Annotated in this window: 120 protein-coding genes and 1 pseudogene (1 of these 121 cut by a window edge); 51 read left to right on the top strand and 70 right to left on the bottom strand. The window is 63.8% G+C overall.

Annotated features, from left to right (window positions below):
- Window positions 1-1,189: the 3' portion of an MFS transporter gene (locus tag AC0ZT5_RS16945; protein WP_488497349.1), read on the top strand. The gene continues 50 nt to the left of window position 1, outside the view; only the last 1,189 of its 1,239 coding nucleotides appear in the window; the start codon falls outside the window, past its left edge; it ends in the stop codon at window positions 1,187-1,189.
- 3 nt (window positions 1,190-1,192) lie between these two features.
- On the opposite strand, the gene AC0ZT5_RS16940 is transcribed toward AC0ZT5_RS16945, so the two are convergent.
- From AC0ZT5_RS16940 to hemC, 6 genes are all read right to left on the bottom strand, one after another.
- Window positions 1,193-1,909 carry a glutamine amidotransferase gene (locus AC0ZT5_RS16940; protein ID WP_488497348.1) on the bottom strand — a complete coding sequence of 239 codons (717 nt, stop codon included), beginning with the start codon at window positions 1,907-1,909 and terminating at the stop codon, window positions 1,193-1,195.
- A gap of 16 nt (window positions 1,910-1,925) precedes the next feature.
- Entirely contained in the window at window positions 1,926-2,405 is a 480-nt protein-coding gene (locus AC0ZT5_RS16935) for a tellurite resistance TerB family protein (RefSeq protein ID WP_488497347.1), read from the bottom strand.
- A 36-nt stretch (window positions 2,406-2,441) separates the two neighbouring features.
- Complete coding sequence (locus tag AC0ZT5_RS16930) at window positions 2,442-4,043, bottom strand: heme biosynthesis HemY N-terminal domain-containing protein (RefSeq protein ID WP_488497346.1); 1,602 nt, start codon at window positions 4,041-4,043, stop codon at window positions 2,442-2,444.
- Window positions 4,044-4,053: 10 nt separating this feature from the next.
- Window positions 4,054-5,520, bottom strand: coding sequence for a COG4223 family protein (locus AC0ZT5_RS16925; protein WP_488497345.1), 1,467 nt, complete (start codon window positions 5,518-5,520; stop codon window positions 4,054-4,056).
- Window positions 5,521-5,631: 111 nt separating this feature from the next.
- A complete protein-coding gene (locus AC0ZT5_RS16920; RefSeq protein ID WP_488497344.1) occupies window positions 5,632-6,348 on the bottom strand; it encodes a uroporphyrinogen-III synthase in 717 nt (238 codons plus the stop codon).
- A 1-nt stretch (window position 6,349) separates the two neighbouring features.
- Complete coding sequence (hemC, locus tag AC0ZT5_RS16915) at window positions 6,350-7,276, bottom strand: hydroxymethylbilane synthase (protein WP_488497343.1); 927 nt, start codon at window positions 7,274-7,276, stop codon at window positions 6,350-6,352.
- Window positions 7,277-7,376: 100 nt separating this feature from the next.
- On the opposite strand from hemC, the gene tsaD reads away from it, so the two are divergent.
- From tsaD to AC0ZT5_RS16885, 6 genes are read left to right on the top strand one after another with little or no spacing between them, the layout of a single operon-like run.
- On the top strand, window positions 7,377-8,465 hold the full coding sequence (tsaD, locus tag AC0ZT5_RS16910) for a tRNA (adenosine(37)-N6)-threonylcarbamoyltransferase complex transferase subunit TsaD (protein ID WP_488497342.1): 1,089 nt from the start codon (window positions 7,377-7,379) through the stop codon (window positions 8,463-8,465).
- Window positions 8,462-9,493: an NAD(P)H-dependent glycerol-3-phosphate dehydrogenase gene (locus tag AC0ZT5_RS16905; RefSeq protein WP_488497341.1), complete on the top strand. Its 1,032-nt coding sequence runs from the start codon at window positions 8,462-8,464 to the stop codon at window positions 9,491-9,493. Before tsaD ends, AC0ZT5_RS16905 begins: the two co-directional genes overlap by 4 nt.
- Window positions 9,494-9,530: 37 nt before the next feature.
- On the top strand, window positions 9,531-9,827 hold the full coding sequence (locus AC0ZT5_RS16900; protein WP_477284515.1) for a YciI-like protein: 297 nt from the start codon (window positions 9,531-9,533) through the stop codon (window positions 9,825-9,827).
- 42 nt (window positions 9,828-9,869) lie between these two features.
- Window positions 9,870-10,295 carry an EVE domain-containing protein gene (locus AC0ZT5_RS16895; RefSeq protein WP_488497340.1) on the top strand — a complete coding sequence of 142 codons (426 nt, stop codon included), beginning with the start codon at window positions 9,870-9,872 and terminating at the stop codon, window positions 10,293-10,295.
- Entirely contained in the window at window positions 10,250-10,948 is a 699-nt protein-coding gene (locus AC0ZT5_RS16890) for a class I SAM-dependent methyltransferase (protein WP_488497339.1), read from the top strand. The genes AC0ZT5_RS16895 and AC0ZT5_RS16890 overlap by 46 nt, the downstream gene beginning before the upstream one ends.
- Window positions 10,949-10,998: 50 nt before the next feature.
- Entirely contained in the window at window positions 10,999-11,415 is a 417-nt protein-coding gene (locus AC0ZT5_RS16885) for a DUF1761 domain-containing protein (protein WP_488497338.1), read from the top strand.
- A gap of 97 nt (window positions 11,416-11,512) precedes the next feature.
- On the opposite strand, the gene gcvA is transcribed toward AC0ZT5_RS16885, so the two are convergent.
- Window positions 11,513-12,427 carry a transcriptional regulator GcvA gene (gcvA, locus tag AC0ZT5_RS16880; RefSeq protein ID WP_488497337.1) on the bottom strand — a complete coding sequence of 305 codons (915 nt, stop codon included), beginning with the start codon at window positions 12,425-12,427 and terminating at the stop codon, window positions 11,513-11,515.
- 130 nt (window positions 12,428-12,557) lie between these two features.
- Between gcvA and AC0ZT5_RS16875 the strand changes: the two genes are divergently transcribed.
- A complete protein-coding gene (locus AC0ZT5_RS16875; RefSeq protein WP_488497336.1) occupies window positions 12,558-12,818 on the top strand; it encodes a hypothetical protein in 261 nt (86 codons plus the stop codon).
- Between the two features lie 147 nt (window positions 12,819-12,965).
- Here the strand turns inward: AC0ZT5_RS16875 and AC0ZT5_RS16870 are convergent, their stop codons facing one another.
- Window positions 12,966-13,499: a L,D-transpeptidase family protein gene (locus AC0ZT5_RS16870; protein WP_488497458.1), complete on the bottom strand. Its 534-nt coding sequence runs from the start codon at window positions 13,497-13,499 to the stop codon at window positions 12,966-12,968.
- 147 nt (window positions 13,500-13,646) lie between these two features.
- On the opposite strand from AC0ZT5_RS16870, the gene AC0ZT5_RS16865 reads away from it, so the two are divergent.
- Window positions 13,647-14,330: a response regulator transcription factor gene (locus tag AC0ZT5_RS16865; RefSeq protein WP_023760937.1), complete on the top strand. Its 684-nt coding sequence runs from the start codon at window positions 13,647-13,649 to the stop codon at window positions 14,328-14,330.
- Window positions 14,331-14,449: 119 nt separating this feature from the next.
- Entirely contained in the window at window positions 14,450-14,905 is a 456-nt protein-coding gene (locus tag AC0ZT5_RS16860; protein ID WP_488497335.1) for a Crp/Fnr family transcriptional regulator, read from the top strand.
- Window positions 14,906-14,971: 66 nt separating this feature from the next.
- Here AC0ZT5_RS16860 and AC0ZT5_RS16855 read toward each other — a convergent pair whose 3' ends face one another.
- From AC0ZT5_RS16855 to AC0ZT5_RS16845, 3 genes are all read right to left on the bottom strand, one after another.
- Window positions 14,972-15,778: an exodeoxyribonuclease III gene (locus AC0ZT5_RS16855; RefSeq protein WP_477284504.1), complete on the bottom strand. Its 807-nt coding sequence runs from the start codon at window positions 15,776-15,778 to the stop codon at window positions 14,972-14,974.
- Between the two features lie 299 nt (window positions 15,779-16,077).
- A complete protein-coding gene (locus AC0ZT5_RS16850; protein WP_488497457.1) occupies window positions 16,078-16,758 on the bottom strand; it encodes an outer membrane lipoprotein carrier protein LolA in 681 nt (226 codons plus the stop codon).
- 146 nt (window positions 16,759-16,904) lie between these two features.
- On the bottom strand, window positions 16,905-19,577 hold the full coding sequence (locus tag AC0ZT5_RS16845) for a DNA translocase FtsK (protein WP_488497456.1): 2,673 nt from the start codon (window positions 19,575-19,577) through the stop codon (window positions 16,905-16,907).
- Window positions 19,578-19,792: 215 nt separating this feature from the next.
- Here AC0ZT5_RS16845 and AC0ZT5_RS16840 point away from each other — a divergent pair, with 215 nt between their 5' ends.
- On the top strand, window positions 19,793-20,164 hold the full coding sequence (locus tag AC0ZT5_RS16840; protein WP_488497334.1) for a hypothetical protein: 372 nt from the start codon (window positions 19,793-19,795) through the stop codon (window positions 20,162-20,164).
- 362 nt (window positions 20,165-20,526) lie between these two features.
- Here AC0ZT5_RS16840 and AC0ZT5_RS16835 read toward each other — a convergent pair whose 3' ends face one another.
- The 3 genes from AC0ZT5_RS16835 to tesB all read right to left on the bottom strand — a co-directional run bounded on the left by AC0ZT5_RS16835 (window position 20,527) and on the right by tesB (window position 23,345).
- Complete coding sequence (locus AC0ZT5_RS16835; RefSeq protein WP_477227559.1) at window positions 20,527-21,882, bottom strand: ammonium transporter; 1,356 nt, start codon at window positions 21,880-21,882, stop codon at window positions 20,527-20,529.
- Between the two features lie 31 nt (window positions 21,883-21,913).
- Entirely contained in the window at window positions 21,914-22,252 is a 339-nt protein-coding gene (locus AC0ZT5_RS16830; RefSeq protein ID WP_095084051.1) for a P-II family nitrogen regulator, read from the bottom strand.
- 217 nt (window positions 22,253-22,469) lie between these two features.
- Window positions 22,470-23,345 (bottom strand): acyl-CoA thioesterase II, encoded by an 876-nt coding sequence (tesB, locus tag AC0ZT5_RS16825; protein WP_477284498.1) that lies wholly within the window; start codon window positions 23,343-23,345, stop codon window positions 22,470-22,472.
- A gap of 100 nt (window positions 23,346-23,445) precedes the next feature.
- Here tesB and AC0ZT5_RS16820 point away from each other — a divergent pair, with 100 nt between their 5' ends.
- Window positions 23,446-24,705: a ubiquinone biosynthesis hydroxylase gene (locus AC0ZT5_RS16820; protein ID WP_488497333.1), complete on the top strand. Its 1,260-nt coding sequence runs from the start codon at window positions 23,446-23,448 to the stop codon at window positions 24,703-24,705.
- A gap of 38 nt (window positions 24,706-24,743) precedes the next feature.
- Here AC0ZT5_RS16820 and AC0ZT5_RS16815 read toward each other — a convergent pair whose 3' ends face one another.
- From AC0ZT5_RS16815 to AC0ZT5_RS16805, 3 genes are all read right to left on the bottom strand, one after another.
- Window positions 24,744-25,271: a hypothetical protein gene (locus AC0ZT5_RS16815; RefSeq protein ID WP_184872573.1), complete on the bottom strand. Its 528-nt coding sequence runs from the start codon at window positions 25,269-25,271 to the stop codon at window positions 24,744-24,746.
- Between the two features lie 135 nt (window positions 25,272-25,406).
- A complete protein-coding gene (locus AC0ZT5_RS16810; RefSeq protein ID WP_477284494.1) occupies window positions 25,407-25,763 on the bottom strand; it encodes a YciI family protein in 357 nt (118 codons plus the stop codon).
- Window positions 25,760-26,089: a hypothetical protein gene (locus tag AC0ZT5_RS16805; protein ID WP_488497332.1), complete on the bottom strand. Its 330-nt coding sequence runs from the start codon at window positions 26,087-26,089 to the stop codon at window positions 25,760-25,762. The genes AC0ZT5_RS16810 and AC0ZT5_RS16805 overlap by 4 nt, the downstream gene beginning before the upstream one ends.
- Before the next feature lie 119 nt (window positions 26,090-26,208).
- Between AC0ZT5_RS16805 and AC0ZT5_RS16800 the strand changes: the two genes are divergently transcribed.
- Window positions 26,209-26,634, top strand: a complete 426-nt coding sequence (locus AC0ZT5_RS16800; RefSeq protein WP_488497331.1) for an OsmC family protein — start codon at window positions 26,209-26,211, stop codon at window positions 26,632-26,634.
- 247 nt (window positions 26,635-26,881) lie between these two features.
- Here the strand turns inward: AC0ZT5_RS16800 and AC0ZT5_RS16795 are convergent, their stop codons facing one another.
- The 7 genes from AC0ZT5_RS16795 to AC0ZT5_RS16765 form a co-directional block, all read right to left on the bottom strand.
- Entirely contained in the window at window positions 26,882-27,514 is a 633-nt protein-coding gene (locus AC0ZT5_RS16795) for a YceH family protein (RefSeq protein ID WP_488497330.1), read from the bottom strand.
- Window positions 27,515-27,586: 72 nt separating this feature from the next.
- Window positions 27,587-28,366, bottom strand: a complete 780-nt coding sequence (locus AC0ZT5_RS16790; protein WP_477284486.1) for a succinate dehydrogenase iron-sulfur subunit — start codon at window positions 28,364-28,366, stop codon at window positions 27,587-27,589.
- Window positions 28,366-28,803 (bottom strand): DUF3052 family protein, encoded by a 438-nt coding sequence (locus AC0ZT5_RS16785; RefSeq protein ID WP_488497329.1) that lies wholly within the window; start codon window positions 28,801-28,803, stop codon window positions 28,366-28,368. The genes AC0ZT5_RS16790 and AC0ZT5_RS16785 overlap by 1 nt, the downstream gene beginning before the upstream one ends.
- Window positions 28,804-28,805: 2 nt before the next feature.
- Window positions 28,806-30,644 (bottom strand): succinate dehydrogenase flavoprotein subunit, encoded by a 1,839-nt coding sequence (sdhA, locus tag AC0ZT5_RS16780; protein WP_488497328.1) that lies wholly within the window; start codon window positions 30,642-30,644, stop codon window positions 28,806-28,808.
- Between the two features lies 1 nt (window position 30,645).
- Window positions 30,646-31,041, bottom strand: a complete 396-nt coding sequence (gene sdhD / locus AC0ZT5_RS16775; RefSeq protein WP_488497327.1) for a succinate dehydrogenase, hydrophobic membrane anchor protein — start codon at window positions 31,039-31,041, stop codon at window positions 30,646-30,648.
- 2 nt (window positions 31,042-31,043) lie between these two features.
- On the bottom strand, window positions 31,044-31,448 hold the full coding sequence (gene sdhC, locus AC0ZT5_RS16770) for a succinate dehydrogenase, cytochrome b556 subunit (protein WP_488497326.1): 405 nt from the start codon (window positions 31,446-31,448) through the stop codon (window positions 31,044-31,046).
- Between the two features lie 290 nt (window positions 31,449-31,738).
- Entirely contained in the window at window positions 31,739-32,077 is a 339-nt protein-coding gene (locus tag AC0ZT5_RS16765; RefSeq protein WP_477284476.1) for a hypothetical protein, read from the bottom strand.
- 252 nt (window positions 32,078-32,329) lie between these two features.
- On the opposite strand from AC0ZT5_RS16765, the gene AC0ZT5_RS16760 reads away from it, so the two are divergent.
- Window positions 32,330-32,692: a hypothetical protein gene (locus AC0ZT5_RS16760; RefSeq protein ID WP_457150749.1), complete on the top strand. Its 363-nt coding sequence runs from the start codon at window positions 32,330-32,332 to the stop codon at window positions 32,690-32,692.
- A gap of 7 nt (window positions 32,693-32,699) precedes the next feature.
- Here the strand turns inward: AC0ZT5_RS16760 and AC0ZT5_RS16755 are convergent, their stop codons facing one another.
- The 9 genes from AC0ZT5_RS16755 to rplS form a co-directional block, all read right to left on the bottom strand.
- A complete protein-coding gene (locus AC0ZT5_RS16755; RefSeq protein WP_488497325.1) occupies window positions 32,700-33,896 on the bottom strand; it encodes a GGDEF domain-containing protein in 1,197 nt (398 codons plus the stop codon).
- 76 nt (window positions 33,897-33,972) lie between these two features.
- Window positions 33,973-35,169, bottom strand: coding sequence for a GGDEF domain-containing protein (locus AC0ZT5_RS16750; protein WP_488497324.1), 1,197 nt, complete (start codon window positions 35,167-35,169; stop codon window positions 33,973-33,975).
- Window positions 35,170-35,331: 162 nt separating this feature from the next.
- Window positions 35,332-36,741, bottom strand: coding sequence for a 3-isopropylmalate dehydratase large subunit (leuC, locus tag AC0ZT5_RS16745; protein ID WP_488497323.1), 1,410 nt, complete (start codon window positions 36,739-36,741; stop codon window positions 35,332-35,334).
- A gap of 271 nt (window positions 36,742-37,012) precedes the next feature.
- Window positions 37,013-37,648 (bottom strand): class I SAM-dependent DNA methyltransferase, encoded by a 636-nt coding sequence (locus tag AC0ZT5_RS16740; protein WP_488497322.1) that lies wholly within the window; start codon window positions 37,646-37,648, stop codon window positions 37,013-37,015.
- Between the two features lie 57 nt (window positions 37,649-37,705).
- Complete coding sequence (locus AC0ZT5_RS16735; RefSeq protein ID WP_488497321.1) at window positions 37,706-38,515, bottom strand: amino acid ABC transporter permease; 810 nt, start codon at window positions 38,513-38,515, stop codon at window positions 37,706-37,708.
- Between the two features lie 263 nt (window positions 38,516-38,778).
- Window positions 38,779-39,576: a transporter substrate-binding domain-containing protein gene (locus tag AC0ZT5_RS16730; RefSeq protein WP_095084031.1), complete on the bottom strand. Its 798-nt coding sequence runs from the start codon at window positions 39,574-39,576 to the stop codon at window positions 38,779-38,781.
- Between the two features lie 176 nt (window positions 39,577-39,752).
- Window positions 39,753-40,238 (bottom strand): MarR family winged helix-turn-helix transcriptional regulator, encoded by a 486-nt coding sequence (locus AC0ZT5_RS16725; protein WP_488497320.1) that lies wholly within the window; start codon window positions 40,236-40,238, stop codon window positions 39,753-39,755.
- Entirely contained in the window at window positions 40,235-40,669 is a 435-nt protein-coding gene (locus AC0ZT5_RS16720) for an organic hydroperoxide resistance protein (RefSeq protein WP_488497319.1), read from the bottom strand. Before AC0ZT5_RS16720 ends, AC0ZT5_RS16725 begins: the two co-directional genes overlap by 4 nt.
- Window positions 40,670-40,813: 144 nt before the next feature.
- Window positions 40,814-41,359: a 50S ribosomal protein L19 gene (gene rplS, locus AC0ZT5_RS16715; protein WP_477284455.1), complete on the bottom strand. Its 546-nt coding sequence runs from the start codon at window positions 41,357-41,359 to the stop codon at window positions 40,814-40,816.
- Window positions 41,360-41,687: 328 nt separating this feature from the next.
- On the opposite strand from rplS, the gene AC0ZT5_RS16710 reads away from it, so the two are divergent.
- Window positions 41,688-42,440 (top strand): sulfite exporter TauE/SafE family protein, encoded by a 753-nt coding sequence (locus AC0ZT5_RS16710; RefSeq protein WP_488497318.1) that lies wholly within the window; start codon window positions 41,688-41,690, stop codon window positions 42,438-42,440.
- Here the strand turns inward: AC0ZT5_RS16710 and trmD are convergent.
- Window positions 42,422-43,120: a tRNA (guanosine(37)-N1)-methyltransferase TrmD gene (gene trmD, locus AC0ZT5_RS16705; protein WP_488497317.1), complete on the bottom strand. Its 699-nt coding sequence runs from the start codon at window positions 43,118-43,120 to the stop codon at window positions 42,422-42,424. The two genes, AC0ZT5_RS16710 and trmD, sit on opposite strands and share 19 nt — an antisense overlap.
- Complete coding sequence (gene rimM / locus AC0ZT5_RS16700; protein ID WP_488497316.1) at window positions 43,117-43,716, bottom strand: ribosome maturation factor RimM; 600 nt, start codon at window positions 43,714-43,716, stop codon at window positions 43,117-43,119. Before rimM ends, trmD begins: the two co-directional genes overlap by 4 nt.
- Window positions 43,717-43,890: 174 nt before the next feature.
- Here rimM and AC0ZT5_RS16695 point away from each other — a divergent pair, with 174 nt between their 5' ends.
- The gene (locus AC0ZT5_RS16695; RefSeq protein WP_488497315.1) at window positions 43,891-44,829 is read left to right on the top strand and encodes a tyrosine recombinase XerC; all 939 of its coding nucleotides are present in this window, start codon (window positions 43,891-43,893) and stop codon (window positions 44,827-44,829) included.
- Window positions 44,830-44,985: 156 nt separating this feature from the next.
- A complete protein-coding gene (locus tag AC0ZT5_RS16690) occupies window positions 44,986-46,056 on the top strand; it encodes a TraB/GumN family protein (protein WP_488497455.1) in 1,071 nt (356 codons plus the stop codon).
- A gap of 2 nt (window positions 46,057-46,058) precedes the next feature.
- On the opposite strand, the gene AC0ZT5_RS16685 is transcribed toward AC0ZT5_RS16690, so the two are convergent.
- The 13 genes from AC0ZT5_RS16685 to mdh form a co-directional block, all read right to left on the bottom strand.
- Entirely contained in the window at window positions 46,059-46,535 is a 477-nt protein-coding gene (locus tag AC0ZT5_RS16685; protein ID WP_477284448.1) for a DUF2867 domain-containing protein, read from the bottom strand.
- A gap of 491 nt (window positions 46,536-47,026) precedes the next feature.
- Window positions 47,027-47,152 carry a hypothetical protein gene (locus AC0ZT5_RS16680; protein WP_488497314.1) on the bottom strand — a complete coding sequence of 42 codons (126 nt, stop codon included), beginning with the start codon at window positions 47,150-47,152 and terminating at the stop codon, window positions 47,027-47,029.
- Window positions 47,153-47,350: 198 nt separating this feature from the next.
- Window positions 47,351-48,757: a dihydrolipoyl dehydrogenase gene (gene lpdA / locus AC0ZT5_RS16675; RefSeq protein ID WP_488497313.1), complete on the bottom strand. Its 1,407-nt coding sequence runs from the start codon at window positions 48,755-48,757 to the stop codon at window positions 47,351-47,353.
- A gap of 24 nt (window positions 48,758-48,781) precedes the next feature.
- Entirely contained in the window at window positions 48,782-49,537 is a 756-nt protein-coding gene (locus AC0ZT5_RS16670) for an SDR family oxidoreductase (RefSeq protein WP_488497312.1), read from the bottom strand.
- On the bottom strand, window positions 49,534-50,043 hold the full coding sequence (locus tag AC0ZT5_RS16665) for a hypothetical protein (protein WP_488497311.1): 510 nt from the start codon (window positions 50,041-50,043) through the stop codon (window positions 49,534-49,536). Before AC0ZT5_RS16665 ends, AC0ZT5_RS16670 begins: the two co-directional genes overlap by 4 nt.
- Window positions 50,044-50,052: 9 nt before the next feature.
- On the bottom strand, window positions 50,053-50,805 hold the full coding sequence (locus tag AC0ZT5_RS16660; RefSeq protein WP_488497310.1) for a DUF4241 domain-containing protein: 753 nt from the start codon (window positions 50,803-50,805) through the stop codon (window positions 50,053-50,055).
- Between the two features lie 16 nt (window positions 50,806-50,821).
- On the bottom strand, window positions 50,822-52,102 hold the full coding sequence (gene odhB, locus AC0ZT5_RS16655; protein ID WP_488497309.1) for a 2-oxoglutarate dehydrogenase complex dihydrolipoyllysine-residue succinyltransferase: 1,281 nt from the start codon (window positions 52,100-52,102) through the stop codon (window positions 50,822-50,824).
- A 62-nt stretch (window positions 52,103-52,164) separates the two neighbouring features.
- A complete protein-coding gene (locus AC0ZT5_RS16650) occupies window positions 52,165-55,152 on the bottom strand; it encodes a 2-oxoglutarate dehydrogenase E1 component (protein ID WP_488497308.1) in 2,988 nt (995 codons plus the stop codon).
- A gap of 129 nt (window positions 55,153-55,281) precedes the next feature.
- Window positions 55,282-56,184, bottom strand: a complete 903-nt coding sequence (gene sucD, locus AC0ZT5_RS16645) for a succinate--CoA ligase subunit alpha (RefSeq protein WP_488497307.1) — start codon at window positions 56,182-56,184, stop codon at window positions 55,282-55,284.
- A gap of 14 nt (window positions 56,185-56,198) precedes the next feature.
- Window positions 56,199-56,696, bottom strand: a complete 498-nt coding sequence (locus tag AC0ZT5_RS16640) for a DUF1579 family protein (protein ID WP_477284434.1) — start codon at window positions 56,694-56,696, stop codon at window positions 56,199-56,201.
- A gap of 2 nt (window positions 56,697-56,698) precedes the next feature.
- Window positions 56,699-57,070, bottom strand: coding sequence for a cupin domain-containing protein (locus AC0ZT5_RS16635; protein ID WP_488497306.1), 372 nt, complete (start codon window positions 57,068-57,070; stop codon window positions 56,699-56,701).
- Between the two features lie 4 nt (window positions 57,071-57,074).
- Window positions 57,075-58,268 (bottom strand): ADP-forming succinate--CoA ligase subunit beta, encoded by a 1,194-nt coding sequence (gene sucC, locus AC0ZT5_RS16630; RefSeq protein ID WP_488497305.1) that lies wholly within the window; start codon window positions 58,266-58,268, stop codon window positions 57,075-57,077.
- A gap of 30 nt (window positions 58,269-58,298) precedes the next feature.
- The gene (mdh, locus tag AC0ZT5_RS16625) at window positions 58,299-59,267 is read right to left on the bottom strand and encodes a malate dehydrogenase (RefSeq protein WP_095084011.1); all 969 of its coding nucleotides are present in this window, start codon (window positions 59,265-59,267) and stop codon (window positions 58,299-58,301) included.
- Between the two features lie 236 nt (window positions 59,268-59,503).
- On the opposite strand from mdh, the gene AC0ZT5_RS16620 reads away from it, so the two are divergent.
- Window positions 59,504-59,932: a GNAT family N-acetyltransferase gene (locus AC0ZT5_RS16620; protein WP_488497304.1), complete on the top strand. Its 429-nt coding sequence runs from the start codon at window positions 59,504-59,506 to the stop codon at window positions 59,930-59,932.
- 58 nt (window positions 59,933-59,990) lie between these two features.
- On the opposite strand, the gene zapE is transcribed toward AC0ZT5_RS16620, so the two are convergent.
- Window positions 59,991-61,190: a cell division protein ZapE gene (gene zapE / locus AC0ZT5_RS16615; RefSeq protein ID WP_488497303.1), complete on the bottom strand. Its 1,200-nt coding sequence runs from the start codon at window positions 61,188-61,190 to the stop codon at window positions 59,991-59,993.
- Window positions 61,191-61,270: 80 nt separating this feature from the next.
- On the bottom strand, window positions 61,271-61,810 hold the full coding sequence (locus AC0ZT5_RS16610; protein ID WP_095084008.1) for a protease inhibitor Inh/omp19 family protein: 540 nt from the start codon (window positions 61,808-61,810) through the stop codon (window positions 61,271-61,273).
- Window positions 61,811-62,093: 283 nt separating this feature from the next.
- Between AC0ZT5_RS16610 and AC0ZT5_RS16605 the strand changes: the two genes are divergently transcribed.
- The 8 genes from AC0ZT5_RS16605 (at window position 62,094) to AC0ZT5_RS16570 (ending at window position 69,261) form a co-directional block, all read left to right on the top strand.
- Window positions 62,094-63,104: an MBL fold metallo-hydrolase gene (locus AC0ZT5_RS16605; RefSeq protein WP_488497302.1), complete on the top strand. Its 1,011-nt coding sequence runs from the start codon at window positions 62,094-62,096 to the stop codon at window positions 63,102-63,104.
- A gap of 75 nt (window positions 63,105-63,179) precedes the next feature.
- On the top strand, window positions 63,180-63,341 hold the full coding sequence (locus tag AC0ZT5_RS16600) for a DUF1328 family protein (RefSeq protein WP_184872611.1): 162 nt from the start codon (window positions 63,180-63,182) through the stop codon (window positions 63,339-63,341).
- Window positions 63,342-63,413: 72 nt separating this feature from the next.
- Window positions 63,414-64,298, top strand: coding sequence for a diaminopimelate epimerase (dapF, locus tag AC0ZT5_RS16595; RefSeq protein ID WP_488497301.1), 885 nt, complete (start codon window positions 63,414-63,416; stop codon window positions 64,296-64,298).
- Window positions 64,298-65,590 carry a tRNA (N(6)-L-threonylcarbamoyladenosine(37)-C(2))-methylthiotransferase MtaB gene (mtaB, locus tag AC0ZT5_RS16590; protein ID WP_488497300.1) on the top strand — a complete coding sequence of 431 codons (1,293 nt, stop codon included), beginning with the start codon at window positions 64,298-64,300 and terminating at the stop codon, window positions 65,588-65,590. Before dapF ends, mtaB begins: the two co-directional genes overlap by 1 nt.
- 12 nt (window positions 65,591-65,602) lie before the next feature.
- Window positions 65,603-67,261 carry a signal recognition particle-docking protein FtsY gene (gene ftsY, locus AC0ZT5_RS16585; RefSeq protein ID WP_488497299.1) on the top strand — a complete coding sequence of 553 codons (1,659 nt, stop codon included), beginning with the start codon at window positions 65,603-65,605 and terminating at the stop codon, window positions 67,259-67,261.
- Window positions 67,262-67,322: 61 nt separating this feature from the next.
- Window positions 67,323-67,997, top strand: a complete 675-nt coding sequence (locus tag AC0ZT5_RS16580; RefSeq protein ID WP_184872615.1) for a septation protein A — start codon at window positions 67,323-67,325, stop codon at window positions 67,995-67,997.
- Window positions 67,998-68,070: 73 nt separating this feature from the next.
- Window positions 68,071-68,691, top strand: a complete 621-nt coding sequence (locus AC0ZT5_RS16575; RefSeq protein WP_488497298.1) for a pyridoxamine 5'-phosphate oxidase family protein — start codon at window positions 68,071-68,073, stop codon at window positions 68,689-68,691.
- A gap of 39 nt (window positions 68,692-68,730) precedes the next feature.
- On the top strand, window positions 68,731-69,261 hold the full coding sequence (locus AC0ZT5_RS16570; RefSeq protein ID WP_488497297.1) for an NADPH-dependent FMN reductase: 531 nt from the start codon (window positions 68,731-68,733) through the stop codon (window positions 69,259-69,261).
- A gap of 2 nt (window positions 69,262-69,263) precedes the next feature.
- On the opposite strand, the gene AC0ZT5_RS16565 is transcribed toward AC0ZT5_RS16570, so the two are convergent.
- A complete protein-coding gene (locus tag AC0ZT5_RS16565; protein ID WP_095083999.1) occupies window positions 69,264-69,473 on the bottom strand; it encodes a tautomerase family protein in 210 nt (69 codons plus the stop codon).
- 33 nt (window positions 69,474-69,506) lie between these two features.
- The gene (locus AC0ZT5_RS16560; RefSeq protein ID WP_488497296.1) at window positions 69,507-70,427 is read right to left on the bottom strand and encodes an SMP-30/gluconolactonase/LRE family protein; all 921 of its coding nucleotides are present in this window, start codon (window positions 70,425-70,427) and stop codon (window positions 69,507-69,509) included.
- 386 nt (window positions 70,428-70,813) lie between these two features.
- Between AC0ZT5_RS16560 and AC0ZT5_RS16555 the strand changes: the two genes are divergently transcribed.
- Entirely contained in the window at window positions 70,814-70,981 is a 168-nt protein-coding gene (locus AC0ZT5_RS16555) for a hypothetical protein (protein ID WP_095083997.1), read from the top strand.
- Between the two features lie 159 nt (window positions 70,982-71,140).
- On the opposite strand, the gene AC0ZT5_RS16550 is transcribed toward AC0ZT5_RS16555, so the two are convergent.
- From AC0ZT5_RS16550 to ccmA, 4 genes are all read right to left on the bottom strand, one after another.
- On the bottom strand, window positions 71,141-71,716 hold the full coding sequence (locus AC0ZT5_RS16550; RefSeq protein WP_488497295.1) for a DsbE family thiol:disulfide interchange protein: 576 nt from the start codon (window positions 71,714-71,716) through the stop codon (window positions 71,141-71,143).
- A complete protein-coding gene (gene ccmD, locus AC0ZT5_RS16545) occupies window positions 71,713-71,880 on the bottom strand; it encodes a heme exporter protein CcmD (protein WP_095083995.1) in 168 nt (55 codons plus the stop codon). The genes AC0ZT5_RS16550 and ccmD overlap by 4 nt, the downstream gene beginning before the upstream one ends.
- 125 nt (window positions 71,881-72,005) lie before the next feature.
- Window positions 72,006-72,671, bottom strand: coding sequence for a heme exporter protein CcmB (gene ccmB, locus AC0ZT5_RS16540; RefSeq protein ID WP_488497294.1), 666 nt, complete (start codon window positions 72,669-72,671; stop codon window positions 72,006-72,008).
- A 94-nt stretch (window positions 72,672-72,765) separates the two neighbouring features.
- Window positions 72,766-73,404: a heme ABC exporter ATP-binding protein CcmA gene (gene ccmA / locus AC0ZT5_RS16535; protein WP_488497293.1), complete on the bottom strand. Its 639-nt coding sequence runs from the start codon at window positions 73,402-73,404 to the stop codon at window positions 72,766-72,768.
- A gap of 281 nt (window positions 73,405-73,685) precedes the next feature.
- Between ccmA and acnA the strand changes: the two genes are divergently transcribed.
- Complete coding sequence (acnA, locus tag AC0ZT5_RS16530; protein WP_488497292.1) at window positions 73,686-76,376, top strand: aconitate hydratase AcnA; 2,691 nt, start codon at window positions 73,686-73,688, stop codon at window positions 76,374-76,376.
- A gap of 52 nt (window positions 76,377-76,428) precedes the next feature.
- Here the strand turns inward: acnA and AC0ZT5_RS16525 are convergent, their stop codons facing one another.
- The gene (locus tag AC0ZT5_RS16525) at window positions 76,429-77,109 is read right to left on the bottom strand and encodes a ceramidase domain-containing protein (protein ID WP_488497291.1); all 681 of its coding nucleotides are present in this window, start codon (window positions 77,107-77,109) and stop codon (window positions 76,429-76,431) included.
- Between the two features lie 175 nt (window positions 77,110-77,284).
- Here AC0ZT5_RS16525 and AC0ZT5_RS16520 point away from each other — a divergent pair, with 175 nt between their 5' ends.
- Both AC0ZT5_RS16520 and AC0ZT5_RS16515 read left to right on the top strand, forming a co-directional pair.
- A complete protein-coding gene (locus AC0ZT5_RS16520; protein WP_477284393.1) occupies window positions 77,285-78,070 on the top strand; it encodes a DUF1223 domain-containing protein in 786 nt (261 codons plus the stop codon).
- A gap of 740 nt (window positions 78,071-78,810) precedes the next feature.
- Window positions 78,811-79,197 (top strand): DUF2794 domain-containing protein, encoded by a 387-nt coding sequence (locus AC0ZT5_RS16515; protein ID WP_477284391.1) that lies wholly within the window; start codon window positions 78,811-78,813, stop codon window positions 79,195-79,197.
- 4 nt (window positions 79,198-79,201) lie between these two features.
- Here the strand turns inward: AC0ZT5_RS16515 and AC0ZT5_RS16510 are convergent, their stop codons facing one another.
- The 4 genes from AC0ZT5_RS16510 to AC0ZT5_RS16495 form a co-directional block, all read right to left on the bottom strand.
- Window positions 79,202-79,771 (bottom strand): GNAT family N-acetyltransferase, encoded by a 570-nt coding sequence (locus AC0ZT5_RS16510; RefSeq protein WP_488497290.1) that lies wholly within the window; start codon window positions 79,769-79,771, stop codon window positions 79,202-79,204.
- 110 nt (window positions 79,772-79,881) lie between these two features.
- A complete protein-coding gene (locus AC0ZT5_RS16505) occupies window positions 79,882-80,661 on the bottom strand; it encodes a Bax inhibitor-1/YccA family protein (RefSeq protein ID WP_095083988.1) in 780 nt (259 codons plus the stop codon).
- 283 nt (window positions 80,662-80,944) lie between these two features.
- Window positions 80,945-83,494 carry an ABC transporter permease gene (locus AC0ZT5_RS16500; protein WP_488497454.1) on the bottom strand — a complete coding sequence of 850 codons (2,550 nt, stop codon included), beginning with the start codon at window positions 83,492-83,494 and terminating at the stop codon, window positions 80,945-80,947.
- Window positions 83,494-84,189: an ABC transporter ATP-binding protein gene (locus AC0ZT5_RS16495; protein ID WP_488497289.1), complete on the bottom strand. Its 696-nt coding sequence runs from the start codon at window positions 84,187-84,189 to the stop codon at window positions 83,494-83,496. The genes AC0ZT5_RS16500 and AC0ZT5_RS16495 overlap by 1 nt, the downstream gene beginning before the upstream one ends.
- Window positions 84,190-84,274: 85 nt before the next feature.
- Between AC0ZT5_RS16495 and AC0ZT5_RS16490 the strand changes: the two genes are divergently transcribed.
- Window positions 84,275-84,919, top strand: a complete 645-nt coding sequence (locus AC0ZT5_RS16490) for an arylesterase (protein ID WP_488497288.1) — start codon at window positions 84,275-84,277, stop codon at window positions 84,917-84,919.
- 125 nt (window positions 84,920-85,044) lie between these two features.
- On the top strand, window positions 85,045-85,641 hold the full coding sequence (gene thpR / locus AC0ZT5_RS16485) for an RNA 2',3'-cyclic phosphodiesterase (RefSeq protein ID WP_095083984.1): 597 nt from the start codon (window positions 85,045-85,047) through the stop codon (window positions 85,639-85,641).
- On the opposite strand, the gene AC0ZT5_RS16480 is transcribed toward thpR, so the two are convergent.
- The gene (locus AC0ZT5_RS16480; protein WP_488497287.1) at window positions 85,545-86,063 is read right to left on the bottom strand and encodes a low molecular weight protein-tyrosine-phosphatase; all 519 of its coding nucleotides are present in this window, start codon (window positions 86,061-86,063) and stop codon (window positions 85,545-85,547) included. The two genes, thpR and AC0ZT5_RS16480, sit on opposite strands and share 97 nt — an antisense overlap.
- A gap of 51 nt (window positions 86,064-86,114) precedes the next feature.
- Here AC0ZT5_RS16480 and AC0ZT5_RS16475 point away from each other — a divergent pair, with 51 nt between their 5' ends.
- From AC0ZT5_RS16475 to AC0ZT5_RS16465, 3 genes are all read left to right on the top strand, one after another.
- Window positions 86,115-86,411 (top strand): 4a-hydroxytetrahydrobiopterin dehydratase, encoded by a 297-nt coding sequence (locus AC0ZT5_RS16475; protein WP_457152048.1) that lies wholly within the window; start codon window positions 86,115-86,117, stop codon window positions 86,409-86,411.
- Between the two features lie 116 nt (window positions 86,412-86,527).
- Window positions 86,528-86,890 carry a YkvA family protein gene (locus AC0ZT5_RS16470; protein ID WP_488497453.1) on the top strand — a complete coding sequence of 121 codons (363 nt, stop codon included), beginning with the start codon at window positions 86,528-86,530 and terminating at the stop codon, window positions 86,888-86,890.
- A gap of 275 nt (window positions 86,891-87,165) precedes the next feature.
- Window positions 87,166-87,669, top strand: a complete 504-nt coding sequence (locus AC0ZT5_RS16465; RefSeq protein WP_457152049.1) for an invasion associated locus B family protein — start codon at window positions 87,166-87,168, stop codon at window positions 87,667-87,669.
- A gap of 119 nt (window positions 87,670-87,788) precedes the next feature.
- Here the strand turns inward: AC0ZT5_RS16465 and AC0ZT5_RS16460 are convergent, their stop codons facing one another.
- Window positions 87,789-88,088, bottom strand: coding sequence for a hypothetical protein (locus AC0ZT5_RS16460; protein WP_488497286.1), 300 nt, complete (start codon window positions 88,086-88,088; stop codon window positions 87,789-87,791).
- 271 nt (window positions 88,089-88,359) lie between these two features.
- Here AC0ZT5_RS16460 and rlmN point away from each other — a divergent pair, with 271 nt between their 5' ends.
- The 3 genes from rlmN (at window position 88,360) to AC0ZT5_RS16445 (ending at window position 90,523) form a co-directional block, all read left to right on the top strand.
- Window positions 88,360-89,595 carry a dual-specificity RNA methyltransferase RlmN gene (gene rlmN / locus AC0ZT5_RS16455; RefSeq protein ID WP_184872636.1) on the top strand — a complete coding sequence of 412 codons (1,236 nt, stop codon included), beginning with the start codon at window positions 88,360-88,362 and terminating at the stop codon, window positions 89,593-89,595.
- A gap of 62 nt (window positions 89,596-89,657) precedes the next feature.
- Window positions 89,658-90,041 carry a hypothetical protein gene (locus tag AC0ZT5_RS16450; RefSeq protein WP_488497285.1) on the top strand — a complete coding sequence of 128 codons (384 nt, stop codon included), beginning with the start codon at window positions 89,658-89,660 and terminating at the stop codon, window positions 90,039-90,041.
- A complete protein-coding gene (locus tag AC0ZT5_RS16445; protein WP_488497284.1) occupies window positions 90,038-90,523 on the top strand; it encodes a hypothetical protein in 486 nt (161 codons plus the stop codon). The genes AC0ZT5_RS16450 and AC0ZT5_RS16445 overlap by 4 nt, the downstream gene beginning before the upstream one ends.
- Here the strand turns inward: AC0ZT5_RS16445 and AC0ZT5_RS16440 are convergent.
- On the bottom strand, window positions 90,495-91,136 hold the full coding sequence (locus AC0ZT5_RS16440; RefSeq protein WP_477284371.1) for a LysE family translocator: 642 nt from the start codon (window positions 91,134-91,136) through the stop codon (window positions 90,495-90,497). The genes AC0ZT5_RS16445 and AC0ZT5_RS16440 overlap by 29 nt on opposite strands.
- Before the next feature lie 200 nt (window positions 91,137-91,336).
- Between AC0ZT5_RS16440 and AC0ZT5_RS16435 the strand changes: the two genes are divergently transcribed.
- Together AC0ZT5_RS16435 and AC0ZT5_RS16430 are read left to right on the top strand one after the other, a co-directional pair.
- Window positions 91,337-92,560, top strand: coding sequence for an argininosuccinate synthase (locus tag AC0ZT5_RS16435; RefSeq protein WP_488497283.1), 1,224 nt, complete (start codon window positions 91,337-91,339; stop codon window positions 92,558-92,560).
- Window positions 92,561-92,568: 8 nt separating this feature from the next.
- The gene (locus tag AC0ZT5_RS16430) at window positions 92,569-93,147 is read left to right on the top strand and encodes a hypothetical protein (RefSeq protein ID WP_488497282.1); all 579 of its coding nucleotides are present in this window, start codon (window positions 92,569-92,571) and stop codon (window positions 93,145-93,147) included.
- 59 nt (window positions 93,148-93,206) lie between these two features.
- Here AC0ZT5_RS16430 and AC0ZT5_RS16425 read toward each other — a convergent pair whose 3' ends face one another.
- Window positions 93,207-94,004, bottom strand: coding sequence for a lytic murein transglycosylase (locus AC0ZT5_RS16425; protein ID WP_488497281.1), 798 nt, complete (start codon window positions 94,002-94,004; stop codon window positions 93,207-93,209).
- A gap of 147 nt (window positions 94,005-94,151) precedes the next feature.
- Between AC0ZT5_RS16425 and AC0ZT5_RS16420 the strand changes: the two genes are divergently transcribed.
- The 8 genes from AC0ZT5_RS16420 (at window position 94,152) to rpsP (ending at window position 101,416) form a co-directional block, all read left to right on the top strand.
- The gene (locus AC0ZT5_RS16420) at window positions 94,152-95,399 is read left to right on the top strand and encodes a flavin monoamine oxidase family protein (RefSeq protein WP_488497280.1); all 1,248 of its coding nucleotides are present in this window, start codon (window positions 94,152-94,154) and stop codon (window positions 95,397-95,399) included.
- Between the two features lie 165 nt (window positions 95,400-95,564).
- Window positions 95,565-96,662, top strand: a complete 1,098-nt coding sequence (locus AC0ZT5_RS16415) for a zinc-binding metallopeptidase family protein (protein WP_488497279.1) — start codon at window positions 95,565-95,567, stop codon at window positions 96,660-96,662.
- Between the two features lie 63 nt (window positions 96,663-96,725).
- Window positions 96,726-97,322, top strand: coding sequence for a DUF1236 domain-containing protein (locus AC0ZT5_RS16410; protein ID WP_488497278.1), 597 nt, complete (start codon window positions 96,726-96,728; stop codon window positions 97,320-97,322).
- 182 nt (window positions 97,323-97,504) lie between these two features.
- Window positions 97,505-97,690 carry a hypothetical protein gene (locus AC0ZT5_RS16405; protein ID WP_488497277.1) on the top strand — a complete coding sequence of 62 codons (186 nt, stop codon included), beginning with the start codon at window positions 97,505-97,507 and terminating at the stop codon, window positions 97,688-97,690.
- Window positions 97,691-97,693: 3 nt separating this feature from the next.
- Complete coding sequence (locus AC0ZT5_RS16400) at window positions 97,694-98,455, top strand: CPBP family intramembrane glutamic endopeptidase (protein WP_488497276.1); 762 nt, start codon at window positions 97,694-97,696, stop codon at window positions 98,453-98,455.
- Window positions 98,456-99,042: 587 nt separating this feature from the next.
- Entirely contained in the window at window positions 99,043-100,644 is a 1,602-nt protein-coding gene (gene ffh / locus AC0ZT5_RS16395) for a signal recognition particle protein (protein WP_488497275.1), read from the top strand.
- A 7-nt stretch (window positions 100,645-100,651) separates the two neighbouring features.
- A complete protein-coding gene (locus tag AC0ZT5_RS16390; RefSeq protein ID WP_056585656.1) occupies window positions 100,652-100,978 on the top strand; it encodes a chorismate mutase in 327 nt (108 codons plus the stop codon).
- A 36-nt stretch (window positions 100,979-101,014) separates the two neighbouring features.
- Entirely contained in the window at window positions 101,015-101,416 is a 402-nt protein-coding gene (gene rpsP / locus AC0ZT5_RS16385; RefSeq protein ID WP_184872646.1) for a 30S ribosomal protein S16, read from the top strand.
- A 72-nt stretch (window positions 101,417-101,488) separates the two neighbouring features.
- Here rpsP and AC0ZT5_RS16380 read toward each other — a convergent pair whose 3' ends face one another.
- The 3 genes from AC0ZT5_RS16380 to AC0ZT5_RS16370 form a co-directional block, all read right to left on the bottom strand.
- The gene (locus AC0ZT5_RS16380) at window positions 101,489-102,016 is read right to left on the bottom strand and encodes an SRPBCC family protein (protein ID WP_488497274.1); all 528 of its coding nucleotides are present in this window, start codon (window positions 102,014-102,016) and stop codon (window positions 101,489-101,491) included.
- Between the two features lie 16 nt (window positions 102,017-102,032).
- Window positions 102,033-102,443 (bottom strand): DoxX family protein, encoded by a 411-nt coding sequence (locus AC0ZT5_RS16375; protein WP_488497273.1) that lies wholly within the window; start codon window positions 102,441-102,443, stop codon window positions 102,033-102,035.
- 185 nt (window positions 102,444-102,628) lie between these two features.
- Window positions 102,629-103,534 carry a bestrophin family protein gene (locus AC0ZT5_RS16370; RefSeq protein WP_488497272.1) on the bottom strand — a complete coding sequence of 302 codons (906 nt, stop codon included), beginning with the start codon at window positions 103,532-103,534 and terminating at the stop codon, window positions 102,629-102,631.
- A 180-nt stretch (window positions 103,535-103,714) separates the two neighbouring features.
- On the opposite strand from AC0ZT5_RS16370, the gene AC0ZT5_RS16365 reads away from it, so the two are divergent.
- Complete coding sequence (locus AC0ZT5_RS16365; RefSeq protein WP_488497271.1) at window positions 103,715-104,122, top strand: ACT domain-containing protein; 408 nt, start codon at window positions 103,715-103,717, stop codon at window positions 104,120-104,122.
- Between the two features lie 247 nt (window positions 104,123-104,369).
- On the opposite strand, the gene AC0ZT5_RS16360 is transcribed toward AC0ZT5_RS16365, so the two are convergent.
- The gene (locus tag AC0ZT5_RS16360) at window positions 104,370-105,404 is read right to left on the bottom strand and encodes an aspartate-semialdehyde dehydrogenase (protein WP_379025943.1); all 1,035 of its coding nucleotides are present in this window, start codon (window positions 105,402-105,404) and stop codon (window positions 104,370-104,372) included.
- Between the two features lie 106 nt (window positions 105,405-105,510).
- Window positions 105,511-105,657 carry a hypothetical protein gene (locus tag AC0ZT5_RS16355; protein WP_488497270.1) on the bottom strand — a complete coding sequence of 49 codons (147 nt, stop codon included), beginning with the start codon at window positions 105,655-105,657 and terminating at the stop codon, window positions 105,511-105,513.
- Between the two features lie 209 nt (window positions 105,658-105,866).
- Between AC0ZT5_RS16355 and AC0ZT5_RS16350 the strand changes: the two genes are divergently transcribed.
- Together AC0ZT5_RS16350 and AC0ZT5_RS16345 are read left to right on the top strand one after the other, a co-directional pair.
- Window positions 105,867-107,744, top strand: a complete 1,878-nt coding sequence (locus AC0ZT5_RS16350; RefSeq protein ID WP_488497269.1) for a DEAD/DEAH box helicase — start codon at window positions 105,867-105,869, stop codon at window positions 107,742-107,744.
- A gap of 340 nt (window positions 107,745-108,084) precedes the next feature.
- Window positions 108,085-108,265: pseudogene (locus tag AC0ZT5_RS16345) on the top strand (DUF805 domain-containing protein); the annotation flags it as partial.

Genomic DNA, 108,265 nt, shown 5'->3' with positions numbered 1-108,265 from the left:
CCGCTCCTTCCTGCGCTATTGGGCGGCGCGTTTCCTCACCACGTTCGCCACCATGATCGTGTCGGTAGCGGTCGGCTGGCAGATGTATGACCTGACGCGGGATCCCCTCGATCTCGGCCTGGTCGGCATCGTCCAGTTCCTGCCGTCGCTGCTGCTGGTGCTGGTCACCGGTGTGGTCGCCGACCGCTTCGGCCGTCGCCTGATCATGGCGCTGGCGGTGGTGATGGAGGCGATCTGCGCGCTGACGCTGCTGTTCCTGATCCTGCATGGCATCAGCGGACCGCTGCCGATCTTCGTCGTGCTCGCCATGTTCGGCGTCGCCCGCGCCTTCTTCGGCCCGGCCTCGGCCTCGCTGTTCGCCAATCTGGTGCCACCCGAGGATTTCGCCAACGCCATCGCCTGGAATTCGTCGGCCTGGCAGACGGCGACCATCATTGGCCCGGTCGCCGGCGGCCTGCTCTATGGCGTGTCGGCGGAAGTCGCCTATGGCACGGCCGCCGTGCTTATGCTTGCGTCCGGGCTGCTGATCTTCACCATCCCGAAGCCCGCGCAACGCACGGCGACCGAGAAGCCGACGCTGCAGAACCTTTTCGGTGGGTTCAGCTATATCTGGAGCGAGAAGATCGTGCTGGGGGCCATCTCGCTCGATTTGTTCGCCGTGCTTTTGTCGGGCGCCTCGGCACTGTTGCCGATCTACGCGCGCGACATCCTCCAGCTCGGCCCCTGGGGCCTAGGCTTGCTGCGTTCGGCGCCGGGCGTCGGCGCCATTTGCGTCGCCATCTGGCTGGCCGGTCATCCGATCCGCAACCATGCAGGGCTGATCATGCTCGGCTTCGTTGCGGCGTTCGGCGCCTTCACCGTGCTGTTCGGCCTGTCGACCATCACCTGGCTGTCGATCGCGGCGCTCGCCTTCCTTGGCGCCACCGACATGTTCAGCGTCTATATCAGGGAGACCTTGATCCAGCTGTGGACGCCCGACCATGTGCGCGGCCGCGTCAACGCCGTCAACCAGGTCTTCGTCGGCGCCTCCAACGAGGTCGGCGAATTCCGCGCCGGCACGATGGCGGCGTTGATCGGCACGGTGCCGGCGGTCGTGGTCGGCGGCGTCGGCGCGATCGCTGTCGCGGGGCTGTGGATGGTGCTGTTCCCGCAACTGCGCAAGGTGCGCCACCTCAACGGCCGAAACTGACGTCTATCGCAGCGCCGGCTTGCCGAAAATCATCCGCAGAAATTCATCCAGCCAGCGCTTGAGGTGCATGTCCCAGATCAGCCGGCCGCCGAGATGATCGCGGCCGGGCTGCGCCCCGGGCAACTCGAAGCGATGCGCGCCGCGCACCACCCAGCGCTGCATCATCGCCCTGGTCAACTCGCCATGGAACTGGATGCCCCAGGCATTGTCGCCATAGCGGAAAGCCTGGTTGGGATAGGTCTCGGCCGTCGCCAGCAGCGTCGCGTCCCTGGGCAGGGAAAAGCCCTCGCGGTGAAACTGATAGACCATCTCCGGCCAATGCATCAGGGTCTTGCCGGCTTCGGTCGCTTTCAGCGGATACCAGCCGATCTCGACCAGCCCTTCGCCGTGACCCTCGACCTTGCCGCCGAGATGGTTGACCAGCATTTGCGCACCAAGGCAGATGCCAAGGCACGGCCGGTTCTCCTTGAGCGGTATTTCCAGCCAGGCGGTCTCGCGACGAACGAACTCGTCCTCGTCATTGGCGCTCATCGGACCGCCGAACACCACAGTGCCGGCGTGGCCCTCCAGCGTTTCCGGCAAGGTATCTCCGAGCGGCGGGCGCCGAATGTCGAGCTCGAAGCCCTCTTCCAAGAGCATGTGGCCGACACGTCCGGGGCTCGAATTCTCCTGATGCAGCACGATCAGGATCTTTGGCTTCGAACTCGTTTGGCGCGGCATGGGCGGCGAAATCCGTCTATTCGTCGCTCGATGTTCCGGTGGCGCCGGGTGCCTGCTCGGCTGCCTTGCGGCGCGCCTCGATACGGTCGCGGCGTTCGACGCCGATCAGCTCAGCGACGCGCCAGACCGTGTTGTCCTCCAGCTCGTGCAGCTCGCCATCGGCGTAGACGATCTCCCACATCAGGCCGATGAAGGCCTTGCGCGCCTCGGCGTCGAGATGGCGCTTCAAGACACTGGTGAAGGCGTAGAGATCGATCGCCTCATTGTCGGCGCGTTCGCCGGCGGCGACGAGCGCTTCGAGCTCCGCGCCGCTGATCGAGTAGCTCTGCGCCAGCACCGCCTTGAACCGCTCCCACTCGACGTCCTGGCGCACGCCATCGGCATTCATGACGTGATAGAGGAGCGCCGAAGCCGCAACGCGCGGATCGTCGCTGCCGGCATGTGTGCTGGCGCCGGCCGGCAAATCCCTCAGAAATGACAAAACGCGTTCAAACATCTTCCATTCCCCAACGGCTCTCACGGCCGGCCCAACTCAAAACAACCGAAACCGGCGCGGCGATTTTTCCGCTTCCTCGTCCGGATCGACGCCGGGATCGTCCGGCAGCCGCGCATGCTCCTCGGCCGGCTCGACGACTTCGGCGTTGGCCGGCACCTCGGCGAAGGCGGCGGCCGTGATCGGCCGGACGTGATCTTCCTCGCGGCCTTCAGCATCCTTGCCCGCAGAAATCTCGCCGCCGGCGTCATCGATCACCTCGACCGGCCTCTCGCTCACCGGCTTTGCCAGCGCTTGGATGACCGGCGCGGGGGCGGACGGTGCAGCATCATGGCTCTCGATCAGCTGGCCGAGCCGCTCCATCGGCGCACGCCACTCGAAGGCGTCGAGCCGGCCGGTGACCGGCGATACCGGCGCCCACCGCTCCGAAACGACACCGTCGGCGACCCAGGCCGGATCGCGCGGCGCCCGTACCGCCTTGGAAAGCAGCTGCCGCACCTTGCCCTGGTCGCCGGTGTCGGCCTCCTCGATGTCGGCCATTAGCAGATAGGCACCCTCGCGGCGGTCCATCCTGATCGCCGCCTCGGCCTCGCGGCGGGCGGTCGAAAAATCCAGCGCGTCAAGTGCTGCGCGCGCCACCGTCATCGACGACTCGGCGTGGTTCTTCTTCATCTCCTGCAGCTTCTTCGCCCGGTTGAGGCGGTCGAGCACCGCATCGCCCGGCCGTGCATGTGTATAGAGCTCGGCGATCTCAGGATGCGGCTCGGCCCTCCACGCCGTCTCGAGGATTTTCGAGCCCTTGCGCACGTCGTTCTGCTTGAACAGCGCGGCGGCGGCGGCAACGGCGGCGGGGGCGAAGTCCGGCCGCAGCCGGTTGGCCTCGATCGCCGCGGTTCTGGCGGCAGTCGGATCGCTACCGGCAAGCGCCTGCGCCTTGGCGGTCAACAGCACGGCACGGCGGCGGTTGGCGGCATCGCGTTCGATCTGCCGTGTCGACTTCTGCGCGTCGACAAGTTTCAGCGCCCCGTCCCAGTCGCCGCGTGCGGTCAATTCTTCCAGCGTCGATTCGGCCGCCCAGGCCAGTTGCGGTGCCATCACGGCGGCACGGCCGGCATAGTGCCTGGCGGCGTTGCGGTCGCCGAGCCGTTCGGCCTCGAGATAGAGCCCGCGCAGGCCGAGCAGCCGCATTTCGGGATCGTCGAGCATGCTCTCGAATTTCTGCCGCGCGCCTTCGTGATCGCCTTCGAGCAGCGACGCCTGCGCCTCGAGCAGATGGATCAGCGGCTCCTGGTCGGAGCGGATCAGCTTGGCCGCTTCCTTGGTTTTCTTGCGAGCCAGCGCGCCGTCACCGGCGCCGGCGGCGATCATGCCGGTCGACAGCGCCTGATAGCCACGGTCGCGGCGGCGCACGCGGAAATAGCGCGAGATGGTGTAGGGGCTGTTCCACAGCGACTTGACCAACCACCAGAAGATCATCACCGCGGCAACGACGGCAACGACGGCAACTGCCGCCACCATCAGGCTGACCTGGTATTGGTAGCCACTGAAGGTGACGACCATGTCGCCAGGCCGGTCGGCCAACCAGGCAAAACCGAGGCCGAGCGCGAAGACGACGATGAGGAAGGCCAAGAGGCGGATCATGGTGTTGCCCTCATGCCTTCATCGCGCCGGAGATCAGCGCGTCGACCTGTGTTTCGACCTCGATGCGTGCTTTCAGTTTGCCGGCAAAGTCGGCGCCGGCGGCCTTCACGGCTTCGGGCAGCGTGCCATACTCGATGAGCGCCTTGGCATAGTCGCCCTGGCTGACCGCCACCTCCATGCGCGCGACGGTTTCCGGCGCACCGGCACCTTCGACGGCGCCGATCGGCCGGACTTTGACCAGCGATTCGGCGCTCGACAAAAGGTTCTGCAGGAAGCCGGCATTCTCGTCGACAGGCGTTGCGGCGGCGACCATGGCATTGGCCGCGGCATCCGCTTGCGATGCGATCTCGGCGCGGGTCGGCACGCCTTTTTCAGCATAGGTGCGCAGTGTCGCAAGCTGCGGCGCATCCGGCGAGATCGCGGCAAAGGTTTCGAGTTCGGCCGAGAATGGCGCGCCACGGTCGAGCGCGGACTTGAGCGCCGAGGCGGCGATGGCGAGCGCGATCTTTGGCTGTCCCGCCGCCGCCTCGACCTTGCCGGAAAGCTGCGACACCGACTGCTCCAACGCGGTGAGCCGGCCATCCAGCGCCGTCCTCGCTTCGCCGGCTGACTTTGCCTGCGCGTCGAGACCAGCCAGCTTTTCGTTGAGCGGGCCGAGATCGACCGGCGCCGTGCCGCCGGCCTTACCTAGGGCGGCGACCGCGGTTTCGATCTGCTTGATCTTGTCGCCAAGCGCTGCAAGCCCGGCAGTGTCGCCCGCTCCACCGGATTCGACCGCCGACTTCAGCGCCGCGACATCTGTCTTGACCTGATCCAGCGCCGCCGACAGGCCATCGACCTTGGCCGACGCGTCGGTGTTGCCGCCCGTTTCTTTCAGGCCGGCGATTTCGCTCTTCAGCGCGGCGATCTCGCTGTTGACGCCGTCGAGCGATACGCCGGAACCGGACCCCGGCGCGCCGAGCAGCCCGGCATATTGCAGGCCACCCGCGCCGACCAGCGCGATGACGCCGCCTATGATGCCGGCGGCAATGCCATTGAGGCCGCTACGCTTTGCCGGTGGTGTTGGCGCCATTCTGTCGTCCCGTGTCTCGGTTCTCGCCTTGTTGTCGTCGGCCTGGGAGCGCTTCGCCGACGCATCCTCGAAATTGTAGTCGAAGGCTTTGGTCTTGTTGGCCGGCGCCTCGGACGCTCCGGGATAGGCAGGTTCAGCTTCGCTGGCGCCCTTGGCTGCCTCTGGCTGCTCCGATTCGGCCTGGGCGTCGGCATGCTCCCAGGGCTCGAGATCGGTCTGGTCGGCATGCACCGGTTCTTCGGGGACCTCGGCTTGCGAGACGGCCTCCTCTGGTGCCTCTTCGGTGCCGGCCTGGGGCTTTGCAGCGTCCTCGTCGGCGATGCGCGAGACCGCGCCAGGCTCGAGATCGATGGTCACCGGCTCACGGCGGCCTTTCGAGTGTCGCATCTTCGGCGTCTTGACCATGCTTGGGCTCCGCACAATTCGCTTCGTCTCAACGCCTGGCGGCGCATGATGGTTCAGAAAATGGTCTAGCACATCACCAAGCGGTGAAAAGGGGCGGTGTGATGACGCGGCTCAGGGCCGCGCCCGCAAAAGCGCCAGCAGCGTATCCTCGTCGGGCTGTGCGGCAATGCGAATTCTTTCATTGGCAGTGCCGTCAAGCACTGCCGCAATGCGCGTGGAAAGGGCAAAAAATCTTGTCTTTTCAAAGAGCCCTTGCAGAGCGGGCCGTCTGATCAGGACCTGCATCGCGGCGGCCGCCTTGGCTGAATAAAGCAGCACCGCATCGGCGGGTTGGCCGGACAGGCGCTCGAGGATGGCTTCGTCGGAATAACCCACCGCGAGCGTGTCATATGTCTCGACGTCATGGACCTGGACACCTGTCGACCTCAGCCTGAGTTCGAACACCGGAAAGCGCACGCGTCCACAGAGATAGACGACGGTCTTCCCCGAAAAATGCGCCGCAAGACTGTCGGCAAGGGCCCCGGCATCGCCCGAACCTTCGCTGACCGACAAGAACCCCGCTTTGCGTGCGGCTTCCGCCGTCCTTGTTCCCACGGCATGGCAGGGCAGGCCGGCATGCGCCGCGATGAGCTCCCTGGGCGCAAACCGTACGGCATTGGCGCTGGTGATGGCCACCGCGATGGCATCGCCTGGAAGCTGTCCGGCATCGACCGGCAACGCCGCCGTTTCGGTCAAGGGCAGAACGATCGGCTGGAACCCAGTCTCCTGAAGCCGCTGTGCCGTGCGCGAGGCACCCGGTTCCGGTCTCGTCACCAGGACGCGAAACATTTCAGAGCCAGCCGTCGAAGAACTTTTCGCCGGCCTTCGCCCGCACTGTCCGGGCGGCTTCCTGGCCGATGCGGGCAGCATCCTGCGCCGGTCCCTTGAGCTCGACCGTGTGCGACTGCGTGCCGTCGGGCGAGATGATCAACCCGGCGAAGGACAGCTTTCCGGCCTCGATCGCCGCATAGCCGGCGATCGGCGTGCGACAGGAACCATCTAGCGCCGCCAGGAAGGCGCGCTCGCAGCCGAGCGCCTGGCCAGTCGGCGCATCATGGATGGCCGCCAGCATCTTTTCGACGTCCCCATCGCCGATGCGGGTTTCGATGCAGATCGCGCCTTGTCCCGGCGCCGGCGGAAAGATGTCGAGTGGCATCAGGTCGGTGACGACTTGGTCGAGCCCGAGCCGCTTCAGCCCGGCATAGGCCAGGATGGTGCCGGCGGCGACGCCTTCATCAAGCTTGCGTAGGCGCGTCTGCACATTGCCGCGGAACATCACCACGTCGAGATCCGGCCGCATCCGCCGGATCAGCGCCTGCCGCCGCAGCGATGACGAGCCGACTTTCGCTCCATGCGGCAGGTCGGCGATGGTCTTCGCCGCCTTGCCGATAAAGGCGTCGCGCGCGTCCTCGCGCGGCAGGAAGGCGCTGAGTTCGAGACCGTCGGGCAGTTGCGTCGGCATGTCCTTCGACGAATGCACGGCGATGTCGATCCGGCCCGCCAGCAGCGCCTCCTCGATCTCCTTAGTGAACAGGCCCTTGCCGCCGGCCTCCGACAGCGGCCGGTCCTGGATCCGGTCGCCGCTGGTCGAGATGACGACGATCTCGAACGCCTCCGACGGCATGCCGTGCGCGGCCATCAGCCGCGCCTGCGTTTCATGCGCCTGTGCCAGCGCCAGCGGGCTGCCACGTGTTCCGATTCTCAAGATTGTTTGCATGGCGTGCAGTCCGTGATAACCCCCGGGCAGACCGAGGCCTTTCCGGGCTTTCTCCTAATGGGGAAAGCGCCGACAGACAATCTCTAGGGACAGCGACGAATTGATCCGCGTTCTGGGCATTGAGACGAGTTGTGACGAGACCGCTGCCAGCGTCGTGGCGCTGGACGGTGACGCTGCGCCAAAAATCCTGTCCAACATCGTGCTCAGCCAGATCGAGGAGCATGCCGCCTTTGGCGGCGTCGTGCCGGAGATCGCGGCGCGCGCCCATGTCGAGGCGCTGGACGGTATCGTCGAGGCAGCTCTTGCCGATTCGGGCACAGCACTTGCCGATATCGATGCGATCGCAGCCACTGCCGGCCCCGGTCTGGTCGGAGGGCTGATTGTCGGGCTGATGACCGCCAAGGCGATCGCCGCGGCGGCGAACAAGCCGCTGATCGCCATCAACCACCTCGAAGGCCATGCCTTGACCGCAAGACTGACCGACGGGCTCGATTTTCCCTATCTGCTGCTGCTGGTCTCCGGCGGCCACACGCAGATCCTCGCCGTGCGCGGCGTCGGCGACTATCAGCGCTGGGCAACCACCATCGACGATGCGCTCGGCGAAGCCTTCGACAAGACCGCCAAGATGCTCGGCCTGCCCTATCCCGGCGGACCGAATGTCGAGAAGGCTGCCCAAACCGGCGATGCCTCGCGCTTTGCCTTTCCGCGTCCGATGAAAGGCTCGGCCCAGCCCGACTTCTCCTTTTCCGGCCTGAAGACCGCCGTACGCCAGGCGGCGACAGCCATTGCGCCCTTGAGCGACCAGGATGTCGCCGACATCTGCGCTTCGTTCCAGGCAGCGGTGGCCGATGCGCTGGCCGACCGTGTCGCGCGTGCGCTGGCGCGCTTTCGCGAGACGTTTCCCGGCACCAAAAATCCGGCCCTTGTGGTTGCCGGCGGTGTTGCCGCCAACCTCACCATCAAGGCGACACTGGAGCGGCAGTGTGACGAGGCCGGTTTCACCTTCGTCGCGCCACCTCTGAAACTTTGCACCGACAATGCGGCGATGATCGCCTGGGCGGGCATCGAGCGGTTGCGCGAAGGCATGGCGGAGGAAAACGGCTTCGACTTTGTGCCGCGCTCGCGCTGGCCGCTGGACAGCATCTCGACGCCGATGGTCGGCTCCGGCCGGCGCGGAGCCAAGGCATGAATGGCCGGGAGATGAACAGCCAAGGCAAGGAAAAACCGGGCAAAAGCGGCTGGCGCGTCAGCGTGCTTGGCGGTGGCGCCTGGGGCACGGCGCTGGCGCTGGCCATGCTGCGTGCCGGCCATTCGGTGCGGTTGTTCGCCCGCGACCCCGAAACCGTCACCGCGATCGATCGCGGCGAGAACCCGCGCTATCTGCCGGGCATCGCCATCGCGCCCGGCATCGACGCGACGAGCGACATCAACGCGGCACTCACTGGCGCCGATTGCGTGCTGGCGGTGACGCCGGCGCAATCGCTGCGGGCAATGCTGGCGGTCGCGAAAGGCCATGTGCCTGCCGATATTCCGCTCGTCCTCTGCGCCAAGGGCATAGAGCGCGACACCGGCGCCTTGCTGTCGGCGATCGTCGGCGAGATCCTGCCACAAAATCCGGTCGCCGCCCTGTCGGGTCCAAGCTTCGCCGCCGATGTCGCCAGGGGCCTGCCGACGGCGGTGGTCGTGGCCGCCCGCGACGAGGCATTGGCCGCGGACCTCGCCGCCCGCTTTTCGGCGGAGAATCTGCGCTGCTATTCGAGCGACGACCTCATCGGCGTTGAGATCGGCGGCGCCTTGAAGAACGTCTTCGCCATTGCCGCAGGTGCTGTCACCGGGGCCGGGCTCGGCGCCAGTGCCCAGGCCGCCATGGTGACGCGCGGCTTCGTCGAACTGCGGCGCATCGGTGCCGCCTTCGGCGCCAGGCCCGAAACGCTGATGGGCCTGTCCGGCCTTGGCGACCTGCTGCTCACCTGCTCATCGACCCAGTCGCGCAACTTCGCCTACGGGCTGGCGCTCGGGCAAGGCAAGCCGCTTGCCGGATTGGCGCTGGCAGAGGGCGTACCGACAGCGGCGATCGCCGCCCGCATCGCCACCGAGCGAAGCATCGACGCGCCGATCATTGCCGCCGTGGCGGCCATACTGGACGGCACCATCACCATCCGGCAGGCTGTGACAGCCTTGATGACCCGGCCGCTCAAGACCGAAACCAACGATTGATCCCCACAACATCGATCCCACGACCAGGAGAAAGACCATGCTGTTTGCTTTGATTTGCAAGGACAAGCCCGGGAGCCTGCAGGTGCGCCTCGACACGCGTCCCGAGCATATCGCCTTTCTCGAAGAGTTGAACGGCGACAAGAAACTGGCTTTCGCCGGTCCCTTCCTTGACGCCGAAGGCAAGCCCAATGGCAGCCTCGTCGTCGTCGAGGCGCCGGACCTTGCCGGAGCGCAGGCCTTGTCGGCCGCCGACCCGTACGCCAAGGCCGGGCTGTTCGACAGCGTCGAAATTCGCCAGTGGAACTGGACGTTCAACAAGCCGGCGGCTAGTTAATTCCGGTCGCTGGGTGATGACCCGCAAGGAGGAGCGAAAGAAATGAACTACTGGCTGTTCAAATCCGAACCCTCGGTCTTCTCCTTCGAGGCGCTGAAGGCGAAGGGCAAGGCCGGCACGCAATGGGACGGCGTGCGCAACTATGCCGCGCGCAACAACATGAAGGCCATGCAGATCGGCGATCTCGGCTTCTTCTACCATTCCAACGAGGGGCTGAACGTGGTCGGCATCGCCGAAGTCTGCGCGCTTGCCCATCCCGACACCACAACCGACGACCCGCGCTGGGAATGCGTCGACATCCGTGCCTTCAAGGACGTGCCGAGCCCGCCGACGCTGGAAGAGGTCAAGGCCAATCCCAAGCTTGCCGAAATGGCGCTGGTGCGGCTCGGGCGGCTTTCCGTGCAGCCGGTGACACCGGCCGAATGGAAGGAAGTCTGCCGCATGGGCGGCCTGACACCCGCTCCGTGACGGCGCTTACGCCAGACAGCGCGAAACAATTCATCCTCGACAACACGGCGCTGGTGGCGCCGCCGCATGTGCCGGAAATCCTGCTTCATCTTGCCGACGAGGCGCATGATTTGTGGCAGCGGACGGAGGATGAGCTGGTCGAGATCGGCCTGCCGCCGCCCTTCTGGGCCTTTGCCTGGGCCGGCGGCCAGGGCCTTGCCCGCCACATCATCGACAATCCGGCTGCGGTTCGGGGAAAGCGCGTGCTCGACTTCGCTTCCGGCTCCGGCCTTGTCGCCATTGCCGCGGCCAAGGCTGGCGCCGCCGGCGTGATCGCAACCGACATCGATCCGTTCTGTGCAACCGCGATCCGCCTCAATGCGCAGGCCAACGATGTCGGGATCGACTTCCTCGGCATCGATTGCATCGGCACCGATGCGGGCTGGGATGTGATCCTGGCCGGCGATGTTTTCTACGACAATTCCTTCGCCAACCGGCTGATGCCGTGGTTCGCGACGCTGAAGGCGCGCGGCGCCGAGATCCTCGTCGGCGATCCCGGCCGGTCGTATATGCCAAAGGCGGGACTGGAATCGCTGGCGGTCTATGAAGTGGCCGTCACCCGGGCATTGGAGGATTCCCTGATCAAGCGCACCACCGTCTGGCGGTTTGCTTGACGCCATCGCCGAACAGGCGTTCCATCAGATCGGCATCGGAGGGGGAAGTCATGGATTTTGAAGCAGTGAACTGGCTGGCGGTGATCGCCGCCGCCATCGTCGCATGGTTGTTCGGCGCCGCCTGGTACATGGGCCTGAGCAAGCCGTGGCTGAAAGCCGCCAAGCTTGATCCCGCAACGATGAAGAAATCGCCACTGCCCTTCGTCATCAGCTTCATCGCTGAACTGATCATGGCCTACATAATGGCCCTAGTGGTCGGCGCGATGACCGGCGGCGAGCCGTCATTGCTCGCCGGACTTGTCTTCGGCTTCGTGCTTTGGCTGGGCTTCGTCGCCACGACGCTTTCGGTCAACCATCGCTATCAGGATTTCGGCTGGGACCTGACCCTCATCGACGGCGGCCACTGGCTCGGCGTGCTGCTGATCATCGGCGTGGTCATCGGCTGGTTCGGCGCGGCGGCAGGCTGAATGAAAAGGGAATAGGGCAGTAGGGGAATAGGGGAAGCGAAGGCGGTACCGACGCCTATCCTCACTGCCTCACTGCCTCACTGCCCTATTCCGTAATTCACGTCTTTGCCACTTCCTCGAGTATCCATTCGCGAAAGGCGACGATGCGCGGATCGTCGGCCGTGTTCTCGGGATAGACCAGGAAATAGGCGAACTCGGCTCCCACCCGCAGGCCGAGTTCAAAGGGCTGCACCAGTCTGCCTTCGGAGAGGTCGTTTGCCACCATGGCGAAGTCGGCGAGTGCGACGGCATTGCCCTCGATCGCCGCCTGAACGGCGTCGGTGGAGTTCCTGAACACGATGGTGCGGCTGTCGTCGAAATCGTTGATGCCGGCCGCCGCCATCCACATCCGCCAGTTCGGCCATGTCACGCCTTGCCGCGCCCATTCGATATGGGCAAGCGTGTGGTTGAAGAGGTCACGCGGCTCGCGCAGCGGCGGACCTGACGTCAGCAGGCCCGGGCTGCACACCGGGATGATGATGTTGTCGAACAGGCGATGGGCGCGAAGGCCCGGGTACTTCCCGACGCCGAACCGGATGCCGACATCGACGTCGTCGAGGTCGAAATCCCGCACCTCGTAGGCGATGTCGAACCTGAGTTCGATATTGGGCTGATGCCTGCGAAAATCGTCGACGCGCCGCATCAGCCATTTTGACGCGAACTGCGCGTCGAGCGTTACCTTCAGCAGTGTCGTACCGCGCGTCAGCTTGCGCGCCCGCGAGACGGCCCGGCCAAGCAGGTCGAGTGCATCGATCGAGGCCTCGAACAGCACCGTGCCCGCCGCCGTCAGCCGGATGGTGCGGCTGGTGCGGGTAAACAGCACGATGCCCAGCTGATCCTCGATCTCCTTGATCTGATGGCTGACCGCAGCCGGCGTCAGGCCGAGCTCGTCGGCGGCACGGGTGAAGTTGAGGTGCCGGGCAGCGGCTTCCAGCGTCCTCAGCGCTCGCGTTCCAGGCAGAAGGCGGGACATGCCATCCTCAAATAAAACTTGATGATCTCGAAAGAACTACTCGTTTCTCATTTAAATTTCAATACGGCATCATGCACCCATCGCAACACCATCAAACCGGATTTGATATCCGGATGAAACGGATCACGCCATGTCCCACATTGTTTTGAATGAGCCGGTATCCACGCCGGCCTGGCTTAGCGCGGCGCTTGACTGGTTTCGCCATGCCAGGGTCGCCATACGCCTCGGCCGCCACGATATCGCCCACCAGAACGTCGAGAACCTCTCCGATCGCCAACTGCGCGACATCGGCGCCGAGCGCCGTGACGTCGCCCGCGCCATGGATAGGGAGCTTGGCCGACTGGGCCTGCTCGACATCGGCTGGCAAAAACCGCGCCGGCCGAACGGTTGATTGCTCAAAGGGCTGTTGAGATTCAGGTCAGGCCGAGTCGAAAATGACAGGCCCGAGAACCGGAGCGGAGCGTACTTGACGTACCTGAGCACCGGAAGCGCGGAAATCGTCATTTGCAGGCCGGCATCACCTGAATATCAATGGCCCTTACCTAACTACCCTCATCACCGTCTTGTCCGACAGCAGCGGCAGCAGCCGCGCCATCGTGCGCGCCGTCACCGCCACGCACCCTTGAGTCGGCGTGAAGCCGGGCCGCGCCAGATGGAAGAAGATGGCGCTGCCGCGCCCACGCCGGCGCGGCACCAGGTTCCAATCGAGGACCAGGCAGGCGTCATAGAGGCGGTCGTCGCGCCGCATGCGTTCGTGGCTGGCGCCATAGGGAATCTTGACCGGCCTGTTATAGTTGCGGTCGTCAGGCACCTCGCACCAGCCCAGATCAGGCCCGATCGGCGTCATCTCCAAACGGGTCTTGCGGCCGCCGGAGAACTGATCTCCCCGGAAATAGCCCGACAGGATCCGCATCGGGCCAAGCGGCGTGGCGCCGTCGCCTTCACGCTTGTCGGCCGAGATGCCGCCCCTCCCCAGCGCACAGGCAAACACCGTTCTGCCGGCCTGCAGCAGGCCCTGGCTCGGGTTTCCGGGCCTCGCCCGCACGGTCAGCACGCGCAGCCCTTTTCGCAAATTTGCGCCGGCTGCATTGCGATCGCGTTTTTTCTTGTATGATCGTGCCACGGAACAAATCACTGTGATCGGCTGTTGTGCCGGTCAGCTTCCGCATAAAGAGACAGCGGTCAACTGAATTTTCTTTTCAAAACAACGGATTGATCCATGACTTCACGCACCATTCTAATCGTCGACGACGATGACGACCTGCGCGGCACTCTGGTCGAGCAATTGTCCCTCTACGAGGAATTCGACGTGCTGCAGGAATCGACTGCGGCAAAAGGCGTCGCCACCGCGCGCGGCGGCCTCATCGATCTGCTCATCATGGATGTCGGGCTGCCCGACATGGATGGCCGCGAAGCGGTGAAGATCCTGCGCAAGGGCGGCTACAAGGCGCCCATCATCATGCTGACCGGCCACGACACCGATTCCGATACGATCCTTGGTCTCGAGGCCGGCGCCAACGACTATGTGACGAAGCCGTTCCGCTTCGCCGTGCTGCTGGCGCGCATCCGTGCGCAATTGCGCCAGCATGAGCAGAGCGAGGACGCCACCTTCTCGGTCGGGCCCTACACCTTCAAGCCCAGCCAGAAACTGCTGATCGACCCGCGTGGCGGCAAGGTGCGGCTGACGGAGAAGGAGGCCTCGATCATCAAATATCTATATCGCGCCGACCAGAAGGTGGTGACACGCGACGTGCTGCTCGAGGAGGTGTGGGGCTACAATTCCGGCGTCACCACGCACACGCTGGAAACCCACGTCTACAGGCTGCGCCAGAAGATCGAGCGCGATCCTTCCAATGCGGAAATTCTTGTGACAGAAAGCGGTGGCTACAAGCTGGTTCCTTAAACATTTCATTATCCAATCAGCGGCCGGGCGGGACCGCATTCGGGTACGATCCAGTTGGAGGGGGTGGTGGATCGTATCGCAGGGGAGGGAATGGACTGACCGTTCGGGGACACAGCTAGATGGCGTTGGATGACGACATTCGCATCCTGTCCGCCGTGAGGCTCTTCGAGGGCTTCACGCAGGAACAGTTGCGTCTGCTCGCCTTCGGCGCCGAGAACACAATATTGCTTGCCGACCACAAGCTTTACCGCGAGGACGACGAGGCCGATTCCGCCTATGTCGTGGTCAGCGGGCGCATCCTGCTCTATCGAGAGCAGAACGGCGAACGCATCCCGATACGTTCGGTCGGCCCCGGCGCGATCCTGAGCGAACTGGCATTGATCGCCGACAGCAACCGGCTGACCAGCGCGTCGGCCGAAATCGATTCGGAAGTGATACGGCTCAGCCGCAAGATGTTCCGCCGCATCCTGGAAGAATATCCAGAAATCGCGGTGAACCTCCACCAGCGTATCTCCGAGGAATTTCAGACACTGATCCGCCGTATCGAGGAACTGGCGCCCCGCTTCTCTGACTAGCGGCAGCGATGAGCTGGTCATCCCGCTGCCAGAACCTTAGGGGTGAGGTTTGGCCGCGACGTAGCTTTAATCGAGATCGAAGCGCGCTATGACCGGCACATGGTCCGACGGCCGCTCCCAGCCGCGCGCCAGGCGCAGGATCTCGTAGCCGGCAAAATCAGCCACCAGATTTGGCGACGACCAGACATGATCGAGCCGCCGGCCACGGTCCGAGGCCTGCCAGTCCTGCGCGCGATAGCTCCACCAGGTGTAGAGCTTCTGCTCCTGCGGAATATTGAGCCGCATCAGGTCGACCCAGTTGCCGGCCAGCCGCATCGCCTCGAAGCTTTCCGTTTCGACCGGCGTGTGGCTGACCACGTTGAGCAACTGCTTGTGCGACCAGACGTCGTGTTCGAGCGGAGCGATGTTGAGGTCGCCGACCAGGACGGAGCCGGACACCTCGTCATGCTCGGCACGGATGGCATTCATCTCGGCGACGAAATCGAGCTTGTGCTTGAACTTCCTGTTGATGACAGGATCAGGTTCGTCGCCACCCGCCGGAACGTAGAAATTATGCAGCAGGATAGCCTTGCCGCCGGCCCGCACCGTCACCGACAGGTGCCGGCTGTCCTCGATCTCGCAGAAGCGGCGCCTTTCGACCACCTCGATCGGCCGCCGCGCCACCGTGGCGACGCCGTGGTAGCCCTTCTGGCCATGGAAGGCGATGTGCTCGTAGCCGAGCTTGCGGAACGCCTTTTCGGGAAACAATTCGTCCGGAACCTTTGTCTCCTGCAGGCAGAGCACATCCGGCGCATGCTCGACAAGCAGGCGTTCGACGATCGGCATGCGCAGGCGAACGGAATTGATGTTCCAGGTGGCAATGGAAAAAGGCATTCGGCAATCCAGGACAGCGTATGGCCAGCCAGAACCGACAGGCCCTGGCGGGCAAGACGCCTTTTGACGGAGTCAGTCCGGGAAACTGCCAGCCGCAAGCCGCAAAGACAAGCCGGCCCCCGCCCGGCGAGGCGCGACCCAGGGCTTTCCACAGCTATTGACGCGATTGGTCCTGGGGCGGTTCATCGTTTCACGGAAACGCAGAGCCGCTCTATCTCTTTGTTTTAACGCAATTCCCCCAGGGAAAGCGCAACGCGCTTTTCCCGGGAAAACCGTTTCACGCATTTCCTGGAATTGCTCTACCGCGCCTTGGTGTTGACTTCGCGATTCGCGCTGTAGTCGATGGCGAAGGTGTCGGCGGCGAAGCTGACGCCTTCCTTGACGTTGAAGATCATCACCGTCGTGTCCTTGCCCTGTGCGTCGGTGATCGTCCACTGACGCAGCTCGTAGGATTTGGGATCGAACATCATCGTGATCTTCGAATTGCCGAACACCGATTTGTCGGCGAGCTGGATGGTGGTGAGGTCGTCTTCCTGCTTGACGCTTTTGACGCGGTCGCCGGAGAGATCGATCCTGTCGTCGAGCAGCAGCTTCAGCGGCGTCTTCGACAGCGGATAGAGATCGGAGGTGTTAAGCCTCTTGTTCAGGATGACCACCGACTTGCCGTCTGAAATCACCCGGAAATTTGACGCGCCGTCATAGTTGAAGCGGATCTTGCCCGGCCGTTCGAGGAAGAACTTGCCGCCGGTCTGCTCGCCCTTGGGGCCGAACTGCACGAATTCGCCGCTCATCGATTTGACCGAGGAAAAATGGTCGGCGATCTTCTGTGCGGCTGGCGGCACGGCCGCCTGCGCCGAAGCCAGCAACTGGAAGCCGGGCATCACGTTGAAGGCTGCCGCTCCTGCAAACCCCAGGCCGACCCCGAGCAACTGGCGCCGGGTGGGAGCAAAACTGCGGAGCGCTGAAGGATCGTTTTTCATGTCGGTCACTCTCATCTGATTCCTGAGTTGCCCTAGTGCTTGGACCCCCAGTTGGGCTGAAGTTTGGCGGGTCAGGCGGGCCTCATTCGCTTCAACGCCCTGAACGGTTCAAGGTTGCGAGACAAGAGATGTCATAAGGGTCGCGGTCAGAACTTGTCCTCTTCGGTCGGCACCAGGATCTCGCGCTTGCCGGCATGGTTGGCCGGGCCGACGATCCCTTCCTTCTCCATTTTCTCTATGATCGAGGCGGCGCGGTTATAGCCGATGCCCAGCCGGCGCTGGATGTAGCTGGTGGAAGCCTTGCCGTCGCGCAGCACCACGGAAACCGCCTGATCGTAAGGATCATCGGAATCCTCGAAATTGCTGTTACTGCCGCCACCGCCGGAACCGCCCTTGCCCGACGGCTCGTCGTCGTCCTCGCCATCGTCCTCGGTGATGGCATCGAGGTATTCCGGCACACCCTGCAGCTTCAGATGCGCGACGATCTTCTCGACCTCTTCATCGGCGACGAACGGGCCGTGCACGCGCTGGATACGGCCGCCGCCGGCCATGTAGAGCATGTCGCCCATGCCGAGCAGCTGCTCGGCGCCCTGCTCGCCCAGGATGGTGCGGCTGTCGATCTTCGACGTCACCTGGAACGAGATGCGGGTCGGGAAATTGGCCTTGATGGTGCCGGTGATGACGTCGACCGACGGACGCTGTGTCGCCATGATGACATGGATGCCGGCGGCACGCGCCATCTGCGCCAGGCGTTGCACCGCACCTTCGATGTCCTTGCCGGCGACCATCATCAGGTCGGCCATCTCGTCGATGATGACGACGATATAGGGCATCGGCTCGAGGTCGAGATTCTCGGTCTCGTAAATCGCCTCGCCGGTCTGGCGGTCGAAGCCGGTCTGCACGGTGCGCGATATCTTTTCGCCCTTCTTGTCGGCTTGCTGCACACGGGCGTTGAAGCCATCGATGTTGCGCACGCCGACCTTCGACATCTTGCGATAACGGTCCTCCATCTCGCGCACGGTCCATTTCAGCGCCACCACCGCCTTCTTCGGATCGGTGACCACCGGCGTGAGCAGATGCGGAATGCCGTCATAGACCGACAGTTCCAGCATTTTCGGATCGATCATGATCAGCCGGCAATCCTGCGGCGTCAGCCGGTAGAGCAGCGACAGGATCATGGTGTTGATGGCGACCGACTTGCCCGAGCCGGTGGTGCCGGCGACCAGCACGTGCGGCATCTTGGCGATGTCGACGATGACCGCCTCGCCATTGATGGTCTTGCCCAGCGCCAGCGCCAGCTTGGCCTTCGTCGTTTCGAAGTCGCGGCTGGCCAGGATCTCCCGGAGATAGACGGTTTCGCGCTTGGCGTTCGGCAGTTCGATGCCGATGGCGTTGCGGCCCGGCACCACGGCGACGCGGCAAGCGATGGCGCTCATCGAGCGGGCGATGTCGTCGGACAGGCCGATGACGCGCGACGATTTGATGCCGGGCGCCGGCTCGAGTTCGTAGAGCGTGACGACGGGACCGGGGCGGACGGCGATGATCTCGCCCTTGACGCCGAAATCCTCCAGCACGCCCTCGAGCAGGCGGGCATTTTGTTCCAGCGCGTCCTTGGACAGGCTGGCATCGCGCACCACGTTCTTCGGTTCAGACAGGAAATGCAGCGACGGCATCTCGAATTTTTCCGAGCCGATCAGCGATGTCTGCGCCTCGCGCTGGACACGGGCGCCCGGAGTCGGACGCGGAGCCGGCGCCTCGACGCGGGTGGCGGCATCGGAGCGGAACGGCTGCACCCTGGCGGTCGGCACCGAACGGCGTTGCACGACGGGCTCATCGTCGAAATCGGCATCTTCGCCATTGTCGAAGCGATCGCCGAAGACATCGTCATCATCCGGATCGACCGAAATGCTGCGATCATTGACCATGGCGGCGAAGAATTCGGGCTCAACGCGGGCGCGACCGTCCGGGCTCATCCGCGATTCGGCGAACTCGGCCGATTCGACCCGTTCGGCGGCGCGCCGCCAGCCGCTCGCGCGCGGCTCCATCTCCGGCTCGTACTCCTCCCGATCCTGCCTGCGGCGCACGGCGCGGCGGTGCATCCAGGCGCGCAGCGACAGCCACCAGTGGGTGATGGCGCCAAGCGCCAGAATGCCTTCGTCGCCTTCATCCTCGTCATTGTCGAACAAGAGGTCGTCCTCACGCGGATCGACGGCAGGCTCGTCCTCCATCACGGCGAAGCCGTTCTTGCGTCCGATCAGCGCCGAACCGTGGGCAAAGAGCCAGAGCGCGGGTGCGGCCAGCAAGATGGCGATGATGCTGGCGAACAGCCCGGTCGGATAGCCGCCGATGACAACGCCGGGGATCTTCAGCACCATGTCGCCGAACACGCCGCCGAGGCCGGTGGGCAGCGGCCAGGTCTTGGGCGGCACCACGCAACCGGCCATTGCCGCGGCGAGCAGGGCGAAACCAAACCAGGAAAGCCCGCGCCTGGGCAGCCTGTCGACGCCGCGCGCGGAAAACAGCAGAAAGCCCCAGATCACGGTCGGAACCAGCGCAGCAACCGCGGCAAGGCCGAAGAACTGCATGGCCAGGTCGGAGAATACAGCACCCGCATAGCCCATGGCGTTGGTGACGGTGTTGTTCGTCGCGTGCGAGAAGCTCGGATCGGCGACATTCCAGGTGGCAAGGCTGGCGACGCCGAAGGCGGCCAGCACGAACAGGCCGGCGCCGACCAGCCGCCCGACCTGGCGCCGCGCGAACGCCTGGATGCCGTGCCCCGTATCGGCCAGCGCGAGCGGTGCTGAAGCCCCTGAACGCATGCTCATCCCCGTCTGTCATTGCTTCGTGCGGGTGCGTGGCGCACTCCACCAGATTCGGATCTCAGACTATCGGCGGGAAGGTTAAGGGCGCATTAACTATAAGAGGTTGAGATGATCAAACCTCGTTACCGCCGGTTGAGCCGCTTGCTGCCCGAGGAAAGCGACCTGAGAACGGGCCGTGACGTCGCCGCAGGGCCACCAATGTGGATTGAGGCATGCAATCTGTCATCCTTCGCGTGGCGGTTCTTGGCTGGGCGGGGCTCAGTCTCCTGCTCGCTTTGCACTGGTTCGTCGAACTCGGCATGGTGGGCTTCCCGGATGGCTACGTGACGCCTTTTGCCAGGGCGACCGGCCCGCTGCTGCACACCCTCGCCACCGCCTGTCTGATGCAGGGCGTGTATTTTCTGTACAGGGGTCTTTTCGGCAAGGGATTTGGATTGCTGGGGCTCGCCCTGCAGATTTTGATCGCAGCCGTCCTGACGGTGGCGCCTGTCCTGATTGTCAGGAATTGCCCTCATTCCCAGACATGCAGCAGCGCCTATGAGGCGCTGACAAACACCATGATGGACGACGGCGCCGGCGGATAGAGTTGCCGCCGGAACGGCTTGTCGGGAGATCCTGCTCAAGCCCTGTCCACGCGCGGCCTCGCGGCGGGGCACCGGGCACGCCATTGTTTGGTTGGCAGAAAGATCCAACCTCGGCTCGATCAAGACGTCTGCCAGTTGGCAGCGCCAAGCGCCTGCAGGTTCGCAGAGAACTCGGCGTGGTACCAAAAAAGAGGCCCGGAACGTGTCCGGGCCTCAATGCGTGACCTCCTTTCGGGAGCGTCACGACGGGATCTTCAAGGCAATTCCAGGAAAATGTGCGGTGGTTCTCCGTTCGGAATTGCGTAGGCAGATAAGGGGGCCGGCGGGAGGAGGGTTCCGCCGGCCCCTTGGCTAAGCTGGCCTTACGGCACCACTTCGCCATGCTGGGAGATGTCGAGGCCCTCGACCTCTTCCTGGGTCGTCGGACGCAGGCCGACCAGCGCCTTGACGATGTAGAGGATCACGAAGGTGGCGATAGCCGTCCACACGATGGTGACGGCGACGCCGTAAATCTGCTTGCCCAGCGAAGCACCCGACGACAGGCTGTTGATCGCCGGATCGGCGAGCACGCCGGTGAGCAGGGCGCCGATGATGCCGCCGACGCCGTGCACGCCGAACGCATCGAGCGAGTCGTCATAGCCGAACATGTGCTTGACCTTGACCGCCGAGAGATAGCAGACGACGCCGGCAACGATGCCGACGATGAAGGCGCCGGTCGGGTTGACGAAGCCGGAAGCCGGCGTCACCGCCACCAGGCCGGCGACGGCGCCCGAGATGATGCCGAGCACGGAGGGCTTCTTGGCGACGATCCATTCGGCGAACATCCAGGCCAGCGCCGCCGCTGCGGTGGCAACCTGGGTGTTGAGCATGGCGGCACCGGCGAGGCCGTCGGCAGCCAGTTCCGAACCGGCGTTGAAGCCGAACCAGCCGACCCACAGCAGCGAAGCACCGATCACCGAGTAGACCAGGTTGTGCGGCGCCATGTTGGTGGTGCCGTAGCCTTCGCGCTTGCCGAGTACCAGCGCGCAGACCAGACCGGCGACACCGGCGTTGATGTGGACGACCGTACCGCCGGCGAAGTCGAGCACGCCAGCCGTGCCGAGGAAGCCGCCACCCCAGACCCAATGCGCGATCGGCACGTAGACGACCAGCAGCCACAGCGCCATGAAGATCAGCAGCGCCGAGAATTTGAAGCGTTCGGCGAAGGCGCCGGCAATCAGCGCCGGGGTGATGATGGCGAAGGTCATCTGGAACATCGAGAAGACGAATTCAGGAATGTTCGCGACGCCCGGCAGCCACAGCGAGGCAGTGGTGATGCCGTGATGGAAGAATTTCGAGGTGCCACCGAGATAGGCATTCATGCCGCCGCCGTCGGAGAAGGCCAGCGAATAGCCGAACATGAACCACAGCACCGTCACTAGGCAGGTGATGGCAAAGCTCTGCATGATGGTGGCGAGCACGTTCTTTTTGCGCACCATGCCGCCGTAAAACAGCGCCAGGCCCGGAATGGTCATCATCAGCACCAGCGCCGTCGAGGTCAGCATCCAGGCGGTGTTGCCGGTGTCGAGCACCGGGGTGGGGGCGGCAGCCGGCGCAGCCGCGGCCGCGGCTGGAGCCGCTTCCTGCGCGAAGGCGGCGACCGTGCCCCATGCTGCGAGAGCGAGCGAGCCCAAAAGGGCGGCACGTCCCGTCGTCTTCAAGGTGGAAGGAATATTCATTGAACTCTCCATTGGAATACGTGTTCGCCGCTCAGAGCGCGTCGGTGTCTGTTTCGCCGGTGCGGATACGCACCGCCTGATCGATACCGAAAACGAAGATCTTGCCGTCGCCGATCTGGCCGGTCTTGGCGGCCGCGGTGATGGCTTCGACGGCCTTGTCGACCACGTCCGCACTGACCGCGACTTCGATCTTGATCTTCGGCAGGAAACTGACCGCGTATTCCGCTCCGCGATAGATTTCCGTATGTCCCTTCTGACGCCCGTAGCCTTTGACTTCGGTGACGGTCAGGCCCTGGATGCCGACGGCGGTAAGCGCTTCACGCACCTCGTCGAGCTTGAACGGCTTGATGATTGCCATCACGATTTTCATAAGGTTTCACCCTTTGCTGTTGCGGTCCCCCGCGTTTGCACGACTTCACCGAACCCAAGGAGCCGGAGAGTGCCCGATAGGATTCAAGCTCCGTGCCAATTGCCGAAGCAGGGTGTTAACCCATTGTAAACAAAGGAATTGAGGCCGCCAAAGCGACGAGGTGCCCGCAACGGCGGCAAACCGTCTGCTTAAAAATTAGGCAATTTTCTCAAAATGCCTACTCTGCAGGCGATCGCTTGAGCCGGATCAGCCCTTCCTGCGCAACCGAGGCGATCAGCGTGCCGTCGCGGGCAAACAGCGAGCCGCGCGTAAAGCCGCGCGACCCCTGGGTCGACGGGCTGTCTTGCGTATAAAGCATCCAGTCGTCGAGCGCATGGCTGCGATGGAACCACATGGCGTGATCGAGGCTCGCCGCCTGGATATCGCGATCGAAAATGGCGCGGCCATGCGCGAAGGTCGATGTGTCGAGCAGCGTCATGTCGGAAAGATAGGCCAGCACCGCCGCCTGAGTAGCGCGATCCGCCGGCACCGGACCGGTCGTGCGGATCCAGATGTTCTGCTTCGGCTCCAGCTTTTCGCGGCTGGTGTAGTGCTTCAGCATCACCGGCTTCATCTCGATCGGCCGGTCGCGCTCCCAGTAGCGCTTGATGCCTTCGGGCACCGCCTCGCCGAATTTGCCCAGCAATTCGCGCTGCGACAGCAGTGTCTCTGGCCCCGGGACGTCCTGCGGCATCGGCACCTGGTGTTCGAGGCCGACCTCATCCTGCTGGAACGAGGCTTCCAGCGAAAAGATCGCCTGGCCGTGCTGGATCGCCACCACGCGGCGCGTGGTGAAGGAGCCGCCGTCGCGGATCCGGTCGACCTCGTAGACGATCGGCACCTTGGTGTCGCCGGGCCGCATGAAATAGCCGTGCAGCGAATGCACGTGGCGATCGGGGTCGACGGTCCGCTGTGCCGCCACCAGTGCCTGGGCGATGGTCTGTCCGCCGAAGACGCGCTGCCAGTCGAGCAAGGGGCTGCGACCACGATACAGATTGTGTTCCAGCTTCTCGAGGTCGAGAATGCCGAGAAGCTCGTCCATGGCAGCCGTCATATTTTCGCACCCTTGCCGCAGAAGTGTTATGGCGGTTTCCGACAGGACGGACAGGCAGTCAAGGGCGCAAGACCCGGTCGGCGTGCAAGGAGCGAAGAAGATGGAACGCAAGACCGACGCAAAAAACAGATCCGGGCTCGATGTTCTGGTCGCCGGTGCCGGTTATGTCGGCTTGGCCAGCGCCGTCTCGCTGAAGCAGGCGCGTCCGGGCCTTGCCGTCGCTCTGGTCGATGCCGCGCCCGCCGGCGCCTGGCAAAGGGATGGCCGCGCATCGGCCATCGCCGCCGCCGCCTGCCGCATGCTCGACCAGCTCGGCGTGTGGGCCGAGATCGCGCCGCAGGCCCAGGCGATCACCGAGATGATCATCACCGATTCGCGCACCTCCGATCCGGTGCGCCCGGTCTTCCTGACCTTCGACGGCGAGGTCGCACCGGGCGAACCCTTTGCCCATATGGTGGCCAACCGGGTACTGAACGGCGCCTTGCGGGCCAGCGCAGAGAAACTCGGCATCGACATCATCGAAGGCGTCGCCGTCCAGGGTTTTGAGACCAACGGCGCCGGCATCACTGTGCATCTTGCCGACGGTGCGACGCTGAAGACCCGGCTGCTGGTTGCCGCCGACGGCGTCAACTCGAAGCTGCGCGACATGGCCGGCATCAAGACGGTGAAGTGGGAATATGGCCAGTCCGGCATCGTCTGTACGGTGGCCCATGAACGCCCGCACAATGGCCGCGCGGAAGAACATTTCCTGCCGGCCGGCCCGTTTGCCACGCTGCCGCTCAAGCCCGGCGAGGACGGCACCAACCGTTCGTCGATCGTCTGGGTCGAGCGCACGCCCGATGCCGAGAAGCTGGTTGCCGGTGACGATCTCGTCTTCGAGCACGAACTCGAACAGCGTTTCAGCCTGAAGCTTGGCGAGATCCGCGTCGCGGACAAGCCGCGCGCCTGGCCGCTCGGCCTGACCATCGCGCGCGCCTTCGTCGCGCCGCGCATAGCGCTGGCCGGCGACGCCGCCCACGGCATCCACCCGATCGCCGGCCAGGGCCTCAATCTCGGCTTCAAGGATGTCGCCGCGCTGGCCGAAGTGATCGTCGAGGCCGACCGCCTCGGCCAGGACATCGGCGCGCTCGACGTGCTCGAACGCTACCAGCAGTGGCGGCGCTTCGACACCGTGCAGATGGGCATCACCACGGACGTGCTGAACCGGCTGTTTTCCAACGACATCGGCCCGCTGCGCACCGTCCGTGATATCGGGCTCGGTCTGGTCGAGCGCATGCCGCGCCTGAAGGAGTTTTTTATCCGTCAGGCGTCTGGACTGTCCCCCAGCACGCCAAGACTGCTGAAAGGCGAGGCGATCTGACACAGGTCAGGCCGAGCGTCATCTGAACGTCAGCACACCTAATTGACCTCGAAGCCGAGCTTCTGCCGCAGCCGCAATATGCGCTGGTCGGCTATCTCAAGACGTTTCTCACCGCCTTGCGCGGCGCGGTTGATCATCTGCAGCAGATCGTTTCGCTCGGCCACGTCGAGCCGTTCGCGCAGGAACGGCGCCAGCTTGTCGATGACGATCGTGGCGTCGTCGATCTGTGACGCGGCCCATTTGGCGTAGATCACCGCCTCGTCGGTCTTCTTTTTGTCGGCGATCTCGGAAATCACCGCGCGAATGACAGCCTCGCGCTTCGGCAGCACGGGCCCATCCTCGGAAACGATGGCGGTGATCAGCGTCGCCGCCGCCACCACCGGATCGTCGATCGCGGTCAGCGGCGACAGGGCCGCCTGCTTGCGCAGCTTCTTGCGGCGCACGGAGCCCTGGACCCGACCGATGACATCGGCAACGTCACGCGCCGCCTCGTTCATCGCCTTCATCCGGTACCACCAGAACGCCGCCGCGCCCAACGCGCCAAGGATAGCAATCAGGAAAGGCATGCCGAATCCCCCAAAATCCCGGCGACGATAGGAGAACTCCTGCCTTGCTTCAACGCGCAAAAATTGCGCACGAAATGAAACCACGTTTGCTCAACCGACCGTCCCGATCCAAATAACCGCAACGCATGGCAGGCATCATGACCCCGGTATGTCGTAGATGGCGCGGACCTCGATCGTGCCGAGTTCGGCCAGCGGAATGCCCGCGGCAATGTCCAGCGCCTCGTCGAGATCCTTTGCCTCGACCATGACGAAGCCGAGCAACTGCTCCTTGGTCTCAGTGAAGGGCCCATCGGTGACCAGCCGCTTGCCCTGGCGCCGGCGCACGGTTTTGGCTGACGTCACCGATTGCAGCGCCTCGGCGACGACAAGCAAGCCTTTCTCCTCAAGCGATCGGTCATAGGCAAGCGAATCGGCGTTGAGCTTGGCCGACCCTGCCGGGGTCAGCGCGTGAAGATCCTTTTCCTCGCCATAGACCAGGCAAACATATTTCATTTCGAGCTCCCTTGCTGTGTCGCGGCGACGAGCGTGTCGATCCGGTCCTTGCCCGCCGCCGCATGGTCGAGAATGCACACCGCAACCCCGATGATGGCAACCGCCGCCAGAAACCGGCCGAACGCCGGCGTGGGCTGGTGCATCCAGTCGGCCTCGGCTCCGTGGCCGGCTTTCTTCCAATGCGCACAAAACAGCATATCCATGTGATCCTCCATCCGGCCATCACTTGCGTGGCTGCCCGCAGGACGGGCGAGGAAGATCAAAGTCGACATTTTTGCACGCGCTTTTTTCAAAAAAGAATCGAAGCCACCGCCATCGTGGTCCAAAGAGCGCAGTGGCCTTCGCGTCCGCACGCGCTATAGTTGACCGGACGCCGGGCCAAGCCCCAATCACAAGCCCCGGCAACCCACCACGACCACCCACCAAGACAACCAAGGAGGAATTCATGGACCGCACCGCAGACGCCGTCTGGAAAGGCAATCTGAAAGAGGGCAAGGGCACGCTCGATACGCAGAGCGGAACCCTGAAGGGCACGCCCTATTCGTTCAAGGCGCGCTTCGAGGATGAGAGCGGCAAATCCGGCACCAATCCGGAAGAGCTGATCGCCGCGGCGCACGCCGGCTGCTACGCCATGCAGTTCTCGCATTTCCTGGCCGAAAACGGCACGCCCGCCGCCGAGATCGACGCCAGGGCGGTGGTGACACTGGTTCCCGGCACCGGCATCACCGGCAGCGCCCTCACCGTGGTCGGCAAGGTGCCGGGCATCGATGCGGCGAAATTCAAGGAATTGGCCGAGAAGGCCAAGGCCGAATGCCCGGTCTCCAAGGCACTTGGCGCCATAAAAGTATCGCTCGACGCCAGGCTTGGTTGAACAATATCGCAGAACCTGCTGACGTTTGCGCTGCCCCTCACCTGCCTGCCGGCATCCTCTCCCCGTATAGTGACGGGGAGAGGGGCGCTCACATCGACGGTTTCGCCAATCACCAGCGCTGCAAAAAGAACGCCGGCGTCGCGGCCGTCCTCTTTCTCCCCGTCCCTATTCGGGGAGAAGTGCCCGGCAGGGCAATGAGGGGCGGCGCCCAACGTCGACAATGATCGTCTGAAACGGACCTCTCGGGTCAGCGCCCGCCGGTCAGCGCCTCGATGAGGGCGCGCAGCTTCGCAACTTCTTCCTCGAGGGCGCTGACGCGTTCTTCGAGAGCCGAGGCGCCGGACGGCGCCTGGTGCATGGCGACGGCCGCGATCTGCACCGCGCCGCTCAGCAGATGCATAAAACGCTCCTCGCGCTGGCCGGGGCCGCGCTCGATCAGCACCACCAGCGGCGGCCGGCGGCCGATCAGCAGGTCGAGGTCGGTGCGCAGCGCCTCGATCGACGAAAACCGCGCCATGCGCTCGGCCCGCGCCAGCAATTCATGCGCCGTCTGCGCGCCCCGCAACAGCATCAGCCCAATCAGCGCGATCTGCGCCGAGGTGAGCGAGAAACGCTGCGCCACCTGATGCTCGTAGCGCTCGACGCGCGAGGCGAAGACCTGCCGGACCAGGCCCTTCTGCTCCAACTGGCTCAGCGCCCGCCTGACCTCGACAAGCTCGACCGCCATCACCGGCTCGCGCGCCGTCTTCTGGTTGGCCGCGGCATGTGCGCCGTTGAGCGTCAGCGGATAGACATCCGGCGTCAGCTCCTTCTTCTCGATCAGGCAGCCGAGGACGCGCGCTTCGACGGGGGAGAGAGTGGGAAGGTCGGTGTCTGTCATAGGGTCGCTATCCTTTCGAGGCCGGCGGGACAGCACCCCCCTCTGACGGATGAGGCGATCTGCCCACCGAAACTACACCCGCCGCTCCACCATCATCTTCTTGATCTCGGCGATCGCCTTGGCTGGGTTGAGGCCCTTCGGGCAGGTCTGCGCGCAGTTCATGATGGTGTGGCAGCGATAGAGCCGGAACGGGTCTTCGAGATTGTCGAGCCGCTCGCCCTTGGCCTCGTCGCGGGAATCGATCAGCCAGCGATAGGCCTGCAGCAGCGTCGCTGGACCCAGATAGCGGTCGCCGTTCCACCAGTAGCTCGGGCAGGAGGTCGAGCAGCAGGCGCACAGGATGCACTCATAGAGCCCATCCAGCTTCTCACGCTCCTCGTGGCTCTGCAGCCATTCCTTGGCCGGCTCCGGCGACACCGTCTTCAGCCATGGCTGGATCGAGGCGTGCTGGGCATAGAAGTTGGTGAGGTCGGGCACCAGGTCCTTGACCACTTGCATATGCGGCAGCGGGTAGACCTTGACGGCGCCGGAAATGTCGTCGCAGCCCTTGGTGCAGGCAAGCGTGTTGGAGCCGTCGATGTTCATGGCGCAGGAGCCGCAGATGCCCTCGCGGCAGGAGCGGCGCAGGGTCAGCGTCGGATCGATCTTGTTCTTGATCCAGAGCAGTGCGTCGAGCACCATCGGCCCGCAATCGTCCATGTCGACGAAATAGGTGTCGATGCGCGGGTTCTCGTCATCGTCCGGCGACCAGCGGTAGATGCGGTACTCGCGCAGATTGGTGGCGCCTTCCGGCTTCGGCCAGGTCTTGCCCTGCTTGATCTGCGAGTTCTTGGGAAGCGTCAGTTCGACCATTACCTGCGGTCCTTTCGGATGACGAGCTTCAGCCCGGACCAGATTTCATTCACGGCGGCGACCTTGACATCGACCAGGTCGCGCTTCAGCGCCTCGGCGCGAACAACACCCTCGGTGACGTCGGTGGCCACCTTCGATGCCTTCTTCGGCCAGGACACCCAGACCATACCGTCGCGCTTGATCGCCGCCTCGACGTCGCCGAGGCGATCTTCGATCTCGGCGCGCTGCCGGGTGAAGGCATGGACGGCATCGTATTTCAGGGTCGTTCCCGAAATGTCAGACCAATCGACCAGCCGGTCGACATTGGCAAAAGCCACGGCGCCGGCCAGGTCGTCGAGTTCCGATGGCAGCGCGATGAAGGCGGCGGTCATCCCGTCCTTCAGGCCGAGCTTGGCCGGAAGGGGCGTAGCGGAATATCCCGAGGCCGCCAGCGCCATGGTCAGTATACCCTGGCCTTCGGCGCGATCTTGGCGAGGCTGATGCCGCCGTCCTTTTCCGCCAGCAGCGGCTCGGTATGCACCGGCCTGTAGCTGAGCGTCACCTTGCCGTCTTCGCTGAGCCGGGCCAGCGTATGCTTGCGCCAGGCCGTGTCGTCGCGCGCCGAAAAATCTTCCCGCGCATGCGCGCCGCGGCTCTCCTTGCGCGCCTCGGCGCTGTAGACCGTGGTGATGGCGTTGGCCATCAGGTTCTCCAGTTCCAGCGTCTCGACAAGGTCGGAGTTCCAGATCATCGAACGGTCGAACACTTTTATGTCCTTCAGCTCGGTCCAGATTTCCGAAATGCGCTTGCAGCCGTTCTCCAGCGATTCCTGCGTGCGGAACACCGCCGCGTCTTCCTGCATCGCCCGCTGCATTTTCTCACGCAAGCTTGCCGTCGGCGTCGAGCCGTTGGCGTGGCGCAGCCGGTCGAAGCGGTCCATGATCTTTTCGACCGAGGCTTCGTTGGGCGCCTGGATCGCCGATTTGCGGTCGATGACCTGGCCGGCCCGGATCGCCGCGGCGCGGCCAAACACCACCAGGTCGATCAGCGAGTTCGAACCCAGCCGGTTGGCGCCATGCACCGAGGCACAGCCCGCCTCGCCGACCGCCATCAGCCCGGGCGACACCTTGTCCGGGCTCCTCGGCGTCGGGTTGAGCACCTCGCCCCAATAATTCGTCGGTACGCCGCCCATATTGTAGTGCACCGTCGGCAGCACCGGGATCGGCTCCTTGGTCAGGTCGACGCCGGCAAAGATCTTTGCCGATTCCGAAATGCCCGGCAGCCTCTCGTGCAGCACGGCCGGATCGAGGTGGTCGAGGTGCAGGAAGATGTGGTCCTTCTTCGGGCCGACGCCGCGCCCTTCGCGGATCTCCAGCGTCATGCAGCGCGAGACGACGTCGCGCGAGGCAAGGTCCTTGGCCGACGGCGCGTAGCGCTCCATGAAGCGCTCGCCCTCGGAATTGACGAGATAGCCGCCCTCGCCGCGCGCGCCTTCGGTGATCAGGCAGCCGGCGCCATAGATGCCGGTCGGGTGGAACTGCACGAACTCCATGTCCTGCAGCGGGAAGCCGGCGCGTGCCGCCATGCCGCCGCCGTCGCCTGTGCAGGTGTGCGCCGAAGTCGCCGAGAAATAGGAGCGGCCATAGCCGCCGGTCGCCAGCACCACCATTTTGGCCGAGAAGCGGTGGATGGTGCCGTCGTCGAGGTTCCATGCGACGACGCCGGTGCAGGTGCCGTCCGGCTCCATGATCAGGTCGAGTGCGAAATACTCGATGAAGAACTGCGCGTTGTTCTTCAGCGACTGGCCGTAGAGCGTGTGCAGGATGGCGTGGCCGGTGCGGTCGGCGGCCGCGCAGGTACGCTGCACCGGCGGGCCTTCGCCGTAGTTCATCATGTGGCCGCCGAACGGCCGCTGGTAGATCTTGCCCTCTTCGGTGCGCGAGAACGGCACGCCATAGTGCTCGAGCTCGTAGACCGCCGCCGGCGCTTCGCGCACCAGATATTCCATGGCGTCGACATCGCCCAGCCAGTCCGAGCCCTTGACGGTGTCGTACATATGCCACTGCCAGGAATCAGGCCCCATGTTGGATAGCGAAGCGGCGATGCCGCCTTGCGCCGCCACCGTGTGCGAGCGGGTCGGGAACACCTTGGTGATGCAGGCGGTGCGCAGGCCCTGTTCGGCCATGCCGAGCGTCGCGCGCAGGCCGGCGCCACCGGCGCCGACGACCACGACGTCGAATTTGTGGTCGACATAGGTGTAAGCGGAACCGGTGTTGGCTCCTTTTGCGTCCTTGGCCAACTCAGCCTCCGAATGTCAGCTTGAGCAGGGCGAAGATCGAGGCGACGCCGACCGCTATGGTGAAAAACGTATTGAGCGCGATAAGCGCCAGCTTCATGCCCTCGCCATGCACGTAGTCCTCGATGATCACCTGCATGCCGAGCCGCATATGGATGAGCCCGGAGATGAGCACCAGGGCCAGCACCAGCGCCACGAACGGATTGGCGAGCGATGCCCGCACCTCAACGTAGCTGCCGCCGTTGAGCGCAGTCAGGAAACCGACGAAGAACAGCGTCAGTGGGATGTTGGCGATGGCGGTGAGGCGCTGGCGCCAGAAATGCCCAGTGCCCTCGCGGGCCGAACCCAGGCCACGGACTTTCGCCAGCGGCGTGCGCATGTCGGTCTTACCAGTGCTCATGATCAGGCTCCCCGCGCCATATAGCCGGCGATCCAGATCAGCAGCGTGAGCAGGATCGAGCCGGCCAGCGTCGCCCAGGCGATCTTCGAGGCGGTGTGCTTCTCGAGGCCGGCGCCGGTGTCCCATACCAGGTGGCGCACGCCGCCCAGCATGTGGTGCATCAGCGCCCAGGTGTAGCCGAAAAGGATCAGCCGGCCGAGCCAGGAGCCGAAGGCCCAATTGACCCAGTCGAACGTCGGCTGCGAGCTTGCCGCCGCCATCAGCCATATGGCGACCAGCAGTGTACCGAAATAGAGCGCGCCGCCGGTGATGCGATGGATGATCGACATCGTCATGGTGATCGGCGGCCGGTACACGGTCAGGTGCGGCGAAAGTGGTCTTGCGCGGGTGGCTGGTGATTTGCTCATGGCTCCCCCAGTTCGGCGTCCCTGGAGCCTCAGGTGGAAATGCGGCATTGCCGCTTCCGGATGCGACTTCGGACAGCCGGTTTCTAATGCTCTTTTTGCACCGCGTCAAAGCCAGAAAACCGTTTCGAAAACGTAATTTAGTCTGACTAAAAGGCAGGCGCGAGCTTCAATCGATTAGGGGTGATTGGCCCGAAGCCGGCGCGCTATCGCTGCGGTGCAACATACCGGTCCGACATAGCCCCCAAGCCGCCGTTTGCAGGCCGGCCTCACCTGAATGTCAATGCAGCTGATTAGCGCTTGCAGGTCACCGGCGTCGACCCAGCCTTCATCACCAGCGCTTCGCGGCCATCGATCACAATCGCGTCATGCGCCTGCTGGTAACGGCTGTTCTGGTTGGCCGGCGAGGCCTGCAGATCCTCGCTGGTACCGTCGGAACCGAGAACATGGACCGAGGTGCCGAGATTCTCGATGGTCATCCTGCCGCCATCGGCGCAATTGTAGGTGGCGGTGCGCGGCTGCGGCGCGGACACATCGGTGACGGCGGCTTTCGGAGGATTTGACACACAGGCCATGGCGACCAGAAGCGGCGACAGGGTAAGCGTCACCCGAAACGTCCGGCCTGGCGCCATATGCTGTCCCTCCCGCGCGGCAAACTGGCCACGATGCGTTGCTAAGATCAAGATCGTCAGACGCCGAGCTTGACGCCGGCCGCGATGGTGCGACCAAGCATGGCCGAAAGATGGCCACCGGGTTTTCCACCCAGTCGGATATTAACCATGTTTACCGAGACATCGCCGCGAATCGCGCCGGCCTCTTAACAAAGGTTAAGAAAAGGTTAATTTCTGATTCGAGGAGGCTTTCCTCTAAGCAAGGAGGACGCCATGCGTTCGAACTCGGAAAGAATGCGCCTTGCGGCGCTCATCGTGGCGGCTTCCGTCGTTGGCCTGGCGGCGCCAGCGCTCGCCGGCGCACGCCACCACGACCGCGTCTACGCCGATTCGCTCGGCAATCTCGTCATCGACAGCGCCGCCGGCTACAAGCGCATCCTGGTCGGCGAAGGCAAATTGGCCAAGCAGCTGTCCGACTACACCAGCGCCGGCCAGCCCAAGGTGATCTACGAGAATGAATCGGACGAAATCACCGGCTCCGGCGATTGTTACCGGCCGCCGGTGTTCGTGAAAGGGCGCAGCTATATGTACGGGCTTGCTGATGGCGAGATGCCCGAGCTCAGCCCCTGCCAGTGATCCGTATCTAACCAGCGCCGGCTGTAATCTCTCTTCCGCCGGCCGGCCCGGCGGAGACACGCACACAATCGCGCCCGGCATTCTTCGCCTGGTAAAGTGCCTGGTCTGCGCGCCGCATCAGACCGGCAAAATCCTCGCTCGGATGAAGCTCGGCGACGCCGAAGCTTGCCGTGCAGCGATTGTCCACCGGCAGTCCATCGATGGGCAGCGCGCTGAAAGCGCTGCGCGCGCCCTCGGCGAACAGCCGGGCGGCGGCAAGGTTGGTTCCCGGCAGGATGATGGCGAACTCCTCGCCGCCGATGCGGCCGGCGACATGGTGGCCGGCGGCGGCCTCGCGCAGGAAACCGGCAAAGGTCTCGATCACCCGGTCGCCGGACGCATGGCCGAAGCTGTCGTTGACGCTCTTGAAATGATCGAGGTCGGCGATGACCAGCGCGACCGGCACGCCTTGCCGCACGGCGCCCAGCACCGCCAGCTCCGCGTGGCGGGAGAAGCCGCCGCGGTTGAGCAGGCGCGAAAGCGTGTCCGTCTCCGACCTCGACGTCACCTCGGCGAGCACGTCGCGAACCAGGATGGCCAGAATCAGCAGCGCCAGCGCCAGGCCAAAGACGGTGCCAAGCGACTGCGACACCAGCGCGTAGTTGCTTTGCAGATAGGCCTGCGGGTTGGCGCCCCAGCCGCCGAGCGCATGCGCGATGAACGGCTTTGACGCAAACTGCAGCCCGCTCGCCGCCAGCACCGCCATCAGGATGCGGTCGAGACGGGCGTGCCTTTGCCTCGATGACCACACGATCACGAGACCGATGAATTGCATGACGGCATAGGGAAGCTGGTAGGCCATCATGCGGGCCAGCGACTGGCGCGGCAGGTCCTGCACGAAATACACCGCGACAGAGGTGGCGACGAGGAAGAACAGCATCTGCATCCACGGTGGCGACACGCCGTATTTGTGCGCCAGCCCGCCATTGAAGGCGATGGTGGCGCCAAGGAACACCGCGAAGGCGGCAACGACCGCCGGCCGCGCGTTGTCGAAGGCGGGGATGCTGAATTCGATGGCAAAATACACCGTGCCCAGCATATAGCCGAACGCCAGCCAGCGCGGCGCGGCGCGGCCGGCCTCATGCAACGCGACCGCGATGAAGGACGCCGCCAACAGGCCGGCGACCGAAACATTGATCAACAGGATGAAGTTGGCGCCGCTCATAGTCTTCCCGAACCCGCGCCGACAGCTAAGCATCGAGCGGCGAAGAAGACGTTAACGCTGGCCCAGCCGGGCGCGATCAGCCCACCTTGAGTGGCTCCGGCACGAACATCGTTTCCGGGCGCTCGTAGGACAGGCGCACGCTGTCGCGGCCATTCTTCTTGGCCTTGTAGAGCGCATCGTCGGCACGGCGCATCAGCGGCTCGAGCGCCTCGTCGCCGCTGCGGGCCGCCACGCCGAAACTGGCTGTGACCTTGGTGCCGGCAGGAAGCCCGTCGACCTGGCCGGCCGAATAGACCGTGCGCACGGCTTCGGCGAACAGTCGTGCGGCGGCGAGATCGCTCAACGGCAGCAACACGGCAAACTCCTCGCCGCCGATACGCCCGGCAACGCCGCGCGTCCCGGCAGCCAACCGAAGCTTCGCAGCGAAGTCGGCGATCACGCGATCGCCCGCCGCGTGCCCGTGTACGTCGTTGAGCGCCTTGAAATGATCGAGGTCGGCCAGCACCAGCGCGACCGGGAAGCGGGCCGTGGCGCAGTGCCGCAACAGCTGCATGCCCCGCTCCTCGAAGCCGCGGCGATTGAGAAGACCCGAAAGCGGGTCGGTGTAGGTCTCGGTCTTCAGCGCCTTCATCACGTCAAGTGCCGCGGCGGAGAACAGGCAGAGCGCGATGAGCAGGGACAGCAGTGCATGCGACAGCAGCGCCGTCGTCCAGTAGGACGAGGCATAGAAGCCGTCATAGCTGGTGAAGGGTCCGTGCGCGATGACGACGACAAGGGTGCGCACGAAGAAGTTCAGGCCCGACAGCAGCGACAGCACGAACAGGATGTTTTCGGTCGGGCCATTGCGGCGCACCGGGCGCAGTTCGGCGGCGACCAGAAGACTGATCCCGCCGAAAGCGAAATTCATCGCCAGGATTCGCCAGGTGAGATCCGGCGCGACGAACAGGAGCCAGCAAAACGACGCCAGGCCACCGCCGGCCAGTACGCCGATCCCGACATAGGGCACCTTGCGGCCATAGCGGTGGATGATGGCGCTGGACAGGCAACAACCGGCAACGGTGAAGCAGATATTCGACGTCAGCTTGGTCAGTTGCATGCCGAAGGGCAAGGTGAAATATTGCAGCAGGAAGCCGACCGCCGAGAGACCGTAGCTGGTCGCCAGCACGGCGAGATATGGGCGGTGGCGTTGATAGGACCATAGCACGAGGAAGGCCGCGCCGAGTGCCAGCGCGATCGTCGGATTGAGCAGCGCTATGAACAGGCCGGTGTCCAAAGGACTGTGACTTCCCCTCGCTTACGTCAGGGAAGACCTTAGGGCGCAAGCCCAAACAAGCAGTTAAGCGAAAGCTGAATATGCAACGGAGCGGATGAAAAGACCCCGGAGCCGCGAGGCGGTCCGGGGTCGCGCATGCGTTCGAAGCCGAAGACTCCGGCGCTATTTCCACTCGCGGATGTCGACGAAGTGACCTGCGATCGCCGCCGCCGCCGCCATCGCCGGCGACACCAGATGGGTGCGGCCCTTGAAGCCTTGCCGGCCTTCGAAATTGCGGTTCGACGTCGAGGCGCAGCGTTCATGCGGCTTCAGCCGGTCGTCATTCATGGCAAGGCACATCGAGCAGCCCGGCTCGCGCCAATCGAAGCCGGCGGCGACGAAGATCTTGTCGAGGCCTTCGGCTTCCGCCTGTTCCTTGACCAGGCCGGAGCCGGGCACGATCATCGCATCGACATGCGGGCTGACCGTCTTGCCTTCGACCACTTTGGCGACGGCGCGCAGGTCCTCGATGCGACCGTTGGTGCAGGAACCGATGAAGACGCGATCGAGCGTGATGTCGGTGATCTTGGTGCCCGGTGTCAGCCCCATATAGTCGAGCGCGCGCTGCTTGGAGGTGCGCTTGTTTTCATCCGAAATATCGTCCGGGTTCGGCACGATGCCTTGCACGGAGACGACATCCTCGGGCGAGGAGCCCCAGGAGACGATCGGCGGCAGCTTGGCCGCGTCGAGCACGATCACCTTGTCGAAATGCGCGCCTTCGTCGGACTGCAGCGTCTTCCAGTATTCCAGTGCCGCATCCCAGGCCGCGCCCTTCGGCGCACGCGGCTTGTCCTTGACGTAGGCGAAGGTCGTCTCGTCCGCCGCGATCAGGCCGGCGCGCGCGCCGCCCTCGATCGACATGTTGCAGATCGTCATGCGGCCTTCCATCGACAGCGCACGGATCGCCTCGCCGGCATATTCGATGACATAGCCGGTGCCGCCGGCGGTGCCGATCTCGCCGATGATGGCGAGGATGATGTCCTTGGCGGTGACGCCATCCGGCAACTGGCCGTCGACACGCACCAGCATGTTCTTGGCCTTGCGCTGGATCAGCGTCTGCGTCGCCAGCACATGTTCGACCTCGGACGTGCCGATGCCGTGCGCCAGCGCGCCGAAGGCGCCGTGGGTCGAGGTGTGGCTGTCACCGCAGACGATGGTCATGCCGGGCAAGGTAAAACCCTGCTCCGGGCCGATGATATGGACGATGCCCTGGCGGATATCGTTTTCCGAATAATATTCGACGCCGAAATCCTTGGCGTTCTTGGCCAGCGCCTCGACCTGGATGCGGCTCTCCTCGTTCTTGATGCCGAACTTGCGCTCGGGCGAGGTCGAGACATTGTGATCGACCACGGCCAGCGTCTTTTCCGGATGCCGGACCTTGCGGCCACTCAGGCGCAAGCCTTCGAAGGCCTGCGGGCTGGTCACTTCATGGACGAGGTGACGGTCGATGTAGAGCAGGCAGGTGCCGTCGTCCTGGCGGTCGACGACGTGGTCGTCGAAGATCTTGTCGTAGAGGGTGCGCGGTGCGCTCATGTGCGTAAATCCGTCGATATGAGAATGGGAAGGAGCAGATGCCGGATCACCGGTTCGGCGAAACGACCTGGACAGGTCGGCCTAGGGTAGTCGGCTGGTCAGCGCGCCGGACACGCGCGCGGAGAAACGCGACGGCAGGCGTTTTCTGTCCTGCAGCACGAACCCCTTATAGGCCGGATCGCCAAAAAGCTCTTCCATGGCGTGGCTCATACCAATGTTTTGGCTTTTCGGCAATTGGAAGCTGCCGTTACAGGACGTAGGTTGCTCGCCCTCACATCACCTCAAAAACGAAGGTCTTCACCAACGCATCAGGCTCGGCGATCGCATAGCAGCGGAACCATGGACTTTGCTCGACCGGCCGCCATGTCTTCGCCTGCTCCAGCCCGTCGAACACGGCCTGGAAGCCGCCGCTCGCAAAAACCTGGTCGCGCACGGTGAAGATGGCGTGGCCGCCCTTCCGGGTGATGCGCACGAGCTCATGCAGGCTCGATGCCGGCGCATGGCTGATGGTGAACACGCCGGTTGAGAAGAAGGCGCGGAAATGACAATCCGGCCAAGGCAGCGGCCCGCCCAGCATCGCTTGTTTCAGCTCGCTGTAGGCATTGCGGCTGCCGGCGATTTTCAGCATGTCGTCGGAGAGGTCGAGCCCGGCAATATCGCTGTAGCCCAGCGCCTGCAGCGACGGCCCCGACAGGCCAGTGCCGCAGCCGGCATCGAGCAGGGGCCCTTCGCCCGCCGGCACGTGGCGGGCCACCCAGGCGGTGATCAGGAAAGGCAGCAAATAGCCAAGCGAAGCGGTCTCGCTGTCATAGGTCGCGGCCCATGCGGCATAGGCCTCGGCCAGCGCTTCCGGCGTGTCGGCCGTGTAGACGGAATCCAGCGCCGCATTGGCTTTGTCGACGTTCATGTGACCTCCTCAACGAGACATGCCGACAAGGATCGTAGCGCTGTCCTGGTCCAAAAACTATTCCTCGTACTGGCGGCGCAACCGGCGTTCCAGCGCCCGCAAGGCCAGCGACAGGCCGACGGTCAGGATGAGATAGATGTAGGCGACGATCGAATAGGTCTCGAAGAAGCGGAACGAGCCGGCGGCATATACCTTGCCCATCTGCGTGATGTCGGCGACGCCGAGCACCGAGACCAACGAGGAATCCTTGACCAGGGCGACGAAATCATTGCCGAGCGGCGGCAAGATGGTGCGAATCGCCTGCGGAAACACGATCAGCCGGAAGCGTTGAGCGCGCGTCAGGCCGAGCGCCTTCGCCGCCTCGATCTGGCCCTTCTCGACGGCCTGGATACCTGCACGAAAAACCTCGGAGATGAACGCCGAATAGCCGATGGTCAGCGCCATGATGGCGCGCCACAACAGCGACACGTCGCGCACCAGCAACTCGCCCACGAGGCCGGCATTCTGCAGCGGTGCGGTCAGGGCATTCCAGCCCGCGACGAAGGCCGGCGCGCCGACGAAGGCGATCCAGAACAACAGCACCAGGATCGGCACGCCGCGGATGATCTCGACATAGAAGCGGGCGATCTGGCGTAGCCAGCGTGAGCCCGACAGCCCCATCAGCGCGATGCCGAGGCCAATGGCCGAAGCCAGCACGAAGGCAATCACGGTGACGAAGACGGTGATGCCGATGCCTTTGGCTACGGTGGCAAAGACCTGGGCGTAAAGGTTGTTGGTGGCGATGAAGACGGCCACCGCGATCGCGATGGCCACGGCCACGACCAGCCACCAGGGGAAGTCGGATTTTGAGGTGGAAGGGGCCTGCATCAGGCCATGCCGGCGAAGCAGATGTCGGGACGTGCCAAGGCGCCCCCCTCTGTCCTGCCGGACATCTCCCCCTCAAGGGGGGAGATTGGCAGCCTCGACCTCGCCGCCCATTTTTTGGCGTTGGAAATTGGCGAAAGCCAATGCAACATCCGATCTCCCCACTTGAGGGGGAGATGTCCGGCAGGACAGAGGGGGGTGTTCAAGCGCAGAGTCAGCGCGAGGATTACCGCGCCATCAATATGCAATGCGCTCGACAAGAGGGGTTACTGCCCCATCTTGTAATCAAGGAACCATTTCTTGTTGAGCGTGTCGAACGTGCCGTCGGCCTTGAGCGCCGCGATTGCCGCGTTGACTGGCTTCACCAGATCGGAACCCTTCGGGAAGATAAAGCCGAAATCCTCGGTGCCGAGCGGCCCGCCGATCAGCTTCAGCTTGCCGTCGGAGGCATCGACATAGCCCTTGCCCGCGGTGCCGTCGGTCAGGACGACATCGACGTCGCCGGACTTCAACGCCTGCACCGTCGCGCCAAAAGTCTCGAACAGTTTGATGCGCGGGTTCTGCTCATTGCCGTCGAGCACGCTGTAGACGGCGGTGTAGAAGGGCGTCGTACCGGCCTGGGCGCCGATCAGTCCGTCCTTGAAGGCGCCGAAGGTCTTGGCGTCAGTGAAGCGGCTTTCGTCGCCGCGCACCAGCATGAACTGTTCCGAACGCATATAGGGGTCGGAGAAGTCGACCTTCTGCTTGCGATCGTCCTTGATGGTGATGCCGGTCATGCCGATATTGTACTGGTTGTCGGAAACCGCCTGGATCATCGCGTCCCAGGAGGTGTTCTGGTACTCGACGGTGAAGTTCAGCCGCTTGGCGATCTCGTTCATCGCATCATATTCCCAGCCGATCTGTTTTCCCGTCTTGGCATCGATGAACTGCAGCGGCGGATAGGCGTTTTCGGTCACCACCACCACCTTCTTGCCGCCGAGATCGGGCAGCGCCTGCGCCAAGGCGGCAACGGGCGTAAGCATGAGGGCAAGCAGGCCGGCCAGCAGCAGTTTCGATTTGGTCATGACACACTCCCCGGAAGTGAAAGCGCCCGGACATCGGCCGGGCTTGCAGGAAAATCCGGCGCCGACTTTAGCTTTCCGCAAGCGTCATGCAAGACGGTGCACTGCGTCGGCGCACGTGAAAACGGAATCCAATACCTTCAATCCGGGGATTCCTGGACGATCGCGGTGGTGTCCCGTCAATCGGCGCTCGCTTCCCGCAAACCGTCGATCAGCCGGGTCAGGGAGTGATGCAGGGATTTCAGCTCGTCGCTATCGAGCGGCGAATGGCACCGCATCGCGGCCGACACCGCCTTGGCGCCCTCGCGCAGTGCTTTGCCGTGAGGCGTCGGTTCGACCAGCACCCGGCGTTCGTCGGCGGCATCGCGCCGGCGCGTGACCAAGCCGCTTGCTTCCAAGCGCTTGAGCAGCGGTGTCAGCGTTGCGGAATCGAGCCCCAGCGTTTCGCCGAGTTCGCCGACGGTACGCGGTGCATGCTCCCACAGCGCCAGCATGGTCAGGTATTGCGGGTAGGTCAGGCCGAGCGGCTCGAGCAGCGGCCGGTAGAGCCGTGTCATCAGCCCGCTCGCCGAATAGAGCGCGAAGCACAGATGCTGGTCGAGCTTCGGTATCCCGGCGAAATCCGCCGGGACGTCCAGGGGCGAAGGGATCGTTCTGGTGGTCATGCTGCCTTTGCCGGAAGCGCCTTTGCCGAAAGCGCCACCTCGATGTTGCCCTTGATGGCGTTGGAATAGGGGCAGATCTGGTGCGCTGCCGATACAAGCGCTTCCGCCGCCGCCTGATCAAGACCTTTCGTCTCTGCCGCCAGCGAAACGCCGAGCAGGAAACCGCCCTGGCCATTGGGATGCAGGCTGACATTGGCTGTCACCGACGCATCCTGCAGCGGCAGCTTCTGCTTGCCGGCGATGAAGCGCATGGCGCTTTCGAAGCAGGCGGCATAGCCGGCGGCGAAAAGCTGCTCGGGATTGGTGGCGCCTCCCTTGCCGCCAAGTTCCTTCGGCATGGCAAGGTCGAGGCTGAGCAGGCCATCGCTGCTCTGGACGTGGCCAGCGCGGCCGCCGACGGCGCGGGCTTGGGTGGAATACAATGCGGTCATCTCGTGTCTCCATTTATATTGTGCACGATTGTTTAGTACACGATATAAAAGGAGTCAATCGCGGATATCCAGCCAGTGCATCATTCCTGAAAACGAAAAAGGCGGCCGAAGCCGCCTTTTCTACAAACATGATTGGCGAAAAACTTATTCGGCGGTCGCGGCTTCCGCGGCCTTGGCTGCCTCAGCCTCGGCGGCTGCCTTCTTCTCGGCTGCTTCCTTGGCGGCCGTCTCGGCGGCCAGAGCCTCGGCGGCTGCCACCTTCTCGGCCTCGATGCGGGCCTTCTCGGCGTTCAGCGCATCGCGCTCGTCGTCGTTCAGCTTGCGGGCGCGCACGCCGGTGTTCTCCGAAATACGGGCCGACTTGCCGCGACGATCGCGCAGATAGTAGAGCTTGGCGCGACGCACCTTGCCGCGGCGGACGATCTCGACACCTTCGACCATCGGCGAATAGACCGGGAACACGCGCTCGACACCTTCGCCGTAGGAGATCTTGCGGACGGTGAAATTTTCCTGGAAGCCGGAACCGGCGCGGGCGATGACGACGCCCTCATAGGCCTGGACGCGGGTGCGGGTGCCTTCGGTCACGCGGACCTGGACGCGCACGGTGTCGCCTGGCTGGAATTCGGGAAGCTTGCGCTTGGCTTCGATCTTGGCGGCCTGCTCGGCCTCGAGTTGACGGAGGATATCCATCTCAAAAATCCACTTCTTGTTCTTCCGACAGCCAGAGCGTCCGACACTCGCCTTGCAGTTCCAATGACCGCTCGGCTATGCCCTTTATCGAAGACATCGGTGTCCAAGACATCGGGCAGGGGCGACTACACCGTCATTGTTGACGGGTCCGGCAGAATTTTTCTTGCCGGTACGGGCGGGCACATACAGCTATTTCAGCGCTTTGTCACGCCTGAACCTGAGTCTTTTTTGCCCGCATGGCACCATCATAAGCTTCCGGTGCCGGGTTGCGTCCGCGTGCCAGGCTTCCTAAGCCGGGGCGCAGCACAGTTTTCCGGGGCGGCCTTCCATGTCCATCTTCGACGCCATCCTGCTTTTCCTGGCGGGCTTTCTGTCAGGCGCCGCCAATGCGGTCGCCGGTGGCGGCACCTTTATCACCTTCGGCGCCATGACATTGGTCGGCCTGCCGCCGATCGTTGCCAACGCCACCTCCTCGGTGACGCAGTTTCCCGGCTACATCACCTCGACGCTCGCCTACTGGGATGACATCCGCCATTTCTGGCGTGGCGCATTGCTGCTCTGCATGATCTCGGCCGTCGGCGCGCTGGCCGGCGCGCTGATCCTGCTGGCGCTCGACAATCCGTCCTTCCGCGTCCTGGTGCCGTGGCTGCTGTTGGGCGCAACCGCATTGTTTGCCGCCGGTCCGTGGCTGAAGCCGTCGCCAAAACCCGGACATGAAGCGGCCGTCGGCTCGCTGACCGGGTCGCTGGCGCAGTTCGTTACCGCCGTCTATGGCGGCTTCTTCGGCGCCGGCATGGGCGTCATGATGCTGGCGACGCTCGGCCTGACGCAAGCCGGCGACTACCACCGGCTGAACGCGCTGAAGAACATGCTGGCCATTGTCATCGCCGCGGTGGCGATCGTTGTCTTCGTCTCGGGCGGCGTCGTCGCCTGGCCGCAGGCGATCATCATGATCCCGGGCGCCGCGCTGGGCGGCTATGCCGGTGTCTGGATCGCCAAGCGCGTGCCGCAGAACGCGGTGCGCGGCTTCGTCGTCGCGGTCGGCCTGTTCCTCGCCTTCTACTACTTCAGCAAAGGTTGAGCGCCGGGCAGATCCGGCCGCCGCTCTTTCGTCAGCGCCTCGGACTGAGCCCTCCGCCAAGCGGCGATCTTCTTGTGATTACCGGAAATCAGCACTTCGGGAATCTCGCGCCCCTCGAATTCCTGCGGCCGCGTGTAATGCGGGTGTTCGAGCAGGCCGTTCTCGAAACTCTCCTCTTCGCCCGACACCGCGTTGCCCATGACGCCGGGCAACAGCCGCACCACCGCGTCGAGCAGCACAAGGGCCGCCGGCTCACCTCCCGAGAGGACGAAATCGCCGATCGAAACCTCTTCCAATCCGCGCGCGTCGATCAGCCGCTGGTCGACGCCCTCGAAGCGGCCGCACAGGATCACAGCGCCCGGACCGGCGGCGAGTTCGCGCACGCGCGCCTGCGCCAGCGGCTTGCCGCGCGGGCTCATCAGCAGCCGCGGCCGCAAATCGCCCTCCGGTGAAGCATGGTCGATAGCCTTGGCCAAAACATCGGCGCGCATCACCATGCCGGCGCCGCCGCCGGCCGGCGTGTCGTCGACGGTGCGGTGGCGGTCGGTGGCAAAGTCTCGGATCTGGATCGCTTCCAGCGACCATGTGCCGGCCTCCAGTGCCCGGCCGGCCAACGACAGGCCGAGCGCGCCCGGAAACATCTCGGGATAGAGCGTCAGCACCGATGCTTTGAACGTCACCGGTTGCCCCCGGCGTCGCGCGGTCCGCGCGGCCTGCCCTTCGGATCGAAGTCCTCCTCGCGCGGCGCATCGCCATCCTCGTCCTCGAGCAGCCCTGCCGCCGCCGGGTCGACGCGGACAAAGCCCTCGGCGATCGACACATCAGGCACGGCGGCCTGCGTGAACGGGATCAGCACGCCCTTGCGTCCGCCCAATGTCACATCGAGAATGTCGCCGCCGCCGAAATTGTGCACGGCGACGACCTTGCCGATCGCGGCACCGGTATCATCCCGGACCTCCAGCCCGACCAGGTCGGCATGGTAGAATTCGTCCTCCTCGCCATCGTCGGGCAGCATCGAACGGTCGACGAACAGTTCGGTGCCGGCGAGCGCCTCGGCGGCGTTGCGGTCGGCAACACCCTTGAAGCGGACGACGACGACCGTGTTGGCGGGCCTGATGTCGATGATCTGGAAGGCGCGGCCGTCCCTGGCATAGAGCGGCCCATAATCGGCCAGCGCCAGCGGCTCACCAGTGAAGGTCTTGACCCGCAATTCGCCCTTGATGCCGTGGGCGGCGCCGATCACGGCCATCTGGACGGGGTTCTGGGGCTTGCTCATGGCGTGACATCCTTTGGCTTTGCTCTAACGCTCCCCGATTGTCATTTCAATGACATGGCTCTTCACCGCTTCCTAACCCGGCTGCCGGAAAATGGCGGCTGATGCATGTCGCCCAAAAGTGGAGCCCGGTTTTGGGGACAACGGCATGCATGAAGCAAAGTTTGAAAGCACGCCATGCAGGAATTCCTCATCCCGGCAAAACCCGATCTCCAGGCGGCGCGTGAAAGCTGGCTAAAGATGCTGGCGCGCGAACGCCGGCTGTCGCCGGAGACGGTCGAGGCCTATGAGCGCGACACGCGGCAGTTCCTGCATTTCCTCACCGGCCATTGTGGCGGCTCGCCCGGCATTTCGGACATCGCCAATCTGCGCCCAGCCGATCTGCGCGGCTTCCTCGCCGCGCGCCGCAACGCCGGCGCCGGCGCCCGCACGCTTGGCCGCGGACTGGCGGGCATCCGTTCGCTGCTGCGGTTCCTCGAACGGCGCGGCCTCGTCAACGCGGCCGGTGCGGCAGCCTTGCGCGCGCCGCGCCAGCCCAAATCACTGCCCAAGCCGCTGACGGCAAGCGATGCCAAGCATGTCGTTTCCGTCGAAGGCCAACTGGCGGAAGAGCCGTGGATCGCCGCCCGCAACGCCGCCGTGCTGACGCTGCTCTACGGCTCCGGCCTGCGCATTTCCGAGGCGCTCGGCCTCGCAGCTGCCGATCTGGCATTGGCGACCGACACCGTGCTACGCGTCACCGGCAAGGGTGGCAAGACGCGGCTGGTGCCGGTGCTGCCGGTGGCGCTGCGGGCGATCGCCGAATACCGCCGGCTCTGCCCCTATCATCTCGACCCGAAGGGCTTTTTGTTTCGCGGCGCGCGCGGCGGCCCGCTCAATCCGGCCATAGTCCAGCGCGACATGGCCAAGCTGCGCTCGGCGCTCAACCTGCCCGATACCGCGACGCCGCACGCGCTACGCCATTCCTTCGCCACGCATCTGCTCGGCCGCGGCGGCGATTTGCGCACCATCCAGGAGCTCTTGGGCCACGCCAGCCTGTCGACGACGCAGATCTACACCGGCGTCGACACTGCCAGGCTGCTCGAAATTTATGAGTCTGCCCATCCCCGCGCCTGAGTCAGTGTCAAGCGAACCGGCGCACTAGCCGGTCGAAGACAATTTTGCAGTGCCGATTAACCGTTTTGCCGCTTTTTGCGCCTAGACCTGACCATGATCCCGAAAAGTGGGGCCCGGTTTTCGGAAAAGGTCATGGTCAAACATGAAGACAGCGTCATGAAACGCGTCATCGCCATCGCCGACCGTGCAGCTTCCGTGTCGCTGAAGCTGCTTGTCGCGCTCAATGTCCTGTTTTTCCTCTCGTTCCTCGCCGTCCTGCTGCTCGCGGCCGGCAGGGCGCATGCCGAGATACCGACCTGCACCGGCGCCGACATGCTGTCTGCCTTGCAGAAGAGCGATCCGTCAGCCTACCAGAAGATCGAAGCCGAAGCCGCCGCCACGCCGAACGGCAAGGGGCTGCTGTGGAAGCTGGAGAAGCCGGGCGAAATACCGTCCTTCCTGTTCGGCACCATGCACATGACCGACCCGCGCGTCACCGCGCTGCCGCCGGCCGCGCAGAAGGCCTATGACGCCGCCGCCACCATCGTCATCGAAACCACCGACGTGCTCGACAAGCAACAGATGATGGCGGCGATGCTCAAGGAGCCGGACCTGATGATGTTCACCGACTCCACGACGCTGTCGTCATTGCTGTCGCCGGACGATGCGGCGGCCATGAATGCCGCACTTGACGCGCGTGGCATCCCGCCGGCAACCGTCGCCAAAATGAAGCCGTGGATGCTCTCGGCCATGATGGCGCTTCCGGCTTGCGAACTCGCCCGCCAGTCCGGCGGCGCCCCGGTGCTCGACGTCAAGCTGGCTGAAGGTGCCAAGGCCGCCGGCAAGCCGGTTGAGGGACTGGAAACGGCTGCCAGCCAGTTGCGCGCCATGGCCTCGCTGCCGCTGGCCTTTCACATGAAGGGGCTGGTCGACACGCTGAAGCTGGGCGACAAGGTCAACGACATCAACGAAACCATGATCGTTCTCTACCAGCGCGGCGACACCGGCATGTTCTGGCCGCTGTTCCGCGCGGCCATGCCTGATGAGCAGGACGACCCCGCAGGCTATGCCGCGTTCGAGGAAACCATGATCACCAGCCGCAACAAGGTCATGGTCGATCATGCTCAGCCGATCCTGGCCAGGGGCAATGCCTTCATGGCGGTCGGAGCCCTCCACCTTCCGGGTCCGGAGGGACTGGTCGAGGATTTCCGCAAGGCGGGCTACACTGTCACGGCCGTGGGGCTTTAACTCTACTTGGTCAAAACCTGAGCCAGCATCGCCGGAACGATGATCCGGTGAAACGGCTTGACTACAGCGAGATAGGTCCGCCCAAGCAGGTTGTGGGTCTTCACGATCGTCGACGCAGCCACTTCCTGCCGGCCCGCGCCGAGGTCGTTCACCTCCACCAGGAGGCGGAAATCGAGATGCCGGTCGTCCAGGCCAAGGACGATCCTGCCGGGCGCCTGGCTGATGAGCGGAAAGATACCGACCCTGCCTTCCGGCAACACGTCACGTTCCACCCCCGTTTTCAGCCCGAATGGCCTGACGGCGAGGTTGCGCAGCAGCATAAGCCAGCCGACCCATCGCGGTGTTCGCCCCAGGACACGTTCGGCCGCGCCAATTGCGGTCAGTGCAAGACCATCGGTTGTCAGCACGTATCGGTCGGCGAACTGAGCGCCGGCAAGAGCGCCCTCAGGATCGGGAAAAGTTTGTGCAGTGGGCGTCATAACCGGCAAATCCCTCGCAACCAACGATAGCACAGGTTGCTATGGCTCGCTGCGTGGCGAAACGCCGCCAGTCCGGTGGCGACCCGGTCCCGAAGGCCTGGTCGAGGATTTCCGCAAAGCCGGCTATACTGTCACCGCTGTCAACTGAGTCGCCGCATGGTGGTGGAGGATCCGGGCGTCGCGTTTTCGGCGTTTTCCTCGACTAGTGTGAAACCCATTCGACGGTAACGCGTTGATGGCTGTTGTTTGATGTTTTTCATCCACGGAGGACACTTTTATGGCGAACACACCGAATCCAAACGACCCGTTCAATTCGTCCACCAACGCTCCTCGCCCAAGCGGCGGTGGCAGCACCTGGCTGATTGTGCTGGTCGTCGTTATTCTGGCGGTTGTCGCGTATTATGTTTTCGGAAGAAGCGGCGGTGAGCATCCGGCACCTGCCGAGGCGCCGGCGGCCAGCACACCGGCACCTGCGCCGGCTCCTGCAGAACCTATGAAGCCAGCCGAACCGGCTCCGGCTGCGCCCGCTCCAGCGGCGCCTGCCCCAGCGCCCGCACCGGCTCCAGCGCCTGCGCCGGCTCCTGCCGCACCGGCCAACTGATCAGGCTCGATATCAAATACGAACGGCCCGCCAAAAAGGCGGGCCGTTTTGCTTTGGGTGGTGCCGCCTTAAAGGCTTTTCCAGAAACTCGCTCCGGTGAGTCAGCTGGTGTGGTTTTCGAGAACCGGAGCGCAGCGGACGTTTGAGTCCGTGAGCACCGGAAGCGGAGAAAACCACGCCAGATGGCCGCCGGAGTAGAGTCTATGAAATGCCTTTAGATGTGGATCGGCTTGAAGAAGGTGGCCAGCGCCGCCTCCTTGACCGCTTCCGACATGGTCGGGTGTGCATGGCAGGTGCGGGCGAGATCCTCGGACGAGCCGCCGAACTCCATCAGCACCGCCGCCTCGTGGATCATCTCGCCGGCGCCGAAGCCGACGATATGAACACCAAGCACGCGATCGCTTGCCTTGTCGGCGAGGATCTTGACGAAACCGTCGGTGTGCAGCATGGCGCGCGCCCGGCCATTGGCGGTGAACGGGAATTTCCCCGCCTTGTAGTCGATGCCCGCCTTCTTCAGCTCCTCCTCGGTCTTGCCGACCGAGGCGATTTCCGGGCTGGTGTAGACGACACTCGGAATGACGTCATAGTTCACATGGCCGGCCTGGCCGGCAATGGTTTCCGCCACCGCCACGCCCTCGTCCTCGGCCTTGTGCGCCAGCATCGGCCCGGCGATGACATCGCCGATGGCGTAGATGCCGGGCACGTTGGTTCTGAGATGGCCATCGGTCGTGACCCGGCCACGCTCGTCGACCTCGACGCCGGCTTCCTTGAGCCCAAGGCTGTCGGAATAGGCGCGGCGCCCGGTTGCGATCAGCACCGCGTCGGCCTCGATGGTCTCGGCAGCACCGCCCTTGACCGGTTCGAAGGTGACGGTCGCGCCCTTCTTGGCCTTGGCGACACCGGTGACCTTGGTGCCGAGCTTGAACTCGAAACCCTGCTTCGACAGCATTCGCTGGAACTGCTTGGAGACCTCGCCGTCCATGCCACCCAGGATGGTGTCGAGGAATTCGACGACGGTGACCTTGGCGCCAAGCCGCGCCCACACCGAGCCGAGCTCGAGGCCGATGACACCGCCGCCGACCACCACCAGATGGCCAGGTACTTTTTCCAGCGACAGCGCGCCGGTCGACGACACGATCACCTTCTCGTCGATATCGACCTTGACGCCGGGAATGCCAGCGACATCCGAACCAGTGGCGATAACGATGTTCTTGGTCTCGATCTCCTCGACCTTGCCGTCCTCGCCGGTCACCGAGACCTTGCCGGCGGCGATCACCTTGCCGGTGCCGCGAAAGCTGTCGATTTTGTTTTTCTTGAACAGGAAGGCGACGCCGTTGACGTTCGACGCCACCGTCGCGTCTTTGTGCGCCATCATCTTCTTCAGGTTCAATTTCGGCGAGGCGATCTCGACACCGAGCGTGTCGAAGGAATGGCCCGCCTCGGCGAACATCTCGGAAGCATAAAGCAGCGCCTTGGACGGAATGCAGCCGATGTTGAGGCAGGTGCCGCCGAAGGTCGCGTTCTTCTCGACCACCGCCGTCTTCAGCCCGAGCTGCGCGGCCTTGATGGCGCAGACATAGCCGCCCGGTCCCGATCCGATGATAACGACGTCATAAGCCATGATACTGTCCTTCTTGATTGGGGCTCAGCGGCCGCCGCTTACATTCAGGATCGCGCCCGTCGTATAGGACGCGGCGTCGGATAAGAGATAGAGAACCGCACCAGCGACTTCATCAGCCGTGCCGGCTCTTTTCATCGGAAGCGTATCCCGGATCAGTGCCACCCGGTCCGGCTGTCCGCCGGAGGCATGGATGTCCGTATCGATGATACCCGGGCGCACCGCATTGACGCGGATGCCTTCCAGCGCCACCTCGCGGGCGAGCCCGATCGTGAACGTGTCGATGGCGCCCTTGGAGGCGGCATAGTCGACATAGTTGTCCGCGGCGCCAAGCACCGCGGCAGCCGACGATATGTTGACGATCGATCCGCCCTTGCCGCCGTGGCGCGTCGACATGCGCTTCACCGCCTCGCGGGCGCAGAGGAACGAACCGACGACATTGATGCGCATCATGCGCTCCAGCCGCGAAAAATCCATCTCGTCGACGCGCGCCTTGACGTCGACGATACCGGCATTGTTGACGAAGGCATCGAGCCGGCCATAGGCGCGGTCGACGGCGCCGAACATGGCAACGATATCGGCCTCGACGCCGACATCGCCCTTGACGGCAAGAGCGTCGCCGCCGGCGGCCTGGATCTCGGCGACGAGCGCCTCGGCGGCGTCCTTATTCGCAGCGTAGTTGACCGCGACGCGGTAGCCGGCCTTCGAGCCGAGCCGGCAGATCGCGGCGCCGATGCCGCGGCTGCCGCCGGTGACCAGCAGCACCTTTTGCGTCCCGCTCATTCCTGGCATCCCTTCAAGGCAAAAACATCCCACGGCACTTTCGAAAATCCGTTTCCGCCATAGGCCGAGGATTGACGCAACGACTGCCCAAGATCGGGTAGGATCAGCGTCTTCGGCGCCTCGACGCCTTCGGCCGGCAGCAGCCCGATGCTGCCCTTGTCGTCCGACGTGTAGATGACGCCGTGCCAGGCCGTACAGGCGGCAAGCTCCTCGCCGGTGACATCGCCCTCAGGGCATTTGTACATCAGCACGCCGTTCGGCCGCGACACGCCCTCGTTCCACATGACGATGCCGTTCAGCACCACATTGTTGTCGAGGATCATCCGGAAGCTGTTGGTGACGGTCGCCGAGGTCCCGGTCGGGCTAAAATCGATCTCGCTGCCGCTCTGGGCATCGCCGTAGACGGAGAGTTCGATCGGGCAGGCTGCGATTGCGGCCGAGCCGGTGAACAAGACTGCCAGAGATCCCGCTAGGCATGCGATGGCGGACGACAAGGGGCTTTGCATCGCGGCGACCTACTGGCTCTCGCGGCCATCGGCGTTTTCAAGCACTTCAAAGTCGGTCATCAGCAGCAGCGGCTCGCCAGCCGCGCTTAGTCCCCAGAACGATGGATAGATCCCGTCACCCCAGCCGCTCGAGAACATCGCAATGTTGAGGGGATTGCCGGCAACGGGGTGATGCATCACGAACCGATCCTGGTTGGGCGCAAACTCGGCCGCCAGGACGTCGTCATAGTAATTCTGCTTGGCTTCAAGCTTGTCCTGCTGCTCAGACATCAACGCCATTGCCATCTTGTCCATGAACGAACCAAGACCGGCATCGACGGGATATCCAAATACCTCGTCGCCCTTCAGGGTCGATGCATCCTGATCGGGCAAGGTTGCCACCTCCCAGCGAAACGGCCTACCGGGCCGAAAGCGCAGGACTGCTGCAGCAACACGGCCTTGTGCCTCAAGCAACGATACCGGGTAGCGCCCTGGTCTGACCTTGCGGCTTAACGCTGGCCAGTCGGTTCCGGTAGTCAGCGGATCGCAGGCGACAATTTCGCCTGTCGGCAAATCCAGCTCGCCGATCACCGTGACCGTTATCTCGCGCTCCGCCATTTGCGCATCGCTCAGGTCGAAGAGGCCGAGATTGCTGCTCGCCTGCGCCGGATCCCATTCGACCGACACTACCGCCGGCGTGGACATAGAGGTCCACGGCTCACGCCGTAAAATCCGTAGCCCACGGCCCAGCTTGAACCCCAACTGCTCCAGCCAGCCGCTCATTGCGGATCAGCTCCGCTCACAGATCCAGAACCAGCCGTTCCGGATCCTCCAGGCTTTCCTTGACACGGACCAGGAAGGTCACCGCTTCCTTCCCATCGACGATGCGGTGATCGTAGCTGAGCGCCAGGTACATCATCGGCCGGATCACGATCTGGCCGCCGACCACCACCGGCCGGTCCTGGATCTTGTGCATGCCCAGAATGCCCGACTGCGGCGCGTTGAGGATCGGCGTCGACATCAGCGACCCGTAGACGCCACCGTTGGAAATCGTAAACGTGCCGCCTTGCATGTCGGCGACCGAAAGCTTGCCGTCGCGCGCGGCGATGCCCAGGCGGCCGATCTCCTTCTCGATCTCGGCGATCGACATCTGGTCGGCATCGCGCACGACCGGCACGACCAGGCCCTTTTCGGTGCCGACGGCGACGCCGATATGGGCATAGTTCTTGAAGATGATGTCGGTGCTATCGATCTCGGCATTGACCGAGGGGATTTCCTTCAAAGCGTGGGTGACGGCCTTGGTGAAGAAGCCCATGAAGCCGAGCTTCACGCCGTGCTTCTTCTCGAACACGTCCTTGTACTTGGTCCTGAGCGCCATCACGGCGCTCATGTCGACCTCGTTGAAGGTGGTCAGCATGGCGGCGGTCGACTGTGCTTCCTTGAGCCGGCGCGCGATGGTCTGGCGCAATTTGGTCATGCGCACGCGCTCCTCGCGCGACGCATCGTCGCCCGAGGACGGCGCCCGCACGGCAACCGGCGCCGGGGCTGCCCTGGGCGTCTCGGCCGGCTGTGATGGCGCGCCCTTCGAGATCGCGTCGAGCACGTCGCCCTTCAGCACCTGGCCGCGCTTGCCCGAGCCGGAGAGCTGGTCGACAGCGAGATTGTTCTCGGCGATTAGTTTTGCCGCGGCCGGGGCCGGCGGCATGCTGCGCGGCTCGACCGCGCCGGCGTCGCCGGCGATCTTGGCGGTTTCGGCTGCCGCCTGCTTGCCGGTCGATGCCGCATCCGGCGACGAGGCCTGCGACACCGCCTGTGGCTTGGTCGCCGGGACGGCGGCATCGCCACCTGCCGAAATCGAACCCAGCAGCGCGCCGACGCCGACCGTTTCGCCTTCCTTGACGGTGATCTCGCCCAGCGTGCCGGCGGCGGCGGCAGGCACCTCCACCGTCACCTTGTCGGTCTCGAGCTCGACCAGCGGTTCATCGGCGGCGATCGTGTCGCCGACCTTCTTGAACCATCTGCCGACGGTCGCTTCGCTGACGGATTCGCCGAGAGTGGGAACGCGGATTTCGGTAGCCATTGTGCCTGTCCGTTTCTTCCTGAGTTATTCGCCCAGATCTGTTCTATTCACCCAAATCACTTCTATTCACCGAGCGCGTCTTCGAGCAAGGCGGCGAGCTGGGCGAGATGCTTCGACATCAGTCCGGTCGCCGGCGAGGCGGCCGCCGGGCGGCCGGTGTAGCGGACCCGCTGATGCTTGGCGTCGATATGCGCCAGCACCCATTCCAGATAGGGGTCGATGAACGACCAAGCGCCCATGTTCTTGGGCTCTTCCTGGCACCACACCATCTCCGCATTGCGGAAACGTGACAGTTCCGTGATCAGCGCCTTGGCCGGGAACGGATAGAGCTGTTCGACACGCAGCAGGTAGATGTCGTTGATGCCGCGCTTCTCGCGCTCCTCGTAGAGGTCGTAATAGACCTTGCCCGAGCACAGCACGACGCGACGGATCTTCGAATCCTTGGTGAGTTTGATCGCCTGGTTGGGGAGCAGCTGGGCATCGTCCCACAACAGCCGGTGGAACGAGCTTTCGCCCGAGATTTCCGGCAGCGTCGACACCGCCCGCTTGTGGCGCAGCAGCGACTTCGGCGTCATCAGGATCAGCGGCTTGCGGAAATCGCGCTTCAGCTGCCGGCGCAGGATGTGGAAATAGTTAGCCGGCGTCGTGCAGTTCGCCACTTGCATGTTGTCTTCGGCGCAAAGCTGCAGGAAGCGCTCGAGCCGGGCCGAGGAATGCTCCGGGCCCTGGCCTTCATAGCCATGCGGCAAGAGGCAGACGAGGCCCGACATTCGGAGCCACTTGCGCTCGCCTGACGAGATGAACTGGTCGAACACCACCTGGGCGCCGTTGGCGAAGTCGCCGAACTGCGCTTCCCACAGGGTCAGCGCCTTCGGCTCGGCCAGGCTGTAGCCATATTCGAAGCCCAGCACGGCCTCTTCCGACAGCATCGAGTTGATGACTTCGTAGCCGGCCTGCGCCGCCGACAGATTGTTGAGCGGGATATAGCGGGTCTCGTCGCGCTGGTCGTAGAGCACGGAATGGCGTTGCGAGAAGGTCCCGCGTTCGGAATCCTGCCCCGACAGGCGGATCGGATTGCCGTCGAGCAGGATGGCGCCGAAGGCCAGCGCCTCGGCTGTCGACCAGTCGATACCTTCGCCAGATTCGATCGCCTGGCGGCGGTTCTCGAGGAAGCGGATGATCGTCTTGTGCGCCTCGAAATCCTTCGGCACCTCGGTCAGCTTCTTGCCGATTTCCTTCAGCGTCTTGACCGGCACGGCGGTCTTGCCGCGCCGCTGTTCGTCCTGGTTGTCGGCGGTGCGCAGCCCCGACCAGGCGCCGTCCAGCCAGTCGGCCTTGTTGGGCTTGTAGCTCTGGCCGACTTCCCACTCCGATTCCAGATGCGCCCGCCAGTCGGCCTTCAACTGGTCGAGTTCGGCCTGGGTGATGTGGGCCTCGGCGATCAGCCGGTCGCCGTAGATCTGCACCGTCGTCTTGTGGGTACGGATGTTGCGGTACATGATCGGCTGGGTGAAGGCCGGTTCGTCGCCCTCATTGTGGCCGAAGCGGCGGTAGCAGAACATGTCGACCACGACAGGCTTGTGGAACTTCATGCGGAATTCGATCGCCACCTTGGCGGCATGGACGACGGCTTCCGGATCGTCGCCATTGACGTGGAAGATCGGCGCTTCGATCATCTTGGCCACATCCGAAGGATAGGGCGACGAGCGCGAGAAACGCGGATTGGTGGTGAAGCCGATCTGGTTGTTGATGATGAAATGCAGCGTGCCGGCGACACGATGGCCGCGCAGGCCGGACAGGCCGAGGATTTCGGCAATCACGCCCTGGCCGGCGAAGGCGGCATCGCCGTGCAGCAGCAGCGGCAGCACCTTGGCGCGCTCTTCCAGCGGCACGATCTCCTCGCGGCTGCGGCCGAACAGATAATCCTGCTTGGCGCGCGCCTTGCCCATCACCACCGGATCGACGATTTCCAGATGCGAGGGATTGGCTGTCAAGGACAGATGCACCTTGTTGCCGTCGAACTCGCGGTCCGACGAGGCGCCGAGATGGTACTTGACGTCACCCGAGCCCTCGACCTCGTCGGGTGCGGCCGAACCGCCCTTGAACTCGTGGAAAATGGCGCGGTGCGGCTTGGCCATCACCTGGGAAAGCACGTTCAGCCGGCCGCGATGCGCCATGCCGAGCACGATCTCCTTCATGCCCAGCTGTCCGCCGCGCTTGACGATCTGCTCCAGCGCCGGGATCAGCGATTCACTGCCATCGAGCCCGAAGCGCTTGGTACCCTTGTACTTGACGTCGATGAACTGCTCGAAGCCTTCGGCCTCGACCAACTTCTGCAGGATCGCCTTCTTGCCGGCGGCGGTGAAGGAGATCTCCTTGTCGGCGCCCTCGATGCGCGCCTGGATCCAGGCCTTTTCCTCAGGATCGGAAATATGCATGAACTCAACGCCCAGCGTCGAGCAATAGGTGCGTGTCAGGATCTCCAGCATCTGCCGGATGGTGCCGAATTCGAGCCCGAGCACATTGTCGAGGAAGATCGGCCGGTCGTAGTCGGCGGCGGTGAAGCCGTAATTTTCCGGCGACAGCTCATTGTAGTCCTCGAGCGGCTTGGCGATGCCGAGCGGGTCGAGATTGGCGTGCAGATGGCCGCGCATGCGGTAGGCGCGGATCATCATGATGGCGCGCACCGAATCGCGCGTCGCCTGGTGCACGTCGGCGTCGGAAAGGATGATGCCGTTGGTGACCGCCTTATCCTTGACCTTCTTTTCCAGATGCTTCTCGACGATGCCCCAGTTGCCGTCGAGCGCCGACACCAGTTCGCCATTGGCCTGCAGCGGCCAGGAGGGCTTGGCCCAGGAGGCGCCCTTGGCGTTCCTGCGCACATCGCCCGCGTCGTCCTTCAGCCCGGCGAAGAACTCCTGCCATTCGGGATTGACCGAAGCTGGATCGTCCTCATAGGCGGCGTAGAGCGCGTCGATATAGTCGGCGTTGCCGCCATAGAGGAATGAAGTGAGCGAAAACTGGTCGTTGGCCTGATCTTGTCTTGCCATGTCTCTATCGAAGCCTTGGCTTCGTCTCCTTGTCAGAGCGAATAGGGAGTAGCGGATAGCGACTAGGGATTTTCCCAGGGTCGCGCCGTTACTCCGTTTCCTATCCGCTATTCACTACTCGCTACTCATTTAACCCTTGATCGCCTCGACCAGCGTCGTGCCCAGCCGGGCAGGCGAGGGCGAAACTCTTATCCCGGCCGATTCCATCGCTGCGATCTTGTCCTCGGCGCCGCCCTTTCCGCCGGAGATGACCGCGCCTGCATGACCCATGGTGCGGCCGGCCGGCGCCGTGCGCCCGGCGATGAAGCCGGCCATCGGCTTCTTGCGGCCACGCTTGGCTTCGTCCTTGAGGAATTGCGCGGCGTCTTCCTCGGCCGAACCGCCGATCTCGCCGATCATGATGATCGACTTGGTCTCGTCATCGGCGAGGAACATCTCGAGCACGTCGATGAACTCGGTGCCCTTGACGGGGTCGCCGCCAATGCCGACGGCGGTGGTCTGGCCGAGGCCGACATTGGTGGTCTGGAACACAGCCTCATAGGTAAGTGTTCCCGAGCGCGAAACAACGCCGACTGAGCCCTTGCGGAAGATGTTTCCCGGCATGATGCCGATCTTGCATTCGTTGGGGGTGAGCACGCCCGGGCAGTTCGGTCCGATCAGCCGTGAGGCCGAGCGGTCGAGCCGCGCCTTGACCTTGATCATGTCCATCACCGGAATGCCTTCGGTGATGCAGATGATCAGCGGGATCTCGGCCTCGATCGCTTCCAGGATCGCTTCGGCGGCGCCCGCCGGCGGCACATAGACGACCGAAGCGTTGGCGCCGGTCTTTTCCTTGCCCTCGGCGACGGTGGCGAAGATCGGCAGGCTCTCGCCCTTCGAGCCGGTCCAGGTCTCGCCGCCCTTCTTGGGATGGATGCCGCCGACCATCTTGGTGCCGTGATAGGCCAGCGCCTGTTCGGTGTGGAACGTACCGGTCTTGCCGGTCAGGCCTTGCACCAGCACCTTGGTGTTCTTGTCGACGAGAATGGACATGGTGGCCCTTTTTCTTAGAAATCGTTGATCGAGGAAGGTGAGACACGGCTGTAGACGCCGCTCACCATGTCTTGCCAGACATCGCTGCCGGCAGGTTGGAACTGCAGTCGCATGCGGTAACTGTCATTGCTGTCGAAATCGTAGGTAACCCGGGCCGACCCGCGCGGCGACGAGCGCAGCAGCGTCAGCGTATTGCCATCCCAGGTGCCTGTAGCCGGTGCGGCCGGCACAAAGCCCATCGAGTCGAATTGATGCATGGTTACGACGCTGCTTTGCTGGTCGAAGCCGAATACGCTGTGCGCGCCGAACGACACCGTGCCGTCGCGGCGCTGGCGATAGCGCTGCACCACGAACAGGCCGCCAAATTCAGCCACGGCAACGGCTTCGGCCGTCGCTGTGCCGGCATCGGTCCATTGCGTGGCCGCCACATCTTCCTCGCCACGCCAAGTGCCGACCAGCGCTTGCAGGCGCTGGTGGTCGGACGAGAGCGAAGAGAAGGAGGCCGCGTTCATGGTCAGAGCCGCTTCAGATCGGCGACGGTGAGGTCGCTCTTGGCGTTGCCCGTGTTGAGCGTCGTCGCCGGCTCGAACATCAGCACCACCGGTTCCTTGCTGAGCGAACGCGGCCGGTGTTCGACGCCGCGCGGCACGACCATGAAGTCGCCCTCGCCGAGCTCGACCGGCCCGTCCCGGAAATCGATGGCTATGCGGCCGCGCAGCACGAGGAAGGCTTCGTCCTCATTGTCATGCGCATGCCAGTCGAAGATCTCGCCGAACTTGGCGACTTTCGCCTGGCTGTCGTTGACGTCGCCGGCAATATGCGGATCGAAGACCTTCTCGATCTTCGCGTCGGCCGCCTCGACGAGGTTTATCTTGCGCGGAGGCACCGGATCAGCCCTTCACCGCCGCCACGATCTTCTTGGCCGCGTCGTCCAGGTCATCGGCCGACACGACGTTGAGGCCGCTGTCGTTGATGATTTTCTTGCCGAGTTCGGCATTGGTGCCTTCCAGGCGCACCACCAGCGGCACTTCCAGGCCGACTTCCTTGACCGCGGCAATCACGCCCTCGGCGATGATGTCGCACTTCATGATGCCGCCAAAGATGTTGATCAGGATGCCCTTGACCGCCGGATCCTTGGTGATGATCTTGAACGCCGCCGTCACTTTCTCCTTGGACGCACCGCCGCCGACATCGAGGAAGTTCGCCGGTTCGGCGCCATAGAGCTTGATGATGTCCATAGTCGCCATGGCGAGGCCGGCGCCGTTGACCATGCAGCCGATATTGCCGTCGAGCGCGACATAGGCGAGGTCGTATTTCGACGCCTCGATCTCCTTCTCGTCCTCTTCGGTGGTGTCGCGCAGTTCGAGCACGTCGGGATGGCGGAACAGCGCGTTGTTGTCGAACGACACCTTGGCGTCGAGCACGCGCAGCCGGCCATTCTTCATGACAATCAGCGGATTGACCTCGAGCAGGCTCATGTCCTTCTCGACGAAGGCCTTGTAGAGGATCGGGAACAGCGTGTCGCCATCCCGGCCGGCGTCGCCATCGAGCTTCAGCGCGCCGTTGAGCGCCTTCAGATCGGCGGATGTGACGCCCTTCTCCGGGTCGATGGCGACAGTGATGATCTTTTCCGGCGTGTCGTGCGCGACCGCCTCGATGTCCATGCCGCCTTCGGTCGAGACGACGAAGGCAACGCGACCGACCGAGCGGTCGACCAGGATCGACAGATAAAGCTCGCGCTCGATGTCGGCGCCGTCCTCGATATAGAGGCGGTTGACCTGCTTGCCGGCCGCGCCGGTCTGCTTGGTCACCAGCGTATGCCCGAGCATCTCGTTGGCGTTGGCGACCACGTCGGCCACCGACTTCGCCAGCCTGACGCCGCCCTTGGCGTTAGGGCCGAGCTCCTTGAACTTGCCCTTGCCGCGGCCGCCGGCATGGATCTGGCTCTTCACCACATAGAGCGGGCCGGGCAGCGCCTTGGCGGCGGCTTCCGCCTCGCTCGCCTTGAACACCGGCACGCCTTCGGCCACGGGCGCGCCAAAGCTCTTCAGCAGCGCCTTGCCCTGATACTCATGGATGTTCATCTTCGATGTCTCCGGGTCGACTGCTGGGGGTTACTTCGAGGCGAGCTGCGGCGCGATCTTGACGCAGGCCTCGGTCAGGCCCTGCACCGTCGCCACCGAAGCGTCGAACATCTTCTGCTCGCTCTTGTTGAGGTCGATCTCGATGATGCGCTCGACGCCGCCGGCGCCGATCACCACGGGCACGCCGACATAGGTGTTCTTGACGCCATACTGGCCGGAAAGATACGCCGCGCACGGCAGCACGCGCTTCTTGTCCTTGAGATAGGCTTCCGCCATCGAGATCGCCGAGGCGGCCGGCGCGTAATAGGCCGAGCCGGTCTTGAGCAAGCCGACGATCTCGGCGCCGCCGTCGCGGGTGCGCTGGACGATCTGGTCGAGCTTTTCTTTCGAGGTCCAGCCCATCTTGATCAGGTCGGGCAGCGGGATGCCAGAAACCGTCGAATAGCGGATCATCGGCACCATGGAATCGCCATGGCCGCCGAGCACGAAGGCGGTGACGTCCTCGACCGAGACCTTGAATTCCTCTGCCAGGAAATAGCGGAAACGCGAACTGTCGAGCACGCCGGCCATGCCGACGACATGGCTTTTGGGCAGGCCCGAGAACTTCTGCAGCGCCCAGACCATGGCGTCGAGCGGGTTGGTGATGCAGATCACGAAGGCCTTCGGTGCATATTTCTTCAGGCCGGCGCCGACCTGTTCCATGACCTTGAGATTGATGCCGAGCAGGTCGTCGCGGCTCATGCCCGGCTTGCGCGGCACGCCGGCGGTGACGATGCAGACGTCGGCACCCTCGATGCCGGCATAGTCGTTGACGCCGGTGAGACGGCTGTCGAAGCCATCGACCGGCGACGACTGCGCGATATCGAGCCCCTTGCCTTGCGGGATGCCCTCGGCAATATCGAACAGCACCACGTCGCCGAGGTCCTTGAGACCGATCATGTGGGCGAGCGTGCCGCCGATCATGCCAGAGCCGATAAGCGCTATCTTGTTGCGTGCCATGTCAGGATGTTTTCCCTTTGTCAGTGACGGCGCCCAAGTCCCTGGCGACTTGGTTGGCGGCGTCGAGGAAGAGGCCGGAATGCTGCGAGGAACCCGCGGATTTTCGCCGCACCAAATAGCCTTGGTGCAGAATAAATTCAATCGATTATTTCGGAGCTAGCATTTTCAATCGGTTAGATAGATTGGGATTTACGTAAACGTCAAAGTTTGTAAGCCGACTTGAGAGAATTTACACAATGAAGATGGAAATCCGAAGGCTATTTCCGGGCGATGACGCCCTTGTGATGCAGGTCGCCGAGGACGTCTTCGACGAGCCGGTCATGCCGGATCGGCTGGCAGCCTATCTCCACGAACCCGGCCATTTCATGATCGTGGCGCTCGCCGACGGCGTGGTCGTCGGGCAATGCGCCGCCGTCATCCACCGCCACCCCGACAAGGTCAGCGAGCTCTATATCGACGAGGTCGGCGTTTCGCCGGCCTTCCAGCGCCAGGGCATCGCGCGAGACATGCTCGACGCGATGTTTGCGATTGGCCGCGAGCATGGCTGCGAGGAGGCCTGGGTCGGCACCGAGCCGGGCAATGTGCCTGCCCGCGCGCTTTATGAGTCGCGCAAGGAGCCGCATGGGCCGGCGGAAGATTTCGTGATGTATCTGTATGCGCTTTAGATATTTGGCGCCGGCGGGACAGAGGAGGGGCAGGGATCGCGACCTTCCGGAGACTATCTCAGGCCCGTGCCTGCTCCGCCTCTGGCGCTGCCTTCGCCTTGCGCCGTTCCGCCCAATCCTCCAGCCAGTCGCGGCTTTGCATCTCGATCAGGCGTGATGCCGTGCGTTCGAACTCGAAGACCTCGACGCCGCGTTTGGCTTGATAAAGCTGCGGCGGCGGGGCCGCGGCGCTAACCACCAGCCGCGCATGATGATCGTAGAGCGTGTCGATCAACAGGATGAAGCGCTTGGCCTCGTTGCGCTTGCCTTCGCCAAGCACCGGGACGTGATCGATGAAGACGGTCGAGAAGCGGCCGGCAATCGCCAGGAAATCGCGGGCGCCGAGCGGCTTTTCGCAGAGATCGGCGAAGGAAAACCGCGCCGCATCGCCGGCGGCAGCCGGCACCACCACCTGCCGTCCCTTGAGGGTCAGCGAGGTCTCGGCCGTCGGCAGGCCGCGCGTCATGGTTTGCCAGGCCTCATCGAGCATTTCGTCGGCCGCCGCATCGGCCGGCGTGACATAGACAGGCGTGCGGGCGAGCTTTTCCAGCCGGTAGTCCTTGTCGGCGTCGAGCGACAACACCCGCGCATGCCGCTCCATAATGCCGATGAATGGCAGGAAAAGCTGGCGGTTCAGACCGTCACCATAGAGATTTTCCGGCGCCACGTTCGAGGTGGCGACCAGCACAACGCCGCTCGCAAACAGCGCCGAAAACAGCCGCGACAGGATCATCGCGTCGGCAATGTCGGTGACCGAGAACTCGTCGAAGCACAGCACCCAGGCCTGCTCGGCAAGCGCCTTGGCCACCGGCGGAATCGGGTCGTCCTCCTTGACCGTGCCATCCTTGCGCGCCTGCCGGTGCTTCTGGATGCGATCCTGCACATCGGCCATGAAGTCGTTGAAATGGACCCGGCGCTTGCGGCGCACCGGCAGCAATTCGAAGAACATGTCCATCAGCATGGTCTTGCCGCGGCCAACGCCGCCATGGATGTAGAGGCCTTTGACGGCCTCATGCGTCTCGCGCTTGCGGGCGAACAGCCAGCCAAGCGCACTGGATTTGTGCGCCAGCCGCTTGGCCGAAATCTCGTCGGTCAGCCGGTCGAGCGCGGCGGCGATCCGCTCCTGCGCCGGATCGCGTTCGATCGCGCCGGTTTCCACCAGATGGTCGTAGCGCTGCCTGACGGTCGCATGGGTCTGGAGGCCGTCACGCAGATGCATCGGTCACGTCGTTGTCGAGCAATTCCAGGAAAAAGCGGTTTTCGTCAGGAATTGCGTAAAAACAAATAAGGGGCGGTCGCCTACCTTGTAAGCGAAATCGCCTGGCCGTTGGAAGTCTGGCCGTCGAATTTCGAGCCGCCCGACGAATAGAGCCGCGCCAGCGTTCCGCCATTTTCGTCATAGAGCGTCAGCTGCTTGCCGGCGACATTCCACGACTTGATGCCGTCGATCGGCGCCGGGCAGTGCAACGGTCCGGCGCGGAAGCCGGCGCCGAACTTGGTCTGCGGGGTCGCCACCTTGCAGCTCTGGCCCGAAACGCTGGCATTCCAGACACCGGCGACGCTGGCCGCGGTCAGGTCCGCGGCGCCCGCGGGCGCCGAGCCGTCCGGCGGCAAGGATGCCACCTGCGTATTGCCAGGCGCGGTCGGGAATTTCGACGGGTCGGTGGCGCCCGGTGCTGCCGGCGGCGGCAGCTGATTGGCGGTCACCTGGCCGGCCGGTGCCGGCTGCAGCGGTGCTGGTTGCTGGTCGTCCATCGACGAGAACCGTGAGGTCGAACAGCCACTCGCAACGAGCGCCGCCAGCGATACGGCCACCAGGCCGCTTTTCGAAAAAATCATTCCAACCTCCGTCGGATTCGGCTGGGGGGCGCCGTCCGCACAATCTCACCCCCACCAAGATGGAGAAGGTGGCGAAATTTCAACCCGATATGGTTAAAATACGGTTTGCGCCAAGATTTGTTGCAAATTTATCGCAGTCGCGGCGTCACCGGTCGCCTGTCGATCCCAACCCTTGGGGATCTCGTCACGCCATACCGGCCCAAAGCGTCCGGTACGCCAAATGCTTGCGCCGGGCGGCATTGGTCCTATCTCTTGGAAACCGAAACCTGCTGGAGCTGCAAAATTGGCCGCGAGAAAGAGGGCTGCCAACCGTTACTACAGCGGCCCACCCAGCGATCATTTCGACGGAACCTTGTTCTTCAATCCCGACGGCCAGCCACCCGGCCGCTTCGCCGACCTGCTGAAATGGCAGCTGAGCGGCAAGCGCTCGAAATGGCCTGCGCCCGCTCCGAACCCCTTTCCGCAGGCAAAACCGGCGACACGGATCGAAGGCGCGGCTCTGCAAGTGACCATGGTCGGTCATTCCACCCTGCTGATCCAGACGGCCGGCCTCAACATCCTCACCGATCCGGTCTGGTCGCCGCGTGTATCGCCGCTCTCCTTTGCCGGACCGAAACGGATCAACCCGCCAGGCATCGCCTTTGCCGACCTGCCGCCTGTCGACCTCGTCCTGGTCAGCCACAACCATTACGACCATCTCGACCTCGCCACGCTGAAGCGCATGAAGGCCAGTCACGACCCGCTGGTGATCACCCCGCTTGGCAACGATGCGCTGATTGGCGATGCGGTTCCCGGCATGCGGCTGTCGGCGCATGACTGGGGCGACAGGGTCGAGATAGGCGACGGCGTCGCCGTCCATGTCGAGCCGGTGCACCACTGGTCGGCGCGTGGCGCCCGCGACCGGCGCATGGCGTTGTGGGCCGGCTTCGTCATCGAGACGCCGGACGGCAACGTCTATTTTGCCGGCGACACCGGCTTCCACGATGGCATCAACTACCGGCTGATGGCTGAAAAGCATGGCGGCTTCCGTTTCGCCATCCTGCCGATCGGCGCCTATGAGCCGCGCTGGTTCATGGCGCCGCAGCACCAGAACCCCGAAGAGGCCGTGCACGGCATGAAACTGTGCAACGCCGCCTATGCCGCCGGCTGCCACTGGGGCACCTTCCAGCTCACCGACGAACCGATCGACGAGCCGGCCCGGAAATTGACCGAGGCGCTCGACGATCAAGGCATCCCGCGGCAGCGTTTTCGCGCCTTGCGGCCCGGCGAGGTCTGGGACGTGCCAGCCATCTAGCCGAGCAGCCCGCCAAGGAACCCAGATTGCTGAAACGCGTTGCTTCCCCAACGCAATTTGGCGTGGAGCCTATCCATGATCAAATGGATCATCATTCTGCTGATCGTCGCCGCGGCGGCGAGCCTGCTCGGTATGCCGGCGCTGGCAGGAGCCGCCGCCACCGGCGCGCGCATCCTCATCGGCATTGTTCTGGTCATCTTCCTGCTGGTGATGCTCGGCATCTTCGCGGTGACGTAAGCCTGCTCCGCACTGGTAATTCCTGCTCGTTTCCGCCATATAGCGCCAAACGGACACGGAATTCGCGGAGCAATGGCCAGCACTGCCCCTTTCGCCAAGATGAACGGCATCGGCAACGAGATCATCGTTGCCGACATGCGTAGCCGTGCCGATCGGGTGACGGCGGCCGCGGCAATCTCTTTGAACGCCGATGCCGCGACCAGGTTCGACCAGATCATGGCGATCCACGACGCCAGGACGCCGGGCACCGCCTTTTTCATCGACATCTTGAATTCCGACGGCTCCAAGGCGCAGGCTTGCGGCAACGGCATGCGCTGCGTCGTCCAGGCGCTCGCCGCCGAAACCGGCCAGAAGGTCTTCACCTTCGAGACCGTCGCCGGCATCCTCAACGCACGCGAACATGCCGATGGGTCGATCTCGGTCGATATGGGCAGACCGCGTTTCGGCTGGCAGGATATTCCGCTGGCCGAGGAATTCCACGATACGCGCATGATCGAGCTGCAGATCGGCCCGATCGACGCGCCGGTTCTGCATTCGCCCTCGGTCGTCTCCATGGGCAACCCGCACGCCATCTTCTGGGTCGACCGCGACGTCTGGTCCTATGAGCTCGACCGCTTCGGGCCGCTGCTCGAGAACCATCCGATGTTTCCCGAGCGCGCCAACATCACCATCGCCGAGGTTACCTCACCCGACACCATGGTCATCCGCACCTGGGAGCGCGGCGCCGGCCTGACCAAGGCCTGCGGCTCGGCCGCATGCGCATCGGTCGTGGCGGCGGCCCGCACCAACCGGACCGGCCGCAGCGTCAGCCTGATGACGCCCGGCGGCGGCTCGCTGCATGTCGATTGGCTTGAAAATGACCACGTCATCCTGACCGGTGCCGCCGAATGGGAGTTTTCCGGCAGGTTCGATCCGTCGACCGGCGCCTGGGCCCGCGACACCGAAAGCGCGGCCTGATGGCCTCCCAGGGTATCGATGTCGTCACCTTCGGCTGCCGGCTGAACACCTATGAGTCCGAGGTTATGCGGCGCGAGGCGGAAAGCGCTGGCCTTGGCGCACTGGAAGGCGGCGCCGTGATCTTCAACACCTGCGCCGTAACCGGCGAGGCGGTGCGCCAGGCCAAGCAGGCGATCCGCAAGGCGCGCCGCGACAACCCCGCAGCGCGCATCATCGTCACCGGCTGCGCCGCCCAGACCGAACCGCAGAATTTCGCCGCCATGGACGAGGTCGACCTCGTGCTTGGCAATGAGGAGAAGCTGAAGGCGAACTCCTATCGCGCACTGCCGGATTTCGGCGTCAACGACACCGAGAAGGCACGCGTCAACGACATCTTTTCGGTGCGCGAGACCGCCGGCCACATGGTCGACGCCATCGAGGGCAGGGTGCGCGCCTTCGTCCAGGTGCAGAACGGCTGCGACCATCGCTGCACCTTCTGCATCATTCCCTACGGCCGCGGCAACTCGCGCTCGGTGCCGATGGGCGCCGTGGTCGAGCAGGTCAAGCGCCTCGCCGGCAATGGCTATGCCGAAATCGTGCTGACCGGCGTCGACATGACCAGTTTTGGCGCCGACCTGCCGGGTGCCCAAAAGCTCGGCAAGCTTGTGAAAACCATCCTCAGGCAGGTGCCCGATGTAAGGCGGCTGCGGCTGTCGTCCATCGATTCGATCGAGGCCGACGACGATTTGCTCGACGCCATCGCCACCGAGCCGCGGCTGATGCCGCATCTGCATCTGTCGCTGCAGTCCGGTGACGACATGATCCTGAAGCGCATGAAGCGTCGGCATCTGCGCGACCAGTCGATCCGCTTCTGCGAGGATGTGCGCAAGTTGCGCCCCGGCGTCGTCTTCGGCGCCGACATCATTGCCGGCTTTCCGACCGAAACGGATGACATGTTCGAAAACTCGGAAAAAATCGTCGAGGAATGCGGACTGACGCATCTACATGTCTTCCCGTTCAGCCCGCGCGAAGGCACGCCCGCCGCGCGCATGCCGCAGGTACGGCGCGAATTGGTCAAGCAGCGCGCCGCCCGGCTGCGTGCCGCCGGTGAAGCTGCGTATCGGCGCCATCTGTCCTCGCTTTCCGGAACCCGCCAGTCGATCCTGATCGAACGCAACGGCCTCGGCCGCACCGAAGGGTTTACGCTGGCCGTACTCGGCGCGGGCGAGCCGGGCGAGATCGTCGAGGCCGATATCACTGGCCATGATGGTATCAGGCTGATCGCGGCGCCCCTTGCCGCCCGCGCCGCCTGAGAAACGCAAAGCATGGCTGGATTTTTCAAGAAGATATTTTCGTTCGGCCAGAGGGAAGTGGTCGAGGAGCGCGTCGACGAGACCGCCCCGCTGCCGCCGATCAAATGGGAAGCGCTCGATGCGCTGAAGCCGGCGGCCGAACAGGTCGTTCCGGAATTTCTGAAGCGCGACGAGTCGCAGGCCGAAGTGGAAACTGCGCCGACGCCGACGGTCGAGCCGGAGGCAATTCCCGCGCCGGAACCGTCGCCTGTCGAGCAACCGGCGCCAGAGCCGGCGCCGATCATTCCGCCGGAGCCGGAAATCCAGCCTGAGCCTGCCCCGGTCGAAGAGCCGCAGCCGGTCGGACCGGAAGCGCCCGTCGAGGAGCCTGCGCCGGAGGAGATCCCGGCCGCGCCTGTGGTGCCTGAGCCGATTCCCGAACCGGAGCCGCCGGAAATTCCCGCGCCGGAGCAGCCGGAAATCGACCCGCCGCAACCGGAGACACAGCCGGAGCCTGTGCCTGTTGAAGTGCCGGCGCCACCGGTCGAGGCTCCGGCCGAAACGCCGGCACCCGAAATCCCGCCGGCCGAGATTTCGCCTCCCATTCGCCAGCCGGCCCCGATCGAGCAGCAACAGGTGCGCGCCGAGATCGCGCCCGAACCGCAGGCCGTGCCGCAACCTGCGCCAAAACCCGTTCCCGCTCCCGGCAAGGTGACGGTCGCCAAGAAGGTCGAGCAGAAGGCCGAGCCGCAGAAAGCGCCGGAACCGGCGCCGAGGCGCTCTTGGTTCCAGCGCATGAGGGACGGGCTTGCCCGCTCGTCGCGCGAACTCACCGGCAACATCGCCGGCGTCTTCACGAAGCGCAAGCTGGACGAAGAGACCCTGCAGGACCTGGAGGATGTGCTGATCCGCGCCGATCTCGGCATGGAGACCGCCCTGCGCGTCACCGACGCGCTGGCTTCCAGCCGCTACGGCAAAGATGTCTCGGACACCGAGGTTCGCGCCATCATGGCAGCCGAGGTGGAAAAGGTGCTGAGCCACGTCGCCATGCCGCTGGAGCTCGATCTCTCGCACAAGCCGCATGTCATCCTGGTGGTCGGCGTCAACGGCACCGGCAAGACCACCACGATCGGCAAGCTGGCGGCCAAGCTGACCGATGGCGGCCTGTCGGTGATGTTGGCTGCCGGCGACACGTTCCGCGCCGCCGCGATCGAGCAATTGAAGATCTGGGGCGAGCGGACGAAATCGCCGGTCATCGCTTCCAAGCTCGGCGCCGATGCCGCGGGGCTGGCCTATGACGCCTTCGAGAAGGCCAAGGAAGCCGGCTCCGACGTGCTAATCATCGACACCGCCGGCCGCCTGCAGAACAAGACCGAACTGATGGCCGAACTCGAAAAGATCGTGCGCGTGCTGGGCAAGCTAGACCCGGAAGCACCGCACACCGTGTTGCAGACGGTCGACGCCACCACCGGCCAGAACGCACTCAACCAGGTCGAGATCTTCCGCAATGTCGCCGGCGTCAACGGCCTGGTGATGACCAAGCTGGACGGCACGGCGCGTGGCGGTATTCTGGTGGCGATAGCGGCAAAGCACAAATTGCCTGTCTATTTCATCGGCGTCGGCGAACAGGTCGACGACCTCGAACCTTTTTCAGCAAGCGAATTCGCCAGGGCGATCGCTGGAGTTGCCTGACAAGCATATCCCAAAAAGCTGCAGGCTTTTTGGATCAGATTGTGCGTAAGAAAGAAGACCTATGAACCCACCCATTCTCGAACGCGATCCGTCCGATCCGCAAAAGCAGAAGAAGGAAGGCGTCAATCCGCTGCTCAAGCTGGTGCTGGAGCTGGGGCCGTTGATGGTGTTCTTCTTCGCCAATGCGCGCGGCGAGTGGCTGGTGGGGAAATTCCCTGTCCTGGCCGAATTCGGCGGGCCGATCTTCGTCGCCACCGGCCTGTTCATGGCCGCCACGGCAATCGCACTCATCGCCTCATGGCTTCTGATGCGCACCTTGCCGATCATGCCGATGGTGTCTGGCGTCGTCGTCTTCATCTTCGGCGCGCTGACGCTCTATCTGCAGGACGACATCTTCATCAAGATGAAGCCGACCATCGTCAACACGCTGTTCGGCGGCGTGCTGCTCGGCGGCCTCTACTTCGGCAAGTCGCTACTCGGCTATGTCTTCGATTCGGCCTTCAGCCTCGACGCCGAGGGCTGGAGGAAACTGACCTTCCGCTGGGGTCTGTTCTTCCTGTTCCTGGCCCTTGCCAATGAAGTGGTGTGGCGGAATTTCTCCACCGACGCCTGGGTTACCTTCAAGGTTTGGGGCATCATGCCGATCACGCTCCTGTTTACTTTCAGCCAGATGCCGCTGATCCTCCGCCATTCGCTCGAGGACAAAGCCGGGAAGGAAGAGAAAGCCGGTAAATAAAGCAATTCCCGGGAAATGCGCCTACCGCTTTCCCTCATTGGATTGCGTCAAACAAAGCTCTGGAGAGAGGGCCATGGAATTCGTCAAGACGCGCGATGAACTGAGGACGATCTACAAGACGCCGCGACCGACCGATGGCTCGATCCGCAAGGAATTGAAGGCGCTTGACGGCCATTGCCGCTCCTTCATCGGCAAGAGCCCCTTCGTGCTGATCGGTTCGTCCGACGGCGTCGGCAATGCCGATGTGACGCCGAAGGGCGACAGGCCCGGCTTCGCCGCCGTTCTCGACGACAGCACCATCGCCATCCCCGACCGGCCCGGCAACAACCGGCTGGATACGCTGGAAAACATCCTCGTGAATCCGTCGGTCGGGCTGCTGTTCCTCATTCCCGGCATGAACGAGACGCTGCGCGTCAACGGCGACGCGCGCATTACCGTCGACGCGACCTTGCGCGAACGGCTCGCCGTTGACGGCAAGCAACCGCAAAGCGTCGTAGTCGTCTCCGTCAAGGCCGCCTACATGCATTGCGCCAAGGCCTTCATGCGCTCGGATCTGTGGAAGCCGGAAACCTGGTACGACCGCGCGACGCTGCCGACGCTCGGCCAGATTCTGCACGACCAACTGGCGGTGGCCGATTCGGCCGAGGCGACCGACCGCTGGCTGGACGACGCTTACAAGCAGACCATGTGGTAGGCTTTGGGAACGACGATTCGTCCTGACTGGTTCCAATCCTTGCTGAACATTCTTGCCATCTCCGGCAGCCTGCGGGCGACCTCCACCAATTCCGCGCTGGTCGCGGCCCTGGCGCGGAATGCTCCCCCCGGCTGTCGGGTCACAGTCTATGACCGGCTTGGTCGTCTGCCGATCTTCAATCCCGACGATGAGGGCGAGCGGACGCCGCTCGAGGCATCCGAACTGATCGACGCGGTCACTCAAGCCGACGGCGTCATCGTCTCCTGTCCGGAATATGCCCATGGTGTGCCGGGCGGGCTGAAAAACGCCCTCGACTGGCTGGTGTCGCGCGACGCCGCTGTCGAGAAGCCCGCGATGCTGGTGCACGCCTCGCGGCGTTCGCTGTTTGCCCGCGCCGCGCTGACCGAGATCATGCGCACGATGTCGTTTGCGCTTTGCGAAGATGTGCTGGAGATCTCCCTGCTCGGCAAGAAGCCACCGGAGGTGGAGACCATCCTGGCTGAGCCGGAAAACCGGCTGGCAATGCACAATGCGCTGTCCGCTTTCGCGGACTTCATCGCCAGCCGCTGAGACTACTTCTTGCTTCTCAGTGTCTCTACATCGGTCTTGCCGACATACCAGTCGCGGGCGTTGACCTCCTCGAACACCACCCAGACATCGTCATTGCTGAGGCCGGTGGCGTCCATGATGGCGGCCGTGACTTTCTTGGCTATGTCCGCCTTCTTGCCCGCCGGATCGGCGGCGATCACTTCCTTGACGATGCGGATGTTGACGAATGGCATGATTTCCTCCCCTTCGATTTTGTTGATGGCAGCTCAGTACGTTTTGGCGCCGTTGACCATCAGCCGCACCATGTAGAGTGAGGTGGTGCCGGCTATATAGAGGCAATTCCGCTTGTTGCCGCCGAACACGCAATTGGCGGTCACTTCCGGCACCTTGACCTTGCCGATCAGCGTCCCGTCCGGATCGTAGCAGTGGATGCCGTCGGCCGCACTGGTCCAGATGCGGCCGTCCTCATCGAGCCTGAAGCCGTCGAACAGGCCGGCCGTGCAGTCGGCGAAGACCTTTTCGCCCGACACCTTCTTGCCGCCCTTGCCGACATTGAACACCCGTATATGGGCAGGATCCTGCGCGCCATGCGTGCGGCCGGTGTCGGCGACATAGAGCTTGCTCTCGTCGAGCGAGAAGGCAAGGCCGTTGGGCCTGACCATGTCGGTGATGACGGCCTCGACTTCGCCGGTGCCGGGGTCGACCCGGTAGACGTAGCAGGCGCCGATCTCGCTTTCGGCCTTGTCGCCCTCATAGTCGGTGTCGATGCCGTAGCTCGGATCGGTGAACCAGATCGAGCCATCCGACTTGACCACCGCATCGTTGGGCGAATTCAGCCGCTTGCCGCGCCATTTGGTGGCAATGGTGGTGACCGAGCCGTCGAATTCGGTACGGCTGACGCGGCGGCCCGAATGCTCGCAGGTCACCAGCCGGCCCTGCCGGTCGACGGTGTTGCCGTTGGAATTGCCGGAGGGCTGACGGAAGACGCTGACATTGCCGTCCGTCTCGTCGTAGCGCAGCATGCGGTTGTTGGGGATATCCGACCAGACGACGTAGCGGCCGGCGGCGAACCAGGCTGGCCCTTCCGCCCATTGGCATCCGGTGAACAGCTTTTCCACTTGCGCGTTGGAATTGAACAGCCGCGCGAAACGCGGATCAAGAATTTCGTAATAATCTGCGGCGGCCATACTTTTTCTCCCGGCATTTAGGTCGGGCGCATGATCCCGAAAAATCGATTCCGATTTCGGAAAGGATCATGCGCAAAATGAAAGTGCTACAGCGTTCCTTGCACGCCCGGAAGGACGCGGCGCTGCAGGCGCGATCAAGCCAGCCGGAAATCGATCTGGCAAGATCGATGATGAGGCTTCACCGTATCTTGACGTCTCAAGGCAGGCAGGAAGCGATGCCACCTCATCAGAACTGTCAGTAAGAGCCGGTTAACCGGCTATGCGCTGCGTGCAATGGTGCATTGCAACATCTTCTTTTTGCAATGCACCACTACTATGTCATGCTTCGTATCGATCAAGGGAGGAACAACCGGCCGCCAGAAACGCGGCACAGAAGGAACCTTGCTATGATCTTCAACGATCTCATGACCCGCGCTCGCACCAGCATTGCCAAGCGCAAGCACTACAACCGCCTCGTCGCCGAAATCGACAGCTTTTCCAGCCGCGATCTGGCCGACATGCGCGCCGACCGTTCGGAAATGCTTTACCAGGTCCACAAGCAGATCTACGGCTGATCTCAGGTCTATTGCTCGGCGCCGCCCAGGCGCGTTGAGATTCAGGTCAGGCCGAGCCGAGATTGGTGGGTTCCGAGAACCGGAGTGGAGCGTACTTTTGAGTACGTGAGCACCGGAAGCAAAGGAAGCCGCCTTTTGCAGGCCGGTATCGTCTGAATATCAATGCGCCGCCAGTGCCTTGTCGATCTGCGGCAACAACACCATCCGTGCCGCCTCGGCCGTCAGCGGACCGACATACTTGTAGGCGATCTTGCCATCCTTGCCGATGACGAAGGTTTCCGGCACGCCATAGACGCCCCAGTCGATCGCCGTGCGGCCGGCTTCGTCGACCCCTATCGCCTGGAAAGGATTGCCGAGATCGCCGAGGAACCGGCGGGCGTTTTCCGGTTGGTCCTTGTAGTTCAGCGCCGCCATCACGAAACGCTTGTCCTGCGCCAATGCCAGCAGCACCGGGTGCTCTTCGCGGCACGGCGCGCACCATGACGCAAAGACGTTGACCAGCGTGACCTTGCCGGCGAAGGATTTCGAATCGAGCCCGGGCAAGTTGATGCCCTCCAGCTCCGGTAGGTTGGTCTGGGGCGCCGGCAGGCCGATCAACGCCGACGGCACTTCCGAAACATCGCGCCCCGACAACAGCTGCGCCAGGAACAGTCCGGCCAGGCCGAGGAAGACCAGCAGCGGCAAAATCACGAACAGGCGGCGACTGCGGGGCGGCGTTTCCGTCTCTGTGCTCATGGCTTGGCACCCTTGTCGGAACGCCGCCGCACGCCTGACGCTTCCAGTTCGGCGAGCTCGCGCTTGCGCGCCCGCTGGTCGAGCAGGATCCAGCCGACCAGCCCGGCCAGGACCACGGCGGTGATCGTATAGGCGGCCGTCACGTAGAGGGCGTGCGCGCTCATGCGGCAGGCCCCGCCAAGGTGCCACTTTCCAAACCGGTCATGTCGCCCAATTCGAACATGCCTTCCCTTAGCCCCGCACCATCGGCTTCGCAATCGGTCGCCGCGCCGCAGCCTTTGATGTCACCTCAATCCGTTCCATGACGCAGCGCCAGCGCCGCGGCCACCGGGCCCAGCACCGCAAGAAACAGGGTCAGCGCGGCAAGAATGAGGAAGGGCTGCAGAAACGGAGCGGGATTGGCCGTCGCGCCGTAGCTCGCCGAAACGCCGAAGATCAGCACCGGGATGGTCAGCGGCAGCACCAGCACCGAGATCAGCAGCCCGCCACGCGGCAGCGCCACCGCCACCGCCGCACCGGCCGCCCCGATAAAGGTGATCGCCGGCGTGCCGACCAGCAGCGTCAGCGCCGTGGCGCCGATGCTGAGCGGCTCCATGTTCATGAACAGGCCAAGCAAGGGCGCGGCGACCACCAGCGGCAGCACGCTGCCCGCCCAATGCGCCAGGCATTTGGTCAGCACCGTCAAGGCCAGCATGTGGCGATCGTTGCCCAGAACCAGCAGATCGAGCGAACCGTCCTCGCGGTCGGCCTGGAACAGCCGGTCAAGGCCAAGCAGGCAAGAGAGCAGCGCGCCGATCCACAGGATCGCCGGCCCGATGCGGGCAAGCAGCTTGAGGTCAGGCCCGACCCCAAACGGGATGGTGGCGATGACGGCGAGGAAGAAGATGACGCCAGTCAAAGCCCCGCCGCCGGCACGGATGTTCAGGCGGATGTCGCGCAGGAAGAGGGCTAGCATGGGCGAGGCGTCACAGTGCGTCGAACACCTTCTTTCCGAAGATGGCGGGGGAGATGTCCGGCAGGACTGAGGGGGGTGGGCGGAAACACCGACATTACTCGCCCATCCTCAACTCCTTCGCCCCATCCAGTCCCAGCGGCAAATGCGTTGCCGCAACGATCATGCCACCTTCTCCGCAATGCTTCCCCATCAGCTGCGCAAATCGCCCCTCCGAAGCCTTGTCCAGTCCCGCCGTCGGCTCATCGAGCAGCCATAGCGGCCGGTGGCTGACCAGCAGTTTGGCGATCGCCGCGCGCCGCCGTTGTCCGGTCGAGAGATAGCCGAAGGGCAGGTGGCCGATGCCGCCCAGCCCGACGGTTTCCAGAGCTTCTTCGACGTCGGCATGTCCATCGCCATTGAAAGACCGCCAGAAGCGCAGATTTTCCGCCACGCTGAGCACCGGCTTCATTGCGTTCTGGTGACCTAGGTAATGACAGGCCGACGCGATCGACGGAAATGCCTCGCCCCTGTCTTCAATCTCCACAACGCGTTCAATCTTCACAACGCCTTCGATCCGCACGCTGCCTTCGGCCACCGGCAGCAGCCCGGCGATGACCCGCAACAGGGTCGATTTGCCGGCACCATTCGGCCCGGTGACGACCAGCGCCTGCCCGTCCTCCAGGGCAAAGCCGATGCCGGAAAACACCGTGTCGCCGCCGCGTTCGCCGCCCAGATTTTCGGCGATCAGCCGCATCCCTCGCCTGCCTTGAAAATCATGTGTCGCGGTAGCTGCCGCATCGCACAAATTTGCTTTGCAACTGTCTAGAACTATTCCAGAAAATTCTCTATATGCGGTGCATCCGTGCCAGCGGTCGGCGCGGGAACAGAATTAGCGCCGAACCAGCGCACGCGCCGCCTTGAACGGCTCGGGTTGCTTGGGAACGGACAGCGGAAATGGCCGTACCCGCACCTTTGCGCGTGATTGCATGCCATCGGCGTCCGTTCCCTTTCAGGCTGAACAGACAAGGATCGCACGTGTCAAAATCCCTCGACAGTTTCAATTGCCGCCGCACACTGACCGCAAGCGGTACGGAGTATGTCTATTTCGATCTCATCGAGGCCGAGAAGAACGGCCTCACCGGCATTGCCCAGCTGCCCTATTCGATGAAGGTGCTGCTGGAGAACCTGCTGCGCAACGAAGACGGCCGCTCCGTCACCAAGGAATCGATCCAGGCGGTTGCCGGCTGGCTGACCGACAAGGGCACCGCCGGCGTCGAGATCGCCTATCGCCCGGCCCGTGTGCTGATGCAGGATTTCACCGGCGTTCCGGCCGTGGTCGACCTTGCCGCCATGCGCGACGCCATGGCCTCGCTCGGCGGCGATCCGCAGAAGATCAACCCGCTGGTTCCCGTCGACCTCGTCATCGACCATTCCGTCATCGTCGATGAATTCGGCACGCCGCTGGCCTTCGCGCGCAATGTCGAGCTCGAATACGAGCGCAACGAGGAGCGCTACAAGTTCCTGAAATGGGGCCAGCAGGCGTTCCGCAACTTCCGTGTCGTGCCGCCCGGCACCGGTATCTGCCATCAGGTCAACCTCGAATATCTCGGCCAGGTGGTGTGGACCAACACCGAGGACGGCGAAACCACCGCCTATCCCGACACCTGCGTCGGCACCGATTCGCACACCACGATGATCAACGGCCTTGGCGTGCTCGGCTGGGGCGTCGGCGGCATCGAGGCCGAGGCGGCCATGCTCGGCCAGCCTGTCTCCATGCTGTTGCCCGAGGTTATCGGCTTCCGCCTCACCGGCAAGCTGAAGGAAGGCGTCACCGCCACCGACCTCGTGCTCACCGTCACCCAGATGCTGCGCAAGAAGGGCGTCGTCGGCAAGTTCGTCGAGTTCTTCGGCCCCGGCCTGTCCAACATGACGCTGGCCGACCGCGCCACCATCGGCAACATGGCACCCGAATACGGCGCTACCTGCGGCTTCTTCCCGGTCGACAGCGAAACCATCCGCTATCTCACAATGTCCGGCCGCAGCGAGGATCGCATCGCGCTGGTCGAGGCCTATTCGAAGGCGCAAGGCCTGTGGCGCGACACCGGCTCGGCCGACCCGGTGTTCACCGACCTGCTCGAGTTGGAACTTGGTTCAGTCGTGCCGTCGATGGCCGGCCCCAAGCGGCCCGAAGGCCGCGTCGCGCTGGAAGGCATTCCGGAAGGCTTCGCCAAGGCGATGGAGACCGAATACAAGAAGGCCGCCGAGATCCACAAGCGCTACGCCGTCGAAGGCACCGACCACGATCTCGGCCATGGCGACGTCGTCATTGCCGCCATCACCTCCTGCACCAACACCTCGAACCCGAGCGTGCTGATCGGCGCCGGCTTGCTCGCCCGCAACGCCAACCGCCTTGGTTTGAAGCAGAAGCCGTGGGTCAAGACCTCGCTGGCCCCCGGCAGCCAGGTGGTCGCCGAATATCTGGAAAAGTCAGGCCTGCAGAAGGAGCTCGACCAGATCGGCTTCAACCTGGTCGGCTTCGGCTGCACCACCTGCATCGGCAATTCCGGCCCGCTGCCGGCGCCGATCTCGAAGACCATCAATGAAAAAGGCCTGATTGCTGCCGCGGTCCTGTCCGGCAACCGCAACTTCGAAGGCCGCGTCTCGCCCGACGTGCAGGCGAACTATCTCGCCTCGCCGCCGCTGGTCGTCGCGCACGCGTTGGCTGGAACCGTCACCAAGGACCTCACCACGGAGCCGATCGGCGACGACAAGAACGGCAATCCGGTCTACCTCAAGGATATCTGGCCGAGCTCGGCCGAGATCCAGGAGTTCATCGAGAAGAACGTCACCCGCGAGCTGTTCGCCCGCAAATATGCCGACGTCTTCAAGGGCGACGAATACTGGCAGAACGTCGAGGCGCCGGAAGGCCAGACCTACACCTGGGACGACAACTCGACCTATGTGCAGAACCCGCCCTATTTCGCCGGCATGACCGCCGGTTTCGGCAAGATCGGCGACATCAAGGGCGCCCGCGTGCTCGGCCTGTTCGGCGACAAGATCACCACCGACCACATCTCGCCGGCCGGTTCGATCAAGGCGGCCTCGCCGGCCGGCAAATATCTCACCGACCATGGCGTCGGCGTCGCCGACTTCAACCAGTACGGCACGCGGCGCGGCAACCACGAGGTGATGATGCGCGGCACCTTCGCCAACATCCGCATTCGCAACCACATGCTGGGCGAGAATGGCCGCGAGGGCGGCTACACCATCCACTACCCGTCGAAGGAAGAGGAATCGATCTACGACGCGGCCATGGAATACAAGAAGGAAGGCGTGCCGCTGGTGATCTTCGCCGGTGTCGAATACGGCAACGGCTCGTCGCGCGACTGGGCGGCCAAGGGCACCAATCTGCTCGGCGTGCGCGCCGTCATCGCCCAGTCCTTCGAGCGCATCCATCGCTCGAACCTGGTCGGCATGGGTGTCATCCCCTTCGTCTTCGAAGACGGCATGTCCTGGGCGTCGCTCAACCTGAAAGGCGACGAGCTGGTCGAGATCGACGGGCTGAGCACCATCAAGCCGCGCCAGACGATGACCGCCAAAATCACCTATGGCGACGGCACGGTGAAGAACGTGCCGATCATCTGCCGGATCGATACGCTGGACGAACTCGACTACTTCAAGAACGGCGGCATCCTGCAATACGTGCTGCGCGATCTGGCGGCATAGTGAGGGAATAGGGCAGTAGGGCAGTAGGGGAAGTAATCTCCGCAGCTTCGCCCTACTCCTTTACTGCCCTAATTTTCGGCGCACCGAAGCGCGCCGCTGCGGCCAGCAGCACGCCGAGCATCAGTCCGTTGAGGATGTGCCAGAGGAAATGCGTGCCGAGCGGGAAGCCGGCGCAGACCAGCGGGTCGACCATCCGGCAGATGACGGACACGACGAAGATCGCCGATCCCGCCAGATTGTACCAGCCGGCGCGATTGCCGCTGGCCGCCACCAGTATGCCGAAGAAGGCGAGCGCCAGGAACGGCGGCAGGTAGCCCGTCGTGCCGTTCGAGGCCTGGCGAAGCCAGTCCGGCACCGCCAGCGTCAGCAGCCCGGCAACCACGTAAAAGGCGACGAAGATGGCGATCGCCTTGCCCCATTGCATGCCGAGGAAGCGGCGCAGGTTGAACAGCGTATAGGCCAGCGTAAAGCCGGCGATCGGCAGCACATCGGCCCAGACCGTGCCCCTGGTGGCGAAGGTGTGGAAGATCGTCGAGCCCATGCCGATCGCCACCACCCACCAGGCCAGCACCTCGGCGAAGGTGCCGGTGCGCAGCCTTCGCACTTCGCGCACGCCCCACAGGCCGGCGGCGATGAAGGCAAGGTTTGTCAGGGCGTTGACCGGCTCGGACCAGAGTTCCGGCCCGGTTCGCTCGCAATAGAGATCGATCGGCGCCGAAAGAGTTTGCCACATCGTGATTGCCGCCCGAATCGGTTTCTACCCTGAACTGCGAGCCCTTCTCCTATTGCGCCGCTGCGGTCGGTTGCAACGGCAAAAATTTCACCGCAACGTGACTTCCCGTTGACTTCCGCTTCTGCCACATATTCCAGCAACGACAATAAAGCCGGCGCCACCGGCGGGAATCGGAATGACCATGGCCTCGCGAAAGACATTGTGGCTGGCGGCCCTTGCGCTGGCCTTCTCAGCGGTTGCCGGCACCGGCCAAACCGCCGAGCCCGGCAAGACGCAGGCCGACAAACCTCAGATAGATAGGCCGTTGGGCGTGGTCGAACTGTTCACTAGCCAGGGCTGCAATTCCTGTCCGCCGGCCGATGCGTTGTTCGCCGAGCTGGCCGCCAAGGAAGACATCGTCGCGCTCGCCTACCATGTCGATTACTGGGATTATCTCGGCTGGCAGGACACGCTGAGCCGCAAGGAGAACACCGAGCGGCAAAATGACTATATGCGCGCCTTCGGCAGCCGCTCCGTCTACACGCCGCAGGCCGTGATAAACGGCCGCGTCCATGTCAACGGCGCCAGCCGCGTCGATGTCGATGGCGCGCTGGCGCGGATGGCCAAGAGCGGCCAGGGCATGCGGGTCGCCGTCAAGGTCAGCCGGACCAGCGACCGCGTGATGATCGACGCCGGCGATGCAGGAAACGGTCCCAGCGATGCCCATGTCGTCATCGTCTATTTCGACCCGCCGCAGACGGTCAAGATCGGCCAGGGTGAGAACACCGGCCGCAAGCTGACCTACTGGAACGCGGTCTCGGGCATCCAGACCGCCGGCATGTGGCACGGCAAGGCGCAGCGCTACGAATTGCCGATGAGCGAGATCTCCAAGAAGGGCGGCTGCGCCGTGCTGCTGCAGTCGGTCGGCAGGGATGGCCTGCCCGGCCCCATTCTGGGCGCTGCCTTCATTCACAAGCCTTGAAGCTTTCACATCTCGATTGACGCGTTCCGTTTCGCCGATAGCGAGACGATCGTCATTTCGTCATCCTGAGGCAGGGCAGGGGCAAGGCAACGATGCGCTGACGCCACAGCTTTACAGGACCTTGATGTCGGCGGGACAGCACCCCCCTCTGGCCTGCCGGCCACATCTCCCCCGCAAGGAGGGAGATTGGCAGCTTTGTCATGTTCGCCATCTTGTTCGACCATTGGAGATTGGCGAAAGCAGAAGTGAAATCCGATCTCCCCCTTGCGGGGGAGATGTCCGGCAGGACAGAGGGGGTGGGAAGGATCGCTTAGAAAAACGATCGTGCTCTGCCTCGCCGCATTGCCCCGCGCTCCGCCCCGAAAACAAAAAACCGACGTCAGCTTGCTTCTGACGTCGGTCATTTAGGTTTTGGGATCGTCGCACCCGATCCTTCCGAAGAAAGACCGAGGTTGGTTCGATCCGACGCAGACCCGTGGGCGGGGGGCTTGGGGTTTACGAGCCGGTGCCGGACCGAACCGTCTCAGGCAACGCGGGTAAACTCGTCGGACATTGGGGCATGAGCGCGGATAAAAAATGGCGAGAATGTGGCGAAGCATCACCAATTCCAACAAGGCGTTTCATAAAAGTGACTGGACGTTGCAGAAACAGCGCGCCTCCGCCCTGCTTCGCCGGTCTTGCAATTCAGCTGCGAACGCGCCAACTTTGGTTGGCAAAGATTCATTTTGAAGGATCGAGGCATGACTGACGACAGCGGCGGGACGGGGGATGGTGACGCATCCGCAATATTGATCCCGCTGCACGAGGCGCGACCTGAGCGCCTCGATCAGCCGGTGCGGTTCGACCGGCGTGAACTGGATCAGATCCTGAGGCTCTACGGCCGCATGGTGGCCGCCAACGAATGGCGCGACTACGCCATCGATCATCTCACCGACCGGGCGGTGTTTTCTGTGTTCCGCCGCACCAGCGAAGTGCCGCTGTTCCAGATCGTCAAGGACCCGAAACTGGCACGCAAGCAGGGCGCCTTTGCCGTCATTGCCGCCGGCGGCCGCATCCTCAAGCGCGGCCAGGAGCTCGGCCGCGTACTTGGCATCTTCGACAGCAAGCTGAAGCTCGTCGAGGCCTAACCGCTTATTTTTGCTGGCGGAATTTTTGCTCCGGCAGCGAATCGGGATCGGGTGGAGCGAGCGCCCCGCCGTTCAGCGGGAGCTGCATGAACACCGTGTCCAGCCAGCGCCCGTGCTTGTAGCCGGAGCCTTCGAGGCGTCCCGAATGGCGAAAGCCGAGCTTTTCGTGGAGTCGCACCGAGGCGCTGTCCGGCCGCCCGTCGCCGATCACCGCGATGACCTGACGGAAGCCCGCCGCCCGGCAGGACTCGATCAGGCTTTGCATGAGCAACAGCCCGACCCCCTGGCCCTTGGCCTCAGGCGCCACATAGACCGAATCCTCGACGATGAAGCGGTAGGCCGGGCGCGGCCGGAAGGCGCCGGCATAGGCATAGCCGAGCACGGCGCCGTCCTTTTCTGCCACCAGATAGGGAAAGCCGCCAGCCATCAAAGTGTCGAATCGCTCGCCCATCTCGGCGCGGCTGGGCGGCTCCAGCTCATAACTCGCTGTGCCCTGGCTGACCGCGTCGGCATAGATTTCCGTGATCCGGTCGAGGTCAGCCGCCGTTGCGGGCCGCATGATGATACTGCTCATTATTTATGCATGCCGTTATTCTGCCGCAATAACAGCAAAACCCGACACAAAAGAAAAGGGCGGCCGTTGGGCCGCCCTCTGGAACTCAATGGTCCAAGCGTCGCTGCTAACTAGCGGCGGTCGCCCATGAACTGCAGCAGGAACATGAACAGGTTGATGAAGTCGAGGTAGAGCGTCAGCGCGCCCATGATCGCCTTGCGGCCGGCGACATCCGAAGCGTCGCCCTCGAAATACATCTCCTTGATCTTCTGCGTGTCATAGGCGGTCAGGCCCGAGAAGATCAGCACGCCAAGCGCCGAGACGGCGAAGGAAAGCGCCGACGAGTGCAGGAAGATGTTGATCACCGACGCGATGATGATGCCGAACACGCCCATGATCAGGAACGAGCCGAAGGCGGTCAGGTCACGCTTGGTGGTGTAGCCGTAGAGCGACAGCGCGCCGAAGGCCGCGGCGGTCGCGAAGAAGGTCTGCGAAATGCTGGCCGTGGTGTAGACCAGGAAAATCGAAGATAGCGACAGACCGACGAGGCCGGCATAGACCCAGAACGTCGTCTGCGCCGCCGAAACGCTCATCGACTGGACGCGGAACGACAGGAACAGCACCGCGGCCAGAGGCGCCAGCATCACCACCCAGCGCAGCGGCGAGCCGAAGATCGCGTAGCCGAAGGAGGTCAGCATCTCGCCGCTTGGCAGCGTTGCGACAGCCGAGGCCGGATCGGTAGTGGTGGCCAGCATGATCGTGCCGACGGCGGCAAGACCGGTGATGAGGAGGCCAAGCCCCATCAGATTGTAGACCTTGATCATATAGGCGCGCAGGCCCTGATCGATGCCTGCATCAACGCCGGCGCCGGGCACGGCGCGCGTCTGATAGTTGCGAATGGGTTCAGCCATGGGAGTCCTCTATTGCTTCTGCCCCGTCGGGTGTCGGGTCCACCGGACCCAGGCGCCGCTGGCGGGGCTCCAGCATGCCTGTGGCGAAATATGATGGTTATTCGCGTCAAGAACAAGACCGTAACCGGGTGTAATGCTTCGTGAGACGTACACGATCCGTGTTTTCCGGCCTTTGGCGGCGCAACATTACTCCGATTTAACCAAATCTGGGTCCCCGCCGCCGAAATTCAAAGCAATTCCAAAGCATGCAGCGGTTTGCGTCGGACTTGCGTCCGGAGAATAATCAGAGGTTGCGCAGTACCGGCGCGGCCTTGTGGCCGAGCACCCGCCAGGTGCCGGCGAGACCGATGCCGACCGTGATGACGAGCGAAAACAAAATGGTCGCCACCGCCACCTCGGGCATGAAATGGGATGGCAATGTCATGATGCGCGCGACGACGAACCAGGCGGCCGCAGCACCTGCCGCCAAGGCGAAGATTGCGGTGGCGAGCCCGATCAGCATGTATTCGAGCGAGAAGGCGGCAATCAGCGTCGTGCGTGTCGCGCCCAGCGTCTTCAGCACAACCGCGTCATGGATGCGCGCCCGGTTGCCGGCGGCAAGTGCGCCGGCCAGCACCAGCACCGAAGCGATCAGCGCCACGCCGGCGGCTGCCCGGATTGCCGTACCGAGCTGCCCGACCAGCCGGTTGACGACGTCGAGCGCATCCTTGACCCGGACCGTGGTCACCGCCGGGAAGGCGCGGGTGACGGCATTGAGGATACGCGCATCGTCGGCCGTCGAGGCGGTCTTTTCGGTCAGCGTCGCCATCCAGCCATGCGGCGCCCCTGCGAATGTGTTGGGCGAGAACACCATGACGAAATTGATGCCCATCGTCTCCCATTCGACCTGGCGGAAATTGGCGATCTTCGCCGTCACGTTGCGCCCGAGCACATTGACGGTAATGGTATCCCCAAGCTTCAGCCCGATCTCCTTGCCTTCCACGGCCGAGAACGAGACCAGCGGCTCGCCGGCATAATTGTCCGGCCACCAGCTGCCCTCGGTCAGCGTCGCGTTGTCCGGCTGTTTGGCTTCATAGGTCAGGCCACGATCGCCTTTCAGCACCCAGGCGCCTTCCGCCGGCACCTTGACCTTGTCGACATCGACGCCGTTGAGCGCCATCACCCGGCCGCGCAGCATCGGCACCTTGGCCAGCATCCCCTGCGGCGCCTGCTTGCCGATCAGCGCGGAAAAGGCATCGACATCGCTGCTCTGGATGTCGACGAAGAAGAAGTTCGGCGCCCGCTCCGGCAGGCTGCTGGAGATCTGCTGCCGCAGGTTGCCGTCGATCAGCGCCAGCGTCACCAGCAGTGTCAGGCCGAGCCCCAGCGACAGCACCACCGATGGCGTCAAGGCGCCGGGCCGGTGGATGTTGCCGACAGCGAGCCGCAGCGCCACGAAGCGCACGCGCGGGCTCTTCCTAGCCGCCCACTGCACCAGGGCGCCGACCAGGCGCAGCACCAGGAAAGCGAAGATGGTGGCGCCGACGAAGATCGAGGCGATGCGGCGGTCTCCCGAAAACAGGATGGCCAGCGCCGCCAGCAGGAGCGCGATGCCGACAGCCGCCGCAACATAGGCAGGGCGCGGAAAGCCGCGGCCTTCGAGCCCCATCTCGCGAAACAGCGCGGTCGCCGGCACATCGCGTGCGCGGCCGAGCGGCAGCAGCGCGAAGGCCAGCGTCACCAAAAGGCCGAACAGCGCCGCCGTGCCGAGCGCGCCGGGATAGAAACCGCCTTCCGCCGGCACCGGAATGACCTGGTGGAGGGCGGCACCGGCCGCGAACGGCATCAGCGCCCCGAGCACGAGACCAAGCACGATGCCAAGGGCAGCGATGATCAGGATCTGCACCAGATAGACGGCAAAGACGAAGCCCCCCGAAGCGCCCAGGCTCTTGAAGGTGGCGATAACCCCGCGCTTGCCGTCGAGATAGGCGCGCACCGCATTGGCGACGCCGCCGCCGCCGACCACCAGCGCCGTCAGCCCGACCAGCGTCAGAAACTGCGAGAAGCGTTCGATGTTGGACGATAGCGCCGGCGCCGCATTGCTGCGCGTGCGGATCGACCAGCCGGCCTGCGGAAAATCCGTGGCCGCCTGATCCTGGATGGCCTTGAGCCGCGCATCATCGGCATCGGCGGGCAGCCTGATCTTGTAGGCGTTTTCGACCAGGCTGCCCGGCTGGATCAGCCCGGTGGCCGCCAGCCCTTCGGTCGAGATCATCAGCCGCGGAGCAAAGCCGAAACCGTCGGACACCGCATCCGGTTCGGTGACCAGCCTGGCGCGCAGTTCGAAGGTGGCGGTGCCGAGCTTCAGCCGGTCGCCGATCTGCAGATGCAGCCGCTCGAACAACAGATCGGGTGCGGCGGCGCCGAAAACGCCGAACTCTTCGCCGAACAATTCCTGCTTCGACAGCGCCGGCTCGGTTTCAAGCGCGCCATAGAGCGGATAGGCATGGTCGACCGCCTTGGCCTCGACCAGTGCCTGGTCGGTTCCGTCGGCGAGACGCGCCATCGAACGCATGCTGGCGGTGCGCGAAACGATCCCCAGCCCGTCAAGGAATCCACGCTCGGCCTGGCTGGCGTCGCGCTGGTTGATCTGGAAGCGGAGATCGCCGCCAAGCAGCGTCTGGCCCTGATTGGCGACACCGGCGGAGATCGAACGCGCCACCGAGTTGACGCCGCCGATGGCCGCGACGCCGAGCGCGATGCAGGCAAGGAAGATCAGGAAGCCGGACAGGCCGCCGCGCATTTCTCGCAGCGAGAAGCGGACCGCAAGTTTCAGCGTCCGCGACAACGGTATCAAGCCGTCACCTTGACGGGTGCCGGCGCCTCGATCCGGCCCGACCGCATCGAAACCTGGCGCGAGCAGCGTGCCGCCAATGCCGGATCGTGGGTGACCAGCACCAGCGTCATGCCGCGCTCGGCCGCCTTGGCAAACAAGAGGTCGGCGACCTGCCGCCCTGTCGCCTGGTCGAGATTGCCGGTCGGCTCGTCGGCAATGAGAATGCGCGGCGACGGCGCCAGCGCCCGGGCGATCGCCACGCGTTGCTGCTCGCCGCCCGACAATTCGCCGGGATAGTGGGTGACGCGATCGCTCAGGCCCACGGCCGCAAGTTCGCGCGCCGCGACAGAAAACGGATCGGCATGGCCGGCGAGTTCCAGCGGCACCGCGACATTTTCGAGCGACGTCATGTTGGGAATGAGATGAAAGGACTGGAACACGATGCCAATGTTTCGGCCACGAAACGAGGCAATCTGGTCCTCGGTTTTGCCATTGAGCAGCACGCCGGCGATTCGGACCGTACCCGAATCGACTTTTTCAAGGCCTGCCAGCACCATGAGCAATGTCGACTTGCCCGAGCCCGAAGGGCCGACGATGCCGGTCGCCTCGCCAGCCGCCACATCGAGGCTGACACCCTTCAGCACATGCACGGACGACGCCCCTTCGCCAAGTGTCAGCGATACGTCTTTCAGCGCGATGACGGCTTCTGTCAAAATGAAAGCGTCCTATATCAAGGGATGAAGGCTCTGCTTGCCGGATGCCGTCGGAAGAATTCCTTGGTCATATGGGGCCTGCCGCATGTCTTTCAAACGCCTGATTGCCGCAGGCTTCATCCTTTTCCTCGCCATTTCCGGCGCCAGTTCGTCGGCGCGTGCGGAGCCGTTCAAGATCGTCGGCTTCGGTGACAGCCTGATGGCGGGCTTTGGCCTTGGGCCGGACCAGGGTTTTACCGAAAAACTGCAGACCGCCCTTCGCGCCGCGGGTCACGACGTGACGGTCGCCAATGCCGGCGTCTCCGGCGACACGACGAGCGGCGGCCTGGCGCGGCTCGACTGGTCGGTGCCCGACGGCACGCAGCTGGTCATCCTCGAACTCGGCGCCAACGACATGCTGCGCGGCGTCTCGCCCGACATCGCCAGAAGGAACCTGGATGAGATGATGGGCAAGCTCAAGGACCGCAGGATTGCCGTACTGCTGGCCGGCATGCGCGCCGCGCCCAATCTCGGCGCCGACTACCAGAACGCCTTCGACGCCATCTTTCCCGACCTTGCCAAGAAATACGACGTTGCGCTCTATCCGTTCTTTCTCGACGGCGTCGCCGGTCAGCCCGGCATGCAACTCGAGGACGGCCTGCATCCGAGCCCTCAGGGCGTCGACCAGATGGTCGAACGCATCTTGCCGACGGTTGAAAAGGCGATCGCGGCGGCGCCGGGAGGTTCGTGAGATCGGACTAATTGCTTCCGTTGGGGAAACTTTTAACAAAGCCTGTGACCAACAAACCTCTTGCTCCGTTTGATTTTCGATGATTCGCTAGGGCTAATATTCGATTCGAGGAAGGGAGGCTCTTCATGCCGCGTCTTTTCACCGCCCTCGAAATACCGCGTGACGCCGCCCTTTCGCTGTCCCTGCTGCGGGGCGGCCTGCCCGGGGCCCGTTGGATCGACGTCGAAAACTATCATCTGACGCTACGCTTCATCGGCGATGTACCGGGTCATGTCGCCGACGAGATCGCCAACGCACTCGACCGCGTCCACCGCCCCTCCTTCCCGCTGACCCTGTCCGGCGTCGGCGCTTTCGGCCAGAAGAAGCCGCACGCGGTGTGGGCGGGTGCCTCCGCCTCGCCCGATCTTGCCGCCCTTCAGGGCGAAATCGACCGCATCTGCCAGCGGCTCGGCATTCCCGCGGATCCGCGCAAGTTCATGCCGCATGTGACGCTGGCGCGCCTGCGCAATTCCACCCCGCTCGACGTCGCCCAGTATCTCTCGGCACGTGGCAATTTCTCGACATTGCCGTTCCGCATCGGCCGTTTCGTGCTGATGTCGTCGCGCGATTCGGTCGGCGGCGGCCCCTACATCGTCGAGGAAGCCTGGCCGCTTTCGGGCAAGGACGCCCGTGCTTCGAGCCTTGTCGCCAGCGCCTCCGACGCCTCGCGGATCATGCGGTAGACCGACGTGAAGGCTTCCGCCCCGTCGTAATAGGGGTCCGGCACGTCGCCCACATGGCCCTTGGCGAACTCCAGGAACAGGTGCACCCGGCCGTGCATGGCCGGCGGCGCCAGCGTTTTCAGGTCACGAACGTTTGACCGGTCCATGCCGAGGATCAGGTCGAAGCGGTGAAAATCCTCCGGCGTGACCTTGCGCGCCCTCTGCCGGGAAATGTCGATGCCGTGACGCACCGCAACCGCGATCGAGCGTGGATCGGGAGGTGAGCCGACCTCCCAGCCGCTGGTTGCGGCTGAATCGAGCAGCATATCCCGGCCCGATTCACGCTCTGCCAACACGGCTCGAACAACGCCCTCAGCCAGCGGCGACCGGCAGATGTTGCCGAGACAGACGAAGAGAATGGAATTTATGGGCTTCGCGCTCATCGATCCAACGCTATGGTGACGACTTCAGTCGAAATAGCATGGGAAGCTGACATGACGAGAGAGAAACTGGGCCGGGAAGCCGCTGAAGCCGCGTTGACCGGTCTCGACGGCTGGGCGCTGGCCGCCGATGGCGCCTCGATCAAGCGCACATTCACCTTCGCGAATTTCTCCGAAGCCTTCGCCTTCATGACCCGCGTGGCACTGGCCGCCGAGAAGATGGACCATCATCCCGACTGGTCGAATGTCTACAAGACCGTCGACGTGACGCTGAACACCCACGATGCCGGTGGCGTGACCGCGCTCGATATTGATCTGGCGAAGAAGATGAACCGCTTTTTCGGTGGCTGAACGCGCAGCGGTTGCCAAATCGGCGCCGGCATCTTGCAGCTTGGGTCGGGTTTCACCACATTTTCGCTCGCGAGGCATGCGCTGGAATGCGCATGGACGCTCGCAAGGAGAAACTGATGGCGCAACAATCCGGTTTTGACTTCTTCGGCTTTGGCGGCAAGCTGGGCGACGAGAACGAAGTGCGCGAGAAATTCTGGCGCACGGCGAAGAAAGCCGCGCGGCAGATCCCCTTCATGGAAGAGGTCGTGGCCGCCTACTACTGCGCCATGGACAAGAACACGCCGCTGCGCGCCAAGGGCGTTCTGCTGGCCGCGCTCGGCTATTTCGTGCTGCCGGTGGACGTCATCCCCGACTTCGTCCTCGGGCTTGGCTTCACCGACGACATCGCCGTGCTCACCGCCGCGATCACCGCGGTCAGCGCCCACATCACGCCGGCGCACCGGCAGGCCGCCAAGGACGCTATCGCCGACAAGGGCTGAGCAGGCCGGCGCCCGCGCAAATGCCTTTGGAGCCTGCGTTTGGCGGCAAAGCAAAAAGTCAAACTCTTGCCGCTTTCGTGGCCTCCAAGTCGCGAAAGGGACGTCGCGCCACCCGCTCGCAAGGCGGCGGCGCGGGAATGGCGGCGGTTTCCTCGGGTGCGGGTCCTTTTCTCAAAGGAAATTCACCGTTTGGTAACCCAGATTAAATCAAAATGAAGCGACGGGCAGGACGCCAAGCCGGCCTGCCGCCGCACCTTTGGAATACGGGAAAAACGATGCGCGGATTGATTGCTACAGTTTCGAGCCTGGTCCTGGTGGCCGTGGCAGCGCCGGCACTAGCGCAGTCGGCGACCAAGATCGGCCAGCACAATGCCTGGGGCACCTACAGCTACCAGGCATCGGGCGGCAAGGTCTGCTATGTCCTGACCGTGCCGACCGACAAGCAGCCGCCGACGCTCGACCATGGCGACATGTTCTTCTTCGTCAGCCAGCGGCCCGGCCAGCAAGTGTCCTACGAGCCGCAATTCATCGCCGGCTACACCTTCCAGGAAGGCTCCAAGGCCACCGTCACCATCGACAAGAAGTCGTTCTCGATGTTCACGCGGGGTAAGTCGGCCTGGGTCGAGAACGCCGCCGAGGAACCGGTGCTGATCGCCGCCATGAAGACCGGCACCGACATGAAGGTGACGGCTAAGTCCGGCCGCGGCAATCCCACCTCCTATGTCTTCTCGCTGAAAGGCATTTCGGCCGCGCTGTCCTCGATCGCCAAGTGCAAGTAGGCAAAAAGGGCAGATAGGCAAAGCTTAGTTTTGCCAAAGCGTCGTTTTGCACGACAGGCCGGGCCGCAAAGCCCGGCCTTTTGCTTTTTCAGGCCGGCTTGTGTGCCGGCGGTTCAGTCTCACATGGCCATTTTTTCACATTCGGCTTGAGCCTTCTTGGTCGACGTATCGATCATGAAGGCTTTGCCCTTGGCGTCGGTCATCATCATCATGCAGTGCTTGATCGGCTTGGCCATCTTCATCATCTCGGCGCCCATCTTTGCATCCGGCATCATGGTGCCCATATGCCCGTCCGGCATGATCGCCATCACTTCTCCACCCTTCATCATGGTCATTGTGCCCATCGCGTCTTCGGCAAATGCCTGCGAGGCGGAAAGGCCGACGAGGCCGGCAACGACGGCAAGCTTGATAGAGTTCATTCTGCATACTCCCATTTTGTAGAGGCATAGTTGCCCCCTTCAGACTTCGAAGGCGCGACGGGAATCGTTACGCAAACACGATCATGTGATCGGTTCTTTTGCAGCGGGAAGATGGGGCAAGGCCGGCGGATGATCGAAACGGGCTGTCAGCCAGCGTGCATCGGGTTGCATTCTCGCTGCATGACTCCGGCCCCAACCTGTGCTATGCGCCGCGCTTCATGTCCGGCACGATAAGTGAAATCGGCCGCAAACCGCTTATATCAGTGCAACCATGACCCTTTCATTCGATCTCACCGCCGATGGCGCCCGTGATGCATTGCGCGCCCGCGCCGCACAGCCGGAAAAGCAGTCGCTGATCGGCTTGACGCGGGCCGAGCTCGGCGAGGCCCTAGTGGCGTCCGGCGCCGTGCCGGAGCGCCAGGCGAAGATGCGCGCCCAGCAACTCTGGCACTGGATGTATGTGCGCGGCGTTTCCGACTTTGCCGGCATGTTCAACATCTCCAAGGATTTGCGCGCCGAACTCGACAAGCATTTTACCGTTGCCAGGCCGGAGATCGTCGAGGAGCAGATTTCGTCCGACGGCACCCGCAAATGGCTGTTCCGCTTTCCGCCGCGCGGCGCCGGCCGGCCGGTCGAGATCGAAACCGTCTATATCCCCGAGGAAGGCCGCGGCACGCTCTGCATCTCCTCGCAGGTCGGCTGCACGCTGACCTGCTCGTTCTGCCATACCGGCACCCAGAAGCTGGTGCGCAATCTGACGGCGGAGGAGATCCTCGCCCAGCTGCTCACCGCCCGCGACCGGCTCGGCGACTTTCCCGATCGCGATACGCCGGACGGCGCCATCGTGCCGGCCGAGGGCCGCAAAGTGTCCAACATCGTCATGATGGGCATGGGCGAACCGCTCTACAATTTCGAAGCGGTGAAGAAGGCGCTGCTGATCGCCTCCGACGGCGACGGCCTGTCGTTGTCGAAGCGCCGCATCACGCTCTCGACCTCCGGCGTCGTGCCCGAAATCTTCCGCACCGGCGAGGAGATCGGCGTCATGCTGGCGATCTCGCTGCACGCCACCAATGACGACCTGCGCGACCTGTTGGTGCCGATCAACAAGAAGTACCCGCTCAAGGAGCTGATCGCCGCCTGCCGCGCCTATCCCGGCCTGTCCAACGCCAAGCGCATCACCTTCGAATATGTGATGCTGAAGGACGTCAACGATTCCATCGAGGACGCCAAGGGGCTGATCAAGCTGCTCAAGGGCATTCCGGCCAAGATCAATTTGATCCCGTTCAACCCGTGGCCGGGCACCAACTACCAGTGCTCGGACTGGGAGACGATCGAGAAGTTCGCCGACTACATCAACAATGCCGGCTATGCCTCGCCGATCCGCACGCCGCGCGGCCGCGACATCCTCGCCGCCTGCGGCCAGCTGAAGTCCGACTCCGAGCGCATGCGCAAGGTCGACCGGCTGGCGCTGGAAGCAATGATGATCGCGGGGCACGGCGAGGCGTGAGCCGCCGCTTCGCCTGGCTGAAGCGACTCGCCACGATAGCTGTCGGCTATCTCTTCGCCGTATTGACCTCGATCCTGGTGCCCGTCCTGCTGATCGCTCTTCTGGAAGGCATAGAAGACGGCAACTGGTCGATCATTTTCGCATTCGACTGGTTGGGCTCATTCCCGCTTGCCGTATTGACGGTGATGGTCGGCGCGCTGTTGATCGTCGGCCCGGCGATCTTTGTCGCCGAACGGCTGTCGCTTCGAGGATGGTTCTATTTTGCAGCCACGGGTGCGGTAACCTCCACCGCCTTTGGTGTTTCCATCCCGCGCTCGGCCGGAAGCTTTGTTTTCAATCCGGGCTATCTCGGTTTTCTGGCCACGGCCGGCATTGCCGCCGGTTCGGTCTACTGGCTTCTGGCCGGGCGTAAGTCCGGTCACCTCGCACGCCGGGATCTGGGATGAGCCGCCTCATTGCTTACCTCGTTCGTTTCGCTGTCATCCTGTTCGGCTATGCGGTGGCCTCGCTGGCGGCGAGCGCCTTCCTCAACATCCTGTTCCTGGCCTCGCTTGGCTACGTGCCGGAGCAAGCGCACCCGACGGCAACCGCCTCGCTGTATTTCTCAATTCCCTTCGTCGCTCTGTTCGTCGCCTATTTCGCCTTCATGCCGGCGGCGATCGTCATTCTGCTCGCCGAAATCCTCGGCCGGCGCGACTGGCTGTTCTATGCGCTGGCGGGCGCGGTGGTCGCCGGCGTTTTCCTCGGCCTGGTCGACAATGCCCGTGATTCGGCTTTCGCGGTCCGGGAGACCAGCGCCATCCTGGCGGTGATCGGCGGCGGCATGGTCGGCGGCATCTTCTACTGGCTCAGCGCCGGGCGCTGGGCCGGTAGCTGGTGGTTGAAGGATGAGAAGGCGCCTACTTCGCCTGGGCCGTCAGAATCTTGAGCGCGAAGGCGGAAAACACGCCGGCAAAGAGATAGTCGACCACCCGGGTGACGCGTGGGCTGGCCTTCATCGCCGCCGAGAATTTTTCCGCCGCCAGCACCATCGGCGCGGTCACCGGGATCGACAACACGATGAACATCGAGCCGAGGAAAAACAGTTTTCCCGGCGCGTTCGGGTCATGCGCGGAGACGAACTGCGGCAGGAAGGTCATGAAGAACAGGATGATCTTGGGGTTGAGCAGATTGACGCCGAGCCCCGCCGCCCAGCTGCGCAACAGCGAAATCTGAGGTCCCGTCTTCTTCTCCGGCGAAAACGCCGAACCCCTGGTGATCGCCTGCCAGGCAAGGAAGACGAGATAGCCGGCGCCAAAGATCTTCAGCACGAAGAAGGCCATCGGCGAGGCGACGATCAGCGCCGAGACACCGACCACCACCAGCGTGGTGTGGATCAGCGTGCCGCACAGCGCGCCGGCCATCGAGGCAAAGCCGGTGGCGCGGCCCTGGCTCAGCGTGCGCGAGACGAACAAGGTCATGTCCGGTCCGGGCGTGATCGCCAGGATCACGGTGGCGATGGCGAACTGGATCAGCGTGGCGGTGTCTGGGATGAACGACATGGACGGCCCTTTGGCTCGGGAACACGCAAGCCTATAATGAATACGAACCATCGCTGCCAGCAACTGGACGGCTGAAAGGCTGATCCAGCGCCCCGGATCGTATCCCGTTGACCCAACGGTCCTCGGCGTTCGTCTCTTGCGCAGCCCGGAAACGGCGTGATACCTCGCCCGCCGAGAACTCGTGATCGCGGAACCGCCAAATGTCAAAAGCAAAAGACGTCAAGAAAGTCGTGCTCGCCTATTCCGGCGGCCTCGACACATCGATCATCCTGAAATGGCTGCAGACCGAACTCGGCGCCGAAGTCGTCACCTTCACCGCCGATCTCGGCCAGGGCGGCGAACTCGAGCCGGCCCGCCGCAAGGCCGAGATGATGGGCATCAAGGACATCCGCGTCGTTGACGTGCGCGAGGAGTTCGTCTCCGATTTCGTCTTCCCGATGTTCCGCGCCAACGCCGTCTATGAAGGCACTTACCTGCTCGGCACCTCGATCGCTCGGCCGCTGATCTCCAAGCATCTGGTCGAGATCGCCAGGGAGACCGGCGCCGACGCGATTGCGCATGGCGCCACCGGCAAGGGCAACGACCAGGTTCGCTTCGAGCTCTCGGCTTACGCGCTGAACCCCGACATCAAGGTCATCGCGCCATGGCGCGACTGGTCGTTCAAGTCGCGCACCGACCTGATCAATTTCGCCGAGCAGCACCAGATTCCGGTGCCGAAGGACAAGAAGGGCGACGCGCCGTTCTCGGTCGACGCCAACCTTCTGCATTCGTCTTCCGAGGGCAAGGTGCTGGAAGACCCGTGGAGCGAGCCGCCGGAATTCGTCCACCAGCGTACCGTTTCGCCAATGGATGCGCCGGATAAGGTCACCGAGATCGAGATCGAATTCCTCAAGGGCGACCCGATCGCGCTCAACGGCAAGAAACTGTCGCCGGCCACGATGCTGGCAGCGCTCAACGATCTCGGCCGCGACAACGGCATCGGGCGGCTCGACCTGGTCGAGAACCGCTTCGTCGGCATGAAGTCGCGCGGCGTCTACGAGACTCCCGGCGGCACCATCCTGATATCAGCCCACCGCGCCATCGAATCGATCACGCTCGACCGTGGTGCCGCGCACCTCAAGGACGAGTTCATGCCGCGCTACGCCGAGCTGATCTACAACGGCTTCTGGTTCGCGCCCGAGCGGCTGATGCTGCAGGCGATGATCGACAAGAGCCAGGAAGACGTCGAGGGCACGGTGCGCCTCAAGCTCTACAAGGGCAACGTCATGGTCACCGGCCGCAAGTCGAAGAAGACGCTTTATTCCGATGCACTCGTCACCTTCGAGGACGACCGCGGCGCCTACGACCAGAAGGACGCCGCCGGCTTCATCCGCCTCAATGCGCTGAGGCTGCGCACCCTGGCGGCACGCAGCCGCAATAAATAAGCCGGTGCATGTCGCCCAAAAGTGTGCAGCGGTTTTGGCACAACGACACGATCAAAAACAAGGATGTGCACGGCCTCGGCAGATACCTGGCGCCGCTACTCCTTCTGGCGGCGCCGGCCATGGCCGAGGATTTCGATCCAGCCTCGCTGGACCTTACGGCGTTGATCGAGTGCCGGGCGGACGTGCCGGCCTATAACGGTTTTGCCCTGTGGCTGGCCGGCGAGCCCAGCGCCGCGGGGAAACTCGGCTGGAAGGAGGTTGCGACCGGCAACCCATTCCTCGTTCAGTATGAACTGCCGGGCAAAATTCGCGTCTTCGGGCGCGAAACGGGATCCATCGTCTTTACCGCGACCGGGCCGATGGCGGTGCTCGACGGCATTGCCGCGCCGGACCTTGCCAAGGAGTTCAATGTCACGCCGACAATCTCGACGCCGGACAAATTCCTTGGCGAGGCGGTCGTTGCCGAAACCACCGAGGACGCCGGTGGCGTGAGCCTCGCCACGCGCATCACACTCAACGTCTCGACGGTCGAGTCACACCCGGGCAAGACGCTGGCCGGCTGCTCCTACGCGCTCGACGTGAAATAAAAAGCCCGGCACATGGCCGGGCTTTCTGCAAAACGGAGATTTTTTACAGAGTCGTCTCTTCAATCGCCATCGATCGCCGTGGCGATGCGGGCGATGGCCTGTTGATAGACGCTGGCGGAATTCCAGCCGGCAATGGCGCCGATATTCGACTGCGCGCTCGCACCGGCCCGCCAGCCATGACCCTTGAGGAAGTTGGCGGTGGAAGCCAATGCAGTGGCCTTGTCGCGCAGGTTTCCGCTGCCGACGCCGTACTTCAAGACATTTCCGGGCAGGAACTGCGTGTGGCCGATCTCGCCATGTGCAGCGCCGACCGACGAGGCCGTCAACGCACCGCGATCAACCAGCTTCAGGGCCGCAATGGCATGTGGGTAAAAGAATTCCGGGCGGCGGCAATCGTAGGCAAGCGTCAAAATGGCAGAGACCGTATTCTGGTTGCCCATCGCCGAACCGAAGCCAGTCTCCATTCCCCAGATGGCGAGCAGCACGCCTGGCGACACGCCATAGTTGCTTTCGATTTTGTCGAACAGCGCCGCGTTCGACTTCTTCAGCGCACGGCCTTTGGAAATGATCGCGGCGCCGCCACGGCGCTTCATGAAATCTTCTACCGAGCCGCTGAAAGCCTTGTGAATGCCGCGGTCGACGGAGATCGTCCTTGTCGCGTAGGTCGCGCCGGCCAGAGCGGCCAGACCCTTAGGGCCTACACCTTCGGCCCTGGCTTCGGCTGCGAACTCCGGCTTCCAGGCTTCGAAGCCGGCGCCAGTCTTACCGCAGCTGGCCGCCGCCTGCGCGCCCGTCGCCAGCGCAAGCACCGCCACCACCGCGGTCACAAAAATCCTACCCTTGGCAAGTAATGCCATGCTTTTCTCTCCTGATTGCCTGAATCACGTCCCGTTTGCGAATTTGCCAGCGAAACCCGCACTTGTCACTGTCTCTGCTGCAGTGCTGGCGAATGCCGGGGAATTTGCCTACGATCAAGTGAATATTGTGGCGGGGGCGAAATAGCCATGGAAGACGTTGATGTCGTGATCATCGGCGCCGGCGCGGCGGGTCTGGCCGCGGCCAGGACCTTGCAGGCAGCCGGCCTCTCCTTCAAGCTGCTCGAAGCGATGGGCCGCATCGGCGGCCGCGCCTGGACCAGCGACCAGCATTTCGGCATCCCCTTCGACATCGGCTGCGCCTGGCTGCACGCCGCCGACCGCAACCCCTATTTTCCAGAAGCCCAGGCGGCCGGCTGGACGCTGCATCACCACGATATGAATGTCGACCATCTCTATTATCGCAAGCGCAAGGCAAGCGAGTCCGAGGAGGCCGAGATGAAGGCGGCCGACGCGCGGCTGTTCGAATTGTTGGCCAAGCATGAGGTCAAGGAGGGCGACGACGACCGGCTTTCGGCGCTGCTCGCCAAGGGCCATGCGCCGCGCGCCGCGGCAACCTTCGCCGGGCCGATGGATTTCGGCGCCGACGAGGACGAGATTTCGATCCTCGACTTTCAGGCCGCCGCCGACCTCGACCCAAATTATTTCAGCAAGGAAGGCTTTGGCGCGCTGGTCGCGCGTTTCGGCGCCGACCTGCCGGTCGAATTGTCGACGCCGGTGCGCAGGATTCTCTGGGACGTGCCAGGCGTCGCCTGCGTCACCGATCGCGGCACCGTTCGTGCCAAAGCGGTCATCGTCACGGCCTCGCCGGCGGTGCTTGCCTTTGAGGAGATCGAATTCTCACCGGCACTTCCCGACGCGCATTTTGGCGCCTTTTTCGACCTGCCGATGGGCATGCTGACCAAATTGCCGGTCGAGATCCGGGGCACGAGGCTTGGCCTGCAGCCCTTCGACGACCTTTTGATCGAGCGCATGGCCCGGCACGACATCTATTTCCTGTGCTTCCCGTTCGACCTCGACCTGATGGTCGGTTTCGTCGGCGGCGACTTCGCCTGGGAGATGTCGGCAGCGGGCGAGGCGGCCGGCATCGACTTCGTCGTCGACCGGCTGTGCGGCATTTTCGGCAGCGACACCCGCAAGCACGTGGCGCGCGCCATGATGACCAATTGGGGCGGCGAGCGCTTCGTGCGCGGCGCCTATGCGGCGGCCCGCCCCGGCCGGTCGCTGGCCCGTGCGACGCTGATGCAGCCGGTGGCGGAAAAAATCTTCTTCGCCGGCGAGCACCTCGCCGGTCCGCTGATCCAGACCTGCGGCGGGGCGCGGCTGTCGGGCGAGGCGGTGGCAAGTCAGGTGGCGGCCCAGCTTGCGGCGAAATAGGGCATGATCCCGAACCGAAGGGCCGCGCCAGCGAAGCGGAATCCGGGTTTCGGGACGCTCATCGTCGAACAAACAGCCCGATCGATGTGGAACACCGACCGGCGGCTCGCGTTGGGCACGGGCCGCCTTGCACCTATATGCTGGCTCTGAAGGTTTGAGACCAACATGAAACTCTTCGACTGCCCGCATTGCGGCCACCGTCTCTATTTCGAGAACGCCCAGTGCCTGACCTGCTCGAGCCTCGTGCTCTACGATCCCGAGCATGCACGTTTTGCGCTGTCGGGTGTCGACGGCATCTTCCAGTGCACCAACGCCGATGAGTGCGCCTGCAACTGGATGGCCGAGCCGGGGCAGGCTTTTTGCCGCGCCTGCGTTCTGAACCAGCTGATCCCCGATCTGTCGGTCGACGGCAATCGCCGCCGCTGGATCCGCGTCGAGGCGGCGAAGAAGCGCGCCATCTATTCGCTGCTCGCCTTCGGACTGCCGGTCGCGCCCAAGCAGAACCCTGCCGACGAGGTCGGCCTTGCCTTCGACTTCCTCGCCGATCCGATCGGCGGCGGTCCTGGCGGCGAGCGCATCCTGACCGGGCACGACAATGGCCTGATCACGCTCAACGTCGCCGAGGCCGACTCGGCCGAGCGCGAAAGGCGGCGCATCGAGATGGGCGAGAACTATCGCACGCTGCTCGGCCATTTCCGCCACGAACTCGGCCATTATTACTGGGATCGCCTGATCCGCGACGATCCGCAAAGGCTGGAGGCTTTTCGCGCGCTGTTCGGCGACGAACGCGCCGATTACGAACAGGCGCTGAAGACCTATTATGCCAACGGCGCGCCACCCGACTGGCAGCAAAGTCACATCTCGGCCTATGCAACTTCGCATCCTTGGGAGGACTGGGCGGAAACCTGGGCTCACCATCTGCACATCACCGACACGCTGGAAATGGTCCATGCGCTGAACTTCCCGCTCGGCCGGCTGGAGACGGTGGAGGCCAACGACTTGCCGCAAGGCGACACCGGCGGTGGACTGCAGGCGGCGCCATCGGAGCCTGCCGCAGCACCTGAGCCTTTCGAAAGGATCCTCGCCCGCTGGCTGGTGCTGTCGGAAGCCTCCAATTCGATCAACCGCTGCATGGGCCTGCCCGACCTCTACCCCTTCGTCATTTCAGATGTCACGGCGCGGAAATTGGCCTTCGTTCACGAACTTCTGACCTATTTGCCAAAGGAAGCCGGAACAAATCGTGAGTTGGCGCAGGCGTTTTAGCGGGAAGGCATGCGCCGCTGCCCCGTTTTCGCTGGCAAGGGACCATGAAAACGGAGAGAAACCATGAGATCCGTATTGTTTCCCGCAGTCGCAGGAATGCTGACGATGATGTCGGGCGCCGCGTTTGCCGACACCGCCGTATCCGCCGTCACCGATCTCAACGTGCGCGCCGGCCCCGGTCCGCAATATCCGGTGATTGGCGTGCTCGCCGCCAGCCAGTCGGCGACGCTCAACGGCTGCATCGAAAACAGCAAATGGTGCACCATCGCGGAAGCCGGCGGCCAGGGCTGGGTCTATTCCGATTATGTGACGGCTGATTTCGGCGGCAGCCGGGTGGTGCTGACGCAGCGGCCGCACGGTTCCAGCGTCGCGATCGTCTCGCCGCCGGACGGCTACTCGACCGACTACACCGGAGCGATCATCGCCAGCGATCCGCTCAATGATGCCTTTCCCCCGCCTCCGACCGAGGTTAGAACCTATGTCGGCGCGCATCGCCTCGACCCCGTCTATCTCGATGGCGAGGTGGTGACCGGCGCGACCTTGCCCGACACCGTCGAGCTGCGCGAAATTCCGGACTACAACTATCGCTATGTCTATGTGAACGGCCAGCCGGCACTGGTCGATCCGTCGACACGCCGCATCATGTACGTGGTGCGTTGACGTTAGCGAGGTGACCGCTGCGAAGCGCAGCGGCGGTCGCCTCTCGCATGTCGCCACGTCGGATCGGTCCGCGCGAACCGTCGAAGTCGGCGCCGAGCGGACATGATTGCGCGCGAGACGGCGATCTCCTAGATCATGCGACCTGAAGCACTTGCCCCCGAGCACTTGCCCAAGGATTTCGCGTGATCGACCCTGCCGCCTTCGAACGCTACCGGCATTCGCCGAATGCCAGAACGACCTTGCCGCGCCTGTTCCTGGGAACGGCGATCGTCATCCTGCTTTGGGCCGCAACGACCGTGGCAGTGCTCTTAGGCGGCACCTATCTGTTCTTCACCTGGCAGGCATCGGCGGCTCTGTCAGCCGATTGAGCGATGCAGGACTTCCTCGCCTCGCCGATCGGCATCCTCACCGCGCTTGCGTCCTTTGCTGGCATCTGGATCGGCCTGTGGATCGCCATGCGCTGGGTTCATGGCGAGAAGCTGTCGGACCTGATTGGCAACAGCCGTCATGTGTCGCGGTCGGGCTTCCTCAAGGGGCTGATTGCCGTGCTGATCACCTCGTTTCTATCCGAAATCCTGCTTTATCTTCTGCAGCCCGAGATTGCGCGCGGCCCGATCAGCCTGTCGTCCTGGCTGCTGTTCCTGATCCCGATCGTCGCGCTCACCTTGCTGCAGACGTCTTCGGAAGAGGTGCTGTTTCGCGGCTATCTGCTGCGCGGTCTCGCCAGCCGGTTCAAGAGCCCGTTCATCTGGGCACTGCTGCCGGCCCTGCTGTTCACCTCGCTGCATTGGAGCAACAGCGCCTCGGCCGCCATCAACGCCTGCGTGCTGGCCTCGGTCGCCGCTTTCGCGCTGCTTTTGACGCTTGTGGTCTATGCCACCGGTAATCTCGGGGCTGCCTTCGGCGCCCATCTCGGCAACAATCTGAGCGGCTTCCTGCTGATCTCGCACCAGCAGAGTTACAATTCCTTCGCCTTGTTCAGCGCCAAGCCGCTCGAAGGGCCGGGCTGGATGGTGTCGGATGCAATCCTCATCGCCTTGATCGGCATCGCCTGCAGCCTGCTGACGGTTGCGTTGCTGCTGCATCCTCGCTCGCCGCTGAGGATTGCCGCCGAGCTCCCGGAGACGAGCTGACAGACGCCCTCGCACAGATGCCGGGAACGCGCGAGCGCTTGCAAAAAAGGAAGCTACTTCAATTTGATTGATCCTAGGCCCGTCACCAGCGAAACTATCCTGAGGATTTTGCACCTTGTCCTCATCGAAATTCGCGCGACCGATAACCTGGACAAGGCCCGTATGCTCGCGGACGCGTTTCATAATGCGCCGGGCATGATTGCATCCGGCCTCGACCCGCAAGATATCTGGGCAAGCGTCTTGTCCACTGCGCGAAGGCCGGAGATGGAGCCCTATGTCAATTCGCTGCTGAGCCATGTCCAATCGCGTCAAATCTTAAACTGAGACCCTACCGGCGCGACCCTTGTCTTGACTCTGCCGCCGATTTCCTGTCTACACGCCCCGAATTCCGCGACGAGTATCCCTCCGAGCAAGCCGACCAGGACGCCGAAGCCTCTTTGAGGTGAAGTGCTGTAAATCGATCCTGGAGGCCAACACCCGGCAGCGCTGAGCGCCCCCGGGTGCTTTTTGGTTTTGGCTTTTGCTTGGACACTTGGCGCGAACGCATTACCTCTCGGGTCGAATGAACCGAGATCGAAGGACGCAAGATGTTTGAATCGCTGCAAGAGCGCCTTGGCTCCATCCTGAACGGCCTGACCGGCCGCGGCGCGCTGTCGGAGGCTGATGTCTCGGCCGCGCTGCGCGAAGTGCGCCGTGCGTTGCTCGAAGCCGACGTGGCGCTGGAAGTGGTGCGCTCCTTTACCGACAAGGTGCGCGAGAAGGCCGTCGGCGCCGCCGTGGTCAAGTCGATCAAGCCCGGCCAAATGGTCGTCAAAATCGTCCATGACGAGCTGGTCGAGATGCTCGGCGCCGAGGGCGTCGCCATCGACCTCAATGCGCCGGCCCCGGTCGTCATCATGATGGTCGGCCTGCAGGGCTCCGGCAAGACGACCACGTCGGCCAAGATCGCCAAGCGCCTTTCCGAGCGCCAGCACAAGAAGGTTCTGATGGCCTCGCTCGACACGCGCCGCCCCGCCGCGCAGGAGCAGCTCCGCCAGCTCGGCGAGCAGGTCAAGGTGGCGACGCTGCCGATCATCGAGGGCCAGTCGCCGGTCGACATCGCCCGACGCGCCGTCCAGGCGGCCAAGCTCGGCGGCCATGACATCGTCATTCTCGACACCGCAGGCCGGACCCATATCGACGAGCCGCTGATGGTCGAGATGGCCGACATCAAGAAGGTGTCGAACCCGCACGAAATCCTGCTGGTCGCCGACTCGCTGACCGGCCAGGACGCCGTCAACCTGGCCAAGAGCTTCGACGAGCGCGTCGGCATCACCGGCCTGGTGCTGACCCGCATGGACGGCGACGGCCGTGGCGGTGCCGCCCTTTCCATGCGTGCCGTCACCGGCAAGCCGATCAAGCTGATTGGCACCGGCGAAAAGATGGACGGGCTGGAGGAATTCCACCCCAAGCGCATCGCCGACCGCATCCTCGGCATGGGCGACATTGTCTCGCTTGTCGAAAAAGCAGCCGAGAACATCGACGCCGAGCAGGCGGCGGCGATGGCCAAGAAGATGCAGTCGGGCAAGTTCGACCTGAACGACCTTGCCGGCCAGCTTCAGCAGATGTCGAAGATGGGCGGCATGGGCGGCATCATGGGCATGATGCCCGGCATGGGCAAGATGAAGGACCAGATGGCCGCCGCCGGTCTCGACGACAAGATGTTCGGCCGCCAGCTCGCCATCATCTCGTCGATGACCAAGGCCGAGCGCGCCAACCCCGATATTCTCAAGCACTCGCGCAAGAAGCGCATCGCCGCCGGTTCCGGCACCGACGCTGCAGAGATCAACAAGCTCCTAAAGATGCATCGCGGCATGGCCGACATGATGAAGGCGATGGGCGGCAAGGGCAAAGGCGGCGGCCTGATGCGCGGCATGATGGGCGGCCTTGCCTCCAAGATGGGCCTCGGCGGCATGATGCCGGGTATGGGCGGCATGGGCGGCGGCATGCCCGACCTGTCGAAGATGGATCCCAAGCAGCTCGAAGCCTTGCAGAAGCAGGCGCAGGCCGCCGGCCTTGGCGGCATGAAGGGCCTGCCCGGCGGTCTTCCCGGCGGCGGTGGCCTGCCTGGTCTGCCCGGCGGCATGAAGCTTCCGGGGCTTCCCGGCATGGGCCGCGGCGGACTGCCCGGCCTTGGCAAGAAGAAGTGAGGACGCGATGAACGAAGAAAAGGACATGGCCGACGCACGCACCATCCTGGCCGACTATCGCGCCTCGATCGATAACATCGATGCCGCACTCATCCACATGCTGGCCGAGCGCTTCCGCTGCACCAAGGCGGTCGGCGTGCTGAAGGCGACGCATGGCTTGCCGCCGGCCGACCCGGCACGCGAGCAACAGCAGATCGCCCGCCTTCGCCAGCTGGCGAAGGACGCGCATCTCGACCCGGATTTCGCGGAAAAATTCCTCAACTTCGTCGTCCGCGAAGTGATCCGCCACCACGAACAGATCGCCGCTTCCAACGGTGTGACCAAAACCAACTGAAACCCAACGAAATCAGAATTTTTTAGGAGAAAAGAAATGCCCTTGAAGATCCGACTGGCCCGCGCGGGCTCGAAGAAGCGTCCTTACTACCATGTCGTCGTCGCCGACGCCCGTTCGCCGCGCGACGGCCGTTTCATCGAGTCGCTTGGCTCGTGGAACCCGCTGCTGCCCAAGGACGGCGAGCGCGTCAAGGTCGACGCCGACCGCGTCAAGCACTGGCTGTCGCACGGCGCCCAGCCGACCGACCGCGTGCTGCGCTTCCTCGACGAGGCCGGCATTGCCAAGCGCGACGCTCGCTCCAACCCGAAGAAGGCCGAGCCGGGCAAGAAGGCGCAGGAACGGGCTGCTCTGCTGAAGAAGGCGCAGGAAGACGCCGCTGCTGCTGTCGCGGCCGCTGCTGCCGCACCAGCCGAGGCGGAAGCCGCCACCGCCGAGTAATATTGCCGTATCGCATTTACGAAAACGGCGGGCCTGTGCCCGCCGTTTTTGTTTGAACGCTGCCGCCCAGGTCTATTTTTCGCCAAGGCGCTTCAGATTGGCGAGGCCAGCCTCGAAATCCTTGCCGATCAGCGTGTCGAAGTTCATGAACAGGCCCATCAGCTTGGCGATGAAGGGCCGGCTGCCACGCATCGCCCAGCTGACGGTGGTGTTGTCGCCGGACGGCGCCAGGGTGAAATCGACGCTGTTGCTGGCCCTGAACGGCTTCTCGAAATCGAGCTTGAGCGACACCAGCGAGGACGGCACCGAATTCGTGATCTCCATGCGTCCCTTGCCGGCCTTGGCATTGCCTTCCCAGGCATAGGCCGCGCCCTTGCCACTTGTCGGGCCGGAGAGCGTGCGCTTCATCTGCGGGTCGAGTTTTTCGTAAGGCGACCATGTCGGCCAGCGGCTGAAATCGTTGATCAGCGGAAAGATCGCTTCCGGCGGGGCCTTGATGTTGGCCGTGCGGGTGGTGACGAAATCGTTCGGCCGTGTTGCCGCATAGATGAGCACGGCGGCGATGATGATGAGCAGGATAATGAGGATGGTGCTGAACATTTTTTTCTCCTTGGTGCTATCGGCTGAACGGGATCAGTGCGCGCACCCGGGGGTCGCGCAGGTACAGGCCACCCCACAGGATGACGCCGAGATAGACGCCGAACAGCGTGTGCGAGAACAGCGGGTTGTCGACACGCACATTGGTGGCGATAGCGCCGCCCATATAGGCGGTGAGCAGGATGGCGCCGAGCACCGAGGTGCGCGGCAGCGCGTAGAGCGCGGTCGAGATCAAGCCGATGACGCCGAGCATGCGTGCGACATTGACGTCTGCCGGCCAGCCGAGCGGCACCATCGTCTGCGTGACGATGTCGAGCGGCGGCAGTTTGATGACACCGTCGAAGATCATGAACAGCACGATGACGCCGCTGAGGGCGCGCCCGGTCCACAGGGCGCCCGCCGAGACAGGCGCGGTTTCGGAAATGCTCATGGTGTTCCCTCCTGATGTTTCGAGCCCTTTTCACTGGGGTCGAAACAAGGACGCGGCATGAGGCCTCGATCCGACAGGGGGCAAATTCTTTTTGGCGCGGTGACGGCAAAGCCGTTCTGGCGCGATCCTTCGCCAGCGTTCGCGTTTCCACATCGCGGCGGCCGACAGAACCCTGTGTCGAGCACCTACGAAAAATAAAACTTCTCGGCCGGCAGCATTTTCGGCGGCGTTTCGCCCAGCGCCTCGAACACCGAGATTTCGCAGACGCGGCAGAGGCCGTCGAGGGCGAGGTCGTTGGCCTCGGTGCCGAACGGATCCTCGAGTTCTTCCGAGAGCGCGTCGAGGCCGAAGAAGGTGTAGGCGATCAGCGCCGTGAACAGCGGCGTTGCCCAGCCGGTGGTCGAGATCAAGCCGATGGGTAGAAGCAGGCAGACGATGTAGGCCGTGCGATGCACCAATAGCGTATAGGCGAAGGGCAAGGGCGTGCCGGCGATGCGTTCGCAGCCCGCCTGAATGGCAGTGATCGATGCCAGCCTTTCATCGAGGATGCGGAATCCGATCGGATCGACTTCGCGTGCCCGGCGCTGCGCGTTGGCGCGCCGGCCCATGCGCCTGACCATCTCGTCCGCAGGGTTGGCGAAATTCGCAGCCGTGTCGGCCTCGGCAGCAATGAAGGCACGGGCGTCTTTCATACTGTCGATCTTGCGCAATTGCCCGCGCAGGAAATGACAGAAGGCGAGCGCCTCCATCAGCAGGGCGCGCTGTTCGGCCGGATCGGCGATGAGGCTGGTGGTGGCGCGCGCCAGATTGCGGATTTCGAAGACCAGCGTGCCCCACAGCTTGCGCGCCTCCCACCAGCGGTCGTAGGCGGCGTTGTTGCGGAACGACAGATAGATCGACAGCGTGACGCCAACCAACCCGAAAGGCGTGATGTTGAAGACGCTGAAATCGAGATGGAACTGGCGCGCCACGGCAAGGATGACCGCGGAATAAACCGCAAAACCCAGGATCTGCGGCAGGATGCGTGGCACCACCGAACCGCGCATGACGAAGAACAGCTGCAGGAAGGTGGGGCGCGGGCGAACGATCATCGAAGGACCTTTTCACGGACCGGCTTCGGCCCTCAGTTCCTCTATTGTGCGAGGCAACAGGCCGGCAAGCTCAGCCGTCAACGACATCGCCATGTCGCGCGTGCAGTCTGCGGACTATCGGCATCCCTCAGCGGCAGATATTGAGTAGCCTGCGCCCCGCATCAGTCGAGAGAGGAAAAAATGGCCGGCGTGACCGATCTGAAGACCCTGCTGGCATCGATGACGCCGGAGCTGCTTGCCGGCACCTACGTCTTCGCCACGCTGGCGCCTGGCGTTGCTCAGCCGGAGGGCCTCGAACCGGTGATGATCTTTCGCGAGCGCGAGGGCGTGACGCTGATCGTACCTGAGGGCGCGGCAAGCGCTGCGGGGCTGACAGCTTCCTTCCGCTGCCGAATGGTAACGCTCAACATCCATTCGTCGCTGGAAGCCGTCGGCTTCCTCGCCGCCATCACCACGCGGCTGGCCGCCGCCGGCATGGGCGTCAATCCGGTCTCGGCTTTCTACCACGACCATCTGTTCGTCCCCGCCAACCGGGCGGACGAGGCACTGGATTTGCTGCGCCAGCTGGCTAAGGACAGCGCCGGCTGAATCAACGCCTGCGGACAAAGAGGATGTCTGGCAGGCCTTCCTCGTTGTTGGTGCCGAGTGTTAGTCATGAAGGGAACGCCAACGTCTCACTCGTCTCGGCGCTACGCGCCGATCCACCTTCTCCCACAAGGGGAGAAGGAAGAAGCGCCCCGGCCAAAGGCCGAGCCCGCGACCGCGGGCCGCCGGCTTTCCGGCGCCCCCGCGGAGGGCCAGCCGCGTCAGCGGCGGTGCGGCCGGTGAGCGAGAATCAAGCCGCCTTCTTCTTCGGCTGGATCAGGCCGCGCTCGACGAGCAGCTCGGCGATCTGCACCGCGTTGAGTGCCGCGCCCTTGCGCAGATTGTCGGAGACGATCCACATCGACAGGCCGTTGTCGATGGTTGAATCCTCGCGGATGCGCGAGATGAAGGTGGCGTCCTCGCCGGCCGATTCCAGCGGCGTGATGTAGCCGCCGTCCTCGCGCTTGTCCAAGACCTGGCAGCCCGGCGCCTCGCGCAGGATATCGCGCGCCTCGTCAGCGGTGATCGGCTTCTCGAACTCGATGTTGACCGCTTCCGAATGGCCGATGAACACCGGCACGCGCACGCAGGTCGCCGTCAGCTTGATCTTGGGGTCGAGCATCTTCTTGGTCTCGGCGACCATCTTCCACTCTTCCTTGGTGAAGCCGTCGTCGAGGAAGACGTCGATATGCGGAATGACGTTGAAGGCGATGCGCTTGGTGAACTTCTTGACGTCGACCTGGTCGGCGACGAACACGGCGCGGGTCTGCGTGAACAGCTCGTCCATGCCTTCCTTGCCGGCGCCCGACACCGACTGGTAGGTGGCGACGACGACGCGCTTGATGGTGGCGAAATCATGCAGCGGCTTCAGCGCCACCACCAGCTGCGCCGTCGAGCAGTTCGGGTTGGCGATGATGTTCTTGCGCGTGAACAGCGAGATCGCGTCCGGGTTTACTTCCGGGACGATCAGCGGCACGTCCTGGTCATAGCGGAAGGCTGACGAATTATCGATGACGACGCAGCCCTGCTTGCCGATCTTCGGCGACCATTCCTTGGAGACGTTGCCGCCGGCCGACATGATGCAGATGTCGGTGTCGGAAAAATCATACTGGTCGAGCGCCCTGACCTTCAGCGTGCGGTCGCCGAACGACACTTCGGTGCCCTGGCTGCGCCGCGAGGCCAGCGCCACAACTTCGCTCACTGGAAAGCCGCGCTCTTCCAGTATGTTGAGCATTTCCCGGCCCACATTGCCCGTGGCGCCGACGATCGCAACCTTGAAACTCATAAAGATCTCCTGTCCCTCTCCGCTCGGTTTTTGGAGAAAACCCGCCGGCCGAAGCGGGTTCCGTCCCCCGGGCCGGACCCGGGAGAGGGTGGTTAGGCCAAGGGAATCACACCGTTTTGGTGGTGGTTTTGCCAGTTTTGGCCAAGAACACGGTTTTGCTGGAACGAGAAGACACGACAACGCGCCCGGCCCAATGATGTGCATTGTGGCCAGGGAAATCGAATGCAAGAACCGCCATCAAAAGGCCGCGCATCGAAACTGTCCTGTTCGGTGCCGGCTTTTACGCGGTTTGCGTCAAGAGTCAATTGCCGAGCGACGGGCGCTTTCCCACGTGCCCTGTACAATGGCGGCTGCGCGAAGTACGAACGGCAGGATCGTTCGGCTCGTGGCGCTGTCAGATGGCGTTCGCCGACGGATGACCCATTGACGGGCATAAAAGAATCCGAATTCCGAAAGAGTGAGATGTCCAACTTCGAAGCTATTGTCCCAGCGCTTGCCAGGGCGCTGGAAAAGCGCGGCTATTCCGAACTGACGCCGGTGCAAAAGGCGGTCCTGGCGCCCGAACTGGGGCAGGCCGATGCGCTGGTGTCGGCGCAGACCGGCTCCGGCAAGACCGTGGCCTTCGGCCTCGCCTTGGCGCCGACCCTGCTGGGCGACGCGGAGCGCTTTGCCCAGGCCGCGGCGCCGCTGGCGCTGGCGGTGGCGCCGACACGCGAGCTGGCCTTGCAGGTGACGCGCGAGCTGGAATGGCTCTACGAGCTCACCGGCGCCACGGTGGCGTCCTGCGTCGGCGGAATGGACATGCGCACCGAGCGGCGCGCGCTGGAGCGCGGCGCCCACATCGTTGTCGGCACGCCCGGCCGCCTTCGCGACCACATCACGCGGCACTCGCTCGACATGTCGGCGCTCAAGGCCGTGGTGCTGGACGAAGCCGACGAGATGCTCGATCTCGGCTTTCGCGAGGACCTCGAATTCATCCTCGACGCCGCACCGGCCGAACGCCGGACGCTGATGTTCTCGGCCACCGTGCCGCGCTCCATCGCCACGCTCGCCCAGGGCTACCAGCGCGATGCCGTGCGCATCTCGGCCGCCGGCGAGGAAAAGCAGCATCTGGACATCGAATACAGGGCGCTGAGCGTTGCCCAGGCCGACCGCGAGAACGCCATCATCAACGTGCTGCGCTTTTATGAGGCCAAGAACGCGCTGGTGTTCTGCAACACCCGCGCCGCCGTGAACCATCTCACCGCACGCTTCAACAACCGGAACTTCTCCGTCGTCGCACTCTCAGGCGAACTCAGCCAGAACGAGCGCAGCCATGCGCTGCAGGCGATGCGCGACGGCCGCGCCAAGGTCTGCATCGCCACCGACGTCGCGGCGCGCGGCATCGACCTGCCCAATCTCGAGCTGGTGATCCACGCCGACCTGCCGACCAACCCGGAGACGCTGCTGCACCGCAGCGGCCGGACCGGACGTGCCGGCCGCAAGGGCGTCAGCGCGCTGATCGTGCCCAACAGCGCCCGCAAGCGCACCGAACGGCTTTTGCAGAACGCCGGCCTCAAGGCGACATGGGCCAGCCCGCCCTCGGCCGACGACGTGCTGCGCCGTGACGATGAGCGTATCCTTGCCGACCCCGCCTTCAGCGAGGCTGTGAAGGATGAGGAACGCGGCTTCATCGGCGAGCTTCTCGAAAAGCATGGTGCCGAACAGGTGGCCGCCGCCTTCGTGCGCCTGTGCCGTTCGAGCCGCTCGGCGCCGGAGGATCTCCTGGAAATCGCGCCATTCACGCCGTCGCGTGAAAGACTTGCGGGCGAAAACTTCGCACGCCGCGATGAAGCGCCCAGCCGCCGCGACGATCTCGGCGCCAGCGTCTGGTTCTCGCTGTCGATCGGCCGCCGGCAGAATGCCGAACCGCGCTGGCTGATCCCGATGCTTTGCCGCGCCGGCAGCATCAGCAAGCGCGAGATCGGCGCCATCAAGATGCAGCCGGAAGAGACCTTCGTGCAGATCGCGGCCGACTGGGCCGACCGCTTCCTGGCAGCGATCGGTCCCGATCGCAAATTGCAGAACAACATCGTGGTGAAGCGGCTGGACGCCACGCCCGATCTGTCGCGGGCCGGCTATCAGCCGCCAGGCCCCGACAAGAAACCGCATCGCGGCAAGGCGCCTTTCGACCCTAACGCGCCGAAGCGCAAATTCGAGAAGCGTGCACCGGCACCGGCATCGGCTGATCAGCGCCCCGCCGCATTCGAGGCAAAGCCGTGGGCCAAAAAGCCGGGCAAGCCGAAGTTCGAAAACACCGGCGCGCCGAAACACAAGAAGGCGAAGAAACGGCCAGCCTAGTGAGCCGTGCCACGACGGCGAGGAAGATGCGGCGGCGCAGAAAAGAAACTTGGCCTGTAGCGATCCTTCCCACCCCCCTCTGTCCTGCCGGACATCTCCCCCGCAAGGGGGGAGATCAGCGGTTTGCTCCGACGGCACTTTTTCTTCGACGTTGAAGATTGGCTCAAGCAGTCGCGACATCCAATCTCCCTCCTTGCGGGGGAGATGGCCGGCAGGCCAGAGGGGGGGGGTGCTGTCCCGCCATCCTCCCGCAAGGTTCCTCCCATTTTCGTGCACGCCCCTTGCGATCTACTGGAACTTTGAACAGTCTGGGTCGGGCGCGAATGACAGGGGGCAGGATATGCGCGGCGAAGTGCTTCACTATGACGAGGAGCAGGGCTTCGGCTTCATCACCGGAGCCGACGGCAACCGCTACACCTTCACCCGCGAGAACCTGCGCCGGCAAACCGCCATATCCAAAGGCACGGCCGTCGAGTTCCAGCCGGGCGGCGGGCAGGCGCGCGACGTCTTTTCGATCGCCG

It is taken from the genome of Mesorhizobium sp. CNPSo 4670 (assembly GCF_057784235.1).
The sequence above is the reverse complement of the archived record's forward strand: the minus strand, read 5'-3'. Positions and strand labels throughout refer to the sequence as shown.

What these genes read in the sequence shown, in the direction of transcription:
- AC0ZT5_RS16940 (WP_488497348.1), bottom strand. Translation starts at nt 1,909, where the DNA reads ATGCCGCGCCAAACGAGTTCGAAGCCAAAGATCCTGATCGTGCTGCAT.
- AC0ZT5_RS16935 (WP_488497347.1), bottom strand. Translation starts at nt 2,405, where the DNA reads ATGTTTGAACGCGTTTTGTCATTTCTGAGGGATTTGCCGGCCGGCGCC.
- AC0ZT5_RS16930 (WP_488497346.1), bottom strand. Translation starts at nt 4,043, where the DNA reads ATGATCCGCCTCTTGGCCTTCCTCATCGTCGTCTTCGCGCTCGGCCTC.
- AC0ZT5_RS16925 (WP_488497345.1), bottom strand. Translation starts at nt 5,520, where the DNA reads ATGGTCAAGACGCCGAAGATGCGACACTCGAAAGGCCGCCGTGAGCCG.
- AC0ZT5_RS16920 (WP_488497344.1), bottom strand. Translation starts at nt 6,348, where the DNA reads ATGTTTCGCGTCCTGGTGACGAGACCGGAACCGGGTGCCTCGCGCACG.
- hemC (WP_488497343.1), bottom strand. Translation starts at nt 7,276, where the DNA reads ATGCAAACAATCTTGAGAATCGGAACACGTGGCAGCCCGCTGGCGCTG.
- AC0ZT5_RS16905 (WP_488497341.1), top strand. Translation starts at nt 8,462, where the DNA reads ATGAATGGCCGGGAGATGAACAGCCAAGGCAAGGAAAAACCGGGCAAA.
- AC0ZT5_RS16900 (WP_477284515.1), top strand. Translation starts at nt 9,531, where the DNA reads ATGCTGTTTGCTTTGATTTGCAAGGACAAGCCCGGGAGCCTGCAGGTG.
- AC0ZT5_RS16895 (WP_488497340.1), top strand. Translation starts at nt 9,870, where the DNA reads ATGAACTACTGGCTGTTCAAATCCGAACCCTCGGTCTTCTCCTTCGAG.
- AC0ZT5_RS16890 (WP_488497339.1), top strand. Translation starts at nt 10,250, where the DNA reads ATGGAAGGAAGTCTGCCGCATGGGCGGCCTGACACCCGCTCCGTGACG.
- AC0ZT5_RS16885 (WP_488497338.1), top strand. Translation starts at nt 10,999, where the DNA reads ATGGATTTTGAAGCAGTGAACTGGCTGGCGGTGATCGCCGCCGCCATC.
- gcvA (WP_488497337.1), bottom strand. Translation starts at nt 12,427, where the DNA reads ATGTCCCGCCTTCTGCCTGGAACGCGAGCGCTGAGGACGCTGGAAGCC.
- AC0ZT5_RS16875 (WP_488497336.1), top strand. Translation starts at nt 12,558, where the DNA reads ATGTCCCACATTGTTTTGAATGAGCCGGTATCCACGCCGGCCTGGCTT.
- AC0ZT5_RS16865 (WP_023760937.1), top strand. Translation starts at nt 13,647, where the DNA reads ATGACTTCACGCACCATTCTAATCGTCGACGACGATGACGACCTGCGC.
- AC0ZT5_RS16860 (WP_488497335.1), top strand. Translation starts at nt 14,450, where the DNA reads ATGGCGTTGGATGACGACATTCGCATCCTGTCCGCCGTGAGGCTCTTC.
- AC0ZT5_RS16855 (WP_477284504.1), bottom strand. Translation starts at nt 15,778, where the DNA reads ATGCCTTTTTCCATTGCCACCTGGAACATCAATTCCGTTCGCCTGCGC.
- AC0ZT5_RS16850 (WP_488497457.1), bottom strand. Translation starts at nt 16,758, where the DNA reads ATGAAAAACGATCCTTCAGCGCTCCGCAGTTTTGCTCCCACCCGGCGC.
- AC0ZT5_RS16845 (WP_488497456.1), bottom strand. Translation starts at nt 19,577, where the DNA reads ATGCGTTCAGGGGCTTCAGCACCGCTCGCGCTGGCCGATACGGGGCAC.
- AC0ZT5_RS16840 (WP_488497334.1), top strand. Translation starts at nt 19,793, where the DNA reads ATGCAATCTGTCATCCTTCGCGTGGCGGTTCTTGGCTGGGCGGGGCTC.
- AC0ZT5_RS16835 (WP_477227559.1), bottom strand. Translation starts at nt 21,882, where the DNA reads ATGAATATTCCTTCCACCTTGAAGACGACGGGACGTGCCGCCCTTTTG.
- AC0ZT5_RS16830 (WP_095084051.1), bottom strand. Translation starts at nt 22,252, where the DNA reads ATGAAAATCGTGATGGCAATCATCAAGCCGTTCAAGCTCGACGAGGTG.
- tesB (WP_477284498.1), bottom strand. Translation starts at nt 23,345, where the DNA reads ATGACGGCTGCCATGGACGAGCTTCTCGGCATTCTCGACCTCGAGAAG.
- AC0ZT5_RS16820 (WP_488497333.1), top strand. Translation starts at nt 23,446, where the DNA reads ATGGAACGCAAGACCGACGCAAAAAACAGATCCGGGCTCGATGTTCTG.
- AC0ZT5_RS16815 (WP_184872573.1), bottom strand. Translation starts at nt 25,271, where the DNA reads ATGCCTTTCCTGATTGCTATCCTTGGCGCGTTGGGCGCGGCGGCGTTC.
- AC0ZT5_RS16810 (WP_477284494.1), bottom strand. Translation starts at nt 25,763, where the DNA reads ATGAAATATGTTTGCCTGGTCTATGGCGAGGAAAAGGATCTTCACGCG.
- AC0ZT5_RS16800 (WP_488497331.1), top strand. Translation starts at nt 26,209, where the DNA reads ATGGACCGCACCGCAGACGCCGTCTGGAAAGGCAATCTGAAAGAGGGC.
- AC0ZT5_RS16795 (WP_488497330.1), bottom strand. Translation starts at nt 27,514, where the DNA reads ATGACAGACACCGACCTTCCCACTCTCTCCCCCGTCGAAGCGCGCGTC.
- AC0ZT5_RS16790 (WP_477284486.1), bottom strand. Translation starts at nt 28,366, where the DNA reads ATGGTCGAACTGACGCTTCCCAAGAACTCGCAGATCAAGCAGGGCAAG.
- AC0ZT5_RS16785 (WP_488497329.1), bottom strand. Translation starts at nt 28,803, where the DNA reads ATGGCGCTGGCGGCCTCGGGATATTCCGCTACGCCCCTTCCGGCCAAG.
- sdhD (WP_488497327.1), bottom strand. Translation starts at nt 31,041, where the DNA reads ATGAGCACTGGTAAGACCGACATGCGCACGCCGCTGGCGAAAGTCCGT.
- sdhC (WP_488497326.1), bottom strand. Translation starts at nt 31,448, where the DNA reads ATGAGCAAATCACCAGCCACCCGCGCAAGACCACTTTCGCCGCACCTG.
- AC0ZT5_RS16765 (WP_477284476.1), bottom strand. Translation starts at nt 32,077, where the DNA reads ATGGCGCCAGGCCGGACGTTTCGGGTGACGCTTACCCTGTCGCCGCTT.
- AC0ZT5_RS16760 (WP_457150749.1), top strand. Translation starts at nt 32,330, where the DNA reads ATGCGTTCGAACTCGGAAAGAATGCGCCTTGCGGCGCTCATCGTGGCG.
- AC0ZT5_RS16755 (WP_488497325.1), bottom strand. Translation starts at nt 33,896, where the DNA reads ATGAGCGGCGCCAACTTCATCCTGTTGATCAATGTTTCGGTCGCCGGC.
- leuC (WP_488497323.1), bottom strand. Translation starts at nt 36,741, where the DNA reads ATGAGCGCACCGCGCACCCTCTACGACAAGATCTTCGACGACCACGTC.
- AC0ZT5_RS16740 (WP_488497322.1), bottom strand. Translation starts at nt 37,648, where the DNA reads ATGAACGTCGACAAAGCCAATGCGGCGCTGGATTCCGTCTACACGGCC.
- AC0ZT5_RS16735 (WP_488497321.1), bottom strand. Translation starts at nt 38,515, where the DNA reads ATGCAGGCCCCTTCCACCTCAAAATCCGACTTCCCCTGGTGGCTGGTC.
- AC0ZT5_RS16730 (WP_095084031.1), bottom strand. Translation starts at nt 39,576, where the DNA reads ATGACCAAATCGAAACTGCTGCTGGCCGGCCTGCTTGCCCTCATGCTT.
- AC0ZT5_RS16725 (WP_488497320.1), bottom strand. Translation starts at nt 40,238, where the DNA reads ATGACCACCAGAACGATCCCTTCGCCCCTGGACGTCCCGGCGGATTTC.
- AC0ZT5_RS16720 (WP_488497319.1), bottom strand. Translation starts at nt 40,669, where the DNA reads ATGACCGCATTGTATTCCACCCAAGCCCGCGCCGTCGGCGGCCGCGCT.
- rplS (WP_477284455.1), bottom strand. Translation starts at nt 41,359, where the DNA reads ATGGATATCCTCCGTCAACTCGAGGCCGAGCAGGCCGCCAAGATCGAA.
- AC0ZT5_RS16710 (WP_488497318.1), top strand. Translation starts at nt 41,688, where the DNA reads ATGTCCATCTTCGACGCCATCCTGCTTTTCCTGGCGGGCTTTCTGTCA.
- rimM (WP_488497316.1), bottom strand. Translation starts at nt 43,716, where the DNA reads ATGAGCAAGCCCCAGAACCCCGTCCAGATGGCCGTGATCGGCGCCGCC.
- AC0ZT5_RS16695 (WP_488497315.1), top strand. Translation starts at nt 43,891, where the DNA reads ATGCAGGAATTCCTCATCCCGGCAAAACCCGATCTCCAGGCGGCGCGT.
- AC0ZT5_RS16690 (WP_488497455.1), top strand. Translation starts at nt 44,986, where the DNA reads ATGAAACGCGTCATCGCCATCGCCGACCGTGCAGCTTCCGTGTCGCTG.
- AC0ZT5_RS16685 (WP_477284448.1), bottom strand. Translation starts at nt 46,535, where the DNA reads ATGACGCCCACTGCACAAACTTTTCCCGATCCTGAGGGCGCTCTTGCC.
- lpdA (WP_488497313.1), bottom strand. Translation starts at nt 48,757, where the DNA reads ATGGCTTATGACGTCGTTATCATCGGATCGGGACCGGGCGGCTATGTC.
- AC0ZT5_RS16670 (WP_488497312.1), bottom strand. Translation starts at nt 49,537, where the DNA reads ATGAGCGGGACGCAAAAGGTGCTGCTGGTCACCGGCGGCAGCCGCGGC.
- AC0ZT5_RS16665 (WP_488497311.1), bottom strand. Translation starts at nt 50,043, where the DNA reads ATGCAAAGCCCCTTGTCGTCCGCCATCGCATGCCTAGCGGGATCTCTG.
- AC0ZT5_RS16660 (WP_488497310.1), bottom strand. Translation starts at nt 50,805, where the DNA reads ATGAGCGGCTGGCTGGAGCAGTTGGGGTTCAAGCTGGGCCGTGGGCTA.
- odhB (WP_488497309.1), bottom strand. Translation starts at nt 52,102, where the DNA reads ATGGCTACCGAAATCCGCGTTCCCACTCTCGGCGAATCCGTCAGCGAA.
- AC0ZT5_RS16650 (WP_488497308.1), bottom strand. Translation starts at nt 55,152, where the DNA reads ATGGCAAGACAAGATCAGGCCAACGACCAGTTTTCGCTCACTTCATTC.
- sucD (WP_488497307.1), bottom strand. Translation starts at nt 56,184, where the DNA reads ATGTCCATTCTCGTCGACAAGAACACCAAGGTGCTGGTGCAAGGCCTG.
- AC0ZT5_RS16640 (WP_477284434.1), bottom strand. Translation starts at nt 56,696, where the DNA reads ATGAACGCGGCCTCCTTCTCTTCGCTCTCGTCCGACCACCAGCGCCTG.
- sucC (WP_488497305.1), bottom strand. Translation starts at nt 58,268, where the DNA reads ATGAACATCCATGAGTATCAGGGCAAGGCGCTGCTGAAGAGCTTTGGC.
- mdh (WP_095084011.1), bottom strand. Translation starts at nt 59,267, where the DNA reads ATGGCACGCAACAAGATAGCGCTTATCGGCTCTGGCATGATCGGCGGC.
- AC0ZT5_RS16620 (WP_488497304.1), top strand. Translation starts at nt 59,504, where the DNA reads ATGAAGATGGAAATCCGAAGGCTATTTCCGGGCGATGACGCCCTTGTG.
- zapE (WP_488497303.1), bottom strand. Translation starts at nt 61,190, where the DNA reads ATGCATCTGCGTGACGGCCTCCAGACCCATGCGACCGTCAGGCAGCGC.
- AC0ZT5_RS16610 (WP_095084008.1), bottom strand. Translation starts at nt 61,810, where the DNA reads ATGATTTTTTCGAAAAGCGGCCTGGTGGCCGTATCGCTGGCGGCGCTC.
- AC0ZT5_RS16600 (WP_184872611.1), top strand. Translation starts at nt 63,180, where the DNA reads ATGATCAAATGGATCATCATTCTGCTGATCGTCGCCGCGGCGGCGAGC.
- dapF (WP_488497301.1), top strand. Translation starts at nt 63,414, where the DNA reads ATGGCCAGCACTGCCCCTTTCGCCAAGATGAACGGCATCGGCAACGAG.
- mtaB (WP_488497300.1), top strand. Translation starts at nt 64,298, where the DNA reads ATGGCCTCCCAGGGTATCGATGTCGTCACCTTCGGCTGCCGGCTGAAC.
- ftsY (WP_488497299.1), top strand. Translation starts at nt 65,603, where the DNA reads ATGGCTGGATTTTTCAAGAAGATATTTTCGTTCGGCCAGAGGGAAGTG.
- AC0ZT5_RS16580 (WP_184872615.1), top strand. Translation starts at nt 67,323, where the DNA reads ATGAACCCACCCATTCTCGAACGCGATCCGTCCGATCCGCAAAAGCAG.
- AC0ZT5_RS16575 (WP_488497298.1), top strand. Translation starts at nt 68,071, where the DNA reads ATGGAATTCGTCAAGACGCGCGATGAACTGAGGACGATCTACAAGACG.
- AC0ZT5_RS16565 (WP_095083999.1), bottom strand. Translation starts at nt 69,473, where the DNA reads ATGCCATTCGTCAACATCCGCATCGTCAAGGAAGTGATCGCCGCCGAT.
- AC0ZT5_RS16560 (WP_488497296.1), bottom strand. Translation starts at nt 70,427, where the DNA reads ATGGCCGCCGCAGATTATTACGAAATTCTTGATCCGCGTTTCGCGCGG.
- AC0ZT5_RS16555 (WP_095083997.1), top strand. Translation starts at nt 70,814, where the DNA reads ATGATCTTCAACGATCTCATGACCCGCGCTCGCACCAGCATTGCCAAG.
- AC0ZT5_RS16550 (WP_488497295.1), bottom strand. Translation starts at nt 71,716, where the DNA reads ATGAGCACAGAGACGGAAACGCCGCCCCGCAGTCGCCGCCTGTTCGTG.
- ccmD (WP_095083995.1), bottom strand. Translation starts at nt 71,880, where the DNA reads ATGAGCGCGCACGCCCTCTACGTGACGGCCGCCTATACGATCACCGCC.
- ccmB (WP_488497294.1), bottom strand. Translation starts at nt 72,671, where the DNA reads ATGCTAGCCCTCTTCCTGCGCGACATCCGCCTGAACATCCGTGCCGGC.
- ccmA (WP_488497293.1), bottom strand. Translation starts at nt 73,404, where the DNA reads ATGCGGCTGATCGCCGAAAATCTGGGCGGCGAACGCGGCGGCGACACG.
- AC0ZT5_RS16525 (WP_488497291.1), bottom strand. Translation starts at nt 77,109, where the DNA reads ATGTGGCAAACTCTTTCGGCGCCGATCGATCTCTATTGCGAGCGAACC.
- AC0ZT5_RS16520 (WP_477284393.1), top strand. Translation starts at nt 77,285, where the DNA reads ATGACCATGGCCTCGCGAAAGACATTGTGGCTGGCGGCCCTTGCGCTG.
- AC0ZT5_RS16515 (WP_477284391.1), top strand. Translation starts at nt 78,811, where the DNA reads ATGACTGACGACAGCGGCGGGACGGGGGATGGTGACGCATCCGCAATA.
- AC0ZT5_RS16510 (WP_488497290.1), bottom strand. Translation starts at nt 79,771, where the DNA reads ATGAGCAGTATCATCATGCGGCCCGCAACGGCGGCTGACCTCGACCGG.
- AC0ZT5_RS16505 (WP_095083988.1), bottom strand. Translation starts at nt 80,661, where the DNA reads ATGGCTGAACCCATTCGCAACTATCAGACGCGCGCCGTGCCCGGCGCC.
- AC0ZT5_RS16490 (WP_488497288.1), top strand. Translation starts at nt 84,275, where the DNA reads ATGTCTTTCAAACGCCTGATTGCCGCAGGCTTCATCCTTTTCCTCGCC.
- thpR (WP_095083984.1), top strand. Translation starts at nt 85,045, where the DNA reads ATGCCGCGTCTTTTCACCGCCCTCGAAATACCGCGTGACGCCGCCCTT.
- AC0ZT5_RS16480 (WP_488497287.1), bottom strand. Translation starts at nt 86,063, where the DNA reads ATGAGCGCGAAGCCCATAAATTCCATTCTCTTCGTCTGTCTCGGCAAC.
- AC0ZT5_RS16475 (WP_457152048.1), top strand. Translation starts at nt 86,115, where the DNA reads ATGACGAGAGAGAAACTGGGCCGGGAAGCCGCTGAAGCCGCGTTGACC.
- AC0ZT5_RS16470 (WP_488497453.1), top strand. Translation starts at nt 86,528, where the DNA reads ATGGCGCAACAATCCGGTTTTGACTTCTTCGGCTTTGGCGGCAAGCTG.
- AC0ZT5_RS16465 (WP_457152049.1), top strand. Translation starts at nt 87,166, where the DNA reads ATGCGCGGATTGATTGCTACAGTTTCGAGCCTGGTCCTGGTGGCCGTG.
- AC0ZT5_RS16460 (WP_488497286.1), bottom strand. Translation starts at nt 88,088, where the DNA reads ATGAACTCTATCAAGCTTGCCGTCGTTGCCGGCCTCGTCGGCCTTTCC.
- rlmN (WP_184872636.1), top strand. Translation starts at nt 88,360, where the DNA reads ATGACCCTTTCATTCGATCTCACCGCCGATGGCGCCCGTGATGCATTG.
- AC0ZT5_RS16445 (WP_488497284.1), top strand. Translation starts at nt 90,038, where the DNA reads ATGAGCCGCCTCATTGCTTACCTCGTTCGTTTCGCTGTCATCCTGTTC.
- AC0ZT5_RS16440 (WP_477284371.1), bottom strand. Translation starts at nt 91,136, where the DNA reads ATGTCGTTCATCCCAGACACCGCCACGCTGATCCAGTTCGCCATCGCC.
- AC0ZT5_RS16435 (WP_488497283.1), top strand. Translation starts at nt 91,337, where the DNA reads ATGTCAAAAGCAAAAGACGTCAAGAAAGTCGTGCTCGCCTATTCCGGC.
- AC0ZT5_RS16430 (WP_488497282.1), top strand. Translation starts at nt 92,569, where the DNA reads ATGTCGCCCAAAAGTGTGCAGCGGTTTTGGCACAACGACACGATCAAA.
- AC0ZT5_RS16425 (WP_488497281.1), bottom strand. Translation starts at nt 94,004, where the DNA reads ATGGCATTACTTGCCAAGGGTAGGATTTTTGTGACCGCGGTGGTGGCG.
- AC0ZT5_RS16420 (WP_488497280.1), top strand. Translation starts at nt 94,152, where the DNA reads ATGGAAGACGTTGATGTCGTGATCATCGGCGCCGGCGCGGCGGGTCTG.
- AC0ZT5_RS16415 (WP_488497279.1), top strand. Translation starts at nt 95,565, where the DNA reads ATGAAACTCTTCGACTGCCCGCATTGCGGCCACCGTCTCTATTTCGAG.
- AC0ZT5_RS16410 (WP_488497278.1), top strand. Translation starts at nt 96,726, where the DNA reads ATGAGATCCGTATTGTTTCCCGCAGTCGCAGGAATGCTGACGATGATG.
- AC0ZT5_RS16400 (WP_488497276.1), top strand. Translation starts at nt 97,694, where the DNA reads ATGCAGGACTTCCTCGCCTCGCCGATCGGCATCCTCACCGCGCTTGCG.
- ffh (WP_488497275.1), top strand. Translation starts at nt 99,043, where the DNA reads ATGTTTGAATCGCTGCAAGAGCGCCTTGGCTCCATCCTGAACGGCCTG.
- AC0ZT5_RS16390 (WP_056585656.1), top strand. Translation starts at nt 100,652, where the DNA reads ATGAACGAAGAAAAGGACATGGCCGACGCACGCACCATCCTGGCCGAC.
- rpsP (WP_184872646.1), top strand. Translation starts at nt 101,015, where the DNA reads ATGCCCTTGAAGATCCGACTGGCCCGCGCGGGCTCGAAGAAGCGTCCT.
- AC0ZT5_RS16380 (WP_488497274.1), bottom strand. Translation starts at nt 102,016, where the DNA reads ATGTTCAGCACCATCCTCATTATCCTGCTCATCATCATCGCCGCCGTG.
- AC0ZT5_RS16375 (WP_488497273.1), bottom strand. Translation starts at nt 102,443, where the DNA reads ATGAGCATTTCCGAAACCGCGCCTGTCTCGGCGGGCGCCCTGTGGACC.
- AC0ZT5_RS16370 (WP_488497272.1), bottom strand. Translation starts at nt 103,534, where the DNA reads ATGATCGTTCGCCCGCGCCCCACCTTCCTGCAGCTGTTCTTCGTCATG.
- AC0ZT5_RS16365 (WP_488497271.1), top strand. Translation starts at nt 103,715, where the DNA reads ATGGCCGGCGTGACCGATCTGAAGACCCTGCTGGCATCGATGACGCCG.
- AC0ZT5_RS16360 (WP_379025943.1), bottom strand. Translation starts at nt 105,404, where the DNA reads ATGAGTTTCAAGGTTGCGATCGTCGGCGCCACGGGCAATGTGGGCCGG.
- AC0ZT5_RS16355 (WP_488497270.1), bottom strand. Translation starts at nt 105,657, where the DNA reads ATGCGCGGCCTTTTGATGGCGGTTCTTGCATTCGATTTCCCTGGCCAC.
- AC0ZT5_RS16350 (WP_488497269.1), top strand. Translation starts at nt 105,867, where the DNA reads ATGTCCAACTTCGAAGCTATTGTCCCAGCGCTTGCCAGGGCGCTGGAA.